Origin of the sequence: Dyadobacter flavalbus (genome assembly GCF_006149045.1) — a bacterium.
In the GTDB taxonomy this organism is placed as follows: domain Bacteria; phylum Bacteroidota; class Bacteroidia; order Cytophagales; family Spirosomataceae; genus Dyadobacter; species Dyadobacter flavalbus.
The window spans coordinates 1-115,343 of the sequence record NZ_VBSN01000059.1 but is presented as its reverse complement, the minus strand read 5'-3'; the positions used below and the strand labels follow the sequence as shown (position 1 = coordinate 115,343).

89 protein-coding genes (1 of these 89 running past the window's edge) are annotated in these 115,343 nt (G+C 45.3%); 55 read left to right on the top strand and 34 right to left on the bottom strand.

From position 1 onward, the window contains the following. The 3 genes in view from FEM33_RS19555 to FEM33_RS19545 are tightly spaced (at most 39 nt apart) and all read left to right on the top strand, a layout consistent with a single transcriptional unit that may run on beyond the window. Positions 1-124, top strand: partial view of a phosphatase PAP2 family protein gene (locus FEM33_RS19555; protein ID WP_139013684.1) — the final stretch only. It extends 452 nt beyond the left edge of the window; the window shows 124 of its 576 coding nt (coding positions 453-576); its start codon lies beyond the left edge, outside the window; its stop codon occupies positions 122-124. Between the two features lie 39 nt (positions 125-163). Further along, the gene (locus FEM33_RS19550) at positions 164-1,108 is read left to right on the top strand and encodes a ribose-phosphate pyrophosphokinase (protein WP_139013683.1); all 945 of its coding nucleotides are present in this window, start codon (positions 164-166) and stop codon (positions 1,106-1,108) included. A 35-nt stretch (positions 1,109-1,143) separates the two neighbouring features. Further along, positions 1,144-1,710, top strand: coding sequence for a 50S ribosomal protein L25/general stress protein Ctc (locus FEM33_RS19545; RefSeq protein WP_139013682.1), 567 nt, complete (start codon positions 1,144-1,146; stop codon positions 1,708-1,710). A gap of 90 nt (positions 1,711-1,800) precedes the next feature. Here FEM33_RS19545 and FEM33_RS19540 read toward each other — a convergent pair whose 3' ends face one another. Continuing rightward, complete coding sequence (locus tag FEM33_RS19540) at positions 1,801-2,748, bottom strand: 2-hydroxyacid dehydrogenase (protein WP_139013681.1); 948 nt, start codon at positions 2,746-2,748, stop codon at positions 1,801-1,803. 95 nt (positions 2,749-2,843) lie between these two features. Between FEM33_RS19540 and pdxA the strand changes: the two genes are divergently transcribed. The 5 genes from pdxA (at position 2,844) to FEM33_RS19515 (ending at position 10,693) form a co-directional block, all read left to right on the top strand. Further along, entirely contained in the window at positions 2,844-3,947 is a 1,104-nt protein-coding gene (pdxA, locus tag FEM33_RS19535) for a 4-hydroxythreonine-4-phosphate dehydrogenase PdxA (RefSeq protein ID WP_139013680.1), read from the top strand. A 64-nt stretch (positions 3,948-4,011) separates the two neighbouring features. Further along, a complete protein-coding gene (locus FEM33_RS19530) occupies positions 4,012-4,899 on the top strand; it encodes a YicC/YloC family endoribonuclease (protein WP_139013679.1) in 888 nt (295 codons plus the stop codon). Positions 4,900-5,151: 252 nt separating this feature from the next. Continuing rightward, on the top strand, positions 5,152-6,957 hold the full coding sequence (locus tag FEM33_RS19525; protein ID WP_139013678.1) for a tetratricopeptide repeat-containing sensor histidine kinase: 1,806 nt from the start codon (positions 5,152-5,154) through the stop codon (positions 6,955-6,957). 66 nt (positions 6,958-7,023) lie between these two features. Then, a complete protein-coding gene (locus tag FEM33_RS19520) occupies positions 7,024-8,208 on the top strand; it encodes a class I SAM-dependent methyltransferase (RefSeq protein ID WP_139013677.1) in 1,185 nt (394 codons plus the stop codon). 163 nt (positions 8,209-8,371) lie between these two features. Beyond that, positions 8,372-10,693, top strand: coding sequence for an efflux RND transporter permease subunit (locus FEM33_RS19515; protein ID WP_139013676.1), 2,322 nt, complete (start codon positions 8,372-8,374; stop codon positions 10,691-10,693). Between the two features lie 99 nt (positions 10,694-10,792). On the opposite strand, the gene FEM33_RS19510 is transcribed toward FEM33_RS19515, so the two are convergent. The 3 genes from FEM33_RS19510 to FEM33_RS19500 all read right to left on the bottom strand — a co-directional run bounded on the left by FEM33_RS19510 (position 10,793) and on the right by FEM33_RS19500 (position 13,215). Then, entirely contained in the window at positions 10,793-11,521 is a 729-nt protein-coding gene (locus FEM33_RS19510) for a proteasome-type protease (protein ID WP_139013675.1), read from the bottom strand. Positions 11,522-11,884: 363 nt separating this feature from the next. Next, positions 11,885-12,208, bottom strand: coding sequence for a 2Fe-2S iron-sulfur cluster-binding protein (locus FEM33_RS19505; protein ID WP_139013674.1), 324 nt, complete (start codon positions 12,206-12,208; stop codon positions 11,885-11,887). Between the two features lie 2 nt (positions 12,209-12,210). After that, the gene (locus tag FEM33_RS19500) at positions 12,211-13,215 is read right to left on the bottom strand and encodes an NAD(P)/FAD-dependent oxidoreductase (protein WP_139013673.1); all 1,005 of its coding nucleotides are present in this window, start codon (positions 13,213-13,215) and stop codon (positions 12,211-12,213) included. Positions 13,216-13,541: 326 nt separating this feature from the next. Between FEM33_RS19500 and FEM33_RS19495 the strand changes: the two genes are divergently transcribed. The 5 genes from FEM33_RS19495 (at position 13,542) to FEM33_RS19475 (ending at position 19,792) form a co-directional block, all read left to right on the top strand. Next, entirely contained in the window at positions 13,542-14,840 is a 1,299-nt protein-coding gene (locus FEM33_RS19495; protein ID WP_139013672.1) for an MFS transporter, read from the top strand. A 70-nt stretch (positions 14,841-14,910) separates the two neighbouring features. Continuing rightward, on the top strand, positions 14,911-17,229 hold the full coding sequence (locus FEM33_RS19490; RefSeq protein ID WP_139013671.1) for a DUF7133 domain-containing protein: 2,319 nt from the start codon (positions 14,911-14,913) through the stop codon (positions 17,227-17,229). A gap of 278 nt (positions 17,230-17,507) precedes the next feature. After that, positions 17,508-18,686 (top strand): THUMP domain-containing class I SAM-dependent RNA methyltransferase, encoded by a 1,179-nt coding sequence (locus FEM33_RS19485; RefSeq protein WP_139013670.1) that lies wholly within the window; start codon positions 17,508-17,510, stop codon positions 18,684-18,686. Positions 18,687-18,733: 47 nt separating this feature from the next. Further along, positions 18,734-18,913 carry a hypothetical protein gene (locus tag FEM33_RS19480; RefSeq protein WP_138280430.1) on the top strand — a complete coding sequence of 60 codons (180 nt, stop codon included), beginning with the start codon at positions 18,734-18,736 and terminating at the stop codon, positions 18,911-18,913. Between the two features lie 153 nt (positions 18,914-19,066). Continuing rightward, positions 19,067-19,792: a DUF3891 family protein gene (locus FEM33_RS19475; RefSeq protein WP_139013669.1), complete on the top strand. Its 726-nt coding sequence runs from the start codon at positions 19,067-19,069 to the stop codon at positions 19,790-19,792. A gap of 2 nt (positions 19,793-19,794) precedes the next feature. Here the strand turns inward: FEM33_RS19475 and treZ are convergent, their stop codons facing one another. After that, the gene (treZ, locus tag FEM33_RS19470; protein ID WP_139013668.1) at positions 19,795-21,633 is read right to left on the bottom strand and encodes a malto-oligosyltrehalose trehalohydrolase; all 1,839 of its coding nucleotides are present in this window, start codon (positions 21,631-21,633) and stop codon (positions 19,795-19,797) included. A gap of 2 nt (positions 21,634-21,635) precedes the next feature. Continuing rightward, entirely contained in the window at positions 21,636-23,804 is a 2,169-nt protein-coding gene (gene glgX, locus FEM33_RS19465) for a glycogen debranching protein GlgX (RefSeq protein WP_139013667.1), read from the bottom strand. Between the two features lie 187 nt (positions 23,805-23,991). Between glgX and FEM33_RS19460 the strand changes: the two genes are divergently transcribed. The 8 genes from FEM33_RS19460 to FEM33_RS19425 all read left to right on the top strand — a co-directional run bounded on the left by FEM33_RS19460 (position 23,992) and on the right by FEM33_RS19425 (position 32,407). Further along, entirely contained in the window at positions 23,992-24,210 is a 219-nt protein-coding gene (locus FEM33_RS19460) for a hypothetical protein (protein WP_139013666.1), read from the top strand. A gap of 20 nt (positions 24,211-24,230) precedes the next feature. After that, entirely contained in the window at positions 24,231-24,500 is a 270-nt protein-coding gene (locus FEM33_RS19455) for a hypothetical protein (protein WP_229214318.1), read from the top strand. 264 nt (positions 24,501-24,764) lie between these two features. Further along, entirely contained in the window at positions 24,765-26,348 is a 1,584-nt protein-coding gene (locus tag FEM33_RS19450) for a hybrid sensor histidine kinase/response regulator (RefSeq protein ID WP_139013665.1), read from the top strand. A gap of 30 nt (positions 26,349-26,378) precedes the next feature. Beyond that, positions 26,379-29,987, top strand: coding sequence for a response regulator (locus tag FEM33_RS19445; protein WP_139013664.1), 3,609 nt, complete (start codon positions 26,379-26,381; stop codon positions 29,985-29,987). Positions 29,988-30,151: 164 nt separating this feature from the next. Further along, entirely contained in the window at positions 30,152-30,517 is a 366-nt protein-coding gene (locus tag FEM33_RS19440; protein WP_139013663.1) for a response regulator, read from the top strand. A gap of 9 nt (positions 30,518-30,526) precedes the next feature. Then, the gene (locus tag FEM33_RS19435) at positions 30,527-31,336 is read left to right on the top strand and encodes a CheR family methyltransferase (RefSeq protein ID WP_139013662.1); all 810 of its coding nucleotides are present in this window, start codon (positions 30,527-30,529) and stop codon (positions 31,334-31,336) included. Continuing rightward, positions 31,318-31,899, top strand: coding sequence for a chemotaxis protein CheB (locus FEM33_RS19430; protein WP_139013661.1), 582 nt, complete (start codon positions 31,318-31,320; stop codon positions 31,897-31,899). Before FEM33_RS19435 ends, FEM33_RS19430 begins: the two co-directional genes overlap by 19 nt. A 127-nt stretch (positions 31,900-32,026) precedes the next feature. Next, positions 32,027-32,407: a DUF983 domain-containing protein gene (locus tag FEM33_RS19425; RefSeq protein ID WP_139013660.1), complete on the top strand. Its 381-nt coding sequence runs from the start codon at positions 32,027-32,029 to the stop codon at positions 32,405-32,407. A 94-nt stretch (positions 32,408-32,501) separates the two neighbouring features. Here the strand turns inward: FEM33_RS19425 and FEM33_RS19420 are convergent, their stop codons facing one another. The 3 genes from FEM33_RS19420 to FEM33_RS19410 all read right to left on the bottom strand — a co-directional run bounded on the left by FEM33_RS19420 (position 32,502) and on the right by FEM33_RS19410 (position 36,798). Beyond that, positions 32,502-33,737 carry an amine oxidase gene (locus FEM33_RS19420; RefSeq protein WP_201747804.1) on the bottom strand — a complete coding sequence of 412 codons (1,236 nt, stop codon included), beginning with the start codon at positions 33,735-33,737 and terminating at the stop codon, positions 32,502-32,504. Between the two features lie 34 nt (positions 33,738-33,771). Then, positions 33,772-35,016, bottom strand: coding sequence for a glycosyltransferase family 1 protein (locus FEM33_RS19415; RefSeq protein WP_139013659.1), 1,245 nt, complete (start codon positions 35,014-35,016; stop codon positions 33,772-33,774). Positions 35,017-35,394: 378 nt separating this feature from the next. After that, complete coding sequence (locus FEM33_RS19410; RefSeq protein ID WP_139013658.1) at positions 35,395-36,798, bottom strand: glycoside hydrolase family 140 protein; 1,404 nt, start codon at positions 36,796-36,798, stop codon at positions 35,395-35,397. A gap of 277 nt (positions 36,799-37,075) precedes the next feature. Here FEM33_RS19410 and FEM33_RS19405 point away from each other — a divergent pair, with 277 nt between their 5' ends. From FEM33_RS19405 to FEM33_RS19395, 3 genes are read left to right on the top strand one after another with little or no spacing between them, the layout of a single operon-like run. Next, positions 37,076-39,085 (top strand): heavy metal translocating P-type ATPase, encoded by a 2,010-nt coding sequence (locus FEM33_RS19405; RefSeq protein ID WP_139013657.1) that lies wholly within the window; start codon positions 37,076-37,078, stop codon positions 39,083-39,085. Beyond that, the gene (locus FEM33_RS19400) at positions 39,082-39,441 is read left to right on the top strand and encodes a DUF6660 family protein (protein ID WP_139013656.1); all 360 of its coding nucleotides are present in this window, start codon (positions 39,082-39,084) and stop codon (positions 39,439-39,441) included. Before FEM33_RS19405 ends, FEM33_RS19400 begins: the two co-directional genes overlap by 4 nt. Before the next feature lie 35 nt (positions 39,442-39,476). After that, on the top strand, positions 39,477-41,645 hold the full coding sequence (locus FEM33_RS19395) for a TonB-dependent receptor (RefSeq protein WP_139013655.1): 2,169 nt from the start codon (positions 39,477-39,479) through the stop codon (positions 41,643-41,645). A 356-nt stretch (positions 41,646-42,001) separates the two neighbouring features. Here the strand turns inward: FEM33_RS19395 and FEM33_RS19390 are convergent, their stop codons facing one another. Next, positions 42,002-42,280, bottom strand: coding sequence for a hypothetical protein (locus tag FEM33_RS19390; protein ID WP_139013654.1), 279 nt, complete (start codon positions 42,278-42,280; stop codon positions 42,002-42,004). Positions 42,281-42,484: 204 nt separating this feature from the next. Here FEM33_RS19390 and FEM33_RS19385 point away from each other — a divergent pair, with 204 nt between their 5' ends. After that, a complete protein-coding gene (locus tag FEM33_RS19385) occupies positions 42,485-42,838 on the top strand; it encodes a helix-turn-helix domain-containing protein (RefSeq protein WP_139013653.1) in 354 nt (117 codons plus the stop codon). A gap of 7 nt (positions 42,839-42,845) precedes the next feature. Here FEM33_RS19385 and FEM33_RS19380 read toward each other — a convergent pair whose 3' ends face one another. Both FEM33_RS19380 and FEM33_RS19375 read right to left on the bottom strand, forming a co-directional pair. Then, positions 42,846-44,057 (bottom strand): MFS transporter, encoded by a 1,212-nt coding sequence (locus FEM33_RS19380; RefSeq protein ID WP_139013652.1) that lies wholly within the window; start codon positions 44,055-44,057, stop codon positions 42,846-42,848. 29 nt (positions 44,058-44,086) lie between these two features. Beyond that, positions 44,087-45,556 (bottom strand): aminotransferase-like domain-containing protein, encoded by a 1,470-nt coding sequence (locus FEM33_RS19375; RefSeq protein ID WP_139013651.1) that lies wholly within the window; start codon positions 45,554-45,556, stop codon positions 44,087-44,089. An 80-nt stretch (positions 45,557-45,636) separates the two neighbouring features. Between FEM33_RS19375 and FEM33_RS19370 the strand changes: the two genes are divergently transcribed. The 4 genes from FEM33_RS19370 (at position 45,637) to FEM33_RS19355 (ending at position 47,917) form a co-directional block, all read left to right on the top strand. Beyond that, a complete protein-coding gene (locus FEM33_RS19370) occupies positions 45,637-46,266 on the top strand; it encodes a pyridoxamine 5'-phosphate oxidase family protein (protein ID WP_139013650.1) in 630 nt (209 codons plus the stop codon). A 73-nt stretch (positions 46,267-46,339) separates the two neighbouring features. Next, positions 46,340-46,573 (top strand): hypothetical protein, encoded by a 234-nt coding sequence (locus FEM33_RS19365; RefSeq protein ID WP_139013649.1) that lies wholly within the window; start codon positions 46,340-46,342, stop codon positions 46,571-46,573. A gap of 99 nt (positions 46,574-46,672) precedes the next feature. Next, on the top strand, positions 46,673-47,542 hold the full coding sequence (locus FEM33_RS19360; protein ID WP_139013648.1) for a tetratricopeptide repeat protein: 870 nt from the start codon (positions 46,673-46,675) through the stop codon (positions 47,540-47,542). 105 nt (positions 47,543-47,647) lie between these two features. Continuing rightward, positions 47,648-47,917, top strand: coding sequence for a hypothetical protein (locus tag FEM33_RS19355; protein ID WP_139013647.1), 270 nt, complete (start codon positions 47,648-47,650; stop codon positions 47,915-47,917). On the opposite strand, the gene FEM33_RS19350 is transcribed toward FEM33_RS19355, so the two are convergent. Continuing rightward, positions 47,904-48,206, bottom strand: a complete 303-nt coding sequence (locus FEM33_RS19350; protein WP_139013646.1) for a hypothetical protein — start codon at positions 48,204-48,206, stop codon at positions 47,904-47,906. The genes FEM33_RS19355 and FEM33_RS19350 overlap by 14 nt on opposite strands. Before the next feature lie 394 nt (positions 48,207-48,600). On the opposite strand from FEM33_RS19350, the gene FEM33_RS19345 reads away from it, so the two are divergent. Continuing rightward, positions 48,601-49,476, top strand: a complete 876-nt coding sequence (locus FEM33_RS19345; protein ID WP_139013645.1) for a c-type cytochrome — start codon at positions 48,601-48,603, stop codon at positions 49,474-49,476. Between the two features lie 57 nt (positions 49,477-49,533). On the opposite strand, the gene FEM33_RS19340 is transcribed toward FEM33_RS19345, so the two are convergent. Further along, positions 49,534-50,373: a sulfurtransferase gene (locus FEM33_RS19340; RefSeq protein WP_139013644.1), complete on the bottom strand. Its 840-nt coding sequence runs from the start codon at positions 50,371-50,373 to the stop codon at positions 49,534-49,536. 212 nt (positions 50,374-50,585) lie between these two features. Between FEM33_RS19340 and FEM33_RS19335 the strand changes: the two genes are divergently transcribed. Beyond that, positions 50,586-51,395, top strand: a complete 810-nt coding sequence (locus tag FEM33_RS19335) for a GNAT family N-acetyltransferase (protein ID WP_139013643.1) — start codon at positions 50,586-50,588, stop codon at positions 51,393-51,395. 10 nt (positions 51,396-51,405) lie between these two features. Here FEM33_RS19335 and FEM33_RS19330 read toward each other — a convergent pair whose 3' ends face one another. Beyond that, positions 51,406-52,155, bottom strand: coding sequence for a TlpA family protein disulfide reductase (locus FEM33_RS19330; protein ID WP_139013642.1), 750 nt, complete (start codon positions 52,153-52,155; stop codon positions 51,406-51,408). A 137-nt stretch (positions 52,156-52,292) separates the two neighbouring features. Here FEM33_RS19330 and FEM33_RS19325 point away from each other — a divergent pair, with 137 nt between their 5' ends. The 4 genes from FEM33_RS19325 to lspA all read left to right on the top strand — a co-directional run bounded on the left by FEM33_RS19325 (position 52,293) and on the right by lspA (position 55,671). Continuing rightward, positions 52,293-53,549: a putative DNA modification/repair radical SAM protein gene (locus FEM33_RS19325; RefSeq protein WP_139013641.1), complete on the top strand. Its 1,257-nt coding sequence runs from the start codon at positions 52,293-52,295 to the stop codon at positions 53,547-53,549. Beyond that, positions 53,550-54,320 carry a TIGR03915 family putative DNA repair protein gene (locus tag FEM33_RS19320; protein ID WP_139013640.1) on the top strand — a complete coding sequence of 257 codons (771 nt, stop codon included), beginning with the start codon at positions 53,550-53,552 and terminating at the stop codon, positions 54,318-54,320. It begins immediately after the preceding gene. A gap of 151 nt (positions 54,321-54,471) precedes the next feature. Then, on the top strand, positions 54,472-55,161 hold the full coding sequence (locus tag FEM33_RS19315) for a 3-keto-disaccharide hydrolase (protein ID WP_139013639.1): 690 nt from the start codon (positions 54,472-54,474) through the stop codon (positions 55,159-55,161). Next, a complete protein-coding gene (lspA, locus tag FEM33_RS19310) occupies positions 55,162-55,671 on the top strand; it encodes a signal peptidase II (protein WP_139013638.1) in 510 nt (169 codons plus the stop codon). It abuts the gene before it with no gap. A 751-nt stretch (positions 55,672-56,422) separates the two neighbouring features. Here the strand turns inward: lspA and FEM33_RS19305 are convergent. Further along, positions 56,423-57,499, bottom strand: coding sequence for an IS110 family RNA-guided transposase (locus tag FEM33_RS19305; protein ID WP_139013637.1), 1,077 nt, complete (start codon positions 57,497-57,499; stop codon positions 56,423-56,425). Positions 57,500-57,823: 324 nt separating this feature from the next. Further along, positions 57,824-60,097, bottom strand: a complete 2,274-nt coding sequence (locus FEM33_RS19300; protein ID WP_139013636.1) for an aconitate hydratase — start codon at positions 60,095-60,097, stop codon at positions 57,824-57,826. Positions 60,098-60,415: 318 nt separating this feature from the next. On the opposite strand from FEM33_RS19300, the gene topA reads away from it, so the two are divergent. From topA to FEM33_RS19280, 4 genes are all read left to right on the top strand, one after another. Continuing rightward, complete coding sequence (gene topA, locus FEM33_RS19295) at positions 60,416-62,881, top strand: type I DNA topoisomerase (RefSeq protein WP_139013635.1); 2,466 nt, start codon at positions 60,416-60,418, stop codon at positions 62,879-62,881. Positions 62,882-63,067: 186 nt separating this feature from the next. Next, the gene (locus FEM33_RS19290) at positions 63,068-63,763 is read left to right on the top strand and encodes an SIR2 family NAD-dependent protein deacylase (protein WP_139013634.1); all 696 of its coding nucleotides are present in this window, start codon (positions 63,068-63,070) and stop codon (positions 63,761-63,763) included. 39 nt (positions 63,764-63,802) lie between these two features. Beyond that, the gene (locus tag FEM33_RS19285; protein WP_139013633.1) at positions 63,803-64,684 is read left to right on the top strand and encodes a bifunctional 5,10-methylenetetrahydrofolate dehydrogenase/5,10-methenyltetrahydrofolate cyclohydrolase; all 882 of its coding nucleotides are present in this window, start codon (positions 63,803-63,805) and stop codon (positions 64,682-64,684) included. 128 nt (positions 64,685-64,812) lie between these two features. Continuing rightward, the gene (locus FEM33_RS19280) at positions 64,813-65,871 is read left to right on the top strand and encodes a helix-turn-helix domain-containing protein (protein WP_139013632.1); all 1,059 of its coding nucleotides are present in this window, start codon (positions 64,813-64,815) and stop codon (positions 65,869-65,871) included. Positions 65,872-65,875: 4 nt separating this feature from the next. Here the strand turns inward: FEM33_RS19280 and FEM33_RS19275 are convergent, their stop codons facing one another. Further along, positions 65,876-66,652: a hypothetical protein gene (locus FEM33_RS19275; RefSeq protein ID WP_139013631.1), complete on the bottom strand. Its 777-nt coding sequence runs from the start codon at positions 66,650-66,652 to the stop codon at positions 65,876-65,878. Further along, positions 66,645-67,712: an AMP-binding protein gene (locus tag FEM33_RS19270; RefSeq protein WP_139013630.1), complete on the bottom strand. Its 1,068-nt coding sequence runs from the start codon at positions 67,710-67,712 to the stop codon at positions 66,645-66,647. Before FEM33_RS19270 ends, FEM33_RS19275 begins: the two co-directional genes overlap by 8 nt. Positions 67,713-67,838: 126 nt before the next feature. Between FEM33_RS19270 and menB the strand changes: the two genes are divergently transcribed. From menB to FEM33_RS19200, 14 genes are all read left to right on the top strand, one after another. Continuing rightward, the gene (gene menB / locus FEM33_RS19265) at positions 67,839-68,663 is read left to right on the top strand and encodes a 1,4-dihydroxy-2-naphthoyl-CoA synthase (RefSeq protein ID WP_139013629.1); all 825 of its coding nucleotides are present in this window, start codon (positions 67,839-67,841) and stop codon (positions 68,661-68,663) included. A 51-nt stretch (positions 68,664-68,714) separates the two neighbouring features. Further along, complete coding sequence (locus FEM33_RS19260) at positions 68,715-69,125, top strand: EVE domain-containing protein (protein WP_139013628.1); 411 nt, start codon at positions 68,715-68,717, stop codon at positions 69,123-69,125. Continuing rightward, entirely contained in the window at positions 69,115-70,692 is a 1,578-nt protein-coding gene (locus FEM33_RS19255; RefSeq protein ID WP_139013627.1) for a hypothetical protein, read from the top strand. Before FEM33_RS19260 ends, FEM33_RS19255 begins: the two co-directional genes overlap by 11 nt. Positions 70,693-70,803: 111 nt before the next feature. Continuing rightward, positions 70,804-71,691: a class I SAM-dependent methyltransferase gene (locus FEM33_RS19250; protein ID WP_139013626.1), complete on the top strand. Its 888-nt coding sequence runs from the start codon at positions 70,804-70,806 to the stop codon at positions 71,689-71,691. A 76-nt stretch (positions 71,692-71,767) separates the two neighbouring features. Next, complete coding sequence (locus FEM33_RS19245; RefSeq protein ID WP_139013625.1) at positions 71,768-72,964, top strand: tetratricopeptide repeat protein; 1,197 nt, start codon at positions 71,768-71,770, stop codon at positions 72,962-72,964. Positions 72,965-73,023: 59 nt separating this feature from the next. Then, on the top strand, positions 73,024-74,967 hold the full coding sequence (thrS, locus tag FEM33_RS19240) for a threonine--tRNA ligase (protein ID WP_139013624.1): 1,944 nt from the start codon (positions 73,024-73,026) through the stop codon (positions 74,965-74,967). 113 nt (positions 74,968-75,080) lie between these two features. Beyond that, entirely contained in the window at positions 75,081-75,632 is a 552-nt protein-coding gene (gene infC, locus FEM33_RS19235) for a translation initiation factor IF-3 (RefSeq protein ID WP_138280478.1), read from the top strand. Between the two features lie 148 nt (positions 75,633-75,780). Next, entirely contained in the window at positions 75,781-75,975 is a 195-nt protein-coding gene (rpmI, locus tag FEM33_RS19230) for a 50S ribosomal protein L35 (RefSeq protein WP_139013623.1), read from the top strand. Between the two features lie 103 nt (positions 75,976-76,078). Next, a complete protein-coding gene (rplT, locus tag FEM33_RS19225; protein WP_138280480.1) occupies positions 76,079-76,423 on the top strand; it encodes a 50S ribosomal protein L20 in 345 nt (114 codons plus the stop codon). 103 nt (positions 76,424-76,526) lie between these two features. Further along, the gene (locus FEM33_RS19220; protein ID WP_139013622.1) at positions 76,527-77,036 is read left to right on the top strand and encodes a DUF937 domain-containing protein; all 510 of its coding nucleotides are present in this window, start codon (positions 76,527-76,529) and stop codon (positions 77,034-77,036) included. Positions 77,037-77,130: 94 nt separating this feature from the next. After that, complete coding sequence (locus FEM33_RS19215) at positions 77,131-79,674, top strand: phosphocholine-specific phospholipase C (RefSeq protein ID WP_139013621.1); 2,544 nt, start codon at positions 77,131-77,133, stop codon at positions 79,672-79,674. Positions 79,675-79,839: 165 nt separating this feature from the next. After that, positions 79,840-81,750, top strand: coding sequence for a molecular chaperone DnaK (gene dnaK / locus FEM33_RS19210; protein WP_139013620.1), 1,911 nt, complete (start codon positions 79,840-79,842; stop codon positions 81,748-81,750). Positions 81,751-81,944: 194 nt separating this feature from the next. Further along, a complete protein-coding gene (locus FEM33_RS19205) occupies positions 81,945-82,160 on the top strand; it encodes a hypothetical protein (RefSeq protein ID WP_139013619.1) in 216 nt (71 codons plus the stop codon). After that, positions 82,157-82,981, top strand: a complete 825-nt coding sequence (locus FEM33_RS19200; RefSeq protein WP_139013618.1) for an SDR family oxidoreductase — start codon at positions 82,157-82,159, stop codon at positions 82,979-82,981. The genes FEM33_RS19205 and FEM33_RS19200 overlap by 4 nt, the downstream gene beginning before the upstream one ends. 80 nt (positions 82,982-83,061) lie before the next feature. Here the strand turns inward: FEM33_RS19200 and FEM33_RS19195 are convergent, their stop codons facing one another. Next, a complete protein-coding gene (locus FEM33_RS19195; protein WP_139013617.1) occupies positions 83,062-85,518 on the bottom strand; it encodes a carboxylesterase family protein in 2,457 nt (818 codons plus the stop codon). Positions 85,519-85,707: 189 nt separating this feature from the next. On the opposite strand from FEM33_RS19195, the gene FEM33_RS19190 reads away from it, so the two are divergent. After that, entirely contained in the window at positions 85,708-86,091 is a 384-nt protein-coding gene (locus FEM33_RS19190; protein ID WP_139013616.1) for a VanZ family protein, read from the top strand. Here the strand turns inward: FEM33_RS19190 and pgi are convergent. From pgi to FEM33_RS19125, 13 genes are all read right to left on the bottom strand, one after another. Beyond that, a complete protein-coding gene (gene pgi / locus FEM33_RS19185; RefSeq protein WP_139013615.1) occupies positions 86,070-87,719 on the bottom strand; it encodes a glucose-6-phosphate isomerase in 1,650 nt (549 codons plus the stop codon). The genes FEM33_RS19190 and pgi overlap by 22 nt on opposite strands. Before the next feature lie 78 nt (positions 87,720-87,797). Beyond that, positions 87,798-88,637, bottom strand: a complete 840-nt coding sequence (locus tag FEM33_RS19180) for a sugar phosphate isomerase/epimerase family protein (RefSeq protein ID WP_139013614.1) — start codon at positions 88,635-88,637, stop codon at positions 87,798-87,800. A gap of 67 nt (positions 88,638-88,704) precedes the next feature. Continuing rightward, positions 88,705-89,910 (bottom strand): heparan-alpha-glucosaminide N-acetyltransferase domain-containing protein, encoded by a 1,206-nt coding sequence (locus FEM33_RS19175; protein ID WP_139013613.1) that lies wholly within the window; start codon positions 89,908-89,910, stop codon positions 88,705-88,707. A gap of 207 nt (positions 89,911-90,117) precedes the next feature. Then, entirely contained in the window at positions 90,118-91,515 is a 1,398-nt protein-coding gene (locus tag FEM33_RS19170) for a Gfo/Idh/MocA family protein (protein WP_139013612.1), read from the bottom strand. A 169-nt stretch (positions 91,516-91,684) separates the two neighbouring features. Further along, positions 91,685-93,760 (bottom strand): PAS domain-containing sensor histidine kinase, encoded by a 2,076-nt coding sequence (locus FEM33_RS19165; RefSeq protein ID WP_139013611.1) that lies wholly within the window; start codon positions 93,758-93,760, stop codon positions 91,685-91,687. A 261-nt stretch (positions 93,761-94,021) separates the two neighbouring features. Further along, complete coding sequence (locus FEM33_RS19160) at positions 94,022-95,617, bottom strand: RagB/SusD family nutrient uptake outer membrane protein (RefSeq protein ID WP_161597193.1); 1,596 nt, start codon at positions 95,615-95,617, stop codon at positions 94,022-94,024. 90 nt (positions 95,618-95,707) lie between these two features. Further along, positions 95,708-98,740, bottom strand: coding sequence for a SusC/RagA family TonB-linked outer membrane protein (locus FEM33_RS19155; RefSeq protein ID WP_161597192.1), 3,033 nt, complete (start codon positions 98,738-98,740; stop codon positions 95,708-95,710). Positions 98,741-99,444: 704 nt separating this feature from the next. Then, entirely contained in the window at positions 99,445-100,590 is a 1,146-nt protein-coding gene (locus FEM33_RS19150) for a Gfo/Idh/MocA family protein (protein WP_139013608.1), read from the bottom strand. A gap of 281 nt (positions 100,591-100,871) precedes the next feature. Further along, positions 100,872-105,470, bottom strand: a complete 4,599-nt coding sequence (locus tag FEM33_RS19145) for a PQQ-dependent sugar dehydrogenase (RefSeq protein WP_139013607.1) — start codon at positions 105,468-105,470, stop codon at positions 100,872-100,874. Positions 105,471-106,250: 780 nt separating this feature from the next. Then, a complete protein-coding gene (locus FEM33_RS19140) occupies positions 106,251-106,856 on the bottom strand; it encodes a hypothetical protein (RefSeq protein WP_139013606.1) in 606 nt (201 codons plus the stop codon). Between the two features lie 558 nt (positions 106,857-107,414). Continuing rightward, a complete protein-coding gene (locus tag FEM33_RS19135) occupies positions 107,415-108,515 on the bottom strand; it encodes a mannonate dehydratase (RefSeq protein WP_139013605.1) in 1,101 nt (366 codons plus the stop codon). 46 nt (positions 108,516-108,561) lie between these two features. Continuing rightward, on the bottom strand, positions 108,562-111,144 hold the full coding sequence (locus FEM33_RS19130; protein WP_139013604.1) for a M1 family metallopeptidase: 2,583 nt from the start codon (positions 111,142-111,144) through the stop codon (positions 108,562-108,564). A gap of 27 nt (positions 111,145-111,171) precedes the next feature. Continuing rightward, complete coding sequence (locus tag FEM33_RS19125; RefSeq protein ID WP_139013603.1) at positions 111,172-112,164, bottom strand: esterase-like activity of phytase family protein; 993 nt, start codon at positions 112,162-112,164, stop codon at positions 111,172-111,174. A 173-nt stretch (positions 112,165-112,337) separates the two neighbouring features. Here FEM33_RS19125 and FEM33_RS19120 point away from each other — a divergent pair, with 173 nt between their 5' ends. After that, complete coding sequence (locus FEM33_RS19120; RefSeq protein ID WP_139013602.1) at positions 112,338-114,701, top strand: S9 family peptidase; 2,364 nt, start codon at positions 112,338-112,340, stop codon at positions 114,699-114,701. A 44-nt stretch (positions 114,702-114,745) separates the two neighbouring features. Here FEM33_RS19120 and FEM33_RS19115 read toward each other — a convergent pair whose 3' ends face one another. Beyond that, entirely contained in the window at positions 114,746-115,123 is a 378-nt protein-coding gene (locus tag FEM33_RS19115; RefSeq protein WP_139013601.1) for a hypothetical protein, read from the bottom strand. Between the last annotated feature and the right edge of the window lie 220 nt (positions 115,124-115,343).

Below are 115,343 nucleotides of genomic sequence, written 5' to 3'. Positions count from 1 at the left end.
CAGAGTATATGTAGGCGTGCATTATCCGGGCGATATCCTCACCGGCGCTTTGATCGGAATGCTGGTCGGATGGCTTTGTGTGCAGCTCTACAATACTTTTTTAATAAAATATTACCGCAATTAACTGATTTTACTTAATTTTGCGCAAATTTTAGATTGGCCAATGGGTTCATTCAATACAGTAAAAATATTCTCGGGAAGTCAATCCGAGTATTTGGCCAAAGACATAGCCAGGTATTATGGCAAGGAACTGGGTGGATATACGCTAAGAAAATTCAGCGACGGAGAGTTATCACCAAGTTTTGAGGAATCCATCAGAGGCTGCGATGTTTTTCTGATCCAGTCCACATTTCCTCCGGCCGACAATTTACTCGAATTGTTGCTGATGGTCGATGCGGCCCGCCGTGCTTCTGCTCATTACGTAACCGTTGTAATCCCTTATTTCGGCTATGCAAGGCAGGACAGAAAAGACAAGCCAAGAGTAGCTATTGCTGCAAAAGTAGTGGCTAACCTGCTGACTTCCGTTGGTGTGGACCGACTGATGACCGTCGATCTGCATGCCGGACAAATCCAGGGCTTTTTTGATTTGCCTGTGGACCATCTGGAAGGAACTTCCATTTTTGTTCCCTATATCAAATCCCTGAACCTTAAAAACCTGCTGATTGCCTCGCCGGATATGGGCGGCGCCGCAAGGGCCAGGAACTTTGCTAAATTCCTGAATGTGGACATGATCCTTTGTGACAAACACAGGAAAAGAGCCAATGAAATAGCCAGCATGCAGGTAATCGGGGATGTGGAAGGTATGGACGTCGTGCTTGTCGATGATCTTATTGATACCGGCGGCACGCTCTGCAAAGCGGCCGAAATAATTCTTGAAAAAGGCGCCAATTCGGTAAGAGCCATTAGTACTCACGCAATTATGTCCGGCAAAGCGCACGAAAATATTGCAAATTCTGTTCTTGAGGAGTTGATCATTACGGATACGATTCCTCTGAAGCAACAGAATGCAAAAATACGCGTACTGTCCGTTGCTGAGCTTTTTGCAAAAGCAATCGGTCGTATCCGTGATCATGAATCTATTAGTTCATTGTTTATAAATCATCAGTAAATTTATTTTTAATTATATTTTAATTTAATATTCTTATGAAAAAGCATGAGATTGTAGGGTTTAAAAGAGCGAATCTCGGCAAGATGGAAGCCCAGGAGTTACGTTCGCAGGGTTATGTTCCGTCTGTGCTGTACGGAGGTAATGAGCAGGTACATTTTTATGCACCGGCCATGTTGTTCCGTGAATTGCTTTTCACACCGGATATTTTTAATGTGACGCTTAATATAGAAGGCACGTTGTATAACGCCATTCTTCAGGAAAAACAATTTCATCCGGTTAACGATTCTTTAATTCACGCGGATTTTCTGGAAATCGTTGACGGAAAAGAGATAAAAGTAGAGGTACCGGTAAAATTGACAGGTACTTCCACCGGTGTAATGAAAGGTGGTAAAATGAATCAAAAATTGCGTAAATTGCGCGTACAAGGTCTGGCCGAGAACATTCCGGACTATGTTGATGTTGATGTAACAGAACTGGATTTAGGAAAATCTGTGAAAGTGGGAGCTATTAAAGCAGAAAATTTTGTTATATTAACAGCCGGAAGCAATCCGATTGCTTCGGTAGAAATCCCTCGTGCACTTCGCGGTACACTTGGCAAATAAGTATTTTATTTTTCATGGCTAATAGATGCAAACGTGCCGACCTTTGGTCGGCATTTTTGTTTTACAACGATCAGGTTCCGGATAATTGGATCAGAGTACAGAATAGGAAGCTTTCAGCCATTCCGTAATCTGCTGTACAAGTACTTCATTGATCCGGACATAACTTTCATGCGTCCAGCCGCCGACATGCGGTGTCAGCACAACTTTATCCGAAGTACGCAGGTAATCGAATGCGGTTTGCTGTGCCGGAGACAGCCTGCTGATTTTTTCGTTTTCAAAAACGTCCAGACAGGCTCCCTTTATTTTTCCGGACTGAAGTCCGTGTACAACCGCATCCAGTTTCACGATTTCCCCGCGTGAAAGATTCAGCAGGTAAAACGGTTTTGAGAAGTTATCGATAAAATGCTCATCGATCAGATAACGGGTTTCTTCAGACAACGGAATGTGAAGACTGAGTATATCCGCTTCTTTTGTGATTTGTTCAAGCGTACATTCCGTTGCAAATTCATCGCCGTAGCGATCACGGTATTTGTCATAAGCCAGAACGCGGCACCCGAACCCACTTAGTCTTTTTGCAGTAGCCGAACCATTGTTACCGTATCCGACAATGCCGACTGTTTTGTTCATCAATTCTACGCCGCGGTTTCCCTCTCTGTCCCAGATGCCCTGACGCACTTCCCGGTCTGCTTTCGTGATGTTATTAAAAAGATTCAGCAGCATTCCAAGCGCATGCTCAGCCACTGCGTCGCGGTTTCCTTTTCCTGCATGAAAAACCTGTATACCGCGTGCTTTGGCCACATTCAGGTCAATAAGGTCCAGGCCCGCTCCTGCCCTTGCAATAAACCGCAGCTTACGGGCGGGGGCCAGCATTTCTTCGTCCAGAAAAGTTTTACTCCGGATTACGATCCCTTCATAGCCGGAAATTGTTGCTTTGATGTCTTCCCGGCGGTATTCAGGATGATATGCATATTCCCAGCCTTGCTCCTCCAGCATTGTAAAAAGAGAAGAATGCATCGTGTCTGCTATCAGGATTTTCATGGGAGCACAGGATTTTTTGTAACTTGCCGGTCAAACGTTCGGCAAAAGTAATACAGAATTACTCAGAAGCACAGTTACAACCGCATTTTACCTCCATGAGCGATCAAAATACAGATAAACCAATTATAGGAATTACCATTGGCGATTATAACGGCATCGGACCCGAAGTAATCCTGAAAGCACTGGAAGGAAACCAGCTCGCAAGATTATGCACGCCCGTTATTTATGGTTCGCTCAGAGTTCTCAATCAGTACAGGCACCTGTTTGAAATGAAAGACTGGACTCTCCACGGTATCCAGCGGCCGGAACAGGCTAATCCGAAATTAACGAATGTCATTACCTGCTGGCCGGATCAGCAAACGGAAATCCAGCCGGGCAAGATTACAGCCGAAGCCGGACAAGGTTCCCTTGCAGCATTGAACCGCGCCGTTGAAGACCTTAAATCGGGCAGCATTCAGGCGTTGGTTACGGGTCCGATCAATAAAGACAATATACAAAGCGAGACATTCAAGTTTCCCGGCCATACGGAATATCTTGCCGAAGCTTTTAACAAGAATGAAGCATTGATGTTTATGGTCGCAGGAGAATTGAGAGTCGGTGTTCTGACGGGCCACATTCCGCTCGGAAAAGTAGCTTCGCAGGTTACTCCAGAAAAACTGAGCGCCAAGATCGAACAGATCCTGCAATCGTTGAAAGGTGATTTCGGCATTAAAAAGCCTAAGCTGGCGGTGCTCGGACTGAATCCGCATGCGGGTGAAAACGGTTTGCTGGGAAGTGAGGAAATTGAAATCATCCAGCCGGTAATCAGACAGTTTAAGGAAAAAGGCCATCTTGTAATCGGGCCGTTTCCGGCGGATGGCTTTTTCGCAGCCGGCACTTACAAGCAGTACGACGCCGTGCTGGCCATGTATCACGATCAGGGGCTTGTTCCTTTCAAAACGCTGGCTTTCAATGAAGGCGTCAACTTTACCGCCGGACTGTCCATTGTGCGTACATCGCCGGATCACGGAACGGCATATAACATTGCCGGAAAAAACATGGCCGAGCCGGGCTCATTGTTACAGGCCATTTACCTTGCATGCGACGTTTCGCGGTTCAGGATCGTAAACAGTGAATTAAATAAAAATGCGCTGATCTCGAAACCGCAGCCTTCAGAAAGCCAGCATCCTGCAAAAGCAGGCGGCAAGCAAAGGTTTTAAACTGATGGATTTCTGCTGCAGAACTTCAGTAACTAACAACTTCTTTTATTAAAAGCGATTTATAATGTTAAAATCAATGACCGGGTACGGTGTATCCAACATCGAGTCCGACTCAATAAATGTAACCGTTGAAATCAAAACCCTTAATTCCAAGTTTCTGGATATTTACTGCCGTATTCCCAGAAATTACTCGGATAAGGAAATAGAAATACGAAACCTGATCACGCAGTCGCTGGAAAGGGGAAAAGTTGAATTTACGCTTTCCGTACAGCCGGTCGGCAAAACCGTAGCTTCAACGTCTGTAAACAGGCCGCTTGTCAATGCTTATTTTGCGGATCTTTCGTCCACAGCAACGGATCTGGGGTTTGTACCCGACACAACCGAGCTGTTCCGTATTGCGCTGCAAATGCCTAATGCCTATAATAACGAAGCTGCAGAAGATTCGGACAAGGAAAATGACTGGGTACAGATTAAAGTGGCGGTTATGGAAGCACTCCGGAAATGCAATGTTTTCCGTGAGCAGGAGGGCAAAATGACTTCCGACAAGTTTGTGGAGTACATCAAAACGATCAGCGGTTTGCTGGACAGCGTTTCCGAACAGGATAAACTGCGGATTCCTGCCGTTCGTGAACGACTTGAGAAGCATGTAAGGGAATTGCTGGCGGACGACAATTTCGATACAAACCGTTTTGAACAGGAACTGATTTATTATGTTGAAAAATTTGATATTTCAGAAGAAAAAATACGGCTTGCCAATCACCTCACCTATTTTACCGAAACGCTGAAAGCAAGTGAAAGCAACGGCAAGAAACTGAACTTCATTGCACAGGAAATTGGGAGGGAAATCAATACAATCGGATCAAAGGCCAACGATGCAACGATCCAGCATTTTGTGGTTCAAATGAAAGACGAACTTGAAAAGATCAAGGAACAAACGATGAATATCATCTAGCCTTTTCGGGAAAAAGCATTTATTTGCGTTTATTTCTGTTATTTTTAAAGGTACCGTTCAGACAGACTTCCACGTATTTTTTTGTAATTAACAATCAGTAATCCTTGATTCAGGACACGGTGAAATTGCGTATCATGTTATCAATTCATTTTCTATCTTTGACTTGTTAAATTAAATACCGGATGTGTACCATGAAAATCTTTTACTTTATGCGGTTTGCCTTCAAGCCTGCCCGATACGGTTTTCATTTTTATGGCTAATCTCTACAGGCTGATTTCTTTTTTTCTGTTAACCCTTTTACTTTCAGGAAGCCAATGCAGCTTCTTTGGAAAGGATGAGGACAACGCTGCAAAAAAGTCAAACGTTGTGGCTGCGCTTCCGCGAGAAAATTTTGCGGAGGATACCGTACTGATCCTGAAATATCATAAACTCTCCTCGACTTACCTTTTTCAGGATGCAGAAAGAGCCATGTTTTACGCCAAGTACGTTTTGCGCCTGTCGCAGAAACACGAATGGAGCAAGGGTAAAATTCTGGCATATAACTTACTGAGTACCTATTATCTACTGGACGGAAGCTACGATGTACTGCGGGAGCTTTCCAATGAAACAATGATTCTGTCCAAGGAGATCGGCATGCCGTTCTATACGGCGCAGGCAAAGCGTTTTCTGGCCGACAGCTATTCGGAATACCGCCAGTGGGATTCTGCACGGATCAATTACAATCATGCCATCCGTATTTTTAAAACACTGGGTGCTGACAGCGCAAGAGCCATCTGTCTGGAAAACCTGGGCAACAGCTTCCGGGAAAAAAAAATGTATGATGAAGCGATGCCTTATTACGATCATGCCTATGCATTATTCGATACGCTGCATTCGGACTGGGGAAAAGCCACGGTACTTCAAAGCAAAGGTTATCTGCACGTCCTTCAAAGCGAACATGCCCAGGCTGAGGAATACTTTGAAAAATCGCTGCTTTTGTTCCAGAAAATAAATAATCTGTACGGCGAGCTGAACGTACTGAATGATCTTGCAAACACGTATGCGCTTAGCGGCAAGTATGATGAAGCAATTGAAACTTCCCTGAAAGCACTGGACTACTCCAATATTTATCACTCTTCCCAGCAGACAAACTGGGCATTGTTATCGCTTTCAAAAGGGTATAAGGGTAAACATATGTACGTGGAAGCACTGGACTATCTGGAAAAAGTCATTTTTAACCGGAGGATGCTTCATAACGAAACCGTCCAGCGGCAATATACCATGTACCAGCTTAGCTATGACAATCAGCTGATGGATTCCAAATATCAGGAAAAGCTTGTCAGCGAACAGCGCACTTTACTGCAGATTCTGATCGGATTTTCCTTTCTGATCATTGGCTTTGCGGCTTTTTTATGGTTTAACAACAAGAAGCTGAGAAGAAAAAATGCGGAGATCAAGGAAGCGCTGATCCGCGGGCAGGCTATTGAAAGAAAACGAGTGGCCGCCGAACTTCACGACAATCTGGGCGGTACGCTGGCTTCACTGAACTGGTATTTGTACGGAATTGATAAAAAAGTGCTTTCGCAGGAGGAAGAAAAGATTTATGAAAGCGTGCATCAAATGGTCCGGTCGGCATACAGGGAAGTAAGAAGTTTGTCGCACAACCTGATGCCGCAGGAACTGGAAGAACACGGGCTTGTAATGGCCATGTACCGGCTTATCGACAAGCTGAACGAAAACAAGAACATTTCATTCATTCTGAACATTTCCGGAATGGACCGGCGGCTGAACAATAAAATTGAATTTGAACTTTACAGCATTGTCCTTGAACTGACAAACAACATCATCAAACATTCAGGGGCGACCGAGGCTACCGTTATGCTCAAAGAAAACCATAAAAGCATACACTTGGTGATCACCGATAACGGCAACGGAATGATGGATCAATCCAAACAGGGAATCGGACTGCGTAATATCAAAAACAGACTCGACAGTCTGCGCGGAAGACTGAATATAACCTCGGAAAAATATGTAGGCATCAAAGTGGAAATAGAGATTCCCAAGCCGGTTGTAAGATGAAATCCGCGTACAAGTAAAACTGTACAGCTGCTTTTGATGTTAGTAAAAGAAAGTAAAATACAACCAATGAATATTGCGGAAAAGAAACAGGATTTTATAACTGCATTCGAGCAAAGTCTTCAAAATGATACCTTTATCAAATTATCGCTCGGCAATTACAAAGGCGCAGAAGAAAATCTCAAAAATATTTACATTAAAAAAACGCTGATCAAAAGGGAAGAGAAGTTCAGCTTTACATTCCGGTACAAAACCAAGGACATTGTTAAAAATTTCAGTCGGCAGGAAACGGTGGCGTATGTACTGAACAAACTCGCAACCGACTTCCATGCAGCAACACTGCAGACTATTTCTTCTGACCTGCAATTTGAACTGCTGAAAAACCAGAAAATTTTGTTGAAAAAGTCGGATACGGCCGTTAGGACACGGCCTTCACTCGAACACGACAAAGCCAAAAACCGCCTGCTTGCCTCCCGAAACAAACCATATCTGCACCAGCTTAAAATTACGGATGAAGACGGGAATGTTTACAAAAATGCACAGGACAAATACCGCCAGATCAATCATTATGTAGAAATCCTGAGCAGCCTCATTCGGGACATTCCGACCGCAGGAAAGCTGAAAGTAGCCGATATGGGCTCGGGAAAAGGTTACCTTACTTTTGCATTATACGATTACCTCAGCAATGTACTGAAGCTGGATGCCGACGTTACCGGAATCGAATTCCGTAAAGACCTTGTGGATCTCTGCAATCAGATTGCTCAGGAAAGCAGTTTTGAGCAGCTGCATTTTGAGGAAGGAACCATTGCAGATTTCAACAGCAGCGGAACGAATATTCTGATTGCGCTCCATGCCTGCGATACCGCGACGGACGATGCCATTTACAAGGGAATTTCGGCAGGGTCCGACCTGATTGTGGTTGCGCCGTGCTGTCACAAGCAGATACGCAGAGAAATAGAAAAGAACAAAGCTGAGAACGATATCGGCTTTCTTACCCGGTACGGAATATTTCTGGAAAGGCAGGCCGAGATGGTCACGGACGGAATCCGGGCTTTGATCCTCGAATATTTCGGTTACAAAACGAAAGTTTTTGAATTTATATCCGATGCGCATACGCCTAAAAACGTCATGATCGTTGGAATCAGAAACCAGCGGGATTTGCCGGACCGGGAGCTGATCCTGAAAAAGCTACAGGATGCCAAACAGTATTTCGGGATTGATTATCATCATCTGGAGAAAATGACCGGGATCTGAAAAAGTCTTTCCGAAGTACTTTTTCATACCATTCAACTTATCTCCCATTCTGGATCATAATTTGCAGGTTCAGGCTTGTGATGGATTAAAAACCCTTTTAAATCTTTAAATACCTGCCTCGTGCGTATATTTGCAACTTTTTGTGGAAACCTGATTTATTTATATGTGGAATAAAATAGCGACTTACATTATCCGCTACCGGCTTTTGTGGGTTGCATTAGTGTTGGTATCAACAATCTTCATGGCTTATGAGGCCAGCAAAATCGAACTCTCCTATCAGTTTGCGAGAATACTTCCTTCCAGCGATCCGGTCGAAAAAGAATATCAGGATTTCCGGAAATTATTCGGTGAAGACGGCAGTGTCATGGTAATAGGCTGGCAGGACCCGCAGCTTTTCGAAATCAATAAGTTCCGTGACTGGTGCAGGCTTTCACAGGAAATCAAGGAAACACAAGGCATTAAAAATGTCCTTTCACTTGCCAATGTTTATAAAATCGTCAGAAACGACAGCCTTCAGCAATTTGATTTTTCACCCGTAATCCGGCAAATTCCGTCTACACAGCAGGAAGTGGACAGCCTGAAAAAAGAAATTGCAAATCTGCCGATTTATGAAGGATTGGTGCTCAACAGCAAATCGAACGCAACACTGATTGTCGTTACTTTCAACGACAAAGAACTGAACAGCAAAAGGCGGCTTACGATTGTAAGCGACATTGAAGCCATGGCTGAAAAGTTTGCCGAGAAATACAATACAGACCTGCACTATTCCGGAATGCCCTATATCCGGACGGTGAACATGAAAAAAATATCGGGCGAAATGAAGCTGTTCATGGGACTGGCCGTGTTCGTAACGCTGCTGATCCTGTGGGCATTTTTTCGTTCGCTGCGGCTTACCTTACTTTCCATTGTCGTTGTGCTCATCGGGGTGATATTTTCCGTCGGGATTTTACACCTTTTTGACTATAAAATTACGGCATTAACCGGCCTGCTTCCGCCGCTGCTGATTGTAATCGGCGTTCCGAACTGCGTTTTTCTGATCAATAAATACCAGGCCGAACTCAAATCGCACAATGACAAGGACGAAGCGTTGCTGGAAATGATCCGCCAGATCGGGCTGTCAACCTTTCTGGCCAACATGACAACAGCAATCGGGTTCGGGGTTTTTTATTTTACAAACAGCATTCTGCTGGTCGAATTCGGCGTCGTGGCTGCCATCAGCGTAATGGTAACTTACGTATTGTGTCTGCTGCTGATTCCGATAACGCTGCATTACATGAGTACGCCGAAGCCGCGGCATCTCAAACACCTGGAAGGAAAATGGGCATCCGGTTTTCTGAAAAAAATAGATTTTCTGGTTCATAACCGCCGCAAACAGATTTACATGGCCATGGTGCTGCTGATTATCATCTCGGCCATTGGCATGACAAAGATCAAAACAATCGGGTACGTTGTGGACGACCTTCCGAAAAAGGACGTGGTTTATACCGATTTGCGCTTCTTTGAAAAAAACTTCAATGGCGTGCTGCCGTTTGAAGTCATGATCAATACTAAAAAACCGAACGGCGTTTTTGCGGACCAGGCGCAGACTTTATACAAGATCAAGGCGTTCCAGAACGAAATGGCAAAAATGCCGGAATTTTCAAAACCGATTTCAGTCGTTGAAGCTTCCCGTTTTCTTTATCAGGCATTCCGCGGCGGCGATGCGAGGTATTTTGCTTTGCCGGGCGCACTTGAACTGAACAAACTGACCAATTATGTACAAGGAAAACAGAATGCATCCAAACAGCTGAACACCTTCCTCAACGAAGACAAGAGCATCACGAGAGTCAGTTTTCAGATGGCCGACGTTGGCTCCGAGCGCATTCAGGAACTCATGCAGAAAATCAGGCCGAAAGTGGATTCCATTTTCAGTCCTGCGCAATACAAAGTGAGCCTGACAGGCCACAGCCTTGTTTTCCTGAAAAGCAACGATTATCTGCTCAGCAATTTATATGAAAGTCTGCTGATTGCCATTTTACTCATTGCCATTGTGGGCATGGTACTGTTCCGTTCCATTCCGATTATCCTGCTTTCCAAATTGCCTTGTCTGATTCCGCTTGCCTTGACAGCCGGTATAATGGGTTATTTTGGGATTTACTTCAAGCCGACCACCATCCTTATTTTCAGCATCACATTCGGGATTGCATCCGACGGAACGGTTTATTTCCTGACGCGTTACAGACAAGAACTTTATAAAAATGGTTTGACGCCGTCACAAGCCGTTACGCAATCCATTTTCGGGACCGGGCTCAGCATGATTTATACGGCTGTTATTCTGTTCTGCGGTTTTATCATTTTTGCAGCATCCAGCTTCGGCGGAACGGCTGCCATGGGCGTTATGGTTTCCATTACGTTGCTTGTAGCCATGTGCACCAACCTTATTTTGCTGCCGGCATTGCTTTTATCCATTGCAAAAAGACAAGGCAAGAACGTAAAACCTTCATAAACAATAAATTGACTACGTTTCATTAAACAAGTTTCATTAAACAAAAAGAACTGGCGCTGACCAGTTCTTTTTGTTTAATGAAGTAATAAGAATTCCATTTTAACCTTTATCAATGATCTCAAAAGGCTTGTCCATCCAGTCTTCCGGAATATCGTCGAGTGCCTGCTTTAATTTATCGGCCCATATCTCGGATATTTTTTCCATATCTTTTTTCTCGTACCGGTGCTCAATAATGGAAAAGCTGTCTTTTTTGTAAAGTACAATGTCAATCGGGAAATCAACGTCGTTATTGCTTACACGCGTGGAATCAAAAGACAGAAATCCGGCTTTAAGTGCCTGTTTCATTGTCGAGTACTCGTTCAGCACCCGGTTCAGGATTGCTTTGCCCTGACCTGAATTTCCAATGATCACATAAGGCGAACCTTCATCCAGCTCCACCCAGTTTCCTTCCGAATAAAGCAGGAACAGTTTGTGTTCGGCATCGTCTTTGAGCTGTCCGCCGACAATCGTGTTCAGGTTGAATTTAAAACCCGAGCGTTCCAGATTGGCCCTGTCCTCTTCTGCAACCCGTTTGATCTGCTCGCCAAAGGCATTTACAGCTTTATACAGTTTGTTGTAAACAACGCCTTCGCTGATGAGCTCTTCAAAATAATGCACCGCTTTATCCCGCACGGAACGAAGTCCGCTCGTCATGATAAACAGCGAGTAATTATCTTTTTGCGTTACATACATTTTCTTTTTGACCGTCGTGTTGGTTCCTGCTGTAATGCGGGTATCAGCCAGCGCAACCAGTCCTTCTTTTACTTTTATTCCCAGGCAATAAGTCATTTTTATCTCTGATTAGGTTAAAGCAATGTCTGTTTTCTGTCCAGACGACACTACTTGTAACTACTTGAATCCGGTTCAAAAGTACCAAAATGAGCGGTCTGGATTGAAAATCCCCGTGCTTAGTTTTTATGTTTTGGTAAAATGTAAATCGTGAAATGTTTTATGTTGCTTCTAATCAGACGTTTAACTCTAAACATTTTAGAATAGTAAAATTTATAAATTCAAACATTATTCACCCGAATTATTTATTCCAGGCATTTTTCCGGATGAAAGTGAATTTCCAGTTTCCTTTGAAAACTAAAAACCTTCGCAGAGGATCAGCGAAGGTTTATGTACTATTATTCCAAAATTCTAAAACCTCAATTAACTTTCCTGTAATGCTTTTATCCGGATCACAAGTCCGTCCATAGTATCGTCCGGCCTGAGCTGGCAGGAAAGACGGCTGTTCATATCCGCATCCGGCAACGTATCCAGCGTATCCAGTTCGTTGTCGTTTGGTTCCGGCAGTTTGTCTGTTCCTTCCAGCACTTCAATATGGCAAGTTGCGCAGAGTGCCATTCCGCCGCAAGTGGCCTGAATGTCATATTCATACGCTTTAAGAACTTCCATCAGGTTCAATCCCATATCAACAGGAACTTCCAGATTCCGCCTTTCACCGTTATGTTCTTCAACTGTTATATTGATCATGACTAAAATGGATTGACCCCGTTAACGGTCGTGTATTTAAAGCTTAATTTCTGATCGGGATAAACGTATTTGAAAGCACTCTGCATCATAATCGCCGCTTCATGAAAACCACAGAGGATCAGTTTCAGCTTTCCCGGATACGTATTGATGTCACCGATTGCATAAATGCGCTCGATGTTTGTCGAGTAATCCAGTGTATCGACAACAACCGCTGATTTTTCCACGCCCAGGTTCCAGTCCGCAATCGGGCCGAGTTTCGGGCTTAATCCAAAGAGTGGAATGAAATGATCCGTCGGGACTTTGATAACCGATTTGTCATTCCCAGTAATTGAAACTTCCTTTAAAACACCATTACCCCCAAGGCTGCTGACCTGCGATTGCAGGATCAGATCGATTTTTCCTTTTTCAGCAAGTTCAAACACTTTTTCAGCTGAGTCCGGAGCGCCGCGGAATGTGTCGCCGCGGTGTACAAGCGTTACGCGTGAAGCAATGTCGGCCAGAAAAATCGTCCAGTCCAGCGCCGAATCGCCGCCGCCCGCAAGCACAACGTTCTGATCTCTGAACTGTTCCGGTTTCTTGACCATGTAATGAACGCCTTTTCCTTCAAAGTATTCCAGTTTTTCAACGGCCGGTTTTCTGGGCTCGAAACTGCCCAACCCCGCTGCAATCACAACCACCTGACAATGAACTGCGGTGCCTTCGTTTGTTTTTACAATATAACTTTCATCTTCCTGCTTTTCCAGAGATTCCACCCTTTCGCCCAGCGTAAAACCCGGCTTGAATTCTTCAATCTGCATGTACAGGTTTTTGACAAGATCCTCTGCAATGATTCCCGGTGCGCCCGGAATGTCATAAATGGGTTTCTGAGGATAGATTTCGGCAAGCTGGCCGCCGATAACAGGCAACGCATCTATCAAATGGCAGCGCATCTTCAGCAATCCCGCTTCAAAAACAGCAAACAGGCCGACGGGCCCCGCTCCTATGATGCAAATATCTGTGGTTATCATGTTCAGTTTCTGTATGAATTCCGGAATATTATGTTGCAAAAATACCTTGTGAACCGCATCGGTTCTAATCACAATTGGTTATCTTCCATAACCTGAGGTTATGGAGAATGGCATTCCAGCAGATTTTCGGATTGTGCAGAATGCGGTATTTAACAAGCGGCTGTTTGTATAAAATATCCTGCCTGCAGACCGGAATCTAATTAACCGGATTAATTTTATTGCTGTCTTTCCGGCTCGTTTAAGGGGTAGAAACCTGAAAAGCCCGTCTTCTTCGGTGACAGACATTTATTTTACATCTGAACCCGAAGAAATTTTTAATCCTCACTATGAAACAAACCAAAATCGGCAACTATCGTTGGGTAATCTGTGCTTTATTATTCTTTGCAACTACAATCAATTACATCGACCGGCAAATTCTCGGGTTACTGAAACCTACGCTGGAACTTGAATTCAACTGGTCGGAATCGGATTACGCCAATATTGTCATGGTATTTGCCGGCTGTTATGCATTGGGTTATCTTATTTTCGGAAATTTCATAGACAAGATCGGTTCCAAAATGGGTTACTCCATTTCCATTATCGTCTGGAGCATTGCGGCCATTCTACATGCATTTGTAAAAAGTACATTCGGGTTCGGGGCTGTACGGGCGCTTCTGGGCTTGGGCGAATCGGGCAATTTCCCGGCAGCTGTAAAAGCAACGGCAGAATGGTTTCCAAAACGCGAACGTGCACTGGCAACAGGCATTTTCAATTCAGGAACAAGCATCGGCGCCGTGGCCGCGCCCATTCTGGTTCCGTGGCTGCTGGGCGCATATGGCTGGCAGGAAGCATTTCTGATTACGGGCGCGCTTGGTTTTGTATGGCTCGTATTCTGGTGGCTGCTATATGAAATTCCGTCACGGCACAAGAAACTGACCGCAGAAGAAAATGCCTACATTCACAGCGATAATGAACTGTCCGACGGAGAAGACAAGGCACCGATTCCATGGTCAAAACTGCTCCAACTGCGTCAGGCGTGGGTATTTATCATCGGCAAGATACTTACCGACCCGATCTGGTGGTTTTTTCTGTTCTGGCTTCCGTCCTACTTTGCAACCACTTTTTCGCTTGACCTGAAAAAGCCGAGCCTGCATCTGGCAATCGTTTATACGGCCACTACTTTCGGCAGCATCGGCGGCGGTTATCTGTCTTCATATCTGATCAAAAGCGGCTGGGCACCTTTAAGGGCAAGAAAAACGACTTTGCTGATTGTTGCTTTTGCAGTCATGCCGATCATTCTGGCCAAATATGCAACGGATATCTGGGTTGCAGTGGGCATCATCAGTATTGCAGCAGCTGCGCATCAGGCGTGGAGCGCCAATATTTTTACGATTGTTTCCGATATTTTCCCGAAAAGAGCCGTCAGTTCCGTTGTCGGGATCGGCGGAATGGCTGGGTCTATCGGCTCCACTTTGTTTCCGTTACTCGTTGGTTCTCTGCTGGATTATTACAAAGCAGCAGGAAATATTAGCGCAGGATACAACGTTTTGTTCATAATATCCGGCCTGGCTTATCTGGTCGCATGGCTTATCATTCATTTTCTGACTTCCAACATGAAACCGGTTGAAGAATCTATAAAAGATTAACGTTCCTGTAAGTAACTTTCAACCTGATTCGCAGCTTCATTAACCACTGCCTGACAGATCAATTTCAACAATGAAAAAGTACGGTTCTCATTTTCTTTTCCTTGCCATTTCCATCACCCTGTTTTACTGTAAAACAAACAAGAAGGTTGTTACGCAGCAGACAACAGCTAATACGGAAACAGTTAAACCCGATACAATCGTAACGGTTCAGGGAAAATCACCTTTCATACGGCCTGAAAACACGATTGCAAAAATGCAGGTTGAAAACGGGTTTGAAGTAAAGCTCGTCGCAGCAGAACCGCTCGTAAGTGCGCCCGTAGCCATGCAGTTTGACGACAAGGCCAGAATGTGGGTCGTGGAAATGACCGGTTACATGCCGGATACCATCGGAACCGGCGAAGATATCCCGAACGGAAACATCGTGATCCTGGACGACAAGAACAAGGACGGCGTGTACGATGAACGGACTGTTGTCGTGGATTCACTGGTGCTTCCGAGAGCAATTTGCCTCATTGAAAACGGCATTCTGGTTGCGGAACCTACGAATCTGTGGTTTTATGAAATCAAAAATGACAAAGCGGTCAAGAAGACTCTGGTGGATGCCAAATATACGGAAGGCGGTAATGTAGAGCATCAGCCAAACGGCCTGCTTCGTGCCATGGATAACTGGATTTACAACGCCAAGTCGGATAAACGCTATCGCAAAAGAGGCAGTAAATGGGAAATCGAGCATACCCATTTCCGCGGCCAGTGGGGTATTACGCAGGATAATTACGGAAGGCTTTATTATAACAACAATTCGCAGAACCTGCTCGGAGATTACTTTCCGGCCGGACTTGGCGCTTCCAACAAAAACCAGAAAGGCGTTGCCGGCTACAATGAAAAATCCGTAGCCAATAACAAGGTTTATCCGATCCATCCGACTCCCGGCGTAAACCGCGGGTACATGAAAAATATCCTCGACGACAGCCTGCGACTGAACGACTTTACGGCAGCTGCCGGCCCTGTTATTTACCGCGGCGCGTTGTTCGGGCCGTCTTACGAGTTCAACGCATTCGTGCCCGAGCCGTCTGCCAATCTTATTAAAAGGAATATTCTGGATGAAAGAGGCTATATAGTAAAAGGAGAACAGGCTTACAAAGGAAAGGAATTCTTGGCCAGTACCGACGAACGCTTCCGGCCTGTAAGCCTTTACAACGCACCCGACGGCGCCATGTATGTGCTGGATATGTACCGCGGAATCATCCAGCATAAAACATACCTTACGCCTTACCTGAAAGACCAGATTGGAAAAAGAGACCTTACGCAGCCCCTTTCCAGCGGACGCATTTACAAGATCGTTCCGAAAAATACAGAATCCCGGCCAGTAACCATTCCTGACAAAGCAGATGAACTCGTAAAGCTGCTCGGACATGCAAACGGCTGGGTGCGCGACAGGGCGCAGCAGAAACTGATTGACGGAAAATACAACCAGACGCTTCCTGCCTTGCGCGAAGCTGTAAAGCAAAAGAACAATCCGTTACTCGCCATTCATGCATTATGGACGCTGGAAGGACTTAATTCGCTTAAAACGGAAGAGGTTCTGGCCTGGCTTTCTTCGCCGGAATGGACATACCGGATGCAGGCACTTTCCGTTGCGCCTTACATGATGAATCCGTCATCGTACCGGCAGTTTGCTTCGGCTTTTGAAAATATGGTAAACGAAAATGACACGCTTGCAGCGCCGTACATTGCTTTTATCTGCAGATCAATGGAGACGTTTGATTCTACTGCTTCGCATAACCTGCTGACGAAACTGGCTGTCAAATATCCTTCCAACCGTTATGTTTCCGATGCCGTGATCAGTAACTTACAGGACAAGGAAGAATTGTTTCAAAATGAAATCACAGCTTCTCTGACAGATCAGAACGTAACTTTGAACAAGCAGCTTCAGAAAGTAATTGCCGGTGTGAAAAATGCGCAGGGCAACCGAAACCCGGAAACGCTGAAAAAGGAATTTCCGAAAGGCGAAGCGTTATTTACTTCCATTTGCCAGACATGTCACGGTGCGGACGGCGGCGGTATCCGGTCGCTTGCACCTCCGTTGAACCAGTCGGAATGGGTAACGGGAAACAAGGATAAACTGATTTCCATTGTACTTTTCGGGCTGACCGGACCGGTAAAAGTAAACGGCCATGTGTACCAGACGCCGGAGGTAAGCGGCGACATGCCGGGCATCGGATACGACAAGGACATGCCGAACGAAGACATTGCGCAGCTTCTGAGCTTTATCCGGAAATCATGGCGGAACAATGCGGACAAGGTTACGACCGAAGAAGTCGCCCGCACACGCCAGAAACTGACAGGCCGTGAAAAAGCCTTCACGGAAGCCGAACTGAACGGAATCTAGATTCAGGAGTAACTTGATTAGGCTGTTTCTTTTCAAAAGGGAGCAGCCTTCATTATTTTTCAGCCATGCATTTGCGAATTATCGGCTATAAATTCTGCTTCGTTTAATAATTATGGTTTTCTAAACTGCTAAGTTTGCCGGTATAAACGCAGCTTTTCGTTAGTTAGTAACTGATTCGAATGAACCGAGCTTATTCATTTTTGTAATTTGCCCTTTTCCGAACCTGCTCTTTTTAACAGCTTAAAGCTGATTGCCAACAGCCATTTAGCAGATTTCACATGTCTTTTTTTACAACTTCCGCCCCGATCACCATTACTTGCCACAAACGTCTTGCGCCGTATCTGGAACAGGAAGTTAAAAACCTGGGATTTGCTGTCGAGGAAGCATTTGTAACAGGCGTACGGATCAAAGGAACCATCAACGACTGCATCAAGCTGAACCTTAATCTTTACTGCGCCAGTCAGGTTTTGTACAGTCTGGGAAGTTTCACTGCCAGCCATCCGGACGATGTTTACAAGTATGTCCTGAACGTAAAATGGGAAGACATTCTTGAAAATGAAGGTTATTTTTCGGTAACGAGCAACGTTCAGAATCCGACCATCAACAACAGCATGTTTGCCAACCTGCGCGTGAAAGATGCTATTGTAGACCGTTTCCGCGAACAGAAAGGAACGCGTCCTTCCACCGGCTCCGACCTTACAGGCGCTGTTGTCCACTTGTTCTGGAAAAATGAACATGCCGAACTTTTTATGGATACTTCCGGCGATTCACTGGCCCGGCATGGCTACCGCAAGATTCCCGGACGCGCACCGATGCTGGAAGCCCTTGCTTCGGCCACCATCCTGGCAAGCCGCTGGGACCGGACTTCCGCTTTTATCAACCCGATGTGCGGTTCGGGTACGCTGGCGATTGAAGCCGCTTTGATTGCCACCAACAGCCGCCCGGGCCTGTTCCGCAACAACTATGCATTTATGCACATTCAGGGATTTGACGAAGAGGTTTATTTTGCCGAACAGGATTTGCTGGACGAGCAGATTATTGACGTTCCCGGCCTGCGGATCATCGCCACGGATTACAGCAATGTAGCCATTGCCAATGCCAAAAAAAATGCCATTGCTGCAGGCGTTGCGAATTTGATCGAATTTGAAGTTTGTGATTTTGCAGAAACCGAAGTGCCGGCTGAAAACAGAGGCGTATTTTTTATTAATCCAGAATACGGCGACCGGCTGGGAAATCTGGACGAACTGGAAGATACCTATGCAAGAATCGGCGATTTTATGAAAAAGAAATGCGGCGGCTATTTTGGTTATGTATTTACCGGAAATCTGGAACTCGCCAAAAAAATTGGGTTAAAGACAAAGCGCAGAATTGAATTCTATACAAGCACCATTGACTGCCGCCTGCTGGAATATGAACTGTACGAAGGCACCAGAAGAGAAATGGCAAAGGAAAGCTAACTGGCACAATATTTTTTGTTTATCATTCAGAATCAAATTCTGAACTCATGAAACAGTCACAATCGGGAAACGGACAGCAAAGCCAGAGTTCCCAAACCAGAACTGAAAACAAGGATAATCTGGACAGCAGACATCAGGAAGAAGAAACCGTAAAAGGCGATCATATTACGCATAACAAGCAAGAGCAACATAGTTCCGGCAAAAGCCAGAAACAGCAGCAAAGCTAAACGAAAAAGTATATACGGGAATTGGATAAATAAAAGAACCGGGCATAAATTTCATCTGCCCGGTTCTTTTTGTAACCTCATTTCAAAAACCAACCATTTTACATTTTACTTCCATTTTACTTACCCCCTTTCACATCTCACTTTTCAAATAACATGATCGTTAATTATCAGGAAAAAGGCTGGCAGATTATCTCGCAGCGTGCGCACGGATTGCTTGCCGGACAATTCTGTTATCACTGGAAAAATGACATGCGTCCGGAACGCTGGCTTGAAACCATTATTGCCACAACGGAACACGATGATGCATTCAACGAATTTGTGAATGACGATAACCTGATCAATGAGAACGGCGGTCCGATCAATTTCAAAATGCGTGTGTTTGAAGAGGCAAAATGCGATGAACTGCTGCAACTTGCGTTATCAAAAAGCCGTTACATCGCCTTGCTTACTTCGCGCCATATCCAGTTTTTATACCAGAATTCGGAACAAAAAAATGCAAGGGCATTTTGTAAAATGCTGGAAAAATGGGACCGAAAATGGCTGAAAGAGACAGGTATAAAAAAAGAGGAAATTACACGGGCTTATGCCATTCTGGAATGGTGCGACGCACTTTCGCTATTGATCTGCCAGCAGCAGATCCAGCCTGAAAACAGAAAAATTGAAATCAGCGGCGGGCCGGACAATCTGCAATATCAATTGTGGTCCAAGAACGAATCCGAACTTACAATCGAGCCATGGCCTTTTATTACAGATAGTTTCAGGATTACTTACGAATCGAAACTGGTTTCCAAGCTGACATTTAAAGATGTGAAGGAATTCAGGGAAGATCTGAAAGATGCGCCTTTAACAGTACACACCTTTCAGATTTCCAGACTTTGATTTTATACGCCTGAAAACAATGTGAATGATTCCGGCTGCACATTTACAGCATTGGTATCTTCCTCATCCGGCAAGGTTCCAGGGCCGTTCCATTCTTCATCCGACGAGGCAATCAGCTTCTGCCACTGATCTACCGCTTCCGGCAAAATAACGGAACGAACAGATTTTGAAAAATTGAGAATTCCGGCAATATGCGTATCTCCGGACCAGCGATGAATGGTAATTGTTTCCTCTTCAGGATTTGCTTCTACTTCCATGGCATTACGGTCGGGGCTGTTCAGTGCCGGCATTTCCTTTCTCAGCTCAATCAGCTTTTTATAGTACCGGAACATCGTTTGATGACTTTCCTTTTCCAGCAATTCCCACTGAAGCTTCGAGTTGTTGAACGTCTCTTCCGAAACCGGGTCCGGCGCTTCCCCTTCCAGATGAAATGCGGCGAATTCACTTTTTCTGCCTTTTCTGACGGCTTCTGCCAGTTCCTGATCCGTATGGCTTACAAAGTACTGGAACGGGTTGCTTTCGCTCCACTCCTCGCCCATAAAGAAAAACGGCTGATATGGACTTACAATCACAGCGCCGGCCAGCAGTTTCTGCATATCATAACTCACAAGCTGGCTCGTTCTTTCGCCAAGCATGCGGTTACCGACATGATCATGGTTCTGTGAAAAAACCACAAACTGGCTGCCCGGATTTCCTTCTGCTTTTACCCCGAACTTCCTTTTGCGGTGTTCCGAAAATATTCCGTCAAATACGTATGCATCTTTGTACGATTTGGCTAGAGAAGTGATGGGTTCGAAATCGGAATAATACCCATTCCGTTCCTGACCCGAGGAAACACGCAGTGCATGATGAAATTCGTCAATCCATTGTGCATCCATTCCGTAGCCGCCTTTTGAAACCGGATTGATGAAGCGGGTATCGTTCAGGTCCATTTCCACAATCAGGTAATGCGTTTTTCCGGATTCTTCCATGTATTCGTCCAGCCTCGCCCTGATTTCTTCCAGCAGATGCACCGGACTGAAATCCTTGATGGCATGAACGGCATCCATTCGCAGTGCGTCAATATGAAAATCACGGAACCACATCAGCGCATTCTCGATAAAATACTGTCTTACGCCATCACACCAAGCGTCATCGAAGTTGATGGCATTTCCCCACGGCGTATTGTATTTATCTGTAAAGTAAGGTCCGTACTGCGAAAGAACATTCCCTTCCGGCCCAATATGGTTGTAAACAACATCCAGAATAACAGCCAGCCCTTTCCGGTGACAGGCATCCACCAATTGCTGCAGACCTTTTGCCCCGCCATACGAATCCTGCACGCAATAAGGAAAAACGCCGTCATAGCCCCAGTTTCTTCCTCCTGCAAACTGTGAAACCGGCATGATTTCAATGGCTGTAATGCCGAGTTCCACCAAATGATCCAGCTTTTCTTCCATGGCTGCAAAGGTGCCTTCCGGTGTGAAAGTGCCGGTATGCAGTTCGTACGTGATATAATCCTTCAGGAATGGGTTTTCCCAGTCATTGTCATGCCATTTGTATGCCTGAATGTCAATCGCTTCCGACGGGCCATGAACGCCTTCCGGCTGGGAAAGCGTTGCCGGATCGGGAAGCGGGTCTTTTCCGTCAATGATAAACCGGTACAAGTCACCGGGCCGTATCCTTTCTGTTTCCAGCTGCCAGTAACCGTAACTTTCTTTCTGAAGCGGTAATTTCAGCTCTTTATTCTCAAGTTGGATCTGAACCTGCTCTGCTTCCGGGGCCCACACGGTTAGGATTGCCTGTCCATCCTCATCAAACCTTACCCCGGGTATCTTGAATAGTAATTGCTCTGAATTCATTTTTAAGCCAGGATATTTTTAAAAACCATAACTGATCTGCTGTCAACGGTCACTTCTGCACCGGCATTAAATACCGGCCCGTTCTCATCGATTGTTCCTTCGCTGGTATCAATTACCTTATGCCATTCCTGACCGTATTTTTCAGGAGGCAAAACATAAGTAACGGGTTCGTAGTGCGCATTGAAGACAAGATAAAAGTTGTCATCGTAAATAGGCTCGCCTTTTTTATTTACGTGGCGGATTCCTTTGCCGTTCAGATAGATTCCAAGTGATTTGGCATAATCATGGTTCCAGTTTTCGTCTGGCATCTCGGCACCTTCGGGCAGGAACCAGGCGATGTCTTCCAGTCCAACCCCCTTGATCGGCAAACCTCTGAACCAGTCTTTACGCCGGAACGAACGGTGTGCTTTACTGAATGCAACCAGTTTTTGCGAGAACTCAAGTAATTTGGGGTCCACATGTTCCCAGTTGAGCCACGAAATCTCGTTATCCTGGCAGTAAGCGTTGTTATTGCCCTGCTGGGTACGTCCCCATTCGTCACCGGCAACCAGCATCGGAACGCCTTGTGACAAGAAGAGCGTAGTCAGGAAATTCCGTTTCTGCTTGTTTCTCAGTTCAATAATTTCGGGATCGTCCGTCGGGCCTTCCACGCCGCAGTTCCATGAACGGTTATGGCTGTCACCATCCTGATTGTTCTCCCCGTTTGCAGAATTACGCTTTTCATTATACGAAACCAGATCGTTGAGTGTAAAACCGTCGTGTGCCGTGATAAAATTTATACTCGCCGTCGGACGTCTGTATTCACCTTTGTAGAGATCTGAACTTCCTGTAAAACGTTCTGCAAATTCAGCAAGCATGCTGTCTGCTCCGCGCCAGAAATCACGCATGCAATCGCGGTAAAGACCATTCCACTCCGCCCAGCCGATCGGGAATTTACCCACCTGATATCCGTTATGGCCAACGTCCCACGGTTCGGCAATCAGTTTCACCTGCGAAATAATGGGGTCCTGATGAATAATATCGAAGAAAGCACTCAGTCTGTCCACTTCATGAAGCTCTCTTGCCAGCGTGGAAGCAAGGTCAAAACGGAATCCGTCTACATGCATTTCCGTGATCCAGTAACGCAGGCTGTCCATAATCAGGCGCAGTACGCTTGGAAGCCTTGCATTGAGCGTATTGCCGGTTCCGGTATAGTCCATATAGTAACGTCCGTCCATGAGCCGGTAATAGGATGCATTGTCCACACCTTTGAACGAAAGCGTCGGGCCCATGTGATTTCCTTCGCCGGTATGGTTGTAAACTACGTCCAGAATCACTTCAATTCCTGCCCTGTGAAGTTCTTTCACCATATTTTTAAATTCCAGCACCTGATCGCCGTGTGTTCCGGAACTGCTGTAACGTACATCCGGCGAGAAAAAGCCGATGGAATTGTATCCCCAGTAATTGGTAAGTTCACGTTCTTTCAGATGGCGGTCTGCAATGAAATGATGCACAGGCATCAGCTCAACGGCATTTACTCCCAGATTTTTAAGGTAAGTAATCGTAGCGGGATGTCCCATAGCTGCGTAAGAACCTCTGATTTCCTCGGGTATTTCCGGGTTCAGGTAAGTAAAACCTTTTACATGGGTTTCATAAATAATGGTATCATGGTAAGGAATATTGGGCGACTGCACGCCTTCCCAGTCAAATTCAGGATCCACTACAACCGATTTCGGGATATAAGGCGCGCTGTCCAGTTCGCTGTAACTCAGATCTTCGTTCTCATCTCCGATTACATAGCCAAAAAGTGCATCGTGCCACTGGATTGTTCCGGAAATGGCTTTTGCATACGGATCAATCAGTAATTTATTCGGGTTAAAACGGTGGCCCTGCTCGGGTTCAAACGGTCCGTGTACGCGGTAACCGTACAATTGTCCGGGTTTAAGGCCTGGCACGTAAACATGCCATACATGATGCGAGACTTCCCCAATCTCAATTTTAATATTCTCAGACAGGCTTTCCGGGCTATCAAACAGACACAAATCCACACCTGTTGCATTTTCTGAGTACAAGGCAAAGTTTACTCCTATTCCGTCATAAGTTGCACCCAATGGGTAAGGCTGGCCGGGATAAACAATTACATTGTCCAGTACTGATTGATCAACTACTTTCTTGTTAGAAATTTTTCTCATTTTATATAGTTTTAATCCCAAAAAAACGATTTCGACCAAGTGTCCAAATCTGCTTTTCCAAATAGCTTGTTCACATTATTTGTGAGTGAAAATTCTTTGAGTACACCTTTTGCTATAAAATTATGCCAACGGTCGGAAAAGATCGCAGGGAAGAAATTCCACAACTAACCAGTAACGAATACGAGAAATGACCCAGGAAGTACAGGAAGCGCTTAAATTGTTCAAAGTAGCCAATCCGCTCATGCTGTCGCATTTACCGGACTGCACAGAAGATGAATATCACAATGCAACGGAATTACTTGCAGAACACGGACTGGCAAGCGTTCACAAGTCCGAAATTACGCTGAAAAACAGGACTGCAAGCCTGACGGAAGAAGGCGAAGAAGCATTGCAGGCCATCAACTAAAAACATAAACCTTTTCCCATATGCCCGAGCCGACCAGCCTTTCAGAAGACCTTCTTTCGGAAATGTACCTGTTTCTGGAACAAGTAAGTGAAGTAAACGAGGATACCGAATATGATCATTCAAAAGAATATCTTGTGGAGGCCATCAAACAACTTGTTAAGGAAAAAGGACTTACTTCCATCGACGAGGATTTCGAAACGCCTTTTGTTCATCCGATGATCACTGTTCAGAAATGGGTGGAAGAACTAAAAACCACAGTCAGGGAAACTTTACTGGAAAACCCGCATTAATCCGGCCCATGCCGATATGGTCACAACGACCCGGATAAGTGCTTTTTGGTATGGTTTTTATGACATTTTGAAAGGTTCTAAATAATTACAGAACCTGCATATCCTGATTTCAAGAAATCGATTTTTACTGTACATATACAAACGAGGTTCATAATGCCTGGGCAAATTTTGCCTTTTACTTGGTATGATAGCTTCCTAATTTGCTACTTTCGCAGTTTATCGCAGTCATCGATTTTAAGAAGTTAGCATTTTTACCAACAATTTATGATTCTGATTGTCGACGACAGGCCGGAAAACATTCTTCCTTTAAAAAAAATACTTGAACTGCACCAGTTCAAAACGGACAGCGCAGGCTCAGGTGAAGAAGCTCTTAAAAAAATCCTGAACAACAGCTACTCCGTTATTATTATGGACGTGCAGATGCCCGGCATGGACGGATTTGAAGTAGCAGAAGCAATTTCAGGGTTCAGCAAGGCAAAAGACACACCGATCATTTTTCTATCAGCGGTAAATAAAGAGAAAAAATTCATTACAAAGGGCTATTCCTCAGGCGGAATCGACTATCTTACCAAGCCTGTTGATCCCGACATCCTGTTGCTGAAAGTGAAAACATTCTATAAGCTTTTCCAGCAGCAGCAGGAACTAAAAGCCATTCAGCATTCGCTTCAGAATGAAATCGAGATCAGGAAAAATGCGCAGGAAGAACTTGCATTCCGAATGCATGAAATGCAGTTTATACTTGAATCTTTGCCCCAAATCGCATTTACCGTCAATGTTGAAGGAGATATTGAATTTGTAAATGAACACTGGTTTCAGTATTCGTCCAGTGCCCATGTATTCCCCGAAATGCATCCCGACGATTTTTTCACGGAGCGCTGGTCTGAGCATTTCGCAGCCGGCCAGGAATTTACGCGCGAAGCCAGGCTTAAGGCCCTTGAATCTGATGAATACAAATATTTTTTGCTGAAAATTATTCCGATCACCCAGAATGGCGCCATCGTGCGGTGGGTCGGTACATTTACCGATATTCATGAGCAGAAAATGGCGAACGAACTGCTGGAACATAAAGTGGAACTGCGTACGCGCGAGCTGCTTGACAAGAATACGGAACTGGAAACTACCAATCACGAACTTCAGCAGTTTGCATGGGTTGTATCACACGACCTTAAAGAACCCCTCAGAAAAATTCAGACGTTCAGCCATCTGATCAAGGAAAAATACCTGACCGGAAACGAAGAAGCTACTGCTTACCTGAACCGGTCCATTAATTCCTCGGCAAGAATGTCGCGGCTGATCACCGATCTGCTGGAATATTCAAGGCTTTCTGTTAAAGCAAACTTTCAACAAACAAACCTTAACTCCCTGATCGATGAGATATTAGTTGACTTCGATGAAGTTATTGAAGAAAAAAATGCAGTGGTTCGGGTTCATCCTTTACCCGTTACAGATACCATTCCAAGCCAGATCAGGCAAGTATTCCAAAATCTGATCGGCAACGCACTCAAGTTTTCCAAACCGGGCACGCCACCGCTGATCACCATTTCATCAACGCTGATCGGATCCAAAGGAATGGATGAGCCTGCGGTTGCAGACGGCCTTTTCTGCCGGATTGTCATCGCTGATAACGGGATCGGGTTTGATGAAAAGTTTTTGGACAGGATATTTGTAATCTTTCAGCGGCTCAACAACATCAGCACCTATGAAGGTACCGGAATCGGACTGGCCATTGCAAAGAAAATTATTGACAAACACAACGGTCTGATTTCTGCCCAGAGCGTGGAAAATGAAGGTTCGCAGTTTATCCTCGTACTGCCGCTGGTTCAGGAAAATGACCTATCAGAATCTTAAAACAAATTGAAATTCAGCATTACATTACCTATGACGAAAACTTCTAATTCAATCATACAGCAATTAAGAATTGTATTTTCCTTTTCCATTCTGCTTTTGTTTTTCAGTCTTCTGGCGTCGTATTACAGCACACAGAAACTGATCAATAATTCCCGGCTGGTGAATCATACAAACGAGGTTTTGATTGAAGCAGAAAGTATCATCTCGCACATGAAAGATGCAGAAACCGGTCAGCGCGGCTTTCTGATCACATCCGAACCGGCATTTCTTGATCCTTACAAAGGCGCTTATGAAAAAACCACCAATAGTTATAACAACCTGCAGGAACTGACTGCTGAAAGTCCTGTACAGCAAAAAAACCTGCGAGAAGTAAAGGCACTTTATGAAGCCAAATTCGGCCAGATGCAATACATCATTGATCAGGCAAGCAAAAATTCCTCTTATGTCGATAATACCGACGACCGTCTGAGGGAAATGCTGAAAGGTAAAAAACTGATGGATGACCTTCGGTTGATGATTGACAGGATCAAAAAGGAGGAAAACAAGATTTTACAGGCCAGGCTGGAACAACAGCAGATCTACATTACATATACACCGGTTCTGCTGATTATTGCCGCCCTGATTTCCATACTGATTTCCTTTTTTGCGTACGTCCGTATCAAGAATGATATGGACAAACGCATTGCCATCCAGAAGGTTGAAGAAGAAAAATACCGGGAAACGCAAAAAAGGATCGCGCATATCGAACAAGTTACCCAGGAAGTTTCCGCCGGGAATTATGATGCAAAAAGCCTGGATGAAAATGAGGACGAACTCGGCCGGATTTCCTTTGCGCTGAATACCATGACGGAATCGCTGAAAGTAACTTTTGATGACCTCAGCCGTCAGAACTGGCTTCAGAAAGGCGCCGTAAGCATCAGCGATGCAATCCGCGGTGAACGGGTACTTAAAAAACTGGCTTCCAACCTTATGAAAACGATGACGGAATATGCCGGTGCACAGATTGGTACAATCTATATCGTGGAAAATACGTGGAACTATAAACTCACCGGTTCGTACGCCATTCAGCACGCACCTGAAAACCTGAAAACAGGCGAAGGGCTTGCCGGACAAGTGATTGAAAGCAAGAAGCCGTTGTTTATACAGCAAATTCCGGATGATTATCTGAAAGTGACTTCCACGCTCGGAGATTCAAAGCCTGCTGCCATTGCCATCTTGCCGCTTACTTATGCTTACGAATGCATCGGGATCATTGAACTGGGTTTCCTGAAAATGCCTGAACCGATTGTGATGAAGTTTCTGGAAGACAACCTTGAATCCATTGCAACCGGAGTAAATTCGGCACTGGACTATCTGAAGCTGCAGAACTTTCTGGAAGAAACGCAGACGCAGGCAGAAGAACTTCAGACGCAGCATAACGAGCTCGAAAACCTGAATGCCGAACTCGAGGCCCAATCGCAGAAACTGCAGGCTTCCGAAGAAGAACTCCGCGTGCAGCAGGAAGAACTTCAGCAAACCAATGAAGAACTGGAAGAAAGAAGCGGTCTGCTGGAAGAAAAGAATTTCGAAATCCAGAAAAAAGCCGAAGAGCTTGAACTCACAACCCGCTACAAATCGGAGTTTCTGGCCAATATGTCGCACGAACTCCGTACGCCGCTGAATTCCATTTTGCTCCTGAGCAGATTGCTGGCCGAAAACAATGAGGAAAACCTGAACGAAGAACAGATTGAGTATGCAACCGTAATCCAGTCGTCAGGCAATGGGTTGCTCGGGCTGATTGACGAAATTCTGGACCTCTCAAAAATCGAAGCCGGCAAAATGGACCTGGAATATGCCAAGGTTTCGGTCCATGAGATCAGTTCGGATATGAGTGCGTTGTTTGCTCCGGTTGCCCGGCAGAAAGGACTTGAATTCAGCATTGCTGTTGCGCCCGAAGTTCCGCAAGTTATCGAAACAGATAAAATGCGTCTGGAACAGATACTGAAAAATCTGATTTCCAATGCACTTAAATTCACCTCGGCGGGGTTTGTCAAAGTTAATATGCAGCTCAGGGAAGAAGATCATGGAATTCTCTGCATTTCCGTAATTGATTCCGGAATTGGTGTTGCACCCGAAAAACAACTGCATATTTTTGAAGCATTCCAGCAGGCAGACGGTTCTACAAAACGCAAATATGGCGGCACCGGACTGGGCTTGTCCATCAGCCGCGAACTTGTAAAACTGCTTGGCGGTGAAATTACCCTTACAAGCGCCGTGAACGAAGGCAGCGACTTTACCGTCTGCATTCCGCTCGAAAGAAGGGATGAAACGGAAGAAGCTGCACCCGAAAAAACCACTTTCCCGATCAGCCACAAAGATGAGCCGCAGACCAGAATAATACCGGACCTGCAGTCACAGTTCAGAAGTTCTGTTATACCGGCCGCCATCGCGGACGACCGGGACAATATTGAAGAAAATGACAAGGTAATCCTGATCATTGAGGACGATACGGTTTTTGCCAAATCCTTGCTTGAATACACCCGCAGGCACAAGTACAAGGGTATTGTGTCGGTAAGAGGCGATGAAGGGCTTTTACTTGCCGAGAAGTTCAGGCCAATGGGCATTCTGCTGGATATACAGCTGCCGGTTATGAGTGGCTGGGAAGTAATGGACAAGTTAAAGGAAAACCCGAAAACACGTCATATTCCGGTCCACATCATGTCGTCACACCGCATGAAAAATGAAAGTCTGTTGAAAGGTGCGGTGGATTTTATTGACAAGCCTGTTGCACTGGACAAAATGCAGGAAGTATTTAAAAAAATCGAATACATCATCAGCAGAAAAACCAGCAAGGTGCTCATTGTGGAAGACAATCCCATGCATGCCAAGGCACTCGCCTACTTTCTGGGGACTTTCAATATCCACTCCGAACTGAAAAGCAACATCAATGAAGGCGTGCAGGCACTGAAAAACAATCAGGTAGACTGTGTAATCCTGGATATGGGCATTCCTGACAAGAAGGCTTACGATACGCTGGAAGAAGCTAAAAAGAATCCCGGGCTGGAAAATATTCCGATTATTATTTTTACCGGAAAAAGCCTTTCCATGCCGGAAGAACTCAGGATAAAACAATATGCTGATTCCATTATCGTCAAGACGGCCCACTCCTATCAGCGCATGCTGGATGAGGTTTCGCTGTTCCTGCATGTGGTGGAAGAAAATAAAAACGCTTCCAAAAAAGCCAGTGAGCAGAAAAAGCTGGGCGGCCTTAGTGAAATCCTGAGCAACAAAACCGTACTGATCGCGGATGACGATGTCAGGAATATTTTCTCGCTGACCAAATCGCTGGAAAATTACAAAATGAACGTCATTACCGCGCTGGACGGAAAAGAGGCTTTGCAGAAACTGGAAGAAAACCCTGATGTGGACGTTGTACTGCTGGATATGATGATGCCGCAGATGGACGGCTATGAAACGGCCAAACGCATCCGCGAGAATTTCCAGTGGCGCAACCTGCCGGTTATTGCCGTTACCGCCAAAGCCATGACGGGCGACAGGGAAAAATGCATTAATGCCGGCGCTTCTGATTATATTACCAAACCGGTGGATATCGATCAGCTGATTTCCCTGTTACGCGTATGGCTTTATGAAAAGTATTAAACCAAAGCAATTGCCGGAAAAAAGGAAGAATGAACAGTTTGAATTATTTTGTTTAATGAACATTATTCCAAAAAGCCGACAGCCAACAGCTAACAGCCAACAGCTGCCAATTGCATAAACCAATATATATACAACGAAAACTTCCGCAAACGAAGCTGACGGTTATGGGTAAAAAAAGAATACTGATAATTGACGATGATGCAAGGAATATTTTTGCCCTTAAAGCTACTTTAAAAGCAAAATCGTACGACTGCATTTCATGTACCGGCGCTCCCGAAGCACTGGATCTTCTGCGCACCAATGAAGAAATCGACGCTGTTCTGATTGATATGATGATGCCTGAAATGGATGGTTATGAAGCCATTCCTTTGATCAAGGGCATGGAACACAGAAAAAACACGCCTGTTTTTGCAGTCACTGCGCAGGCAATGGTTGGAGATCGTGAAAAATGCCTTCAGGCCGGTGCAAACGAATATATTTCAAAACCGATTGATGTGGAAAAACTTCTGCAGCTGCTTGGCGATATATAACTGTGCGCAATGATTGAAGATGAAGATATAGCTATTTTGCTGAACGACTTGTTCGATATTTACGGGTACGATTTCACGCGCTACTCCAAGGCATCGCTCAAAAGACGTATTATCAGACTTTGTGCGCTGGATAAAATCCCGAGCTATGCCGAACTGCGTTACAAGGTCAGGACGGATGAAACTTACTTCAAACGTTTTGTGGAGGAAATTACGGTCAATGTGACAGAAATGTTCCGTGATCCTTCCTTTTACAAATCCCTGCGGGACGATATCCTGCCCGTGCTCGGCACGAAGCCTTTTATCCGTATATGGCATGCGGGATGTTCTACCGGTGAAGAAGTTTACTCCATGGCCATTCTGCTGAAAGAAGCAAACCTGCTGCGGAAATCACTTTTGTATGCTACTGACCTGAACCCCAGCGTACTGGAAAAGGTGAGAAAAGGCATTTTTCCTCTGAACCAGATGAAGCAATACTCGGAAAGCTACATTGCCTCCGGCGGCATTCACGATTTTTCCATGTATTATACAGCCAATTACGGCCAGGCAAAATTCAACAGGGAGCTGGCTGAAAAAATCATTATTTCCACACACAACCTGGTTTCCGACAGTTCTTTCAATGAATTTGATCTGATCCTCTGCAGGAATGTGCTGATCTACTTTGACAAGGAATTGCAGGACAGGGTACTGAAGCTGTTTGATGAAAGTCTCGGAACGTTGGGCTACCTTGCACTCGGTACAAAAGAAACCCTCAAATTTTCAGCTGTACAGAGCAAATTCAAGCAGCTGAACCGTGAAAAAATATGGAAGAAAATAATTTGAAAAACGCATGCAAAGCTTTGCTGATCGGTGGATCGGCCGGAAGTCTGCAGGTATTGTTCAGCCTGTTCCCGGCTATAAGGCCTGATTTTACTTTTGCGGTTATCATTGTACTTCACCGCCGCAATTCGGGAGATTCGGCGCTTTCCGAACTGCTTTCCACCAAAACGCTTGCACATACGCTGGAAGCTGAGGACAAGGACCCGATACTTCCCGGAAAATTTTACCTGGCTCCTGCCGATTACCATCTGCTGATTGAAAAAAACGAAACCTTTTCACTGGATTATTCCGAAAAAATCAATTTCAGTCGTCCGAGCATTGATGTTACTTTTGAATCCGCTGCCGAGATTTATGGTCCTTCACTGGTCGGAATGCTGCTTTCCGGCGCCAACGAGGACGGTACCCGTGGACTTTTAACAATAAAGAAAATGGGTGGAAAAACGGTCGTGCAAAATCCCGAAACCGCGCAAATGCCTTTCATGCCGCAGCATGCAATCAGCAATCATGCTGCGGATTACATTCATGATATCCGGGAAATGGCCGATTTTATCAATAACCTCAGGTAAAAATTCACTTCCGGATGGAAGGGCAAGTGTAAACGGCACATCTTTTTTGTATATCTAAGAACTTCTTTGAAAGAACAGTCTGTTTTCTTCGGAAAAGTTTCACCATCAGTCATTAACCATTAGCGATATGTCCAGGCATAGCAAATTATACAGTGTATTTTTCAATAAATGCCCAAGATGCGGTATCGGGGATTTTTTTATTACAAAAAATGCATACAATCTGAAAAACTTTGACAAGATGCACAAGCGCTGTCCGCATTGCAACGAAAACCTTGTTCCTGAACCGGGTTTTTATCAGGGCGCACTGTATATGAGTTACTCTTTTTACGTAGCTTTTATGGTCATTTACTTTCTGATCTTCGTCAATTTTTTTGAAAAATACATCGACTATTTTCTGATCAGCATCATACCGATCCTGATTATTCTGACGCCTTATTTTTATCGTCTTGCACGCAGGGCATGGCTTGCACTTTTTATAAAGCCTTCCCCCAACGAAATATCTTCCTGAGCACAGGTAGTTGTAAATAAAACAAAAATGCGATGGATACATTCCGGGTCAAACCGGCCAGTACCTATCGCATTTTATGATTTATACCTGGTGTTTATACCAGACTGGTTTCCTGTTCCGCAGTAACAACTTCCGGATTTTTCCTTATATAAACGAATTTGTTGCTGCCTGCATTTTCAACCACTTTTTCAACTTTTATCTGCCCTTTCAGCAAAGCGTTTGCAGAAGGTTCGTGCAGAATCCTCACGGAAATATCGCCCGACGGATCGGTATCCCAAATCCCTGAATGGTGCCAGTGATGAAGATGATCCCAGTCCGGACGGTCAATGATCGGGTAATAGCATACTCCCCACAGCGGCACATCGTCCTGAATCAGCTTGCCGGTTTCTTCCGCAACCATTTTGATCCACACCGGTCTGTCTTCCAGCGGATGACTGGTTTCTGTCAGTACCACCGGAACGTCATACCGCAAATGTGCCTCTTTTATCAGCTCCGACAAGGATCTCAGACGCGTATCCGGATATTTGTCGTTCCAGCCCAGAACCTGATGCGAACCGGCAACCCACTGATTGTCATAATAAAAGTTGAAGCCCAGAATATCCATGCATTCGGGACTGCCGCCCAGCTCGGGACAAATTCTTCCGCACAGCATATCTACAGACTGATATTGCAGTTCATGTTCCCACCGCGCTCTTTCTATCTGTTCCTGCGTTGCGTTCAACGGCGGCACCACATTAATCAAAGGTTCCGTAGTCATGATCCGGATGCTCGGATCAAAAGCTTTCAGCGCTTTTACCCCTGCAATGTATGCACGCATCAGACCATACTTCACTTCCCAGCCGTTATGCCTGCAATACGGAGAAGTAGCGGCAGCGTCGCCGCCGAGCCAGGATATAAAGCTCACTTCATTGATCGGCGTAACAATCAGTGTCTGTTCCGGAGCAACGTCGTTGTAAAAAGCAGCGAATGCTTCACAAAGCGCTACAAACCGGCGTGTAAAATGCGGATGCAGCGGGCTCAGGTCGTCCGGATAACCAAAGTGGCAAATGTCCCAAACTTGCTGGATTCCGCACGTTTTTCCGGCCAGAATCATTTCCTTCACATCAGAAAAATCGTACTGATATGGTTCGTATTCCACCTTGCTCCATCGTATCCCCTCACGAACTGTATTGATATTCAGTGTTTTCAACAATTCATAATCTTCATGAATAAACTTGAAATGCACTGTTTCATTTAATAAATCCACTCTGTTGCCATAAAAATTGAGCTGATCGGTACACTCAAATCCGCCCATCCAGAATGATTTAAATGGATTTTCTATAATTGTCATAAGGGTCTTTTATTCCAGGAGTATTTTGGCTGATTTATGAATTTTTAAGTAAGTTCTGCATGTTACCCTGTGCTTTCGAAACACTGCTTCTAGGCATTGTCACAACTTTCTTGTTTTTGAATGTTGTAGTCATATAATCCACCATATCCGCGCAAGTCAGATCCCATGAATTCGTCAGCAGGAACCGGTCTACTTCTGTCAGCCAGTTCACTTTATCTTCCAGAACAAGCCAGTTTTCGATGGCTGCTACAAATTCCTCTTCATTATGCGCAATGGTAACCAGTTTGTTTTTCTCGTAAGGATTGATCACATCGCGGATGGCCGTGGAAACCACCGGTTTTCCGGCACACAGATATTCCGGTGTTTTGGTCGGGCTGATAAAGCGGGTCGATTCATTCAGCATGAACGGAACCATGGCAACGTCCCATCCGGACAAATACTGCGGAAGTTCGTCATACGATTTTGAACCGAGATAATGGATATTCGGGTTTCTCGGCAGTGCGCCCGGATCAATTTTCACAACCGGCCCGATCAGGATAATGTTCCAGTCAGGTCTTGCATCGGCAACTGCCCGGATCAGGTTGATGTCAAACCGCTCATCAATAACGCCGTAAAAACCGATTTTAGGACCTGCAATGCATGCCTGGTCAGCCGGTTCCGACTTCTGCTTGCGCGCTTTGCCGAAATGCTTTTTATCTATACTGCTTGGAAACGGGTGAATGTTGGAATGTAGATGTTTTTTATGCTCATACAAGGAATGGCCGCCTGTGAAAACGATATCGGCATTGTTGATAAGGTCTTTTTCCAGCGATTTAAGTTCTTCCGGTGCAAATTTGAATGCAGATAGTTCATCCATACAATCGTAAACCATCAGACCCGGCGTAATATGACTGGAAAACTGAAGAGCCATTGGTGTGTAATACCAGAAAATGAATTCCTCAGCATTTTTATTGATAAAGAAAACCTTAAGCAATTCTTTCAGCTGCAGGTTTATTTCTTCCTTGCTCAGTCCATGAGAAAGATGCGGAACACAAACCCAAAGGTCGGGAAGACGCTGGGAAAATGTCAGATAAGGAATATCCGTTGATCCGAAAATCGGCTCTTCCAGAAAATAGACCGCTGAGATGTCTGAAAAACGGGTAAGTAAATGTTGTGGACGTTGGTATACGAAATCCCACCGAAGATGCGAAAAGCACAACAGGTTTTTTGGTAACGACTCCAGATTGGACTGGGCGTCTAAAGATAAATGATCACTGGTTGCGATGTTTGAAAAACCCATATGTATATATTTCGTGAAAGTGAAACAGCTTTATACTGAATTTTAAATTCAGACAGAATTTGTAAAAAACAATTATGCCAGATTGCTAAATACCTAAATTATCTTCCGGTGCCGGAAAAACCACACTTAATCCACAGCCTGCATGCCGAACAGGCACTGGTTTGTAGATTGGTTTACACAATTTAATGTGCCCGGCTTATTTCAATAGTGAAGTAAAATTACTTTCAGGGTTGTGCATCCGGTCAGAAATATTTTTCATCCGGAATCGTAACTAAAAACGCAAGTGTATATACGCAATATAGAATTTATTTAGGTTATTTATGTAATATATTGTTGAAAAAAGTAATACAACTTCTATATAATTCACCTTCTGAAGTTTTACGGTTCGCTGTGTTCAAACTGATAGCCTTTGGATGCATCGTCCAGCACCAGAATCCAGTCTTTTCCGTAACCGGAAGTCGGCGGCTTGAAAAGATGACGCCCTGTATTGGGAAATTTCCCGATCAGACTGCTTTTTCCGGTTCTCGGATCAAACCAGTATGCATTTAATTCTTTTCCTGTAATTTTTCCGGTATTCACACTGAACGGCCTGCCCGCAGCGGAGTAGACAAACGCATAATCCTTGCCGTGTGTGGCCTGTATCCGTTCCGCAGGCCCCAGGTTGTTTTCCACGACAAGGGATTGATCGGGAACCCGGTCGAGCAACGGCCTTGATTCCATCAGCTTTCTTACAAAAGTCATCTGTTTTGCACCCGGCAAATCCAGCGCCTCTTTCCACGTAAAATGCGGCCCGTTTACAGGTTCCTTGTCTGTATCAAACATCTGCCAGACAGGATGGCAGCCGTATGTGTGCCCGAAAGCGCCTGCAAAAAGATCAAGATAGGCAAATTTTCTTACATCATAAGCATTGGAAATTCCCAGGTCCGCGGCGTTGAAGCATACCGGATGGTCTTCATAGATTGGTTCTGAATCAATTACAGGCTTGACGGGTTTGCGGTTGTAAACAAAAGAAACTTTATCATACGTAATTTCGTCCCGGCAATGGCCGTCCTGCAGCATATTGAAATCCAGCCATTCATCCTGATGAAACCAGTTGGAAGAACCGCCCATTTGAACACCGTTCGGCTGGGGATGGAAACTCATCAGTGCCTGGCTGTTGCCGCCGGCTCCGCTGGCGATTCCTTCCGCCATTTGCCTCCAAACCTTGACATCGTCCGAATCTTTTCGCGGTGTACGGTCGCCGCCCAGCACCCATACTACATTCCCGCGGTTCTGATACCGCTTTCCGATCCACGCTCCGTAAGCGGCGGCATTATTTACATTGAAAATTTCCGGACCTTTCCCCCAGGAATCTTTATTTAGCTTGTCGCCCCATGTCGGCAGCAGCGCGATAACAATCCCGTACTCAGCCGCTTTATCTATAATGTAATCCACATGCCTGAAATAGGCTTCGTTCGGTTTGGAAGGATCATTGTCTGTCAAAGGCCGGTCGCCGAGCGCATTCGGCGTGTTCAATCCGTCGAGTTCGGCCAGTGCAACGGCCTGCACCACCGTAAACCCCTGTTCAGAACGCCGTTTCAGGTAGGCATCTGCTTCTTCTTTATCCAGCCGGTGAAAAAGCTCCCACGCAGTATCGCCCAGCCAGAAAAACGGTTTTCCGTCCTGATGTACAAGGTAACGCTGATTTTCCGAAACTTTCAGGCGCCCGTTTGAAAACGGCTTCTGTGCATTTACAGACAGGCAGCACAAAAGAAGGCCTGCCGTCAAAAACTGCTTTTTCATTTATATCATGATTATTTAAAACCAAAAGGCAAAAACATGCCGGATATACCATTTTTACACAACTGTAAGTGCATTAATTGCATAATACCGTTGCGGAAGAAAAAAGCTAAATGGCTGGCTCCTACCTTCAAAACGCATGCAACAACATTGCAAATTACTGATATTCAGTACTTGTAACCCTGTTGCACACGTTTAGCAGCTATCTTTGTTCTGGTCCCGGCAACGGCAATCCATATTATTATTTACAACTTACCGGTTGCAGCAATGTGATTAAAAGATGATAACTGACAGTAACAAGCATATAAAACACCACCATGAAGACGAATGCTGTTCATCGGATGCACCCGCTGATAACGTGCAGGAACACAAGCATGATGATCATGATCACGACCACGATCACGATCACGGCGATCACAGTCATGGCGACATCGAAGATTCCGGTATACTGAAAAGCCGCTGGATGCTTTGGCTGAGCCTGCTGATCCTTGCCGTTTATCTGATCACCACTTTTTTGTTCGGAGTAAAGATCAACCGGACTGCGGAAATCTGCATGATGCTTGCTGCCTATGTACTTGCCGGCAACAAAACCGTAGCCATTGCATTCAGAAAAGCAGCACGCGGCGATTTTTTTAATGAATTTACCTTGATGACCATTGCAACAATGGGCGCATTTTACATCGGAGAATTCAGCGAAGGCGTAGCGGTGATGATCTTTTATGAAATCGGAGAACTTTTCCAGGATTTGGCCGTAAGCCGTTCCAAACGTTCCATAAAAGCACTGCTCGACATCCGGCCAGAAGCCGTAACGGTGATCCGGGACGGAAAAGATCAGCCGGTAGCACCGGGCTCGGTTCAGATCGGGGAAACAATTGTGGTGAAAGCAGGCGAAAAAGTGGCGCTCGACGGCATTCTGAAATCGGCAGCCGGTACATTTAATACGGCCGCACTCACCGGCGAATCCAGACCCGACGACAAGGAACAGAATGAGCAGGTTCTTGCGGGTATGATCAATATGTCCAAAACGGTTCAGATTGAGGTAAAAACGTTATTCAAGGATTCCAAGCTGTCGCGCATTCTGGAAATGGTTCAGGATGCTACGGCCCGCAAGGCTCCTACGCAGCTGATGATCAGCAGGCTTGCCAAAATTTATACACCGATCGTTTTTCTGCTGGCCGTTCTGATCATCCTTCTGCCGTACTTTTTTGTTGCTGATTACCATTTCAATCAATGGCTTTACCGCGGTATGGTGTTTCTGGTCATTGCCTGTCCGTGCGCATTGACGGTTTCCATTCCGCTGGGTTACTTCGGCGGAATCGGCCTGGCATCCCGAAACGGAATCCTGATCAAAGGCGCCAATTTCCTCGATGTAATGACGCGAATCAATACGCTGGTTTCTGATAAAACCGGAACGCTGACAAAAGGTGTTTTCAAGGTTCAAAAAGTGCAGACTGCCCTTGACGAAAATGACTTTCTCACTGCGGCGGCTTCGCTGGAAAGTTACTCTACACATCCCGTTGCGAAAGCCGTTGTACAGCACGCTGGCCATCTCAGCCTGCAGAAGCCCGAGGACGTGGAAGAAATTTCCGGGCACGGACTAAAAGGAATTGTCAACGGCAAAACCGTACTCGCAGGCAATCTGAAACTGCTTGACAAATTCTCCATCCCATATCCGAAAGAACTTCATGAGATTGCCGAAACCATCGTAGCCGTTGCCGTCGGTCATTCCTATGCCGGCTATCTGACCATTGCGGATGAAATCAAAGACGATGCGGCTGAAACGATTGCGAACCTCAAAAAACTGGGCATTGAAACCATCATGCTTTCCGGTGACAAACAGGCCGTTGTTTCGCATGTCGGTGAACAGCTGCATATGGATAAAGTTTACGGAAACCTGCTTCCCGAAGACAAGGTAACTGTTGTCCGGAAACTGAAAGACGAAGGAAAACGAATTGCATTTGCCGGCGACGGCGTAAACGACGCGCCTGTTATTGCACTCGCGGATGTGGGCATTGCCATGGGCGCACTTGGTTCCGATGCCACCATTGAAACCGCCGATATCGTCATTCAAAATGATCAGCCTTCAAAAATTTTGTCTGCGATCAGAGCAGGGAAAATTACAAAACAGGTTGTGTATCAGAATATAGGCCTTGCAATGGGAGTCAAAATCGTTGTAATGCTGCTTGGCGCAGGCGGAATTGCCACGCTATGGGAAGCGGTTTTTGCAGATGTTGGTGTAGCTTTGCTCGCCATTCTGAACGCTTTCAGGATTCAGGGAAAAAAAATTTGATAAAAGATCCGGCTGCATATCATTTGAAAAATCTGATCGTCATATTGTCTGTTTACATGCTTTTGCTTTCGCTGCTTCCCTGCGGCGATCCGGCGGAATGCAAGGATGAAAAACAGCCCGTCGCTTTCAGTCAAAACACGCATGCCGATCACGATAATCATTCGGAAAACTGTCCGCCATTTTGCAGCTGCACATGCTGCGGACAGTTTCTGAGTACATTTACTGCACATGCTTTTCTGGTAAAAACGGTTGCTTTGCCCGCTATCTGCAAAGCTTTTTATCAGGATTTCTACTCCGGCCTTCTACCTTCTGCAATCTGGCAGCCGCCGCAAACGGACTTAAATCTCAACGTCTGAACATTTAAAGTTTTTCACAAGATTTAATTTCCGCAATGCAAAAATCCATATTGCTTGTGCTGGCCATGCTATACGCATGCTTTTCACAGGCGCAAAATACGTTATCCGTCCTAATCAAAGACAAGCAAACCAATTTGCCGCTTCCCGGCGCAACGGTAAAAATCAGGGAAAGCACATCGGGTTCCGTTACTGATGGAAACGGATTTGCCGCAATTTCAGGAATTCAGAATGAAGCTGTAACTATTGAAAGCTCATTTGTCGGTTACCGCAAACGGACTGATGAAATCCGTCTTCCAATGGCCGATACGCTTACAGTACTGCTCGAAAGCGATGCCGAGGAAATGGAAGAAGTCGTGATTTCGTCCACAAGAAGTTCCAGAACCATTCAGGATATTCCTACGCGTGTCGAGTTCATCGCCGGAGAAGAACTGGACGAAAAAGCAAATATGAAGCCCGGCGATATCCGCATGATCCTGAGTGAAAGTACAGGCATTCAGGTACAGACCACTTCGGCGACCAGCGCAAACGCTAGTATCCGGATTCAGGGTCTGGACGGACGTTACACGCAGATTCTTAAAGACGGATTTCCGCTTTATTCCGGGGCTTCCAGCGGACTGGGGCTGCTTCAGATTCCACCGCTTGACCTGAAACAGGTTGAAGTGATCAAAGGCTCCGCTTCCACGCTTTATGGCGGCGGTGCCATTGCCGGCCTTGTCAATCTGATTTCAAAAACACCCAAAGAAGAACGGGAACTGCGTTTTCATCTGAACGGCACGAGCGCGGGCGGGTTTGATGCCAACGGCTTTTACTCTAAAAAATTCGGTAAAACAGGACTGACGCTTTTTGCTTCGCACAACCGCAATGCACCGTACGATCCTGCCGGCATTGACCTTACGGCCATTCCGAAATTTCAGCGTTTTACATTCAATCCGAAGCTGTTTTTTTACCCACAAGAAAATACAACCGTCAGTCTAGGCGTCAATACAACGCTTGAAGACCGAACCGGCGGAGACATCCATTACATCAAAGGAAAACAGGAAAACGGCCATACCTATTTTGAAAAGAACAAAACCGGCAGAATAAGCACGCAGTTTGTGCTGGACCATATTTTTGGAAACCACGAGCATTTCATTGTAAAAAACAGCCTCAGTTACTTCAACAGAAAGCTGACAACACCCGGTTACCAGTTCAACGGAACACAGTATTCTTCCTTTACAGAAGCTTCCTATGCCAATCACGGCGACAAACTGGAATGGATTGCCGGCGCAAATCTCTGGACGGACCAATTCCGGGAAAAAGCATTTCCGGGAACTGTAGACCGGGATTATTCGCTGAATACTTTTGGTGCATTTGTACAAAATACGCTGAAAGCTACAAAATGGCTGCATATTGAGACCGGCGTTCGCACTGATTATGTCATGGATTACGGTTTTGCATTTCTGCCGAGGGTTTCCGCGCTTTTCAAATTCGGACCGGCATTCACTTCGCGCTTGGGCGGCGGAATCGGTTACAAAGCACCGACTATTTTCACGGAAGAAAGCGAACGCATTCAGTATCATGGAATTTTGCCGATCAATAAAAACACAAACAGCCTGGAACACAGTTACGGCGGAAACTGGGACGTCAATTACCAGACTTCCCTTTTTGACGAGCGCCTTTCCGTAAGCATAAACCAACTGTTCTTTTATACGTATCTGACCAGGCCGCTGATCCTGAAAAATGCAGGCTCCGGTTTATACCAGTTCAGAAATATTGACGGCCATATCGATACACGCGGGACCGAAACGAACATCAAGCTTGGCTATGCGGATTTTAAACTTTTTCTGGGCTATACTTTTACCGATTCCAGAATCAGCGAAAGCGGACTGCACCGGGAAAATTACCTGAATTCGCGGCACCGGATCAATTCAGTGCTTTTTTATGAAGCGGAAGAAAAATGGAAAGTAGGCCTGGAAGCATATTATTTCAGCAAGCAGGAACTCAGCGACGGCAGAACCGGCAAGGAATACGTAATTCTGGGATTTATGGCTGAGCGTTTGTGGGAGCGGTTTTCTGTTTATATCAACTTTGAGAACTTTCTGGATGCAAGACAAACGCGTTTTGATACCATTTACACCGGTTCGGTCACCAATCCCGTTTTCCGCGACATTTACGCGCCGCTGGACGGATTTGTTTTCAACGGCGGCATCAAAATCAGATTGTAAGAAAGCAAATTCCACATCCTGAACAGCCTCAAAGCCATAAGGCCACTGGTAAAAATGCATTTATAATGGATATAAAATGCATTCAAATCAATGAAACAAGAAGAATGATAACGTTGAGTAAATCAAGAATTTCAAACTTGGAATAACTGCCGCAAAAGCAAAGTCCAAAACAACATCATGACAAAAAAACGACAACCCCATGACGTTAATTTCAACAACAAAAATTAACAATCACCTGACAACCTCATGACAACCTCATGACGTTAATTTCAATAACCTGAATTGACAATCATCTGACAACAAGTAACTGCGCTATTCACAACAAGAACCAGCGCAGTTACCTGATTCCCCTTTTCTTACACAATCGGCCTCGAACTGATACCGGCCATTTTTTCCAGTGCGATCGTTACCCTTTCAATACGATCCACATTTCCCCGGCTGTGGTCCGAAACGGACTGGGCTACAGAAGTAAGGTAATCATTCCCGAGCTTGGTGTTGAAAAACGGGTCATTGGCGGCGAGTACACCGCGCCAGTTTTTTCCGACCACGTTCCTTGCCCTGATGAACCGCTGTAAAAGGCGTTCCTTAATGGTAAGTCTTCCGAACTCTGCGACTCTTGATTGTAATTCTTCCATCGACATTTAGTTGTGTGTATAAAAAATAAAATGAGTTAAAAATCATGCTGCATTAAACCGGGACCTCTGTACGGCAACAATAGGCGCCCGGCTTTTTGCTGCAAGATGATAGTTTTGTAATTTGCGTATTACAAAAAACACTATATACAAAAGTATAGTTTTATGAACATAAAGTCAAGTAATTTTATACTTTAAGTTAAGAAAATGAGTACAGTTGGTAAAAGAATCAAAAAATGCCGGGAAAATTGTAATTTAAGTCAGGAACAGCTGGCAGCCATTATGGAGAAAGCGGGCAAAGCGACGATCTCCAACTGGGAAACGGGCAGGAACGAACCGACACTTACGGAGTTCAAAAAACTGGCGGAGGTGTTAAAAACAACTGTTTCTCATCTGATCGGAGAAACGCCGATGTTTGAAGAGCCCCGAGAAAATTACGTTCTGGTAAAAAAGGACGATCTGATCGAACTGCAGCGAAAAGCACTGGAAAGAGAATCCGAAAGAAACCGGGAACTTAAAGAACTGCTTGAAAATTCTAAAAAGGCAGATCAGCAGGAATAAAACCATATCAACCTAACCGCACACTACTTTGAAACAACAATCTGAACCCCAGCGCACAGCCAAAACTTAGCAGTACGAGCGCCAGCCAGAGTACATCATATCCCCAGTTTGCTGCAATAAAACCGCCCGCAGCCGGCCCTATAATGGAAGCCGCCGCCTGCGAAACGGAATATGCCGCGGAATATTTTCCACGGTTCGTTTCGCTTGCCCGGTTGATAACAAAAGTGCTGATATACGGCAGAGCAAGCATTTCTCCGGCTGTAAATAAAAGTACGGCCACGGCAGCCAGCACAAGCGGCATCACGGCCGGAACGACGAGCGCCAGAAAAGCAAATGCACTGAATACGGTTCCGGAAATGATGAAGAACGAATCGGGTTTGCGGTGTGCAAAGTTCTGGATAATGACCATTTCAAAAAGTGCAATGATGATTCCGTTCATGCCGAGCAGCATGCCGATTACAGATTCTCCGATGTGCATTTCTTCTTTCCAGTAAACCGGAACAAGCCTGAACAGCAGCACAAAGCAAATCATGTACATGGTGACCAACATCAGAAAACGAACAAAATAGGCATCTTTCCAGGGCGACTGACCTGCAGACTGACTGACCTCATGCGCATTCTTGCTGATCTTTCTTCCTTTTGGTAACAATACAAGGATCAGCAGTCCGGCCAGTATGTAAACCAGCCCGTCAACCCAGAACAGCAATCCGTAATTTATTGCAGCCAGAATCCCTCCTACCGAAGTCCCGAAGCCGAAGCCGATGTTCATGGCCAGGCGGTTGAGCGCATAGGAACGGGTCAGATTAACGGGCGACGAGTAAGATGCAACGGCCGTATTATTGGCTGGCTTGAATGCTTCCACAAAAAAGCTTAATACAAGAATCAATATACAAATGCCGGTAAAATCGGTAACGAAACTGAAAAGTACAAACAACATTCCGCTGACCAGCAGACTGATGATCTGGACCGGACGAAAACCCCATTGATCGGTAAGATACCCGCCGGCCATAGCGCCCAGCACCGAACCCACGCCGAACAAGGTAATGACAAGACCGGCATCGGCAATGCTCCGGTGCAAACTTTGCGTAATGTACATGCTCATGAACGGCACAGCCATGTAGCCGCAGCGGTTTATAAGAATAACGGCACTCAGCAGCCATGTTTCCCGGCTTAGCCCGCTGAATGCTACTTTATAACTTTGTGAAATTTTGTAAACCATACGAACCAATCTGTTTGCAGGCACAAATCTCACAACAAATTCCTGATTATCCTGACACTCTCTTCCAGTTCTTCCGGCGTGGACGATGCAAATCCAAGCCTTACAGCATTTCGCGGCTGTCCGAGCAGCGCATTTGCAGCGCCATTTGCGAAATAAAGATCCCGGGCCAGTGCCTTTTCTGCCAGCCTGACAAGGTCAATGCCCGGATCGAATCTGGTCCATACCGCCATGCCGCCGTCAGGAACCTGAAAGTCCGTATAGTCCTGCAAATGTATTTTCATCAACTCACAGAATAAGTCGCGCCGTTGTCGGTAAACCCTGACCGATTTTCTCAAATGACGCTGAATAATGCCGTTATGCAGCAATTCCGCCATGGCGTTTTCGAGCATCTGATCGCCCTGCCGGTCTATAATCCTGCGGTATGCGGCCAGATGACCGATGACATCTTCAGGCCCGACAAGGTATCCGACGCGGAAAGCGGGTGAAATCGTTTTGGTAAATGAGCCGCAGTACAGCACCATTCCGGCAGAATCGGTTCCGGCCAGTGGAAGCAGCGGTTTGCTCAGGTAATGAAAATCGTAGTCATAATCGTCTTCCAGGACAATAAATCCAAATTTTACAGAAAGTTCCATCAATGCAATCCGCCGGTCTGCACGAAGTGCCACGGTTGTAGGATAATGATGATGCGATGTAATGTAGACCAGACGGATCGGTTGTTTTTTACACAATTCCTCCAAAGCATTTACGTTCATGCCAAATTCGTCAACCGGCACATGCAGGACCTTTGCGCCGGCCTGAACAAAATTCATGTTTGCCCCGTGCCAGCCGGCCGCATCCGCAACAACATGATCGCCGGGCTGCAGCAAACCCGTACTGATCAGGAAAACACCCATAATGACACCGCGTGTAATGAGAATATTTTCCGGTTTGGTCTTCAGTCCGCGGGTTTCGTTCAGATAAGCCGAAAATTCCTGTCTTAGCCAGTAAGAACCTTTGGTATCGCCGTAACCCAGACGGACATAAGGATTTCCGTTCAGCAACTGGCTCCGGTAAGCTCGCGAAAGTGCTTCAAGCGGTGCGAGCCTTGCATCCGGAAAGCCATCGTCCAGATGCAGCCGGGTTCCTGATTTCAGAACAGGTTTGTTTAAATGAGAAGCTGTTTTGAAGCTGAAACCGGCTTTCGTAAGCGCATTGGATGCTTCCGGCAATTCGCTTTCTGGTTTTCTGATTTGTATTCCGGGTAAATGCCGGGCAACAAAAGTACCGTTTCCGACGTGGCTTTCCAGCCAGCCCTGTGCCAGCAATTCTTCATATGCCTGAACAATGATCCTTCTGTGCACTTGCAGCGCCGCGGCCAGCTGCCTTGTACTCGGCAACTTATAACCCGGCTGCAAAGTACCGGCACGCACCAGAACAGCAATCTGATGGGCTATCTGCAGATAAACGGGCAGCCGGCCTCCTTTCTCGACGGACAACAACCCAGTAAGTAAATTTTCCATAATTGGACTACTGTAAATTTCGAAATTGGATCATTATGACGCTCCAATTAAAACCTAGTTTTGCAAAAAAACAATTTACAATGCAACCAGCTCCATCTTATCTTGTTCCAAGCCGACTGGCAAAGCGCGTCGTTTATGATGCTGAAACGATCCATCCGATTCTGGATGAAGCCTTATTTTGCACCATCAGCTTCTGCAGCGAAAACAGGCCGTTTTCCATTCCTACTTCTTTTGTACGGCATGAAGACAAAATCTATATTCACGGATCGGTAGGCAGCCATTTCATACGTGAAATTGAAAAAGGAATTCCTGTTTGCATTACGGTGATGCTCACGGACTCGCTTGTTGTTGCCAAATCCGCATTCAGCCATTCCGTAAATTACCGTTCGGTCATTATTTTCTCCAATGCAGAAAAAGTGGAAGACCGGGAATTAAAAACAGCGTCATTTGAATGGCTGACCAACAAGATTGTCCCCGGCAGCTGGGATTATTTGCGTCCTGTAACCGAATCAGAAATCCGAAAAACGGCTGTTCTGGCATTTTCACTGGAAGAAGCTTCTGCAAAAACGCGTTCAGGAATGCCAAAAGATGAGCCGGAAGATCAGGAACTGCCGATCTGGTCCGGAATAATTCCTCTGAACAATTCCAGAATGCCGGCAATTGCGGATGAATCGAGCAAAAATATTCCTTTGCCCAAACATTTGCGCTGACGAATGCAACTTTTGATTAAATCTGGACATCTTTTCCTTACTACATGTCCGATTTAATCAAAACTGCACTCCAATGACAGGAAAAGAACTATTTGACCGCTACCAATCGGCTGCTCTCAGAAACGGACTCGGCTCCCGGGAATTCCATTACGGCAATATTTTGTTTCAGGCCCTTCGCCTTGAAGGCGAGGAAAAACTTTTTCAGTTGCTTGAACTTGCAGAAAATACAGGAAAAAGAATTGAACTCGGCTATTCTCAAACGATTGAAAATACATTGCAGGAACCGGATATGGCCATTCTGGTATAAAATCCCGCTGCCGGACGAAGGGGTTTACAATAATTTCTGACGATAACTAAATAAATGCGTACAAATCATTGTTGAAACTAAAACAATGAACCTTGAAGAATGGAATTTCTGATTGTACTCGCATTTTTTGGTTATATATATTACCTGAAAAACTACGCAGACCTTAGAACCAAAACGGAAAAAGAGCTCGCGGCCTTGCAGGAAGGCATTGCACTTTATGAAAGCGGACAGCTGAATGCGGCTTTTGCATATTTTGACCAGCGTATTAAGTCGAGGCCGGATTCCTGTGCGGCTTATCTGTACAGGGCACTTTGTTATAAAGATCAGGGCAATACGGAAGCTGCATTCAGAGACCTGCAGACGGGAATGAGCTACGACGATTCGCTTTACACGCTGCACCTTGAAACCGGCAAGTTGTATTATGAAAAAGGTGAACTGGATCGTGCATTGGCTTCCTTTGACAAAGCCGTGTTACATGCCGGAAACCTCGACCCGGAGACTTACCGCTGGCGCGGACTAACATACCGGAAGCTGAGCCGCCATGCAGAAGCAGAAAGTGACTTTGTTCAGGAACAGCAGATTATTGACGATAAAAAGAAGCAGCTTTCCACTCCCGGCTCCATCAGTGATCCGTTTCTCAACCGCAGGTTTCTTGTCAATATGATCCTGATTATCTTTACAAGCGCCATGCTGATTGCAGTGATCAAACAGGCTGAAAGCATTCACCTGCCATACCTGGTAGCTGTTTTCTCTGCCATCTGCATTGGTTTTGTGGAACCCCGCAAAGGCTGGCTGCTGGCTGTTTTGCAATCCCTGTTTCTGGTTTCAGGCTATTTTTTGTTTACCAGGCTGCCCGAAAGCGGCGGCAGACAGGAAGTAGAAAATTTCAGTCTTTACGGTTCCGTAATCCTGACTTTCGCCGCAAGCTTTCTCGGATCGTTTTTGAAACGGGCAATCAATACGGAATAAAGAATACCAGTATGGGCAATCATTTTAGTTATACCGGATCATTGTGCTTTTTTTTAAATGGCGCAATTTTTGCAGATTGGCGTTTTTACCTGAAACCTCAAACATATGACTGAAGACATCAACGCACGAATCCGAGAATTACAGGAAAGAATACTTTCCAAAAGGCAGCAAATCGATTTTGAAAGGCTGAACCTGGTCAACGCTGCTCAACTTTCCGATGAAAACAGAGAAAGTCCGGATATAATGGAAGAAGCCAAAAACTTCAATGACCCGATTGAAAATGCGGTGGACAAAGGTGAAGTAAAATCACTGGCAAAATCTGAAAAAGAACTTGATGAACTGATCAACGAACTGAATGCGCTCAGAAAGAGCTGATCTGGTCTTCAGTAAAGGATTTAAGATTATTTTCAAGCATGTTCTTTGTCCGGACCAGCTGCGAAAGCAGTTCGTTCCATTTATTTTCCTGTTTAAGGAACGGATCATAATTAACATGCAGTTTGCCCACTACATTAAACACATTATTTGATTTTTCCCGCACAGCAGATACAAGTCCAAGCACCTTGAATATATCCAGAATTTTGCTGGCAGTCTGATATGAGTAATTCTCTGTGGTGCAAAAAACAAGAGCTCCGTCTTTATAATGGCAATCAATGTGCTTTTTCATGGCTGTAATCTGTATTTTTCTTCTAGTGACTAACAAAATATCATACCAATTTTTTCCAATTCTGCTTTTTGCAGCTGCTTTGTAGTAAATCAGTCCGGAAACGGGGTAAACAACCGTTATTCTGAGATTACCGAAACATTTACTTCCACAGTTGTAGAATCAAACGCGCAGCCCGCTGCTATTCCGGTGATGAAACCGGGCATTTACCGGCTTGTTTTAACGGAAAGGATCCGGTAGCAGATATTAATATGAAATCCGGATTCCACGATTTATTGAACGGTTGATTATCAGGCTTTTGGGCAATGTTTTTTACGTATTTTTACAGCCGTTCTGAGCAGGCTTGTTTAACTCCTGCGACCCAGGACGCTGCAACATAAAAGTTAAAACATAAGCCATGAAAAAATTTTTTAAATGGACCAGTATCATTCTGGGAGCCGTTGCTCTGCTCTTACTGGTCGGGTATGCGGTAGTTGCCATGCGTGTTAAAGCACGGATCGGGAAAAATTATTCTTTTGCAAAAGAAGAAATCCGTTTTTCAAGAGACAGTTCAACATTAGCGCGCGGCAGGCATCTTGTCGCCATCAAAGGCTGCCAGGATTGTCATGGAAGCGATCTCGGAGGAAAAGTAATGAACGACGACGGCGCATTGGGAAGGCTTGTCGCCAGCAATCTTACAAAAGGAAACGGCGGATTGCCGCAGGATTACAACACTGCGGATTGGCTTGCTGCCTTGCGCCACGGCATAAACCATAACGGAACACCGCTTATTTTTATGCCTTCCCATGAAACCACGCTGCTTTCCCAACAGGATATGTCGGCCTTGATCGCCTATTGCGAACAGGTTCCGAAAATTGACCGTATGCTGCCGACCAACGAACTCGGCCCGGTAGCCATAATCATGACCCATTTTGACAAAATGCCCTTGCTGTCCGTTGAAAAAATAGATCACAGCAAACCGATGATCGCAAAAGCAGATACCGTTACCGGCGCTGCACAGGGAAAATACCTTGCTGTTTCGTGTACCGGCTGTCACCGTTCCGATCTGAAAGGCGGCGAGCCATTAGCCCCGGGCTTTCCGCCGGTTCCGGACATTACAAGCTCGGGACATGTAGGCAAATGGTCGGAAAAGGATTTTCTGACAACGCTTACGACGGGAAAAACACCGGAAGGCCATACGCTGAAAAATGAAGATATGCCCTGGAAAATGACCGCTCAATATACCAAACCGGAACTGCAGTCGCTTTATCGATACCTGAGTTCCATCCGGTAAATACAAAAGCCACTGCATGAATTCAATCAGTCTGCAGTGGCTTTCAAAATATAAAAATCAGGAATTTGCGGTTGCTATCGGCCGGTCATTTCTGGACCACTCGCTCCACGATCCTACATACAGGCCCGCACCTGCAAATCCTGCTTCTTCAAGCGCGAGCAAAGTATGGCATGCCGTTACACCGGAACCGCAGTGAACAATTACTTTTTCAGGATTTCTTCCGGCTATTGCACTGCTGTATTTTTCAGTCAGTTTTTCTGCTGAACTGAACGTTCCGTCCGCTTCCAGATTGGACATGAATGGAATATTAACTGCGCCCGGAATATGACCTGCAACCAGATCAATTGGCTCGCTTTCACCGATGTAGCGGTAATTCTCACGCACATCAATAACCAGGAAATCGGGATTGGAAGCGGCTTCCGAAACGAAATCGGCATTGACAGTCGGCCGAACCCATTCAGAAACGGGATAATCATCCGCAGCGCGTACTTCCGGAATATCCTGCGTAACACGAAATCCTGCACTGACCAAAGCATCCAGTCCGCCGCTTACAACATATGCTTTTTCATGTCCGGCGGCTTTCAGCATCCACCAGAATCGGGCGGCTGCGTTTGCACCTTTTTTATCATCGTATGTAATGACCGTTTTTTCCGGTGAAATTCCCAGTCTGCCAAGCAACTTTCCGAACTCTGCAGGCTCGGGCAAAGGATGCCTTCCGCCATTTGCCGGATTGTCCGTCTTTTGGGAAAGGTCCGTTTCAAGATCAGCAAACAGCGCATTTTCAAGGTGTCCGGCGCTGTAACGTTCGAAAGCATCGGCGCCTCCTCTTGCATCCACAATTACGATATCTTTATTTTCCTGTAAATCCCTGAGCTGGCGTGCAGAAATAATGTTCATACGGTCAATGTGTTTTGGTTCAACGTAAAATTATCAATAGCGGCATTAATCTTCCGAATATTTACAATATATGACCATTGTTAAAAGCATCTAAAGCCGATTTTCTTGCTGTTTGAAATTCCGGATGGCTGAACTGATCATTTTCTGATCTGTATTCATATCTTTTGCAAACGAATCCTTGATAAATTAGCGTTTCAGAATTTACTGCATTTATGTCAACTGATATTACTACTGCATTTCATCCCGCCGATCTCGAACAGCTTCCTGCCTTGCAGCCGCCGGATTGGGGCAATCTGGTTCCTCGTTTCAGCTATTTTATACAATCTTCTTTTTGTGAGCCTTTGAAAATTATGGAGAACGGACAATTGGCAGCAATCGGAAGCAGCATTATGCACAGGGAAACCGTGTGGCTGGCCTGCATTGTCGTTCATCCGGAGCATCGGAACAAAGGTTTGGGAAACCGGATTACGTCAGCGCTGATCGGGAATATTGACCGGAATATTTACAAATCCATTTATCTGGACGCGACTGAATTTGGCTTTCCGGTTTATAAAAAACTCGGTTTTGAGGTTGAAACAGAATACCTTCACTTTCACAGGGAAAAAGAAGCGCCCGGCTTTCCTTTATCCGAATGCATTGTGCCCTTTGATGAAAGATACCGGCAACAGATTTTTGAAACAGACGAGTTCGTTTCAGGCGAAAAGCGGAGCGGCGTACTGGGCGATTTTGTAACAAATGCCCGTTTGTATGTTTCCGATTCGGAAGTACAGGGATTTTACATTCCGGACTGGGGCGACGGGCCGGTGATTGCAAAAAACCCGACGGCCGGAACGGAACTGCTCAAATTACGCATGCAGCATTTTGATACGGCCGTTGTGCCCGCAGAAAGCCATACAGCATTTGAATTTCTGAAAACAAACGGCTATCAAATTTACAAAACTTCAAGGCGCATGTTTCTCGGCAACAAAACAGAATGGAAAAGCAATCTTGTTTTCAACTGGATCAGCGGCCAACTTGGTTAAAAGAAATCGTTTACCTTAAATTCAGTTCGCTGATTTTTGAAAATTCGGTATGCGGCGCCATGGCTTTTATAACGCCTTTTCTGTCGACCAATATGAAAAACGGTGTTTCACTGATTTTATAGCGGTGATTGAAGCCGTACGATTCCGGAACGGGAACAAAGCCGCAATTCCGCTTCGGGATTGCTTCAAGACATTCTTCTTCGGTATTCAATGTGGTTCCAAGCGAAATGATTTCAACTCCTTTTCTGCGGTTTTCCTCCACAAAATCCGAAATCACTTTGGTACTTGCCAGCGTGTAAAGCGGTTTTTCATATTTTATCCAGAAACCCAGCAGAATGTATTTGCCCCGGAGCTTTTCCGAATTGTATTCCTTTCCGTCCAGTCCCGTCATGACGAACGGCGGCAACGGCTCTCCTACTTCCGGCATCAGATCCGGATTCTGCATAACGGCACCGTTACTTTGTATCAGCAGCTGGCTTTTTTTGATCAGTTCAAAAGATGACGGCTTTCCGTATTTATCAAAAACCGGCTGCGTTTTATACGCGCCCGGATTTTTTCTGAGGATTTCATTATAGGCTTCATAGCTGATTTTTCGGCCCGTTGCATGATCAATGATCGGCGTTTCGCGGTTCATTGCGAACTGCTGACTTACCTTTCCGTTGTATCGTGTGACTTTAGGTTCCTGCGTCTGGGCGCATACGGCGGCGGAAAAAAGCAGGTAAAATGGCAGGATAAAAATCAAGGTTCTGCTGAAATTCATCTTGAAAAATGATGTAGGAAATTAACTGTTAAAATGGGCAAAAAGACCGTTTTTGAAGCACTAAAAGTGTGCGTCCGGTGTTAATATAACTACTAATCCTGCCTGATATTTTAAGCCAAACAACTTAATATTTATCTATGTTTGAACGGATCCGCGAAAAGCTGGAAATATTGGCTGATGCCGCAAAATATGATGTTTCATGTTCATCAAGTGGAAGTAACCGGAAAAATACCAACAAAGGTCTGGGCGACAGCGAAGGCAGCGGAATCTGCCATTCGTACACCGAAGACGGCCGTTGCGTTTCACTGCTTAAAATTCTTTTAACCAATCATTGTATTTACGACTGTGCGTTTTGTGTTTCGCGCAAGAGCAATGACATCAAGCGTGCTGCCTTTACGGTGGAGGAAGTTGTGGAACTTACCATGAACTTCTACCGGAGAAATTACATTGAAGGTCTTTTCCTGAGTTCGGGTATTTTCAAGAATGCCGATTATACGATGGAACGGCTTGTCCGGATTGTTAAGAAACTGCGTATTGAAGAGCGTTTTAACGGTTATATACATCTGAAAACCATTCCCGGAGCCAGCGAGGAACTGCTTAAGGAAGCCGGCCTTTATGCCGACAGAATGAGTATCAACCTGGAAATGCCTACGGAATCCGGACTTAAATTGCTGGCCCCTGAAAAGTCGCATGAAGATGTTAAAAAGCCGCTTGATTTTATCCAGAAGAACATTGTCCAGCTGAAAGACGAAAAATCGCTGATCAAATCGGCTCCGAAGTTTGTTCCCGCCGGTCAGAGTACGCAAATGGTGATTGGCGCTACGCCGGAAACAGACAAGGAAATCATGCATACGGCGAGTAATTTTTACAAGGATTTTTCGCTTAAAAGGGTTTACTATTCCGGCTATATTCCGATCAGCACCGATACAAGGCTGCCGATAATCGGTTCGCAGCCGCCGCTGATCCGTGAAAACCGTTTGTATCAAACCGACTGGCTGATGCGTTTTTACGGCTTCGACGTACAGGAAATCCTGAACGACGCCCATCCGAACCTGGATGCGGATATTGACCCGAAATTGAGCTGGGCTTTACGGAACCTCGACCAGTTTCCGGTGGATGTGAATACGGCTGATTACAAAATGATACTGCGTGTTCCGGGGATTGGCGTCGGCTCGGCTAAAAAGATTGTTCAGGCCAGAAAGTTCGGGCGTCTGCATCAGAATCAGCTGAAAAAGATCGGGATTGCTTTTAAAAAGGCAAGGCATTTTATCCGTTATGCAGACAGCCCTCTGCAGTTGCGGGATTTCGATGCAAGCCATCTCAAAGGCGTTATCCTTTCGGAAAGTACGAGCAAATATCTTAAAACGCCTCAGAACCAGCTTTCCCTGTTTTAAATGGAACTATATGTTTTTGACGGCACACTGGAAGGTTTGCTGACGGCAGTTTTTGACTGTTACCAGAGAAAATCCGGTGCAGTGAAGATTGTCAGTCAGGAAAACTTCCATCCGGACGTATTTCAGGAAAGTTTTACAGTTGTCAGCGCGGATGAAAAAGCCAATCGGGTCTGGGCCGGCTTGAGAAAGAAGCTGGACAAAGACTGGATGCTGCGGTTTTACAAATCCTTTCTATCTGAAAATCAGGAAACGTTTCACGACCTGCTGGAATTTTCAAGGTATATTCTTGACAATCCGGCAGGTGCCGGGGAAAATTTCGGCAACAAGCATGTGCTGGCCATTTCCCAAATGGCGCAGAAAGTACATCGTGAAAAGCACAGAATGGAAGCGTTCATCCGTTTTCAGCAGACTGCAGACGGTATTTTCTATGCGCATATAGAGCCGGATTTCAACGTTCTGCCGCTTATTTCAGATCACTTCAAAAACCGGTATGCTGATCAGAAATGGATTATTTACGACCTGAAACGCAAGTACGGACTTTATTTTGATCTTGAAAAAGTAGAAGAAGTTGTTTTTGATTTTACAACGGAAATGTCGCCTGCGCTGAATGCATTGCCCGAAACGCTTCTTGACCCGAAAGAAGAATTGTATTCCCTGCTCTGGAAAGATTATTTCCGCAGCACCAACATTCCTGCAAGAAAGAACATGAAACTGCACATCCGGCATATTCCAAAACGTTACTGGAAGTATTTGTCGGAAAAACAGGCTTAGGCAAATTTGTTCCTTTGCTGACACTATTTCTGATGATTTCGTCAAATCTGTTTTATATCGGATGAAAACGATGCTGCAATAGTCTTTTGAAAGGAATTATTGTTTAATTTTTCAGCAAAAAATCTTAAACCTGAAAGATCGGAAAGCATTCATGAAAAAAGTTCTATGTATTTGTGCGTTCGCTGCTTTGCTGTTTGCCCATCCATTACTGGCTCAGACGAAATCTCTTTTTAACGGTAAAGACCTGACCGGCTGGCACACGGATGTTCCGGAAATGGACAAAGATCCGAAACAAAGAAATCCGTTTCTGGTGCGTAACGGCTTGTTGGTGAGCTTGGGAACACCCGGCGGACATTTGATTACAGACGAGGAATATCAAAATTTCCGGCTGACTTTTCAGTACCGTTTTGCAGGAAAGCCGGGCAATTGCGGAGCGCTGGTTTTCGTTTCCACTTCGCGTGCACTTTACGATATGTTCCCAAAATCCATTGAAATCCAGATGATGAATCAGAATGCCGGCGATTTCTGGTGTATCCAGGAAGATATTACGGTTCCCGATATGGAAAAAAGACGCGGTCCGAAAGAAAAATGGGGCGTAAACGGCGACAAACTGCGCAGGATACCGAACCTGACCGACGGCACCGAAAAGCCGCTTGGAGAATGGAACAGCATGACGATTGAATGTCTTAAAAACTCCATCAAGGTCTGGCTGAACGGTGAACTGGTTAATTACGGCTATAATGCCACGGCGGAAAAAGGAAATATTGCACTTCAGTCGGAAGGATCGGAAGTGGAGTTCAGAGAAGTGAAAGTTGCACCAATAAAAGCATTATCAAATTAAATGCAAAAGTTAAAATCGGACCGTACTGCACGCAATATTGCCATACTGATTATTCTAATCGCCAATATAGGATGTGACCAGATTTCCAAAAATGCCATCAGGAAGAATGTTGGATTTTACGAGACAATCAGCGTTATTGAAAATTATGTCACCATTACTTACGTTGAAAATACGGGTGCTTTTCTGAGTATCGGCAGCACGTTGCCGCAGTCAATTAAGATTCTAGTTTTGTCCATTATTCCATTGATCGCGTTGTTTTTCGGCATTGCCTACATTTTACTGAAAAGGAATCTGACGTTAATGAGTGCGCTGGCGCTCAGCTTTGCCATCGGCGGCGGGATCGGCAATATTTATGACCGACTTGTTCATGGTTCAGTGACGGATTTTCTGCATATCAATTTCGGTTTTTTTCAAACGGGTATTTTCAATATGGCAGATGTTTCCATTATGACCGGAATGTTTATTTTTTTGATCCAGTCCTATAATCGGCAGTTGAAACGATTTTTATAGGTATTCAGAAGCAGGAGGCTCCTCCGGAGCCGGCTTGTGAATTGCCGGTATTCCTGTTTCCTATAATCAGAGGGCTCCTCCGGAGCGGGCTTGTGAATGCCGACATTCGTGGTTTTATAAACAAAAGGCTCCTCTGGAGCCGGCTTGTGAATTGCCGATATTCCTGTTTCTATAAACAGAGGGCTCCTCCGGAGCCGACCTGTAAATTACCAACATTCCTATTGCTATAAACAAAAGGCTCCTCCGGAGCCGGCTTGTGAATTGCCGCTATTCCTGTTTCCTATAATCAGAGGGCTCCTCCGGAGCGGGCTTGTGAATGCCGACATTCGTGGTTTTATAAACAAAAGGCTCCTCTGGAGCCGATTCCAAAAAAGCTCCGGAGGAGCCAAACTGTTTGTAGCAATGCAAAATGTGAGAAACAATTCTTAGCTCCGGAGCGGGCTTGTGAATGCCGACATTCGTGGTTTTATAAACAAAAGGCTCCTCTGGAGCCGATTCCAAAAAAGCTCCGGAGGAGCCAAACTGTTTGTAGCAATGCAAAATGTGAGAAACAATTCTTAGCTCCGGAGCCAAACTGTTTGTAGCAATGCAAAATGTGAGAAACAATTCTTAGCTCCGGAGCCAAACTGTTTGTAGCAATGCAAAATGTGAGAAACAATTCTTAGCTCCGGAGGTACTGTGTTAAAATCCAATAATTCCGGGAGTTTTTTATCTTTGCAAACAAGAAGCAAGTCATCTTTGGCTATGCTGTTTAGGCAGGGCAGGTTTCGATCTGGTCCTGCCTAATTTTTGTTGTTGCTCTTGCTGCTTGGTTGAGTCGGTGCTCATCATAGGGTTCGTTGTTTTTATAGAGTGTGTAAATCAGGATCAGAAGCCTGCGCTGAATGGCTACGGAACCCTTCATTTTTATAGCTGTTTTCTGATAGATTTTCCCGAAGATCGCTTTATGCCTGGCATCGTACATGCTTGCTGTGATGGCAGGGAAGTACAGCGCTTTGCGGATCCGCCTGTTGCCCTTCTTGGATATCCTTGTTTTGCCGTTGAGTGATGAACCCGACTGGTTTTGCACAACATCATAGCCTGCATAACTGACCAGTTGCCGCTGACTGCCAAACAAAGCAAAACCGTTTGTTTCGGCAATAACGGTTATAGCGCTGATAAAGCCAACCCCTTTGATGGTGCACACATGCTCGACCCTTTCTTTCAAAGGCGCATCTGCTTTTACCAGCTCCGTAAGCCCGGCTTCCACTTCGGCCAGCTGCTGGGCCATAAAATCAAGGCGTTTTTTCAACCGCTCCAGGATAGGGACAGGCGCCTGGTGAGCATGGCTGAGCGCGTGCAACTGGTTCTTCACACCTTTGACTTCCTCTATCAGGGCCTCTCTTTCACGCAGCACCAGCTTGATCTGCCGTAAAGCTGCGCTACCTGCATTCCAGGCTTTCAGTTTTCGCTCCAAGCCCATCCGGGCAATCACCGCTGCATCCGAGCGGTCTGTCTTGGTCTTTATATTTAAAGATTGCCCGTAATGTTTCACCTTTTGGGCTAACTGCACACTGACCGGAAGGCCGCGCTCAAATAGCCAGTAACATAAAGGTTCATAGTAGACCCCGGTCGCTTCCATGGCAAAACCAAACGGAAGCTCAGGCGATGTAAATACCTTTGTCCACCTGAGCAGACTTTCAAAACCGGGTGCACTATTTGTAAATTTCTTTGTGCTCACTATGCTCACCGTCAAATCTGCGTGCTGTAAAGCAACAGCGGCAACAAATGAATCTTTGCTCATATCAATTCCCACATGCTGACGAATTGATGTCTTTGACTTTTCCATTTCTTTGGATCCTAAAGAGTGAAACTTCCCTCGTAATACTGGCTGCTTTCCATCCAGGAAAGGCCTTTGGTACTGTTCTGATTAATCTGGAAATGCGAAAGGAGGAATCGCTCCGGAACGGCATACAAGACTGTTGCCAAGGAGTATCTGCTCTCTTCCCTTCACACTCCAAATTCAAGATCTTTATCGGAAATGTCAAATCTTTAACAACATACGAGGAGCTCTCTTACATGCACCAATTACAAAACATGAAAATCATCAAACAAAAAACCTCCTGCTTTTAAAACAGGAGGTTTTTTGTCTGATTTTATTTAAAAGCCGATTCTACACACTTGCGCCGACAGACTTGCGAATAATATTCAATGCAGAACCCGCCTTGAACCATTCGATTTGCTGTTCGTTATAGGTATGGTTAACCGGGAACTCTTCTGTACTTCCGTCGCTGTGATGCAGAACGATGGTCAATGGCTGACCTTCTGAAAAACTTTGCAGGCCCAGGATATCAATCACATCATCTTCCTGAATCTTGTCATAATCCGCTGTGTTGGCGAAAGTCAAAGCGAGCATTCCCTGCTTTTTAAGGTTTGTTTCATGGATACGGGCAAATGATTTTGTCAAAATTGCACGAACTCCAAGGAAGCGTGGCTCCATTGCTGCATGCTCACGAGATGAACCTTCACCATAGTTTTCATCGCCCACTACGATAGTTCCGATTCCATTTGCTTTGTAATCGCGCTGAACAGCAGGAACTTCGCTATACTGGCCTGTAAGCTGATTTTTAACGGTATTGGTTTTCTCGTTATAATAATTTACCGCACCGATCAGCATGTTATTGGAAATATTATCAAGATGTCCGCGGTATTTCAGCCAGGGTCCGGCCATTGAAATATGATCCGTTGTACATTTGCCTTTCGCCTTGATAAGCAATTTCAAGCCTTTCAGATCAGTTCCCTCCCATTCCGGAAAAGGTGCAAGAAGCTGCAGACGGTCAGAAGTCGGGCTTACCAGAACCTGAACCTGGCTCGGATCTTCTGCCGGAGCCTGATAGCCTGCATCCTCCACTGCATATCCTTTGATCGGCAATTCCAGTCCGCTTGGTTCGTCCAGCATTACTTCTTCACCATCTTTATTGATCAGCTTATCGGTACGCGGATCGAAGGTAAGCCGTCCCGCAATAGCCATTGCAGTTACGATTTCCGGCGAAGCTACAAATGAATGCGTATTCGGGTTTCCATCCGCACGTTTCGAGAAGTTACGGTTGAAGGAAGTGATAATGGAGTTTTTCTCTCCTTTTTCCGCACCATGACGAGCCCACTGACCAATACAAGGTCCACAAGCATTTGCCAGTACAACACCGCCAATTTGTGCAAAGGTATCCAGGTAACCATCGCGATCCACTGTATAACGAACAAGCTCTGATCCCGGTGTAATGGTATATTCCGAGCTGACCGCCAGCTTTTTATCCACTGCCTGCTGAGCAAGGGAAGCCGCGCGGCTCACATCTTCATAAGAAGAGTTTGTACAGGAACCAATCAGACCCACCGAAAGTACTTCCGGCCATCCGTTTTCCTTGACAGCTGTTGCAAATTTGGAAAGCGGCCATGCCAGATCCGGAGTAAACGGACCGTTAATATGCGGTTCAAGTGCAGAAAGATCTAGTTCAATCAGCTGGTCAAAATATCTGGCAGGATCTGCATAAACTTCTTCATCTGAACGAAGATTTTCTTTTATTGCGTCTGCTGCATCAGCAATATCTGCTCTTTCCGTTGCTCTCAGATAAGCGGCACTTCTCTGATCATAAGCAAAAATGGAAGTTGTAGCTCCGATTTCAGCACCCATGTTACAGATGGTTGCTTTACCTGTTGCCGAGATGCTTTCAGCACCTTCGCCGAAGTACTCAACAATGTACCCGGTTCCTCCTTTTACAGTCAGCTGGCCTGCAACCCAAAGGATTACATCTTTCGCAGCCGTCCACCCGCTCAGTTTGCCGGTCAGTTTCACACCGATCAATCTTGGCATTTTCAGCTCCCATGCAAGGCCTGACATCACGTCACTTGCATCTGCACCGCCTACACCGATTGCGATCATTCCCAAGCCGCCTGCATTTGGTGTATGTGAATCGGTACCGATCATCATACCGCCGGGAAATGCATAATTTTCAAGCACAACCTGATGGATAATACCGGCGCCTGCTTTCCAGAAACCTAAACCATATTTGTTTGAGACAGACGAAAGAAAATCGTAAACCTCTTTATTTTTATCAACTGCATTTTTCAAGTCCTGCGATGCACCTACTTCCGCCTGAATAAGGTGGTCACAGTGCACGGTTGAAGGAACTGCGACCTGCGGTCTTCCGGCTTGCATAAACTGCAAAAGGGCCATCTGAGCTGTAGCATCCTGCATGGCTACACGGTCCGGGGCAAAATCCACATAAGATTTGCCACGCTCGTAAACCTGCGTTGGCGTTCCTTCCCACAAGTGGGAGTATAAAATCTTCTCTGCCAAGGTTAAAGGCCGCCCTTCAATTTTACGAGCAGCTTCTACTCTTTCCTGCATACGGGCATAAACGCCCTTAATCATGTCTAAGTCAAAAGCCATAGTAATTAACTATATTGGATTATCTGTTGTCAATAACACGCGAAAGTACGAAATTACCGAATATCCGAAGGTATCCGTCCGGTTTTTCACTACTATTTAGCATCATTATATACTAATGTATCATTAAGATAACCGTGGTGTAATTTTTTTTGTTCTGACAAGCGATATATTTAAGAAATTATTTCGAAAACAAGCCGGCAGAATACCCTGATCCGCTTATATTTTAGAATACCTTTTTAACAGCACTTTGATTTTTTGCTTTATTGTAACCTATATTTGGACATTCAAAGTGCTACCAGATCCCTTAAATCCAAAGTTATGTCAAAAAATCTGGTGATCGTAGAGTCACCGGCGAAGGCCAAAACCATTGAAAGTTATTTAGGGCAGGACTTCACTGTCAAGTCTAGTTTCGGACATGTCCGTGACCTTCCCGAACATGATATGGGCGTGGATGTAGAACATGAATTCCAGCCTTCTTACGAGATATCTTCTGATAAAATGAAGGTTATTTCTGAATTAAAGAAGCTGGCCAAGGATGCGGAAGTATGGCTGGCAACGGATGATGACCGTGAAGGTGAAGCCATTTCATGGCACCTGAAAGAAGCATTGGGACTTCCCGACGACACCAAGCGGATTGTATTTCGCGAGATCACAAAAACCGCTCTTCAGAATGCCATTTCCAGCCCGAGAACCATTGATGCCGATCTGGTGGATGCGCAGGAGGCAAGAAGAATCCTCGACCGGCTTGTAGGTTACGAGTTGTCTCCGGTATTATGGAAAAAAATCCGTATCGGAAAAACCAACCTTTCTGCCGGACGCGTACAGTCTGTTGCTGTCCGGATTATCGTGGAAAGGGAACGGGAAATCGATGCATTTAAAAGCAAAAGCAGTTATAAGGTAACAGCCCGTTTTGATCTGGGCAACGGCAAAGTACTCAATGCCGAGCTTGCCAGAAATTTTGCCAATGAAGCTGATGCAGTCCAGTTTCTTGAAAAATGTATCGGCGCACAGTTTTCTATCAAAAACCTGGAAGTCAAACCAGCTAAAAAGACACCGGCACCGCCATTTACAACATCTACTTTACAACAGGAAGCTTCCAGAAAGCTGAGTTTTTCAGTGGCACAGACGATGTCCGTTGCGCAAAGACTTTACGAAGCAGGGAAAATTTCCTATATGCGTACGGACTCCACCAATTTGTCGGAGGAAGCACTGGACAAGGCCAAGCAGCAGATTACCAAAGAATACGGCAATGATTACTACCACAAAAGGGTTTTCAAAACCAAATCGGAATCTGCGCAGGAAGCGCACGAAGCCATCCGGCCAACGGATTTTTCAACGTTGAACGCGAGCAGCGACCGGAATGAGCAAAGATTATATGAACTGATCTGGAAACGTGCCATTGCTTCACAGATGTCGGACGCCCAGCTGGAACGGACAACGGCAACAATCAGCATTTCAACCACTTCTGAAGAACTTGTAGCACAGGGTGAAGTAATCAAATTTGAAGGATTTCTGAAAGTTTACATGGAATCCAGCGATGACGAAGGGGACGAAGAGCAAAAAGGAATGCTGCCGCCTTTGAACATTAACCAGATTCTGAAACTTTCGGACATGAAAGCGACGGAACGTTTTACGAGAAACCCGCCGCGTTATACAGAAGCGAGCCTTGTCAAAAAGCTGGAAGAAATGGGTATCGGCCGTCCTTCCACTTATGCGCCGACGATTTCAACGATTTTAAAACGGGAATATATCGTAAAGGAAGACCGGCAGGGAACCGAGCGGGATTTCAAGGAAATTACGCTTGCCAACGATGAAATCAAAAGCAAGATTAATAAGGAAATATATGGTTCGGAAAAGGCCAAACTGTTTCCAACCAGTGCCGGAATGGTTGTGAATGATTTTCTTGTCAGCCATTTTAACAATATCATTGATTATTCCTTTACGGCAAGTGTTGAAAAAGACTTTGATCACATTGCAGAAGGACAGCTTCCATGGCGGCAAATGATCAAGGATTTTTATACCCCTTTCCAGAAAAAAGTTGCCGAAGCGCGGGAAGAAGCCATTGACCGCAGCCTGACTTCCAGAGAACTCGGAGAAGATCCGGCGACAGGGAAAAAGGTTTCCGTAAGAATCGGGAAATATGGCCCCTATGTACAGATCGGTGATGTGGAAGATGAAGAAAAGCCGAAGTTTGCAAGTCTTCAGAAAGGCCAGCTGATGGAAAGCATTACTTTGGAAGAGGCGTTTGAACTTTTCAAATTGCCAAGGCAAGTAGGAATTTTTGAAGATAAGGAGCTGATTGTCAATATCGGAAAATTCGGGCCGTATGTGAAACATGATAACAAGTATTTTTCACTTGCACGGACGGATGATCCGATGGCTGTTACCGAGGAAAGGCTGATAGAAATAATTACAGAAAAACGTCAGCAGGACAGTAACCGGACGATCAAGGAATTCAGTGAAGATGCGGAGGCAAAGGTTCTTAACGGAAAATACGGACCGTATATCGCTTTCGGGAAAAAGAATGTAAAAATCCCGAAAGGAACAGATCCGGCCGCGCTTACTTACGAGGAAATCGTAAAGCTTGCTGCTGAAACACCGGATAAGCCGGCACGACGCGGAGCGAAAAAACCGGCTGCAAAAACGCCGGAGCCAAAAGTTACTGCGCCAAAACCGGATGCACCGAAAGCGGCCGTGAAAAAAGCAGCTGCGCCAAAAGCAACCGCTGCAAAAACCGCCGCCGCAAAAAAACCGGCTGCAAAAAAAGCAACTAAAAAAAGCTGATTTTATCACATTGAATTTCAGAAGCCACCAATACACCGATTTACACGGATATAAGTAGCTGACTGCAATTGCCCAGAATAAATAAGCCTTAAAAGCTAATTTATAAGCAATAAAAGTTTTCCAACCGCTTGAAGCCAATTGGCAGAAACTACTTGTTTTCGTTGAAATCAAAAACCGAATTAAACCATGAAGAAACTTGTCGTTCTTTCCGGTGCGGGCATCAGTGCAGAAAGCGGGATCAGTACATTTCGCGACAACGGAGGATTATGGGATAATTACAGGATTGAAGACGTAGCAACGCCGGAAGCATGGCATAAAAATCAGGAACTTGTGCTTGATTTTTATAATCAGCGCAGAAAACAGGCTTCGAGTGTAAAACCCAATCCGGCGCATTATGCATTGGCCGAACTGGAAAAGCACTTTGAAGTAACGATCATTACGCAAAATGTAGACAACCTGCATGAAATGGCAGGATCGACGAACGTAATCCATTTGCATGGCGAACTATTCAAATCCAGAAGTACTAAAAACCCGGATCTGGTTTATGAAATGAAATCGTGGGAACTGAAAAAGGGCGACTTATGCGAACTTGGAAGTCAGCTTCGACCGCATATCGTGTGGTTCGGAGAAGAAGTCCCGATGATGGAAACGGCCATTGACATCACGGAGCAAGCGGATATATTCTTGGTTATCGGCACCTCACTGGCCGTTTATCCGGCTGCCGGACTTGTTCATTACGTTGGTTCTTCCAAGCCGATTTACATTATTGATCCTGCAAAACCCGATATCGGTCTGAAAAAGAACATGACCTTTATTCAGGAAAAAGCAACCACGGGAATGGAAATCCTGACAAAAAAACTGATTGACGAGCAGCAGGTTTAACTTTAACAATCCGCTGTTTACATTAAAATACACAACAGAATGCAACTACTTGACGGGAAACTTATTTCTTCCCAAATAAAATCAGAGATAAAGGCAGAGGTTGAAAAATGGATTGCGGATGGCGGCAAAAAACCGCATCTGGCGGCTATACTCGTTGGGCAGGACGGCGCGAGCGAAACTTACGTTGCTTCCAAAATCCGGAGCTGCGAAGAAATTGGGTTCACTTCTACCCTGCTTCGGTTTGGTCCTGAAATCACCGAAGAAGCGTTACTTGATGCGGTGGAATCATTGAATAACGATCCGGATGTGGACGGGTTTATCGTTCAGCTGCCGCTTCCCAAGCATATTTCCGAAAACACCATTATGGAAGCTGTGAATCCGGCCAAGGACGTAGACGGTTTTCATCCGGTAAACGTGGGGAAAATGTGCAAAGGACTTCCGTCATACATTTCTGCCACGCCTTTCGGCATCATTGAAATGCTGATCCGGGCCGGGATAGAAACCAGCGGAAAACACTGCGTAGTAATCGGAAGAAGCCAGATTGTGGGACTTCCGATGAGTATTCTGATGCAGCGCAACGAATATCCGGGCAATTGTACGGTAACCATAACGCACAGCAAAACGCACAATCTGAAGGAAATCTGCCAGACTGCGGATATACTCATTGCTGCTTTGGGAAGACCGGAATTTGTAACAGCAGATTATGTAAAAGAAGGTGCGGTCGTTATTGATGTGGGCATTTCAAGAGTTGTAGACGCAAGCAAAAAGAGCGGGTTTGCAATAAAAGGCGACGTCAATTTCAATGATGTGGCTCCAAAAACCAGCTATATAACGCCGGTTCCGGGCGGTGTCGGATTGATGACCATCTGCGGATTGCTGACGAACACTTTCAAGGCAGCCAAAAAGGAAATTTACAAGTAACGAAGTAATTTTACCTTTTTACAGCCATTTTTCACATAAAAAATCAAAAAAGACATTATAAAGTTGCTGAATTCGTTTTTTACTGAAAGATTTGTCAATTAGTTGTACTTTCACGGAAAGACCATCTTATGAGTATTGTCAGCAATAATATCAAATATCTCAGAAGGCTTAACGGCCTCACACAGGAGCAGTTTGCAAGAAAAATTGCGATTAAACGCTCGTTGCTGGGAGCCTATGAAGAAGCGCGTGCCAATCCCAATCTGACGAACCTTAAGAATATGGCGGCTGCTTTTGGCATTTCTGTGGACAACCTGCTGAAAAACGATTTAAGGAAGCTGAGAGAAACGCCGGATTTATCATTGCCGCTCAATGCAGCCCGGCCGATGACCGTATCGCATTCGGGTTCGGTGCAGGCAGCGGCGCCTTCCAGAGTTCCGACTTTTGCTGAACCTCAGCCGCTTTCCACCATTATTGACAAGTATAAACAGCCGGAACCTGAAATCAGAATGGTTTCACGGCAGGTTAATCTGAAGCCGGTAAATGGCGAAGTACAGCCAGCTGCAAATCAAGCGAATAGCCTTTTTGCCGAACAACGCAATGCGGCTTTCAAAAAGCCGGATGCTGCAAATGACGTCAATGCGCAGATTCCGGTTTTTAATAATCAGTATCCGGCAAGCCAGTTTAACAATATAACTGAGGACAGGACGGAAAAGTATCCGACCATTCAATGGGTTGCCAAAAATCTTCAGCTTGACTACATTCAGAACTGCCAGAACCCATCGTATCTGAATCAGCTGCCTTCATTCCAGCTTCCCAATTTGCCGGCAGGCTATTACCGCGCTTTCGAAAGCGGCGACGATTTCATGTATCCGGGCTCTTTGCTTGTCGGAACGTTTGTAAGAAACTGGTACGATATCAAAGACGGCATGCAATACGTGTTTGTGCTGCGTCAGCACGGGTTTATATACCGAACCGCATTTAACCACGTAAAAACAACCGGTTTTCTGCTGTTGACTTCCGACGACGCGTCCGTCAACGATCTGGAAGTACCGTTGCAGGACGTGCTCGAAGTCTGGGAAATCAATGCATTCATAAGCTTGCAGATGCCCGTTCCGCAGCCTTCTCTGGAAAGAGTAAGCAGGCTTGTGGATGAATTGCAGCTTGAATTAAGCCAGTATAAACAATAGCTTCCTACTTGGCCAGAGTTCTGAACAAAGCTTCGATCTTAGGCAGATCCTTACTTTTTGCAGTTGTTTCCAGAACAGCAACGCCCAGCTGATACCATAGCCCGTCGCCAGCCGTAATATACAGGCCCTTTTGAGATGGCCTGGATTCAGATGCATTGTCCGCCACGAATTCAGCTTTATAAACGGTGTCCATAATTCGCTGCAACTGAGTCCATTCCAGTTGCCTTGCAGGATTTTTGCCTTTGCTTAATGTAAAGGTTTTCCGGGCAAAGGAAGCTTTAAGGTCTACTTGCGTCTGTCTTTTATCTGCATCAATTTCCAGGAATGTCAGTTCAAAGGGCTTTTCTCTTCCGCTGGCTTCAAAAATCGCCTGCATGAATTCCTGAAGAAAATAAGACCAGCGTTCTTTGTCGACCGGATAAATGGTTACCATTTTTCCGTTTTCTTCCAGTTCCAGTTCGATAAAGTCTTCAAACTCGCTTTCTTCTCTTTTCCGGATGGTTTTGGAAGAGGAAAAAATTTCTTCAAATTCATTGATCCAGTTTGCCGGCAGCGGTCCTTTCCATTTATAATCGTCATCCGTGGAAAAACCTTCGTCCAGCAAGTCATCTTCATCCATTTCTTCACGATCCGTATAAACGATGCTGAAATCTACGTTCAGCTGATTTCCGGAAGCGATTTCCAGCTGTAATGTATAAAAGTGCGAAAACGGAGCCGGAACAACCGGCGCGGTCTGAAAACGAATGATATATTGTCCGGGTATCTGAATGTTTTTATCCATGTGAAGATTCTGAAAGCGATTGTACTGTTCTGCGTTTATCCACTTTGTCGGTGGCCGTTCTTGTAAACTGATCCACAAAGTAAACATGTTTGGGCGTTTCATAAGCTGAATTCTGCTTCCTTATTTCAGCAAGCAGCATTTCCGGCGTGATGGCAGCGATTGTTCCTTCAATAATCAGTATAAGCATCTGGCCCAGTTTTTCGTCCGGACGGAACCAGGCAAAAAACGGATTCGGGATATTGAGGTTGTAAAATACTTCTGCCATGCGGGCATCCACTTCGTCCAGCACCATTTTGATGCCTCCGGAATTGATGATATTGTCCGCACGCCCGATCCATTTAAATGTATTTCCATGGATTTCGACCAGATCATTGGTCTGTACTTTTTCGCCGTTTGTAACCGCACCGGAAACATACAGGCAGTTTCTTTCATCAAGGCCAAATTCAATTCCGGGCAAAAAAGTATAATGCAGTTCCGGTTTTTCTCCGTTCAGCCGGCGCAATGCGACATGCGAAACGGTTTCCGTCATGCCGTAACTCTGGTAAACGGGAACGGCAAGGTCAAGAATTTTCCTCTGCAGCGCAATGCCGACGGGTGCGCCGCCAAGTAATATTTTGCCCAGTTTGTACACCTGGCTTTCAGTTTCAGGATTTTCCAGAATTCCGGAAAGCTGCAACGGAACCAGTGCGGTAAAATCAAATTTTTCATGGTCCAGTTTCAGCAGCGGATTGGAAGCGGGTTCGATTACAGTAAGTTTCCAGCCCAGTTCCATTCCGCGGACGAGCATCATCAGGCCGGCTATATAGGAAATGTTGAGACAGACCAGAGCACGCGTTCCGCTACCCAGTGCCAGCGCATTTCCCGTCATGGCCGCGCTGCTGGTGAGCTGATTTCTGGAAATTGCAATGGGCTTGGGCGTTCCTGTCGAGCCCGATGTATTCAGTATGAATTCTTTTTTACCGCCCAGCCAGGATTCAATAAAGTCGTATGCCGCGGCAAAATAAGGATGCTCCGGCCTTTGCTGCTGTTCAAAATCGTTTATATCCGTAATCCACTGCATTCTGAAAGTTATTTATTTGTTTTTGAAGGAAACCCAAACAATCTGTAATTTCGCAAATTGTCGCAAATGAGCTGCATGCATTTTTTGGTGCTCATTGCATTGGTTTTACATCTACATTTTGATTCTATGTCCGGTACAGTTCAATGGGAAACCATCAAGGAATATGAGGAAATCCTCTTTACACTTCATGAAGGAATTGCAAAAATAAGCATAAACCGTCCTCACAAGCACAATGCATTTACGCCGCTGACGGTGACGGAAATGATCGATGCCATGCATATCTGCCGCGAAGATCCGAGAATTGATGTGATTATTTTAACGGGCGAAGGCGGAAAAGCTTTCTGTTCGGGCGGCGATCAGTCGGTGCGCGGACATGGCGGTTACATCGGCGATGATCACGTGCCGCGTCTGAACGTGCTGGATCTGCAACGCATGATCCGCTCGATCCCGAAAGCAGTCATTGCCATGGTTGCAGGCTGGGCAATCGGCGGCGGACATGTGCTGCATGTCATCTGCGATTTGTCCATAGCTGCTGAAAATGCGCGTTTCGGACAAACCGGGCCGAAAGTAGGAAGTTTTGACGGCGGTTTCGGCGCTTCGTATCTGGCGCGCGTCGTTGGTCAGAAAAAAGCAAGGGAAATATGGTTTTTGTGCGATCAGTACGATGCACAGGAAGCTTTGCAAATGGGATTGGTTAATAAAGTAGTTCCGCTGGAAGAGCTCGAAACGACTACAATTGCGTGGTGTAAAAAAATTCAGGAAAAAAGTCCTTTGTCTATCCGGATGCTGAAAAGCTCGTTCAATGCCGAACTGGACGGACAGGCCGGAATTCAGGAACTTGCCGGAAATGCAACGTTGCTGTATTATCTGAGCGAAGAAGCGAAAGAAGGCCAGAATTCATTCCTTGAAAAAAGAAAACCTGATTTCAGCAAGTTTCCCAAATTTCCATGATCGTTGTAAAGGTCTGTTTCCAGAGACCTTTTTAAATATAAATTTGAATCAATGAATTACTGGCTTGTAAAAAGTGAACCTTTTAAATATTCATGGGATCATTTTGTAACCGAAGGTGAAGCTGTGTGGGACGGCATCCGGAATTATCAGGCGCGAAACAATCTGATGAATATGAAAACGGATGACCTCGTTCTTTTTTATCACAGCAATGAAGGAAAGGAAATTGTGGGTTTGGCAAAGGTTTCAAAGGAATTTTATCCCGATCCGACAACGGAAGAAAAAGGCTGGGTTGTTGTCAATCTTGTTCCGGTCGCAAAATTTCCTAAAACGGTGACGCTTGCCGAGATAAAAGCCGAAAGACGTTTGCAGGATATGCTGCTGATCCGCAATTCCAGATTATCCGTTATTCCGGTAAGGCTTGAAGAATTTGACTTAATCGTGGCATTTGCGCATGAAGTATAAACGGCAATTTATTTTTAATGTTACGCTGGCGCTGTTTTTCAGTGCGCTATCGTTGCAATGCGTGCTTTCGCAAGGCGTAAAAAGAATTGAATTGCCGCTATCCGGAAACGCAGCATACCAGACGGTTCCGCTTGGCGAACAGGGTGTTCTGCTGATTTCCAAGCCTGACAAAGGAACTTTCAACGTGCAGAAATTTGACGCGAACCTCGACCGGATCTGGTCGATTGACGGTCCAATTGAATCCAACCTGGATTATATTTCGTCTTCATTTGACGGCAAAGCTGTTTTTCTGCTGTTCAGCAAGTACCGCAGTTCCCTTTACCAGATCGTGAAAGTGAATATCGGGCCGGGGTTTGTGGAAACATTTATGATCAATACACTGGACCGTTTTGAAATCACTGATTTTAAAACCCTTGGCTATTCGGTTTTTATGGCCGGAATGGTCCGGAATGAGCCGGTGCTGATTTACACGCAGCTTACCAATGCGCAGACCAAAGTGCTGCCGTCTGCCATCAAAGGTTCCAATGCCATTCAGACCGTGGAAGTTGACACTGCGCATCATCTTGTAAATGTAAGTTTTGCAGTCAAAAAAGGCCGGCAAACGCGGATTGTTGCACGCTCTTATGAAGAAACCGGCGAGCTGTACACGCAGGTTTCCGTTGATCCGGAAGATGATTATTCATTGCTGAGCGGAAGAATGCAGGTGCTGAACGATTCCGTTCGGATTGTAATCGGTACTTACGGGTACAGAAAAATGCAGAGCAGCAACAATGCAGCGTCACAGGGATTGTATATCAGCAAAATAGTCCATGACGAGACGGTATTTACCCGGTATCACAGCTTTACCGATTTCAAGAATTTCTTTAATTTCATGAATGAGCGCCAGCAGGAAAAAATCGAAAGGCGTATCCGTAAAAAGAAAGAAAGCGGTGATGACCTGAAACTGAATTACAGGCTGCTCGTACACGATATTGTACCGAAAGAAAACAATTTTCTGCTCGTTGCAGAAGTTTTTTATCCGGAGTACCGTTACCAGAATCCGGGTATGCTGGGCGGAATGGGCTACGGCGGAATCATGAGCTATCCGTTTGGAATGGGCCTTTACAATCCGTACTTATGGAACCCGATGTATGGCGGGCGCGGCTATAACCAGCAGGTTTTTGACGGATTTACGTACACGCATGCCGTAATTGCAGGTGTGGATCAGAACGGGAAACTTGTATGGGACAACAGCATTAATTTTGATCATGTAAAAAGCATGGAACTGCGTGAAAAGATTAAGATACAGACGTTCAAAAACGGAAATTCCAAACTGGTTTACAGCCATAACGGTGCCATACGCAGTAAAATCATTAAAGGAAATCAGGTTGTTGACAGCGACCGTGTGATCCCGAACGGCACCAATGTGGAAGGCGACAAAGTAAGAAAAACCAGCACGGACGACATCGATTACTGGTATGGAAATTTTTATCTTGCATGGGGCGAACAGAAAATCGTCAATGCCGCCGGCGATCCGCAGACAAGAGGAAGAAGAAATGTATTTTATCTAAACAAAATCGCATTCTGACCGCTCTTGTAACATTTCCAAATCACTTTGTTTCCGGCCAGAAGCCGAAAGCCAAAATAATTCGCCAATAGCCAACAGCTAAAAACCAACAGCTAAAAACCCCACAACACCTTGATACTACTTTCACCCGACCAGCATACCGATTATCAGCTTATTGATACCGGCGGATTTGAAAAGCTGGAACGTTTCGGTCCTTATATTCTTTCACGTCCGGAGCCGCAGGCAATCTGGGATAAATCGCTTTCTGATCAGGAATGGGAAAAACAGGCACATGCGGTTTTCAAACGTGATAAAAATTCGCAGGAAAAAGGACAATGGATTTCAAAAGCAGGAATGCCGGACAAATGGGTTTTCCAGTACAGAACCAACGCCTTGCACTTGCGTGCCAAGCTGGCGCTTTCCTCTTTCAAGCACGTAGGGCTTTTTCCGGAGCAGGCGACAAACTGGGATTATATTTCAAAAAAGCTGAAACAGATTCCTGAATCCAAGCCGTCGGTTCTGAATCTTTTTGCCTACACGGGCATTGCGTCGCTGGCAGCCAAAGCGTCCGGTGCGGATGTTACGCACGTGGATTCGGTAAAGCAGGTTATCAGCTGGTCGCGGGAAAATATGGAACTGAGCGGGCTTGACAACATTCGCTGGGTTGTGGAAGATGCACTGAAATTTGTTCAGCGGGAAGTGCGCCGCAATAACCAGTACAACGGAATCATACTGGACCCGCCGGCATACGGGCGCGGACCGGATGGCGAAAAATGGCTGCTGGAAGAAAGCCTGAATGAAATACTGCGTTTGTGTGCGCTGCTTCTGAAAAAGGAAAACTTCTTTTTTATCATCAATTTGTACTCGCTCGGATTTTCGGCGCTTATCGTTGAAAACCTCATCAAAGCGCATTTCGGCACGCAAATACATCACGAATTCGGCGAACTGTTCATTCCGGACTCATTCGGGAAAAACCTGCCGCTCGGTGTATTTTCCCGATTTTCGGATCAAAGTATTTAAATTACGTTCAGAATGTTCAATTTTGTTGTTGAGCGTGCCAAATGAGTGGCGGTCAAAGTTTGCGCTTTTGCATTGCATGAAATTCTGTTGTTTTAAATACATCTATCCGTTACTGATTACTTTGCCGGTGCTGATTTCAGGCTGCCAGAGTGATGCCAGAAATGCTACGCGCATTCCGCCTGTGATCAAAAAGTCAAAAGCGCAATGGCAGAACGACGCCATCCTTTCGCTGACCGATCTGATTAACCGCAATATTGATGTGGACCTTAACTATTATAAAAGGGCCCGCATCTATTTTGAACGCGAACAATACACGCTTGCGCTTGCGGATATCAATGAATCCATTTATGAAAAGAACAATGCAAGCGATTACTTTTTACTGCGCGGGAAAATCAACCGCGAACTCGGAAAAATCGATCCCGCGCTGGAAGATGCACAGCGCGCCGAAGCATTGCAGCAGAACAGCCCGGATCTTTATATTCTGCTGGCGGATATTCTTCAGGTAAAAAACAACTTCCGGGAAGCGGCCGGTTACCTTAATCAGGCCATGAAAATGGCACCTTACGACGGATCGGCCTATTATGTAAAAGGCATGCTGCAGGCCCGGCAAGGCGATTCGCTTGCCAGTATTTCCAGCTTTAATTATGCCATCAGTGTAAATCCGAGGCTGTTGCGTGCATACGAGCAATGCAGTTTTATATTGAGGAAATTAAACAACCTGGATCAGGCGCTTGTCGTGAACCGGAAGGCAATCCAGCGTTTTCCGAAAACGGCAGAACTTTACTTTGAAAGAGGCGAAATATTTGCAACAAAACTAAGGCCGGATACCGCACTGATCAATTACAAGAAAGCGGTTGCCCTGAAACCGGACTATGAAGAAGCATTGTACAAGGTAGCTACAACAGGCATCGAGCTGAGAGAATACAATCAGGCGCTTCCGGCATTAACGCGTTTGTACCGGATGAATCCGAAGTCAAAGGAAATCAACAATATGATTGGCTTCTGTCATGAAAAAACGGGTGATTATGAAAGGGCAAAAGTATATTATACGGATGCACTTGCGCTCAGTCCGGGCGATCAGGATGCACGTTACGGCCTGTATCGCATCCGTCAGCGGGAAGGTGCCGGGCTTTATTCCGCCTATGATACGGACAATGAGAATGGATCGGGTTACAAGCTTCTGGATACGTCGCGGGTGAAGATTAACAAAATCCAGCCGAGAGGAACCACAAATATCCGAATCGATTCTACGCGAAAAGCTAAAATTGAATAGATTTGCACTTTGCCGTACAGCGCAAAGATTTTGAACAATTGTCATCGAATGATTTCTGAATGAAAGACGAGTCTCAAGTAAAAATTACCCTGCCCGACGGCAGTGAACGTTATTACCCTAAAGGTATTACAGCACACGGCATTGCACTCAGCATCAGCGAAGGACTGGCACGTAATGTCATTGCAGCCAAAGTCAACAATGAAGTATGGGACCCGACCCGGGAAATAACGCAGGATTCGCTTGTGAAGCTGCTGACATGGAATGATGAAGACGGCAAAGCTACATTCTGGCATTCTTCGGCGCACTTGCTGGCCGAGGCGCTGGAAGCATTGTACCCGGGCGTGAAATTCGGGACCGGACCTTCTATCGAAAAAGGTTTTTACTATGATGTTGATCTGGGAGAAAAGTCGCTGTCTCAGGATGATTTTCCGAAGATCGAGGCCAAAATGCTGGAACTGGCCCGCCAGAAAAACGAATACATCCGAAAGCCGATCAGCAAGGCCGATGCGGTGGAATACTTTACCGAAAAAGGCGACGAATACAAACTGGAACTGATCGACGGACTGGAAGACGGCTCCATTACGCTGTATGAACAAGGTAACTTTACCGATTTGTGCCGCGGTCCGCATATTCCGAATACCGGTTTTATAAAAGCGGTTAAGCTCACCAACATCGGTGGTGCTTACTGGCGCAACAAGCAGGAAAATAAAATGCTAACCCGCATTTACGGGATTACTTTTCCTAAGCAGAAAGAACTCGAAGAGTATCTGACTTTGATGGAAGAGGCCAAAAAACGCGATCACAGGCGCTTGGGCAAAGAACTGGAACTGTTTGCATTTTCCGAAAAAGTCGGACAAGGCTTGCCGCTATGGCTTCCGAAAGGCGCCATGATACGCGAACGCCTGGAATCGTTCCTGAAAAAAGCGCAGTCCAGAGCCGGGTATCTTCCGGTTGTGACACCGCATATCGGCAGCAAGGATCTGTATGTAACTTCCGGCCACTGGGACAAATACGGCAAGGATTCCTTTCAGCCGATCAAAACACCGAATATTGGTGAAGAATATCTGCTGAAACCGATGAATTGTCCGCATCACTGTGAGATTTACAAGACTTCTCCCCGCTCCTACAAGGATCTTCCGCTTCGATTTGCTGAATTCGGAACGGTTTACAGGTATGAGCAGAGCGGTGAATTGCACGGGCTTACAAGGGTAAGAGGTTTTACGCAGGACGATGCGCATATATTCTGCCGTCCGGATCAGGTGAAGGAAGAATTTATCCGGGTTATTGACCTTGTACTGTATGTTTTCAAGTCGCTTGGCTTTGAAGATTACAGCGCGCAGATTTCGCTTCGCGACCCCAACGACAAACAGAAATATATCGGCAGGGATGAAGACTGGGAACGTGCGGAAAGTGCAATCATTGAAGCCGCTGCCGAACGGAATCTGAGTACGGTAACCGAACTGGGCGAAGCCGCCTTTTACGGTCCGAAGCTCGACTTTATGGTGCGTGACGCACTGGGCAGAAAATGGCAGCTTGGCACCATTCAGGTTGATTATCAGCTTCCTCAGCGTTTTAATCTGGAATATACGGGTTCGGACAATCAGAAACACCGTCCGGTTATGATCCATCGCGCGCCGTTCGGTTCCATGGAACGTTTTATTGCGATTTTGATCGAAAATACAGCCGGTCAGTTTCCGTTGTGGCTGTCTCCGGACCAGATTGCCATTTTGCCGATTTCCGAAAAGTTTGCCGAATACGCGGAAGACGTGTTTTTCCAGTTACAGGATCATGACATCCGTGGATTTGTGGATCACCGGGATGAAAAGATCGGACGGAAAATACGCGATGCCGAGGTTACAAAGGTTCCGTTTATGCTTGTGGTTGGTGAAAAAGAAATGGCAGAAGGAAAATTATCCGTTCGCAGAAAGGGCGAAGGCGACCTTGGAAGCATGACTGTGGAAGAATTTACGAACTATTTTAAAAAAGAAGCCAGTATTAGTTGATGTTTTTATAACTTTTTGTTATAATTCCCGCAGCAAGGCACTATTTTTGTGACTTCAATGTTGTCTTTTTTGATTTTCACCAAAAAACCCAAAATACACCAATCCAAAGTTATATGGCATTAAGACCCCCGAGTGGACGGTTAAGAGTTCCCGAAGAACCTTATAAAATTAACGAACGAATTACAGCAAAAGAAGTACGCCTGGTTGGAGAAAACATTGAACCGGGAATAGTGGATATTAATACTGCCAGAGCAATGGCAAAAGCGCAAAGCCTTGATCTCGTAGAAATTGCACCGACAGCAGTTCCTCCTGTTTGTAAAATTGTAGACTATTCAAAGTTTAAATACGAACAGAAAAAAAAGCAGAAAGAAATCAAGGCGAAGGCACAGAAAGTGGTTATCAAGGAAATTCGCTTCGGTCCGAACACGGATGACCATGACTTTGAATTCAAACTGAAACATGCCATCAATTTCCTTAAGGAAGGTTCGAAAGTAAAGGCATATGTTCATTTTGTCGGCCGTACAATTGTGTTCAAGGAACGTGGTGTGAACCTTCTGAACAAATTTTCGGAAGCACTTTCAGATTATGGCAAGCTTGAAATGGAGCCAAAACTGGAAGGAAAAAGAATGACAATCATTCTTGCGCCGGCACCTGCAAAAAAATAATTCCGGAGTTTACTCATATATTTGAAGTTATAAAAGCTTTGTGAAATCGTGTTTCCGGCAATAGCTGGAAACACGATTTTCATTTTCCGATCCTTTTAATTAATTTTGCGCGCTGTTTTATAATTATCAATTAATGTTTATTTGAATCATGCCTAAAATGAAAACAAATTCCGGCGCTAAAAAGCGTTTTGCGCTTACCGGCACCGGCAAAATCAAACGTAAGCACGCATTTCACAGCCACATCCTGACCAAAAAATCCAACAAGCGCAAACGCAATCTTGTTAAAACAGGTCTGATCGATGTGACCAACGTGAAGCAGGTGATGGCAATGCTTGGAAAGTAATTCCGAAGCCATTAAAATTAAATACCATTCTGGTTTTTTGTTCCACCCGATAGAAGGCTTTTTAAGACTCAAAAGAGCGCCGACCATCAAAAACAGTTAAATTATGCCACGTTCAGTAAATCACGTAGCGTCACGCGCAAGACGTAAGAAAGTATTAAAATTGGCGAAGGGCTATTTCGGCCGTCGCAAAAATGTATGGACAGTTGCTAAAAATGCGGTAGAACGCGGTTTGGCTTACGCATACAAAGGACGTAAACAAAAGAAACGCAATTTCCGCGCATTGTGGATTCAGCGTATCAATGCAGGTGCACGCATTCACGGATTATCGTATTCTGCTTTCATCGGCAAACTGAGTTCAAAAGGCATCGAGCTAAACCGGAAAGTACTTGCCGACCTGGCAATGAATCATCCGGAAGCTTTCAAAGCAATCGTTGATCAGGTAAAATAAAACAGCATCCCGCCTCTCTGGCGGGATTTTTTTATGCATATACTTCAGGCGCAGCAAAAAGATTGCTGCTTGTTTCAGTATTCATGCATAAAGACATAAAACCATGTTAGATCAATTATTAGGCCTTATCCAGCAAAATTCCCAGCAAGCCATCGTTCAGAATCCCGAAGTTCCCAATGAGCATAATGAGGATGTCATGCATACCTTACTGGGTTCCATCACGGGCGGTTTGCAGCAACAGGCGCAAAGCGGAAATATTTCCGAAATTTCGAATTTACTGTCGGGAAGCCATGGCACTTCGGGCAACGCACTGATGAACAATCCAATGGTCTCATCCATTGCTTCCAATGCAATCAGCGCCATTATGCAGAAATTCGGCCTCAGCAATCAGGTTGCCGGCGGAATTGTAAGTTCGGTACTTCCGGGCGTACTGGGCGGATTGATCGGAAAGTTAGGTAACAACAACAGCAACAGTTCCGGTATGGACCTCGGAGGTTTGCTCGGCGGACTTCTGGGCGGTTCAAATCATTCCAATCTGGGCAGAGATATGGCAGACGGAAAGCAAAGCACTGATTTGACAGGCATGCTGGGCGGTCTGTTTGGAAACAAATAAATAAAAGTATAATATCCCGGTAAAACTGGTAATTTGAATTGAAAGTACATTTGCGTAAATTAATGTACGGAAACAGCCCTTATACCGAGATATCATGGAGTCCAGAAGAGAATTTATAAAAAAAGCAACCATGCTTACCGGCGCTGCCGGATTGTTCAGCACCCTGCCTGCTTCCATTCAGAAAGCACTTGCAATCGATCCGAAAAAAGGCAGCACTTATCTGGATGCGGAACACGTGGTTATCCTGATGCAGGAGAACCGCTCTTTTGACCATTGCTACGGAACTTTGCGCGGAGTACGGGGATTTAACGATCCCCGTGCTATCCAGCTGCCCAATAAAAATTCGGTCTGGCTTCAAACCAATGCCTTCGGTGAAACCTACGTCCCGTTCCGGCTTAATATGAAGGAATCCAGGGCAACGTGGATGGGTTCGCTTCCGCATTCATGGACCAATCAGGTGGATGCGCGCAATGAAGGAAAATATGACCAGTGGCTTGTTGCCAAACAGCCCGGACATAAGGATTACACCAGAATGCCTTTGACGCAAGGCTTTTACAATCGCGAAGACATTCCGTTTTATTATGCACTGGCTGACGCTTTCACCGTTTGTGACCAAAACTTCTGCTCTTCACTAACCGGAACTACACCGAACCGCCTTTATTTATGGTCGGGAACGATCCGCGAAAATCCGGATCCTTCGCACTATGCAAATGTCCGGAATGAAAATGTGACGGATAATGCGGAAGCTTCATGGACAACATTCCCGGAAAGGCTTGAAGACAACAATGTTTCCTGGAAAATCTATCAGAATGAACTAAGCATTGATACAGGACTTACAGGGGAAGAAGATGCATGGCTTGCCAACTTTACGGATAACCCGATTGAATGGTTTACACAGTATAATGTGCGCTATCATACGGGATATCAGAAACATCTGAAAGAAAGGCTGGAAAAACTTCCTGCTGAAATCAGTGAACAGGAAGAAAAGCTGAAACATTTTTCCGGCGATGAAAAAGACCGCGCAGCGCTGGAAAAATCTGTTAACAAGAAAAAGGCTGACCTGCAGACTGCAAAGGAGGAACTGGAAAGATGGAGCCCTGAAAACTATGCAAAACTTTCCGAGCGATCAAAAAACATTCACTCCAAAGCTTTTACAACCAATAAAAACGATCCGGATTACAGGAAAGTAACAACTGTCAAATACAATGACGGCGACATCATCAATGAAGCCAAAGCACCCCAGGGAGATATTCTGCATCAGTTCAGAATCGATGTAAAAAAAGGCAATCTGCCTATGGTTTCCTGGCTCGTTGCACCGGAAAACTTTTCAGATCATCCGACTTCCCCGTGGTACGGCGCATGGTATGTGTCCGAAGTGATGGATATTCTCACTTCGGATCCCGAGGTTTGGAAAAAAACCATTTTCATTCTATGTTATGACGAAAATGACGGCTACTTCGACCATGTTCCGCCATTTACAGTTCCCGATCCGTACAAAGCTGATACCGGTGCAGTTTCAGATGGTATTGACTGTAAAACGGAATTTGTGACGCTGGAACAGGACATGACGAAAAAGGATGAAAAAGAATCCAGGCACAGTTCGATTGGTTTGGGCTACCGCGTTCCGCTGATCGTTGCATCGCCCTGGAACCGCGGCGGCAATGTTTGTTCCGAAGTTTTTGACCATACGTCCATTTTACAGTTTTTGGAAAAATTTGTCAGCCATAAATCAGGAAAACAGATCAAAGAAACTAATATCAGTGAATGGCGGCGGACAATCTGCGGCGATCTTACTTCTACCTTTACACCTTACAACGGAGAAAAAACGGCTTTACCGACGTTCGTGGAAAGAAATGAATTCATGGAAAGCATTTACAATGCAAAGTTTAAAAAGCTGCCGAATGGCTACAAGACGCTAACGAAGGAGCAGATCGCAGAAGTAAATCGGGACCCGATTGGCTCTTCCATTTTACCAAATCAGGAAAAAGGTACGCGTCCAGCATGCCCGATACCGTACGAAATCAATGCCGAAGGGGCAGTGAACGCTGACAAAAGTGCATTCGAAATCGCGCTGGAAGCCAAAAATGACATGTTCAAAGATCAGTCTGCCGGTGCTCCTTTCATCGTTTATGCGCCGGTCAAATACAAAAACGAGCATTTTAAAGTCTGGAATTATGCCGTAAAAGCAGGCGATATGCTTAAAGCTACATGGCAAATCAATGATTTTGAAGATGAAAAATACCATTTGCGCGTGTATGGGCCCAATGGTTTTTACAGGGAATACATGGGTAACAAAAAATCCGGAACGGTAAAAGTAGGTGCGCGTTATCAAGTTGACAAGAACAAAAAATCACAGGCATATATCCTGTTTAGCCTGGCCGTTTCTGACCAGGACGAAGAAGGTGTTCTGACCATTAAAGACAATGCATACGGCACTGAAAATAAGGTTATTGATGTGTCAAAACGATTGGCAGACAATGAAGTGCTTGTTCCTTTCGACCTAAGTAAAAGCGCAAACTGGTACGATTTCTCGGTTACAATTTCAAACAACCCTGATTTTCTGCAACGCTACGCAGGCCACATTGAAACGGGCAGTATGAGCCAGAGCGACCCTTATATGGGACAAATGCTCAGTTGATTTCCATCTTCGTCAGGCCGGAATCTCGGCCTGACACTTTGTCACTTCTGTTTTCCCTTCTGAATGCTGGTACGGGGTTTTTAATAATCCCGTAGAAGCCTGACTTGGCACCCCAAATCAGCAAACTGAAAGAATCAAATCATACTTAACTTTATATATAGAACGATGGGAAAAATTATTGGCATAGACTTGGGAACAACGAACTCCTGCGTGGCTGTCATGGAGGGTAATGAGCCGGTTGTAATTGCAAACAGTGAAGGTGCACGTACAACTCCTTCGGTAGTTGCATTCATGGACAACGGTGAGCGTAAAATCGGTGCACCAGCTAAACGTCAGGCGATCACCAATCCCAAACATACTATCAGTTCCATAAAACGTTTTATGGGTAAAAAATACGATGACGTAACCAGCGAGTTGAAAACGGTTGCGTACAACGTAGAAAAAGGTCCGAATAACACACCACGCATTCCGATTGGTGACAGACTATATACACCTCAGGAAGTCTCTGCTTTCATTTTGCAAAAAATGAGACAAACCGCAGAAGATTATCTTGGGCAGGAAGTAACAGAAGCCGTAATTACAGTTCCGGCCTATTTTAATGATGCAGAACGTCAGGCTACAAAAGAAGCCGGTCAGATTGCAGGACTTGATGTAAAAAGGATCATTAACGAACCGACAGCAGCAGCGCTTGCATATGGTCTGGACAAGCAGCATATTGATATGAAAATTGCTGTTTTTGACCTTGGCGGCGGTACTTTCGACGTTTCGATCCTTGAACTGGGTGACGGCGTTTTTGAAGTAAAATCCACGGACGGCGATACGCATCTCGGCGGTGACGACTTTGACCAGGTGATTATCAACTGGCTTGCCGATGAATTCCAGAAAGACGAAGGTGTAGATCTTAAAAGAGATGCCATGGCTTTGCAGCGCTTGAAAGAAGCAGCGGAAAAAGCCAAAGTTGAGTTGTCAAGCTCTACACAGACTGAAATCAACCTGCCTTACATTTTCCCTGTCGACGGTATTCCAAAGCACCTTGTACGTACTTTGACACGTTCGAAATTCGAACAGCTTGCGGATACTTTGTTCCAGAGAATGATGGAACCTTGCAAAAGAGCCATGAAAAATGCAGGTTATTCCAACAACGATATCAATGAAGTGATTCTGGTGGGTGGTTCTACACGTATTCCAAGAGTACAGGAAGAAGTGGAAAAATTCTTCGGCAGAAAACCTTCCAAAAACGTCAACCCGGATGAAGCCGTTGCGGTGGGTGCGGCCATTCAGGGCGGTGTGTTGACCGGAGAAGTAAAAGATGTCCTTTTGCTTGACGTTATTCCATTGTCTCTGGGTATTGAAACATTAGGCGGTGTTTTCACCAAATTGATTGATGCAAACACTACAATCCCGAGCAAGAAAACGGAAGTGTTCTCAACCGCTGCGGATAACCAGCCTTCTGTCGAGATCCATGTTCTGCAGGGAGAGCGCCCGATGGCAAACCAGAACCGTACGCTCGGACGTTTCCACCTTTCTGACATACCGCCTGCACAACGCGGTACGCCTCAGATCGAAGTAACATTCGACGTGGATGCAAACGGTATCCTGCATGTTTCTGCAAAAGACAAAGGAACAGGAAAAGAACAGAAAATCCGGATCGAGGCTTCCAGCGGACTGACTGACGCCGAAATTAACCGGATGCGCGAAGAAGCAAAAGCCAATGAAGCGGCTGACAAGGCAGAACGCGAAAAAATAGAAAAAATAAATGCAGCAGACAGTCTGATTTTCTCAACTGACAAGCAGTTGAAAGAATTCGGCGATAAACTTTCGGCAGGAAACAAATCCGCCATTGAAGGTGCTTTGAGCGAGCTTAAAACGGCACATTCAAGCCAGGATATTTCCGGAATCGATTCAGCCATGGAAAAACTGAACGCTGCATGGCAGGCTGCATCTCAGGAAATGTACGCACAAGGCGGTGATCCTCAGCAAGGTGCTCCGGGCGGCAACGCACAGGGCAATGCACAAGCTGACGGCAACGGTGCTACTGATGATGTAACAGACGTTAATTTTGAAGAAGTGAAATAAGCCAGTCAGCTTCTGAAAAAATCCCCGTCTGAATAAGATGGGGATTTTTTTTACACGTATTCCGGCCAAAGTGGGTAATAAGATTCTTTCTCGACAAAAATCCAAACTGCTCCCCCACTGGCATCAAATTTTATTAAAACAGACTAGCACAATCATCAATAATAATAACCTTACTGACTAAAATTCAAACAGAAATGGACACAAGGATCGCATTGCCAGAGTTGATGTATTTATCCCCGACGACCCGTGAAAAAGCGGTTACGATTGCACAGGAACTTTTAAAAGCCGATAATATTTCTCCTCGTGAAGCAGTTGCAAAAGCAATTCTCATTGCTAAAAACTGGGCGGTTAAAAATGTTAATCGCCGTGTCTGGAAAAAGTTAAAGTCGTTTGAAAAAGAAATTATATGACCGATTCAAGTCTGAAATTCAAAGATCAGGTTGCCATTGTTACCGGTGCAAGTTCCGGAATTGGAAAAGCATGCGCCATTCATCTTGCCAGTCTGGGCGCGCACGTTGTTGTCAATTACAGCTCCAGTAAGGACGAAGGTCAGAAAACGGTGGATGAAATTACTTCAAACGGCGGAAGCGGTATCCTTGTCAAAGCAGATGTAAGCAATGAAGAGGAAGTAAAAGCAATGTTCAACGAGACTATCAGCAAATACGGAAAGCTGGATATTCTCGTAAGCAACGCAGGTCTGCAGCAGGACGCTCCATTTCTGGAAATGACTCTGAAACAATGGCAGAAAGTAATTGATGTAAATCTTACCGGCCAGTTTCTTTGTTGCCGTGAAGCAGCAAGGATATTTGTGGAGCAAGCAAAAAAACCGCAGGAAAACAGCCATAACGAGCTTTCCATTGGAAAAATAGTACTGATGAGTTCGGTACATGATGTGATTCCCTGGGCAGGGCATGTGAATTATGCAGCTTCAAAAGGCGGTGTAATGATGTTCATGAAAACAATCTCGCAGGAACTGGCGCCTCATAAAATCAGGGTCAATTCTGTGAGTCCGGGAGCTATCAAAACGCCGATTAACAAAGAAGTCTGGTCCGATCCGCAGAAATACGACGGATTAATGGATCTGATTCCATACAAGAGAATAGGAACGCCGCAGGATGTTGCAAAGGCAGTTGCCTGGCTGGCTTCTGATGATTCCGACTATGTAAATGGAGAAACCTTATACATTGACGGCGGAATGACGTTATACCCGGAATTTGCCGACAACGGTTAAAAACAAATTATACTTCATCGATAAATAAAAACAACGCCGGACCTGAAAATCCGGCGTTATTCATTTTAATCCGGAAGGAGTTAATTATATATAAATTCCCCTTTTTCCACACTCCAGTCGTTTCCGAAAAAACCGGCCATTTTCACATCCTTTATTCCTTCTGAAAGCATTTCCAGCGAGTAGATCATTAAATCCGGGAAACCACTTCCACCGCTGAAATACTGATTTGCATTGGCAGCCTGAAAACCTTTCTTTCCGGTTCCGGAAATTACGGCAACGGATGCATTTTCACTGTCTGATCGTGGCCAGATAAAACAGGCCGCTAGATTATCGCCTGCAAAGTTTTTATTACTTATTGTAATTTTTCCGCTTGAGACATTTACAGGACAATCTCTGAGCAGCTTGTTCCAGGCTGCATTGGTATCTTTATTTCCGTACAGCACTATGCCCCTGTTTTTATACTGTTCTGGATTAAAGTCTTTGTCGGCTATTAATTCCACTGCTCCGTTGCCTCGATAATACCACGTTTCTGCATCATACTTTGCTTTTTCCAAAGCCCAGTCAGCTTCCTCTTTTGATCCGCCGGTTGCATACACAAAAACCATATTGTTTTTAAAAGCCTCCTTGAATGTTCCGTTTCTGCGCGGATTTTTACTTTGCTTTTCAGGCGTTGAAACGGTCCAGTTTGAATCCTTTTTGAGGTAAATTGTTTCGTTTCGCTGTTTTACTTTATAATTCACAGCAGCAAGGCTATCCAGCGCAATCTGCACTTCTGTTCCCGTTGCAAATGCGCCGAGATTGAATGAGATGGCCGCAACGTTGCTTGTTGAGCCAGAAATTTTGTTTGCTTTTTTATTCAGGCTGATCTGAATTCTGCTGTACTTCAAAGGCGTTACTTGCTGCTGAATTTCTGCCCACCGCATTTTGGAAGAGATGCCGGGATTAGCCGTAATAAAATCAACAAAGTTCACAGCCGTATCCGCAGGAATAAAATGCCAGCTGAAAAAGTCGAAGATCGGCGGCCAGTCTACGCTGATGTCGCCGTACCAGTGCTCGCCGCCTATGTGTTCGTAATAACTAAAATCACGGTGAAATTTCCCCAGAATATCCCGCATTTGCCGAGCGTATTTTACAGAAACGGTTTTGTCCGCATCGCCGTGCGCTACATAAACGCCCAGACTTTTATAGTTGGAAGTCAATGCGAGCACATTGCTTGCATTGCTCGATCTTAACAGGATGGATTCCATCGGCGAACCCGCGCTATCGGGAATGACACCGTCGTGCGAGCCGTATGAAGACAATGTCGGATAACCGGCCGACGGCGCAATGGCTGCCCATTTTTCGGGATAAGTAGCCCCCAGGAACCAGGTTCCGTGCCCGCCCATGGAATGGCCTGTCAGATAAATGCGCGAAGAATCGGGTTGAAACTGCTTTTTGGCAATTTCCAGTACTTCCAGTGCGTCCAGCCGGCCCCAGTCTTCCCAATTGAAACCTCTTGGTCGCCGGTTTGTTGGCGCCACAACCACGCCCCACTCTTTCGGCTTGTACGCCCTCGCCTGACTGATCGCCTGCACTTCCGCTCCGTGAACGGAAAAGAACAGAGCCGGCTTTTTGTCGGATGTCGGTTTCAGCTGCGGACTTACTGCATAATACTGAACGCTTCCGTCCAGCTCGCTAATGAACGTCCGGCTATACTGTTTTCCTTGTTCAACAGACTGTATGGCCATTATGGACTCATCTATTTGTCTGCCGTCTTTTAACAATGTAACGGCAACATCCTGTTTTCCGGGAGCAGAAACATCCGCCGCATTGATCAGTACGCCTACTTTCCGCAACCCGTATGCCGGTACCGAAGGAATCGTTGTGATTGTCTCTTTGCCTGAAACGGAAGATTTTATCTGAAAGCCTTTTAACACTTTTGAACTGGTGTTCACAACGACAAGCCCGGCCCATAATGAATCGTTTTTCAAACCGGGAACAATATCCGGAATGGTCAGATCTTCGATATTGAGGTAAACGGGTTTCTTGGGAAAAGAAAGTTGGGCCTTTACGCCGCCGTAACTTCCAAAACGGGCCACACGTGCATAGATTTCATTGTTTCCTTTTTTTAACCGTACCGGCAAATGCATCCAGCCATACCGGTACATATCGCCTGCATGCGGAACGCCGTTCACAAATGCCATGTCATGCCCGGTCATTGTCAGAACCGCCGTTTGTTCCTTTGCAGAGTTATAAGTGAGGTAAACATAGCCGTTTGTAAATGCTTCTCCGCGAAAACGGTTCAGTGAATCCGCATTGATTTTCCGCCATTTGACCTCCGTTCCTTTTTCATTTGTAAACAGCACCTTTCCTTCCGCCGGTCTGGAAAGCGTTCCGTTATAAAGCTGGTACGCAAGTTCATCTTTGTACAAGGCTTCCCGGCCATACTGATGACATGGCCCGATGCCAAGGCCTTCTTTGAAATAATAATCCTGCTGGGCATAAGCCTGAAAACCGAGGCCGGTAAGTAAAACAAGGGCAAGTAAGAATCGCTTCATTGATAAGTTCAGGAATAATTTAAAAGATTAAACTTAATAAAAAATCTTAAAAATTACTTCCCACTAATTAATAAAACAAATTAAACCTTTCTGTACACCATATTGCCGGACTGATTATAATTAATTTACATCTGCTGAAATCATTTGCTGAATAGACCGTAAATTTGCCTTAAAACCTTTCTTCAAACAATGGGAAAATTAGTTGGCTCGCTGATCAGGCTCTTCTCAGGCAAACCCTGGCTTGGAATAATATGGACAATTCTGATACTTGTAGCCTGTACATGGCCGGGAAAAGACATTCCTGCGGCGCCGGTTGTAGGATTTGATAAATTCGTGCACTCGGGTCTTTTTACCGCATGGACCGTTTTATGGCTGCTTGCCTATCCGCACAAAAGCCGGACCATTGTTTTGACCGGAATGGCTTACGGACTCGGTCTTGAATTTTACCAACAGCTCCTGCCGTTCGACCGCACTTTTGACTGGTGGGACGCCGTGGCAGATGCTGTTGGTGTTTTGATCGGATTTGGAATAACTACTTTATTGCTGAATCGTTACCGCCAGCGTTTGTACTGATTGATCAGGCCGTTGGTGGAACTGTCGTGGTTGGTAACCGGCCAGTCATTTTGCAGTTCAGGGTAAATTTTGTTGGCAAGCTGCTTGCCGAGTTCTACGCCCCATTGGTCAAAACTGAAAATATTCCAGATAATACCCTGTACAAAAATCTTGTGTTCGTACATCGCGATCAGGCTTCCGAGCACTTTGGGCGTTATTTTCTTGACCAATATGGAATTGGTCGGACGGTTTCCTGAAAACATTTTGAAAGGAACCAGAAAATCAATTTCCTCCTTGCTTTTTCCTGAATTTTCAAGTTCAGCCCTTACCTCTTCTTCTGTTTTCCCGTTCATCAATGCTTCGGTTTGCGCAAAAAAGTTGGAAAGCAACATTTTATGATGGTCGCCAAGCTGGTTATGGCTGACGGCCGGTGCAATAAAATCGCAGGGAATCAACTTGGTACCCTGATGAATCAGCTGGTAAAAAGCATGCTGTCCGTTTGTACCCGGCTCGCCCCAGATAACAGGACCCGTCTGATAATCGACCGGTTTTCCGTCGCGGCCTGTACTTTTACCGTTGCTTTCCATATCGCCCTGCTGGAAATAGGCGGCAAAACGGTGCATATACTGGTCATACGGCAGAATAGCCTGTGTCTGTGCGTCATAAAAATCGTTGTACCATATTCCCAAAAGTGCAAGAATAACCGGAATGTTCCGCTCGAATTTTGTGGTACGGAAATGCTTGTCCATTTCGTGTGCACCCGTCAGCAGCTGTTCAAAGTTCTGAAAACCAATGAAACATGCAATCGACAGTCCGATTGCAGACCACAATGAGTAACGGCCGCCCACCCAGTCCCAGAAAACAAACATATTATCCGGATCGATACCGAATTTCTCCACTTCGGACTGATTCGTTGAAATGGCTACGAAATGCTTTTTGACATGCTCTTTGTCAACGGCCTTATCCAGAAACCATTTGCGTGCGCTGTGTGCATTCGCCATCGTTTCCTGCGTCGTGAACGTTTTGGAAGCGATCATAAAAAGCGTTGTCTCCGGATTCAGCGACTTCACCGTTTCGGCAATATGCGTTGCATCCACATTGGAAACAAAATGAACGTTCAGACCGGGTTTGCTGTAAGCTTTCAGCGCTTCAGTGACCATAACCGGGCCCAGGTCACTTCCTCCGATCCCGATGTTTACAATGTCCGTAATTTCCTTTCCGGAATATCCTTTCCAGCTTCCTGACCGGATTTTCCCCGAAAACTCCTTCATTTTGGCCAGCACTTCATTCACTTCCGGCATAACATCCTTTCCGTCCGAAAGGATCGGTTCGTTGGAGCGGTTACGAAGTGCCACATGCAAAACCGAACGGCCTTCCGTCGCATTGATTTTTTCTCCGGTAAACATCTGCTCAATAGCATCGGCCAAGCCCGCTTCTTCGGCAAGCTGCACAAGATAGGAACGTGTACGCGTCGTAATTCTGTTTTTGGAATAATCGAGCAGGATATCACCAAAACGAATGGAAAATTTTCTGTGGCGGTCCGGATCTTCCTCGAACAAACTTCTCAGATTTTTCTGGGAAATGGACTTGTGATGCGATTTCAGCTTCTTGTAGGAAGCCAACCGATCAAAGGGCACATTTTTAAGCATGTTTTATGGTGTTATTGTTTAGAATCTACCTTTCCTGCAAAAATATGACTTTACGGCACTTTAAACGCTTTTTTATGACTAGCTCGCGTCGCAAATCCCTCTGAAGTAACCGACAGATTCGGCGATTCCGGCCAGCGGATCTTTCATATCTTTCTCATATTCAAGACTGCATGCACCCGCATATTTGATTTTACGCAGCATTTTCACAAACAGAGAAATATCAATAATTCCGCGTCCGAGTTCGCACGTTTTTCCGTCCTTGTTGGCTGCGGTTACATTTTTGAGGTGTATATCAAAAATCCTTTTCGAGTATTTCCAAAGGTCATTGGACGGATCCTGATTATCCCGCTGATTATGCCCCATATCAAAACAAAGCCCTACTCTTTCGTCCAGATTTTTCACCAGATTGTAAACAGAAGCCGCATTCGGGTAAAGTTTGTCTTCCGGTCCGTGATTATGAATCGCAAACTTGATATCGTATTCCTTTACTTTCTTTTCCACATATTTCAGGTCCGCATGCGAAGGAATCCCGACAATGAGCTTTACGCCTACTTTCTTGGCATATTCGAATGCATTGTCAATGTCTGCCGTGGTTTTGGTATAAATCGGTCCGACGGCGTAACCCTTTACGTCGGCTTCTTTTAGCTTGGCATGAAAAGCCTGGATCTGCTCCGGCGTGCTGTTCAGTGGCAAATGGAAATCTTTGATACAAAGATAATGTACATCCGTTTTCTTCATCATTTCCAATGCCTGATCCAGATTGAAATGTACAAAACTGTATCCCGCCATGGCAAGGTTGAATGTATCCGGCGTCTTTTTTATTACGCTGCCAGCCACCCTTTTTTCCGGTACTGAAATCATGTTGGCTGCAAAAAGACCTGCTATGCTCTTCTTTACGAATCCTCTTCTTGTATTCATTTATTTCCGAGTTTGATAAAACACTATACTACTCAAAGACGAGGAAACCGGAATTTACCACCTCCTTTTAAATCTTTAATTTGATTCCGATCCGGTTGATGAGCCCCGTAACCACAATCACGAGCAATGAAAACAATGCCGATTTCAATAACCCGATCATGCCGGTGCGTAAATCCATTGGAAGTTCAATATGCACCAGTGTAATAAATGCATACCAGATATAAGGAACCAGATAACAGGTGAGCGTTGCCGTACCCGCCGGACGGATGACAGCAGCCCAGCTTTTCTTTCCTTTTATATCGACAAGCCAGAACATAAAAGCAAATGCAATAAAACTGATCCCGCTGCAGATTCCTACCCACGCCGGCGTTGCACGGATTTTTGATATTCCCCAGAACGGCCGTGTACCGAATCCGTACAGCAAGGCAACAACTCCCAGCGCAAGCAGAATGAAAAGATAACTGTTGCGGACAGCACTGGCTTTTGTATAAAGCCGGTACATAACGGATGCGACAACGCCCGCCATTGTGAATGCCGGCATGGAACCGCTGCCCACGATCCATACATATTGTTTTACAGGATCAAGAAAGTCGAGTATGCCGGCAAAATCGGCCAGATTGAACAATACAAAAAACAGCCAGGCCGCGATGATCAGCGGCAAACGGTCTCCGGCAAAAAGATAACACACGGCACAAAGCAGGTACGACCAGCCGATAAGCCCGAGAATTCCGTACCAGTGTGTTTCCATCCACGAAGGGTTTTCCGGATTCCCGCCTTTGTAAACAGCAGCCATGACGGTCAGCAAAATATATCCGCCTATTTTCAAGCCCGTATAAAGTGATTTTTTTTCAGGATTTTCAGGATAGACGTTCCAGATCAGAAAGAATGCAATCACCACAAGGATTTCCCACACATACTTGCTGATGACCATGCCGGAATCCACTGCGTTTTCCAGATTGACGAGGTAAATCCCCATCAACAGCAACGCAAATGTTCGTTCGGCAATGTGCCTGAGAATGGTTGCATTGCTGTCGCCTTTGGATTTTCTGTTGGCAATGGCAAACGGCAGCGAAAGTCCGACAATAAACAAAAATCCCGGAAAAACGACATCTGAAAGTCCCATGGCATCGTCTGCGCCTTTGCTGTGTTCCATCCATTTCGGCACGCCCTGCAATGTCCAGAAATCGTTTACAAATATCATGAGAAACATGGTGACCGCGCGGAAAACATCAATGGAGTCCAGTCGCAGCGAAGAAGATTTAGGATTTTGCATCGGGTTTGTTAACCAAAAAGGGGTAAAAGGTTAGTTGTAAGATGTGAAAGGTTGGATGTTAGACTGGAAGCGTTCCGGGTTTTGTGTTTTTGATCGGAATCGGATTTGTATAATTTAAAAATGGTATAATCCGGCGGGGGATTTCTTGCCGGATTATACCAGAATTTTTTTGCTGTTTTAAAGCTTTATGCTTGTATAATAGCCTTTTTATACCGCTTTTACCACTTTCATTTCCTGCGGGTCCCAGCTTACGACGGTGTTTTCAAAATAGCTTTTATTGGAAAGCAATGCCGGGCCGGCTGCACGGAACCCGAAAACGGCATCTTCCAGCACAGGCTTGTTGGTACGCATGGATTCGAAGAAATTGGCAAAATGGTCCAGACGGTCGTCATACCCGTTCGGCGCTTTGTACTCTTCAGTTTCCGGTTCCGACATTTCGGGCTTCGACGGATATTTGGCGTTGTAATCGGCCAGGAATTTTTCCTGCAGTGCTTTCGGGAAAGTGTCAATCGTGTAACCCGGCGCTTTGGACATCTTTTTCCTTTTTACTGTCACCGTATTGCCCATCAGCGTGATCTGGCCGTCTGTTCCTACAAAGCGGAATCCGGAACCGCCGCCGGAACCATCTGCAAAATTCACACGCAACGTCAGGTTGAACGCCGGATGTGAAGCTGTTTTCGGATAATCATAAATCCCGACCATGAAATCCGGAACATCACGGCCGTCTTTCCAGTAACGAAGACCACCGCTTGTCATTATACGCGTCGGCCCTTTTGAATCCAGAATGTAATGCATTCCTGAGAAAAGGTGGACAAAAAGATCGCCCGCAACGCCCGTTCCGTAATCCTGATAATTTCTCCAGCGGAAAAAGCGAAGCGGATCGTAAGCTATTTTAGGCGCTTTATTGCTCAGGAAACGGTTCCAGTCTACTGTTGCAGGCGATGCATCCGGCGGAATGGAATATTGCCATGCACCTTGTGCGGAATGTCTGTCGTAAAATACCTCTACAAAATTCAGTTCACCGATTACGCCCGCCTGATAAAGTTCTTTCACTTTGGTATACACAATCGAGCTCACGCGCTGGCTGCCCACCTGAAAAACTTTCTTGGAATCGTTCTGCGCCTTGATCATGTCATAACCCTGCTCGATTTTATGCACCATCGGTTTTTCACAATATACCGCTTTGCCCGCTTTCAGTGCTTCTATGCCGATTTGTGAATGCAAATGATCCGGCGTGGCCAGAATAATGGCATCAATATCCTTTCTGTTCAGTATTTCAGAGTAATCGCGCGTGGTTTGTATATCATTGCCAAACATTTCCTTGGCCCGTACAAGATGGCCGTCATAAAGATCTGCAACAGCCATCAACTTCACACCCGGCAGCATCAATGCCGTTTTCGTATCGCCCATTCCCATAATACCCGTTCCGATGCAGGCAATCTGAATATTGTCATTTGCAGAAAATTTTTGTTCAGATACCGGAATTTCCCTGGATACGCCGGATTTTCCGGCAAACAATGAATTGACAGGACTTGCAGCCAGCAGCATGCTGCCGGATACTTTCTTAATAAAATCCCGTCGGTTGTTGTCACTAAACTTTGCCATAGCAGAGATAAAAATGTTATTTGAATTGCTTGTTTACTTCACAAGCTATAAAGTTAACCCTTACAACGCATTTTGTCAGAAGTTTTCTGCGCTATGTTATTAATTTTTGTTTTACGGCGATTTCAGAAGAAGATTATTTCCTGTTCATAAATTTATACAGAATAAAATACTACTCGGAAATCTGCATTTGTTTTTCAGGAAGTATGACGTGAAAAACGGCGCCGCCATCCGGATTGGAGGTTGCGTAAATATGACCGTGGTGGTTCTGGACAATTTTTTTACACATGGCAAGCCCGATTCCTGTCCCTTCATATTCTTTTTTGCCATGCAGCCGCTGGAATATATTGAAAATCTGTTCGGCATGTTCCTGACGAAATCCGATGCCGTTGTCCTTTACCTCCAGATTATAATAAGTTCCTTCTGTAAAAGGCAGCTGGTATTGTGCATACCGTTGTTTTTCCAGAACCGTGCAGGAAATGGAAATAACGGGACTTACATCTTTTCTGCTGAACTTCAATGCGTTGGTGATAAGATTTGCAAACAGCTGTAAAATCTGAAGCGGCACGCCTTCGATTACCGGCAAATCGTTGTAAATAATTTCAGCCATTTTCTGCTCGATCAGCAGATCCAGATCGCTTTTAACTTCCTCAATGACCTTCCCGAGCTGGATTGCCTTTATCATTTCCGCCTTTTTGGAAAGCTGGGAATAAGCCAGTACGTCCCGGATCAGTACGAGCATCCGGCCTGCCGAATCCTTGATTTTACTTACATAATGCAGTGAACGTTCGTCTGTTTTCTGCAAATTCGTTTCCAGCATCTGCGCAAAAGTGCTTACTTTCCGGACCGGCTCCTGAAGATCGTGCGATGCAATGTAGGCAAACTGTGCAAGTTCTGCATTGGATCTCTGCAGGTTGCTGTTTGCTTCTGCCAGTTCTTTGGTACGCTCCGCCACAATTTCTTCAATTTTGTGTCTGGCCAGAACCTGGTCCGTAACTTCCGCCGCCGTGTTCATCACGCCGTATACCTGTCCTTCGGAATCGAAAAGCGGTGTAAAGCTGTAATTGAAATAAAACGACTGAAGCCGGCCGTCCACAACAATATCAACGCGCTGGTTCCTGGCATGAAAAGCTTTTCCCTGTGTAAAAACATGATCGAGCTGACCGAAGATTTCCTGATTGTCCAACTCCGGCAAAATTTCGGAATACAACTTGCCGATAACATCATTTCCTTTGCCCCAGACATCAATGATAGCCTGATTTGCAAGGTTAATACGCATTTCTCTGCCGATATACACGCCAATCGGAAATGGCGCACTTTCCACAATAGAACGCGCCCGCTGCTCACTTTCTTCCATTTTCTTTTGTGCGATGACCTGTTCAGTTACGTCCTGACACAGTGCCATGACGCCTTCTTTTCCATTCGGCTCTTGATGCGGCTGACAAACGATATTCAGAAAACCGTCTTTTCTGTTTCCGTGATAGCTGACACTATATGGCTGGTCAAATATAGAAAATGATTCACCTTTGGTCCTTGCTTTTTCTGCAACTTGCCGGAAATAAGGTTCTGATTCCGGAATTACATCAAACAACGGCTTTCCGATCAGTTCATCCGCACTTTTATTGATTAATTTTCCAAAGGCTTCGTTTACAATTTCGACCGTCATGTTTTCATCCGTCAGCACAACTATCCCGACTGTTGCTTCCTGCACCAGGTTCTGAAAACGGTTTTCGGATTCTCTCAGTTTATGAACGGCCTGTATCTTTTCTGTTGTTTCTACACTGCTGATCAAAACTCCGTCCACTTTACCAGCTACATCAAAAACGGGAGAATAGCTGAAAGTCCAGAACTGGTTTTCCCTTTTGCCGTTTCTGAATAATGGAAAGAGCCGGTCTTCAAATTGCATGGGTTCGCCCGTTTCCAGAACCCGCCGAATGTCCATACCCACAATATCCCATATTTCAGGACTGATTTCTTTGTATGTCTTACCGATAGCCGGATGTTTTCCCGCGTTGCTTAAAACAAGGCTACTGGCATCGTTGTAAAAGCAAATTCCGTCTTCTCCCCAATAAAGAAACATTGGAAAACCGGAATTCAATACGATACCAAGCGCAGTGCGCAGGCTTAACGGCCATTGCTCAGGCGTTCCGAGCGAACTTTGCGACCAGTCGAACCCGCGTATTAACGCACCCATTTCACCTCCGCCCCGGATAAAATGGAAAACATTGTTTAAAACCTGCTTTTGCAAATCTTTGTCCTATTTAGTTCTATTTTAGCAGCACATAATAATCACGCCAGCAGAGGAAACAAGTTGTTCAGGAGCAGTTTCAAAGCCAGGACTGTAATTTAGAATGCATGATGCATTTAGTACAAATTCCGAATTCCGAACTTGTCAGTCTGTTTTGAAATAACCTTTTTCACTTGCCGGCTGTAAACAAAAAAAGACCGTTTCAATACAAGAAACGGCCTTTTAACTTTGAAAAATCAGCAATCAGATGCTTTCGGCTTATTAATAGCCGGGGTTTTGTTCAAGTCCCCAGGTTTGTACTTCGTTCAGCGGTATCGGCAGAACAGGAACCGGATTTACGCTTCCGGGAATGGAATGCGCCATTGCACGGGTTTTGACATCGCCTGAAAGCGAGTTCATGTAAGTGCCCGTACGAACCTGATCCCAGAAACGAAGCTGCTCCATACCCAGCTCAACGCGACGCTCGTGCAGGATTGCCTGCAGTAAAGCCTGTCCTGTAACGGCGCTTGTAATGTCCGGCAATGCAGTAGCAGGAATGTTGGTCGGATCGTATGTCGAAGTTCCCACTTTGGAGCCTTTCGGCAAAGTCGATTTGCGTGCCCTCTGACGGATCATATTCACGGCTGTACGTGCTTCGGTTTCGTTTCCGATATGCGCAGCAGCTTCTGCTTTCATAAGCAATACTTCCGCATAACGCATTTTGCGGATGTTCTGGCCGGATGCCGATGCCTGTGCAGGCTGTACAATGGCTGCCTTGCGGTTCAGGAAACCGGTCATGTTTTCGTCGGGATAGCTTACTTTCTGCACTACGCCGAACAGTACGTCATTATTTCCGTACAAGGTCATGGCTTTGCGCGGATCGTTTGGTTCAAAGGCGGATGCCAGGTTAGCAGTCGGATTGTTGAAACCCCAGCCCCATGTAGAACGGTTATTCTGGATTACGTTGTTCGTTGTTCCGGTCTTGATCGTTCCCCAGGTTTGTCCTGATTCCTTTGCCTGCACTTCAAAGATCGATTCGATATTGTTTTCGCTTTCTTCATCGAAGATGGCCGCATAGTTAGCAGTAAGGCCGTACTGACCGGATTGCGAAATGGCGTTGGTCAGGTCGTAAACTTCCTGCCACGTATGATTGTTGGTATTGTCCATTCCAAGCTGATACATGATGGCACGCGCAAGATAGCCGCGGGCCGCACCTTTGGTTGCACGTCCCAGATCAACAGCCGTATACTGGTTTTTTTCAGGAAGCAACTGAATCGCCTGTTCCAGATCCGCTTCTATGAATGCATACGTTTCTGCCAGCGTCGATCTTTTGGTAGCGGAATACTCAGAAGTTTTTACAGGTTCTGAAAACAAAGGCATTCCGCCGAACAAACGCGCAAGATAAAAGTAATAGTACCCGCGCAGGAAATGCGCTTCACCTTTTACACGGTTTTTCAGCGTTTCACTGATCGGAGCCGTTTCAATGTTTTTCAGAACCCAGTTGGAACGGTAAATACCGATCCACAGGTTTCCCCAAACCCCGGAAACCGGGCCGTTCGTAGGCAATGCGCGCCATTCTTTAATATACTGAATATCCAGAAAGTCACTTGGCGTGCTTCCTTTTTCTGCATCGTCCGACAATACATCACCGAACATCCATTCGTAATTGTGCGGCAGGTAATTCCCCAGACCATCGTTTCCTTCGTCGTAGGAAGCAGCGTCATAGGCGGCATTGATGGCAAGCAGGGTGTTTGTGGAATCGGAAAAATAGTTGGTATCCGTTTCCCGTCCGAGCGGCTCTTTGTCAAGAAAATCATTACAGCCCTGCAACAGCATGGTGGCTGTTAACATAAGGCCAAGAACTTTATATTTTTTCATTTTTAAAATCATTATGCTGTTAACATTTGTCTTTTCCTTTAAGCAGCATTGTTATAGAAGTGCCGTTCAAAGGATTCAGACAAGGATTTATTAAAAGTTTACGCTCAATCCGATACGTCCTACGCGCGGCTGCGGGTATGCACCCATGTCCACACCGAAGTTCAGCGGATTGTTGTTGAATTCACCGATTTCAGGGTCCATTCCCTTGTATTTGGTGAATGTGAAAAGGTTATCTGCCGCAACGTAAATTCTCAGGTTGCTGATGCGTGCCTTTTCAAGTACCGTTTTTGGCAAGGTATAACCCAGCGTAAGGTTACGGAAACGAACATAATTTCCGTTGCTTACAAAACGGTCACTGAACTGGTCGTTGTTGTTCGGGTTCAGCTGCGTCATGCGGGGCTGGTCTGTATTGGTATTTTCAGGGGTCCAGCGATCCATGCGGCTTGCTACGGAGTTGAACATACCGTTTGCATTGTTCATCCAGTGGCCGAGACCGTTTACAAGCTCCACACCGGTAACGCCTTGTAAAAAGAAGCTCAGGTCAAAGCCTTTGTAACCCAGACTGGTATTGAACCCGAATGAGAAACTTGGCGTAGCGCTTCCAAGATACGTACGGTCTTTGTTATCGATCACACCGTCATTGTTCAGGTCCACAAATTTTACGTCGCCCGGCTTTGCGTTCGGCTGAATCGGTGTTCCTTCTTTTGTATAGGCATCCAGATCCGCCTGCGTTCTGAAAATTCCGTCTGTTTTCAGTCCGTAAAATACGGCGATTTCACGTCCTACTTCCGTACGGGTTGTTTGTCCCAATCCGTTTACATCACCGCCTGCAATCGGTTCGCCGCCGCCAAGATCCGTTACCCGGTTCAGGATTTTGCTTGCATTGACTCCGATATCATAGGTAAAATCTTTTACTGAACTTCTGTAATTCAGGGCAAGTTCCACCCCTTTGTTGCTCATGCTTCCTGCATTCACGTACGGAGGACCTACGCCTGCGAATACCGGAATCGGAACACGCACGATCATATCGGATGTGTTCTTGATGAAGTAATCCGCTGTAAGCGAAAGACGGTTGCTGAAGAAACCGGCGTCGATACCAAAGTTTGTACTTGTGGTCGTTTCCCATTTAAGATCCGGGTTGCTTGCGGTTGTCGGAGCAAATCCCTGAACGGCATTGTCACCGAATACGTACATGTTGTTTCCTGAAACCGTAGTTACATAACCGTAATTGGCTGCGCTGTTCTGGTTACCAACCTGTCCCCAACCTGCACGTAATTTCAGCTGGCTGATCGCAGGAATGCTTTTGATAAAAGATTCTTCTGCAAGGTTGTACCCAAGTGCAAACGACGGGAATGTTCCCCAGCGGTTATTAGGCAGAAAGCGGGAAGAACCGTCTCTTCTTAACGTGGCTGTCAATAACAGACGCTCGTCAAAGTTATAGTTCACACGTCCGAAATACGACTGGATCGACTCGTCAGACTGGCCGGTTTCCAGTAAGTAATCCGTGCTTTTTGTTGCGGAAAGGTACCATTGCGATTTGTCGTTCGGAACGTCCAGTACAGTCAGACGCATATCGCTGAATGTCGAACGCTGGCTTTCAATACCGGCCATTGCCGTAATGTTATGCTTTCCGAAAGTCTTGTTATAAGTAAGATAATTGGTCCATACCCATCCAAGCGTTTCGCCTCTTCCTTCGCGGAGGCTGCTGTGCTGGCGCTGGTCATCGTTGGCAAGATAATACTGAGGCAAATAGCGCTTGTCATGCGTTGTAAGCCAGTTCATACCGAATTGCGTGCGGAAAGAAAGATCCTTGCTGATTTTGGCATCCAGAAAGAAGTTGGAATTCACCAGCGTCTGATAAGCCTTGTTGTTTTTGTATTCGCTTACGATACGTGCCGGGTTGTATGCGCCTCCTTCAGGAACCGGACGTTTTCCCCAGAAATTGGTTGCCGGGTCCCAGGCTTTCGCCAGGGATGAAACCGATAAAGCACTTGTAAGCACGCCGCCGTACTGATCGCCGAAATAGGGCGTTCTGTCTGTACTCGCATATGCCGCAGAAATACCCGCGTTCAGCCATTTGGTTACGTAAAAATCATTGTTGAAGCGAAGGAACAGCTTTTTCATCGGCGTATTTTTCACAATACCCTGCTGATCAAAATAAGTTCCTGTAAGGCTGTAACGGTGTTTTTCATTACCGCCCATGATATTCAGGCTGTAATTCTGCATAACGCCTGTCTGCATCACTTCATCCTGCCAGTTGGTTCCTTTTTCGCCGCTTTGTTTGAAACCGTTCAGCGTCTGGTAAAGCGTTCCGTCTGTCGGCAGAACCGTTCCGTCATTGGCATAAGATTCCAGTCTCAGCGTAGCATACTGGCTTGCGTTCAGCAAATCCACTTTGTTCCAGGCTTTCTGAACGCCTGCGTAAGCATCAAAAGAAATTTTCGGTGCGCCGCTTTTTCCTCTTTTGGTCGTAACCAGAATCACACCGTTTGCACCGCGCGAACCGTAAATGGCCGTTGCAGAAGCATCTTTCAGGATTTCCATGGACGCAATGTCGCCCGGAGCCAGAAAGCTGATATCGTTGGTCTGAAAACCGTCCACAACATACAATGGATCGCTGTTGTTAATGGTACCGACCCCCCTTATACGTACACGGACACCTGAACCCGGCTCACCGGACTGGCTTGTGATATTGACGCCGGCCACGCGGCCCTGAATGGCCTGAAGCGGGTTTGCTGTTGCAATCTGCGTGATCTGTTCTGCTTTTACAGACGCCACAGCACCTGTAATATCACTTTTTCTTGTCGTACCGTAACCGACTACAACTACTTCATTCAATGCACGTTCATCCGACAGCATTGTAATTGCAAATACGGTTTTTCCATCCACAGGCACTTCCATGGACTTCATACCAACCGAGCTCAATACCAGTGTGGTGGCATTCTCCGGCAATCCAAGGGTAAATTTCCCTTCTACATCCGTGGTTGTTCCTATTGTTGTACCTTTTACTACGATTCCTACTCCGGGAAGACCTTCCCCCTTTTCATCCGAGACTGTCCCGCTGATATTCTGGCTTTGCGAGAAGGCCATGAGCCAGCTTACCAGAATAAGTGAGACAGTCATACATGCACTTTTGAACATACTTATGACTTGTTATTGGTTTGTGATTTATAATACAAATTAAGATACTTTTTCGATCCAAAACATAGTACTATTTTAACTATTTCTTGAAGTACGATAAAGTGCCAACAAAAATATATTTTGTTTAATCCTAGTTAGTATTGAAATTGTATTATTCTTACAGCTAAAATAGTACAAATCAAAGAGCAACTTAAAATTTTATAAATCTCACGGAAGTTAACTATACGTAATACTATTTATACAAAAATATTACAGCTATTATATAGATGTTAATACTTTCATATACTTCACGATTTTACCATCTGCGTCTTTTTCAGCCTGAATTTTCTGAGACTTGTTGTTCAGACCATATTATATTCTGGCAATCCTGAATTTGCCTAATCGTTTAGGACCGTCTGAAAACACAGTCTTCAAAGCATCTTTCAAAAACCACAGCCGATATTGCGGAAGTATCTCGTCATTTCTGGGATGCGGTACTAATTGACGGATTGTGTGGCTCAAAATGTAATCCAGTTTTATCTGCATATAACCATATACGATTTCAAAGCAGAAAACCGGTGAGCATTTTGATAAATTTTATGGAATTCGGAACCTCAGGGATAAGATAATACCATAAAAACAGGCAGCATGCTTTTATATTCATGCTGCCTGTTTTTATCAGACAATATTTTTTCAACAGATTTTAATTATGACAATTTCAGCGGCACAGGCTTTCCGGTGCGGGCAGCTTCATAAATGGCCATCAGGATTTTCACATCGCGCAAACCCATTTCGCCCGGTACCCGGGTCGGTTTTTTGTTGGCCACGCAATCTGCAAAATCATCCATTTGCAAGGCCTGCTGATTTACGTTTTGTATATCCATATCGCCCTTGCTGGTTTTGCCTTTCAGCCCGTCGTACCCATATGCCGGATCCAGCTCAAACCAGCCTTTTTCCGCTTCTGCCCTCAATGTATTTCCCTGTTCTGCATAGCTTGTATGACAGTTTGCAACGGCTCCTCCCGGAAATTCAAGCTGAAAATCAATGGACTGCTCAACTTCGGCAAACCGGCTTACATCCGTTTTCGCACCTTCCTTGGCAGAAACGCTGACCGGATTTTCACCGACTGTGTAAAGAGCTCCCTGAACGCAGTAAATTCCAAGATCCATCAAAGGTCCGCCGCCGGCTCTTTCCCTGTCCAGCCGCCATGCTCCGGCTTCCATTTCCTGACTGTCTATGGCAATGACTTTTTTAACTTTTCCGAAGGTTTCTTTACTGCCGTAATTTGCCATTGCTATGTTATGCGGTTCAAAATGAAGCCTGTAACCTATCGACAACATTTTGCCTGCTTCCTTGCAGGCTTTAATCATCGCCTCACAGTCCTTTACGGATGTTGCCATCGGTTTTTCACAAATTACATGCTTGCCCGCTTTTGCTGCCCGTATTGTATATTCCGCATGCATGGAGTTCGGCAGAACAATGTATACAATGTCAATATCCGGGTTATCTTTTATAGAATCGAAATTCAGATAGTTGTAGACGTTTTTATCGGGTATATTGTATTTTTCCTTCCATTTGCCAATTTTATCGGGCGTGCCGGTCACGATTCCGGCAAGCCTGCAGTTTTTTGTTTCCTGCAGTGCGGGGGCAAGCTGCTTTTCACTGTACTGGCCCAATCCGACCAATGCGATGCCAAGCTTCTTGGCCTGTTTGTTATCTTCTGCCGGCTTGTTTTCAGCGGAGATCAGAGACTCGCTTAATGCGTCAAAGCTTAACATACTTAATCCCGGAACAGCAACAGCCGCTTGTCCCACTTGATGCAGAAACTGACGTCGTTTATAAGTTGATTTCATAACCTGTTGATTTTAATTGTTTTCAGTGTTCAATTGTCTACCTTGCAGCTTACCAATATTTATGCCAGAATAATTTGAGCGATTCCGGAAGTAGTTCGCAATTCCTGCTTTCCGCTGATTTTGTACGAGTTTTACAGCAAAATCAAATATGGCCCGGCAGTAACGTTGTCTTTCTTGACATCGGCAAATGCAGCCCGGAACTTTATTTTTTGAGGAATAAAAAAAGAGGGCTTTGTAAGCCCTCTTTGCTGTTTAAAATCACTTTAGATACCGTCCTCTCACTACTTGATCCGTCTTTTACCGGTCTCTTTGGTGCTTGCCGTCACTTCCGGCTCTGCAACTGGTTCCGGTTTCACACGCAAAAGGGTAATCCGTGCAGCAAGGTTCGGGCTGTCGTTCCAGTTGTACTCGATTACATACAAGTTGCCGTTCACCTGATCTTCCACAATATCCAGCGGGTTTCCAAAACCGGATGCGCCGACAAGGCCGTTATTTCCTGAACCGGTATTGACCTTCACAATATCATAAATACTGTCATCCGCCGGATTATCCGTTTTCACCAGGGATCCCGGTTCCATGACGGCAATATCGCCACCGCCTGAAAAGCGGCAAACCAGTAACTTGCCTTTCAATGCACCGTTGAAAGTATTGCTTTTGTACTCGATTACGCCATTCGGAGACTTGTTGAGGCCAAAATTATAACCCTGACGGTAATTCGGATCGGCTGTTACCGATGGCAAGTAGAGCGGATTGTCTTCATGGCCTCTGTTGATCACATACTCGCCTCTCAACGGGTTCGGATGGCCAAAGTAACCGATCGGTCTGTTCGGGTTGATCCTGAAAAGCCAGTCGTTCTGCGCCTTTATACCAAACGTTGCCGGAATTTCGGGGCCGTGGTAAAAAGTACCGTCCGGTTTTCGGGTACCAGCAACGGATTCGGGTGAATTACCGCCGCCCCCGGAACCGTTCGTTGGAAGGTAAAGCTGTCCGTTGGTATGCCACAGCAAGTCAAATGCATTGCGTATGCCGGATGCGTAAATTGTCAGCGGCGCACTGCTGCCGTAAGGATTGTAAGTTCCGTCCCGCATGGTTGCAGCCTTTGCCGGCGCCTTGTTGATAATGCTTTGATCCGACGTTGTAAGTACATTCAGCGGCAGTTTGAAGCCTTTCAGCTTTTTCAGGTCGAGCCGCAGAATGGTTCCTGACAAAAGACTTTCGTTCCGCTGCCAGTCTTCGTCATAGGAACCAGCCGAGCTGTTGCTGCCCTGCGACATGTACAAAGCGCCGTCCGGCCCGAAAGCAAGACTGTTGATCAAGTGATCCCGTTTTGACCTCGGGAGCCTGATGATCACCAGCTGCTCCTTTTGCAGCTCCGGTCCTTCCAGCCGGGAGATGTTGCCGTCGAACGCCGGTGCCACGGAAAGACCGGGCGATGAATGTGAAATCCAGAGTATCAGGTTGGATGGTGTCGATTTTGGGTCAAAAGCCAAACCTACCGCTGAACGGTTGCCATACTTTTTCACAATCGTATTGATCGTTTTCAGATTTGACAGCATTCCGTTTGAATGATTGATATCAAACCTTTCTACGATACCGTCGAGGCGGAGCGCGTAGAGCCTGCCGTCGGGACCAATTGTCAGCGAACAGTATTTTTTATTTTCCGTACCCGGAATCCCGACTTTAATAAACTGGGCATTCAGGAAATTGCTGGAATCAATCTTCGCCTCATCCGTTGTAAAAGTAGCCTCGTACGGAGCAAATGACGCCCCGGTATAAGATTTCACACCGGAAGTAATCACGAACTTGTAAATTGTATTCGGTTCCAGGCTGCCGACGGGTGAAAAGCTGATGGCATCACCGCCGCCCGTTCCCTGTACAACGCCGTTGACCGAAGTGGAGACATTGTCAGAAAGCTTGAAAAGTTTGACAGTATTGTTGGTGATCGTGGAATTGTCCACGCCTCCTTTAAAGCCTTTTGCTTCCGGAACATTCAGGTTATTTGCCGCAATGCTTACCGTATTCAGATCCACCTTTACCGACCCGTTTAGCGGGTTGGACGATACGACGTAAGGTCTGGAAGGATCAACGACATTCAGCAGTATTTCAAATTCCTGGCCTGTAAACTGCGGAGAAGTGGCTTTTACAAATGCCTTGTAAATACCAACCGGCAGATTTTCAGCTTTTGAGTAATCAAAAACAACATTCGGCTGGATTCCTTTCGGATTCGGATCGTATTTCAGCCAGCCCGGCAAACCCTGACAGTACCGCACAGAAATCTTGAATGAACTGGCCAGATTATTGGAACTGCCCAGAACGATTGATGTCGAACTGTTTTCCTTTATTCCTTTTTTAACAATGATGTTCTGGTTTTTGGAAGCCCAGTACACGTAAGGATCAATACTGACAGGGACAATGTTTGTAAACGTGATTTTGGTACTTGTTCCGCCGTCTGCATCAATGGTCAGCAGCTCGTCTTTTACATTCACCCGTACCGTAACCGTTTTAAACCGGCTGATCGTACCTTTTTTTCCGTTTGGTATAAATCCTGAAATGGCTTTTTTCCCTTCCACATTAATGGAATGTTTTTCAGGTTTTTTATTGGGATTTCCGTCGCCAACCGAAACCGTGACATCATAAACCCCGTTAGGCACTTTCATTTCCCAGTAACCTTCTTCCTTTACGCCCGGCCAGTAATCATTGTCGATATGCACGGCCTGCATATGCATCAGCGTCGCAAGCAGCACATCTTCGGGCGTATAGCGGTTGCGTCCGTTTGCAGTCAGATCGAGCAGGCTTCCGTCGGCACGGTTTTTCCAGCCAAACTGAAACCCGGCACCCTGATGCGCGCCGCTTCTTTGTCCGAACGGCTGACCGTAATCTTTAAGGTAACCCACAGGCGGGATGGATTCTGAATCCGCAAAATCAATGCTCACTTTCGGAGCATCAAGCGGTTCCACCACATGCAGGTCAATAAGCATCGTAGCTGGACGAAAGCCGCCTCCGGTACGCGTAACCAGAACCTGATAATTGCCCGGTTCAAGGTCAGAATTGATATTTTCGGGCCCGAGCTGCAGGGTATTGGAAACGGTTTGTGGCAATGTAAGCCAGTCCGCCTTTGTTTTGGACAAACGGAAAGTGGCATTCCCGGAACCTGCATTCAGGTTGATTGTCTGCGGAATAACCGGTTTGCCCTTTAAAACTGTAAAACTGATCTTGTCCTGCGTAAAAGCAAGCTTTTTAGCCACACGTGGTTTGACGGTAAAGTGGTATGTTCCGGTCACCGTTTCATTATTGCTCGCATCAACGGCTTTTACCTTGAGGCTGTATTCACCTTTCTTTTTTATGACAAAAGGAATGGTGTAATCCTGGAATTTACTGTCATTCAGCGCATACTGAAATTCACTTAAACCGGAGCCGCCTTCGTCGGAAGCAGAAAGAAACAACCTGACCTGTTTTTCGTAAATACCCCGCGAACGCTTTTTTCCTTCAAACCTTGCGCTGGCAACCGGAGCAATGGTATCTACTGCCGGTACAGCCGGATTAATGGTTATATAATTCATTTTGGTATTGAGCCCGCCCAATGCATCCACTGTCAGTTTACCATCGTTTACCGCAACCGTAGCTGTTCCGATGCGGTATTGATCGGCTTTGGAGGAAGCAAAATCACTGATTGCAGGCAGCCCTTCCACATTGATCTGATGACGGCTGTTGTAATATCCGCTGTCACCGGCGCTTACCGTAACCCTGTAAAATCCATTTGGAACCGAAAATTCCCATGCGGCATTTTTTTCTTCATTGTCCGTGTTCTGCATTTCCACAGCAGCAAGCGGCATGCTTTTATCCGTTCCTTTTCGGCGCGGGTGCACTTTGTTTTTAACACTTACCGGCTGTTTAGTTTTTGAGCTGACCCAGCCGTATCTCCGCGATTCATCATACGGCAGGCCGAAATCAGCAATATGCCCGTTCAAAACCGCAATGCCTTCAGGCTGAAAATCGGCATGGATACCCCGGAACAAGGTAACGTTTACATTGTTTACAGCAAAGTCATCAAAATGGTTGTCCGGCATCAGTGAAGTATTTCCGCCGGAAGTATACACGCCTGCGTAGACCGTACTGTCCATGATGTTCAGTTCACTGATGTCCAATGCCGGGGAAGAATATGACGAACCTGTGTTCACGTAATTTACACCGTCGGTCGAGTAAAAACCTTCAACCGTTTTGGCAGCGGGATCTATAACCATTTTTAAACGCAGTGTCTTTGAATCAAACCCGCCGGCTACTTCTGTTATGCGCTCATTATTTCTGCCATTCAATGCGTCAGCAGACGAAGGACGCTTTTCTTTCGTCAGTCCGATTTTGTTTCCTGCAACGCCGAGCTTGATGAATGTCTTGTCCTTAAGTCCGTAAAAAAGGCCGCCATGCTGAGCTGAAACTCTTTCCGGATCGGTCACATGGACTTCCAGCTGCATTTTCTTTTCAGCCACGACATTTACACCCAGCACATTCACCTCTTCATCATCATTCTCTTTTTCCGCAGCAGTATGAACGGCTTCGGGTTCATTTTCTTCAAAAGTGATCGGATTCTGAACATATGCATCCAGGTTGTGACCGGACCTGCCAAGCTGCGAAAGACGATTTGTTTCTTGGCCGGAAACGCCTTTATTCGTTATTGTATCTTCAGAAACCGGCTGATGTTCCGGCCATAGGGAAAGGGATTTTTCTTCAGAATTAAAGTATGGTTTTACTGAAACTTTATTTTTACCAAATGCAGATATAAAGCAAATAAAATTGAAAGAGATACTTAAAATAACCAGAATCACCCATTCCTGCGAAAAGCGTGACCTGAAATGAAAATGTTTAGTGTGCCTAAATTTTATCATGGTAAATTTTCAAGAGATTGATGAGTAAAATGCATTTATATGTCCGCTGGCCTAAAATCCCGCCCATTCATGAATAAAGAATTGCGGGATCAGCTAACGATCCTGATGAAGTGTGAGTTTGGAATTGCAGTATGCGCAGGCATTAAAGAATCAAATGTCCGAATATAACATGGAAAGACATTTACGCTTGTATTAAATATAGATGGAAGAGAGAAAGACCAGAAATTGAAGAATTGGTTCATAGAATTGTTTATTAACAACTGTGTCCGTTATGGTTTGAAAATCAGGCTAAGCAAAACTGATTTTAGTGTTGGAACTGTCCCTCAATAATTTACCAAGGAACTTCAAAATGCCATGTGGAGGTTAATTAATTTAATCAAATTTGCACAGAATTGAGACAACTATAAATATCAAGGTATTCAAACGGACAAATGTACTGATAAAACAGACATTAGGTTTGTTTTATGTGACAAAAATAACGGACTGATTCGCCGTCGTATCATGAAAATGTACAATTAATATGGCAAGTTCTTTATCCGGTATTCCTGTTCCTGAACGTATATCTTTTTTCATCTGATTTTAATTGAATTTTGCTTTTACGTGCCTCATTATACGCCCAAAATTAACATTTTCAGGATTTTCGAACTGCAAATTAAAATCAGGAACTATAATGACTTTGATCAGTTTCCGCGCACGGAACCGGAGATTATCAATGCGGTATAACAGAAACGTTGGAAATAACCTTTTCAGATCATTCCCAACGTTCATTGATGTAATTTATCAGGATTTTAGGCCCAGTGATGATAACAAGCTGTTCTGGGATCTGATTTCATTTTTCCTTTTTTCAACTACTTGCCGGATCATGTTCTCCAGCCCGGAATTAAACTCCAGAAGTTCGGCTTTGAGATCACTTTGCTGCTGCATAAGGTCCGTTACGTAGTTTTTGTGTTCATGGATTAAAACTTTGGAAGTTTTGCCGTAAACCGGGTATTCTATTGTTAATTCACCGATTTTAGGATCGACTGTCCATTCTTCGGACTTTATGCTGTTGTTTGATGAAACTCTGCATGCCAGCAGATTGACATCGCCTTCAAAAGGGATGCGGTATTCGATTACATTCACTTTTATTTTCATTTCAGAACCGCTTCCGGGGCGAAGTACCGAATTGGGAAATATCTTACTGCTCGTTCTGGATTCCGAACGGGCAAAATGGATTTCGGGTATACTGAGTTCTTTGCCGGTTTTCAGGTTTTTTACATGACCTTCAATCTGATCATCTGCAAAATATTCCTGCGGCCATTTGTTGATCTCTTGATTAATCTCCATGCCGATTTTGTAAAATAATGAATTTGTATCGTACAAGGAAAACAGTTTGACTTTTCGCATGATCTTAACATTAATAATGAATTGGATACAACGCTTCCTTTTTCAGATGCATTTACGCTACAAAAACCGTTCTAGAACGCGTTTTGTGCAACGTATACCGGTTTGATTTTTTATATAAAACCGGAAGCAGCCTATTTTCTGATCATTTAAATTGCCGGGAATGCTGAAGAAGCTATTGAATATCATTTTAAATAATAACATTGCTCAATTGTATGCGTACATCTTCTGAAAACGTAATTTAATAAAGCTAAAAATGGTTCAGGAATTAATTTCAATAACCGTTTTAAGTTAAAAACGGCAAGAATGTGTTTATTCTGACTGTATTCCGTAGAAAGTAAATTTGACACAAAACAGGCGTTGTACGCATGTGTGAGAACACACAAACAGTTGCACATCAAAATGGCAGATCAGCCCGGACGATCGGGGATTCTTCGCAAACACAGCATGGTGGGTGTAAATCCGTAAGGCGGAACAGCAGACAAAACCACAATCAACTGGTTAAGCCCGGCTTAGCTTCATCCATTGAAATGATCCGGAAATTAATTTCTATAATTCTTTTCAACCTTTTGCCACCGATTCGATCAGCCCGCGCATGTAGCCGATTGCAAACAATGCACCGATATTGCTGTAACCCGGATGTTCATTACTGTCTTCGGACATGGTCGGCACGTGATCCGGACGGATCGGACCTTTGAACCCGATTTCATAATACGTTTTCATAGCTTCATACATATCCGTTTTTCCGTCATCGTGGAACGTTTCCTCGAAATTCTGACGGTTTCCGCGCACGTCCCTGAAATGCACAAAATGGATTTTTTCGCGTTTGCCGAAATATCGAATTACGGACGGAATATCTTCGCCCATGGTTGCAAAAGTGCCCTGACAAAGCGTAATGCCGTTGCTCGGACTCGGAACAATTTCAATCAGCCTTTTGAATGCATCAGCGGAAGTCATGATCCGCGCAATGCCGCGAATGGAATCCACCGGCGGATCATCGGGATGCAGCGCCAGTTTGACACCGTGCTTTTCTGCTTCGGGCACAACGGCTTTAAGAAAATATTCCAGATTTTTCCACATTACATCCTTTGTAAACGTGCCGTAATCCGTTACAGACAAATCTTTTATATCTTCATAATCGAAGGCACTCACCAAAGCGCCGCCTCTGCTCGGCCGGTCCATCGTCGTTCGTGCCCAGCTGATCACCGGCATCCAGTTATAGCAAATCGTATCAATGCCTGCTTTGGAAAGGTTCTTGATCAGACTGATGAAGTTGTCGATTTCCTGATCTTTTCCTTCCAGTCCAAGCTTTGTTTTCTCGTACAAAGCCGGCGGGCCTTCGATAACCTTCAACTTCAGACCTGCATTTTCCCACGCTTCCTTAACAGCCTTAACTGCAGCATAATCCCATGAATTCACATCCGAAAGGCCGACACTTTTTGGATTGATCCCTCCTACCGCGCCAAGGACTTTCATCTGCTTCGACAATTCGATCCGGCGCTTGTCCATTCCGAAAAAATGCGCAAGACAAAACTGCATTCCGCCGTCCTGCACGTATTCCTTTTTAAGCAGCGATGTGTTGTTCAAGCCAGGCTGACCGGAAACGGTAACAGCGGCAAGTGCGGCACTGTTGCGTATGAATTTACGTCTGGAGCTTTCCATGGAGTTAAGTTGAATTTTCTACTAAAAAGCAGATTCAGGCTCCCGGCTACTTTTCATGATCCGCATCTCTTTGCAATCTCACCGCACGGTTCAGCACATCTGTTGCCTGCAAGACTTTGTTTTTCAGATAAGAAGGATAATCAGGATTATCGTGTAAGAAATCCTGAACAATTGCTGCGGCTTCCGTGGAATGATGTCCCGCAAAAGTCGTGTTCATCCAGCGCGTCGGAAAGAAAATATCACCCGTCAGCTGGATTTCCTGAAGCATGTCCAGCGAAGGCCGCAAATACGGAATGGCACTTTTCGCCCTCAAAGGATGATGAAGGTAAGCCAATGCTTCCAGCACCCAGGCTTCTTTCTCGCGGTTTTCAGGTTTTTTCAGCGACTCAAAAAATGCATTGCGCTCGGCTGTATTTTTGCTCAGCGAAGGAATGACAAATTTCAGCTTTGCTTTGCGGTCCGGATTTCTGGTATTTTCCAGTTGTTTGTTCAAAATCTGATTGTTGTCTCCGTTTCCTTTCAAGGCCAGTTCGCAGGCCAGCGAAATTTTATCATCTTCCGATAAAACGAGATCTTTCACAACCAGCTTGTCATTCCAGAGTAATTCCAGCTTACGCAGTCCGTCCGGCGTAAGCGCCACGTTTTTGAATGCCCGGAAATAGGATGTTTTGATGCCCTTGTCTCCGGTTTTTTCCAGTAAATCCCAAAGGACATGTTCTGCTTTATCCTGTAAAAACGACCGCTTATCCTGACCAAGAAACGTCCACCAGACTGTTTGCATATCGGAAAGCAGGTAATCCACAAGCAACGGATTTTCTTCCTTCGGTAAAATGGCGAAGATATCATTTACCAATTTTTCGGATGAAGGCCCGTCACCATGAAGAAAGGATTCCCAGATATTTACAAGCATGGCGCCTCTGAAAACCGGATTGGTCCGGACCGTATCCGCCGTTTTATTATAGTTCCGGATGAAGTCCGCTCTGCTCGCAGTATCCATTTTGAAATAACCATAACTTACGCCGTTATGATTCGGAAAAACCAACGTTCCGGGTTTTATGGCAACTGTATTAATTTGCTTGTCTGTAAGAGCAAAAACGGTGTCGTGATAAGTATTGTCCTTTTTCCATTTTACCGAAAGCGGCTGCTGCCATACACGGCCTGAAACGGAGTCATTTGCCTGAACAACCTGCATTTTTCCGTCGTTAGTGACAAAATCATAGGCGGGCATTCCGGGCGTTTTCACCCATACTTCACTCCATTCTGAAATATTCTGCGGTGTTTTCTTGTCAATAATCCGGATCAGATCATCCCAGCGTGCATTGCCGTAGGCAAATGTTTTGAGGTACTCGCGCAAACTTTCCTGCATCCTTTTTTCCCCGATTTTGAGTTCAAGATGCTGCATGACAACCGGTGCTTTCAGGTAAATAATGGCCCCGTACAGCGTGCCGGCATTTTTCAGGTTTCCAAGTTCCTGAAGAACAGGATTGGTGCCCGCACTTCGGTCCACTTCATATGCGCCGGGATAATGCGCCAGCAGGAAGCGCAGCCGGTGATTGATTTCCGGAAAACTCGGATGAACGATTTTGGCTGCCATGAAATTGGCAAAAACTTCTTTCAGCCAGACATCGTTAAACCAGTCCATCGTCACCAGATCGCCAAACCACATATGCGCCGATTCATGCGCAATCACGCTGGCTCTTGACAGTTTTTTGTTAACCGATGCATTTTCATCCAGAAACAAAGACGATTCATTGTAAAACACCGAACCCGGATGCTCCATGCCGCCATACTGAAAAGACGGGATCAGAACGAAGTCAAACTTTTCGAAAGGGTAAGAAACGGACGTGTAATTTTCCAGCCACGACAACGCTTTCGCATGCAGCGAAAACACTTCATCGCTGTTTTTCCTGACTTTAACCGTATCCGTCTCGCGGTAATACATGGTCATTTCACGGCCGCCAATTGTCTTCGCCGTTTTAAAAAACTTGCCGGCAGCAAATGCAAAAAGGTAGGAACTGATCGGCTTTGTTTTATTGAAATGATAAATATTCCGGCCATTTTCCGACCTTTTGTATTGCAGGCTTCCGTTGGAAACCGCTTCCCAGTTTGCAGGCGTTTTCAGCGTCAGCGCATAAGTAGCTTTCAGGTTGGGCTGATCGAAAAGCGGAAAACAAGTGGAAGCGCGGTCGGGAACAAAAAGCGTGTACAAATATTCTTCGCTCCGGTTCAGCGAAAGATCGCCCGCAACAAACTCTACAAAGATTTCATTTCGTCCTTTTACAAGACTGGCAGGTTCAATAACAATGTGCTGATTTACAAATTCATAAGGGATTGCTTTTCCTTTTGCCTGCACCGAAACCACATGTGAACTGTCGGTACTGAAATCCAGAACAAGCGCAGAATCCAGTGAATGCAGGTTAAATGAAATGCGTTCTTTGCCTTTGATCCGCTCGTTTTTTCCAGTCGGAATGTCCAGCTCGATTTCATAATGAATACTGTCAATCGTCTTTTTTCGCTGTTCGTTCAATGAGTAGGAAACCCCTTTTTCCGGCCTGTAACGCTTATTTTTTTTACAACTGAAAACAAGAAAAATACCGGCAATTAAAATGATGCTAAAAGGAAACCTCATGAAAAAACAATCGTTGATATGATTATGTTACTTGTTGCGTACAGCCGCTTCCTTTTCTTCCAGTAAAATGATTTGGGTCCGCTGTTTGTTTTTGGCGCCGGGATTGTCGTCACTGATCACAACGAGCTTTCTTTTCCCGTTTTCAGACGGCCACCAGGCCATTCCTTCCAGGTTATCGGGCACAAACTTCATTCCGGTATTGAAATCAAAAGCAGGCGCCGGATCTTTCTTCAGATGCAGGCCGTCGGCTGTAACCTTCCACAATTTAGCCTTAATTTTGTTTGTACCACCATTTCCTTCGTCAAAACATCTTTCCAGCACCAGCAGCTCGTCCTCACTTACGGTTAATATTTCCGAAATTCCGCCCCGGGTTTCCACCGTTCCGTACGGGCATCCGCTGCGGTCAATGACGTAGCTGTAAGTCTGAAGCTGCTCATAATTTGAATCCCTGTAGAATTTCAGGAAATGAATTGTATCGTTCCCGACTTCGGTTTCTCCTTTCCAGCCGACTTCCGGCGCAACCCACACGTTCCCGTTTTCCGTAACCGCAATGGCTTCAATGCCTTTGTTATCAGCAGGAAGCGGCATGGGCGGAACCAGGTAAAACGGGTTCGGTCTTGTCGGCGGAAAAGATTCATAAACAGAAACCCAGGTTGTAGTGTCCGCATTTTCGTCATTTGCCTTGTACTCGTTTTCAATGGCAAAAAAATAATTGCCCGTAACGGCGTCGTACCGCACGGATTCAAACCAGTTCCGGTTATTTTTCACAAGCGAAGCCGTACTTTTCCGGTCAAAATCCCGGATATTCTGAATGCTGTCAAAAACAAAATAATTTCCGCGGTCACTCGCCAGATGCCACTGTTTTTTGGAAGGAATATATTCAATGGCCGAAATGCCGTGCAGCAGTCCGGCGGGTTTCAGAGGAAGAATGGTGCTGTCCGAAAAGGTAAACTGCATGGACTGTGCTCCGCAATGAAAAACCCGGAAGATAATCAGAAGGCTCAGAATTGTTTTTTTCATGGTTAAAATGATCCTTGTTTATGGCTAATTTTTTATAAAATCCGTATTGCTGAAAATTTATCAGCATATTGGGCAAAGATGATGAAATATTTAAAAACAAGGCTTTCCGTTCACTAAACAGCATTTTCTATCTTTTTGCCCAGAACTTTGCGTAAATACAATCCTTTAACTGCATGAATTACCGCATCCATTTTCTCCTGTTCCTGCTTTTTGCAAATGCCTCGCTTTCGGCACAGTCTCTTGCTCCGCTCACTGTTGAAAAAATCATGAGAGATCCCAAAATGTGGATCGGAACCTCGCCTTCGGATATAACCTGGGCGGACAATTCGGCTTCGGTTTACTTTGACTGGAACCCGGATAAAAATCCGGACGATTCCTTATATAACTATTCGCTTGCCACTAAAAAAATCAGCAAAGTCACGCTCGAAGACCGCAAAAGAATGCCCGGGAAAAACGGTGTTTATAACCGACTTCATACCGCAAGACTGTATGAAAAAAACGACGATATTTTTCTGGTCAGCTACAAGGATTTCAGCATTCGGCAGCTTACAAACACAGTCGAGAAAGAACAGGACCCTGAATTTAGCGGCGATGAAAAAAGTGTGGTTTTCAGGCGAGGCAACAATCTTTTCAGTATTTCGCTTGCATCCGGGCTTTTGTCGCAGCTGACGGACTTTAAAACCGGCCATAAAAAGTCCGAACCAAAGCCGGATGCGTCTGAGAAATTTCTGGAAGCCGAACAACTGGCGCTTTTCAAGGTTTTACAGGAAAGAAAAAGCAAAAAAGATGCAGGCAAGAAAATTTCGGAAGCAGAAAAACCCGCGTATCTGAAAGAAATTTATTTAGGCGAAAAAACCGTTTCCAATCAGCAGGCAAGCCCGGACAATCGCTTTGTAACGTATCGCCTGACCAAACCGGATAAATCTGCCAAAACCACAAACATTCCGGAATACGTCACCGAATCGGGCTTTACGGAGGATATTCCGGGCAGGACAAAAGTCGGGGCGCCGGCTTCGGAATATGAATTCTGGGTTTATGATGTAAAAAAAGACACGGCCCGGATGGTTAGTGTAAAAGACATTCCGGGCATCCGCAATAAGCCGGACTTTCTTAAAGATTATCCGAAACGGGATACAGCCCAAATCGACAGAAAAGTCATTTTTCACGGTCCGTACTGGTCTGAAAACGGGCAGCAGGCCGTGGTGATCATCCGTTCAACCGACAACAAAGACCGCTGGATTATGGCATTTGACCCGGATTCGCTTTCGCTGAAATTACTGGACAGGCAACGCGATGAAGCATGGATCGGCGGGCCGGGAATCGGAAATTATCCGTTGAGCCCAGGCGTTTCCGGCTGGCTCGACAATCGTACTTTTTATTTCCAGAGCGAAGAAACAGGCTATTCGCACCTTTATGCCATGGATGTTGTGACGGGTGTAAAAACAGCTCTGACAGCCGGAAAGTTTGAAGTACAGAACGTGATACTTTCTGCCAATAAAAAGCATTTCTATTTGATAACCAATGAAGTACATCCCGGCGAGCAGCATGTATACCGAATGTCGGCCAAGGGCGGAAACCGCACCCGCCTTACGCATAATCCCGGCGCGCATGAAGTAACCTTGTCACCGGATGAAAGGAACATTGCACTTCGCTATTCCAACAGCAACACGCCGTGGGAACTGTACATCATGAAAAACCCGAAATCCGGCGAAATGGCCAAACCGGAACAGATTACCCATTCCACTTCCACAGAATTCAACTCTTATGCCTGGCGAAAGGCAAAAATTGTGACTTTCAAATCGAGTGATGAAAAAGAGGTTTATGCAAGAGTTTACGAACCTGTGAAATCAAACGGCAAAGCGGTGATTTTTGTCCACGGTGCGGGCTATCTCCAGAATGCGCACCATTGGTGGAGCCAGTACTTCCGCGAATATATGTTCAATAATCTTCTCACCGATCTGGGTTATACCGTGCTGGATATGGATTACCGCGCAAGTTCCGGCTACGGACGCGACTGGCGTACGGGAATTTACAGGCATATGGGCGGAAAAGATCTGACGGATCATACGGACGGAGCCAAATGGCTGATCAGCAATTACAATATCAATCCTGAAAAAATAGGGATTTACGGCGGTTCTTACGGCGGATTTATCACATTAATGGCCCTGTTTACAACTCCGGACGTTTTCAGGGCCGGCGCCGCTTTGCGGCCCGTAACAGACTGGTCGGCCTATAATCAAGGATACACCTCCAATATCCTGAATCTCCCGCAAACAGACAGTCTGGCTTACAGAAGAAGTTCACCGATTTATCATGCGGCCGGTCTGAAAAACCATTTGCTGATCTGTCACGGCATGCTCGATGTGAACGTGCATTATCAGGATGTAGTGCGATTGTCGCAAAGGCTGATCGAATTGGGAAAAGATAACTGGGAACTTGCCTCCTACCCGATGGAAGATCATGCATTTACAGAAGCCTCTTCGTGGACGGACGAATACAAACGGATTCTGAAGTTGTTTGAGGAGCAGTTAAAATAACAGCCGGCACAAGTTGCATGTGCCGGCTGTCTATTTTTATATTTTTAGGCAGCGTGACTGACTTTGCGTACAAGCGGAAATCCGCCGTAATATTCCCATAAGTTTATAATGTAATTTCTTTCACTTACGGTATGCAAATTGAAATCAATCAGGATTTCACCTTCCTTGATACGGCTCTGAAAATAGGCTGCGTATTCGTCCGACATGACCGAACCCGAGAGCGCCCGGAAACCGCCGTCGGTGAAATTGCCTGCTACAACCAGCGAAAGTCCGGGAATGGCAACGAACCTTCCGAACACATCCAGTGCATCGGAAATACTTGAAATTTCCGGTTCCCTGCCGTTTTCTCTGAATGAGCTGCTGTTCAGGTAAAAATCTATATCATGCTGAGTAAAAAGCTTTTGATGCGTTTCTTCTGACATGATGAGGGTTATTTCATATGGTTTGTAACCAAATTCCAGTAAAGCGTGATATGCGTTATCTGCGTCTTGGATCGTGGAAAAAACACCGGTAATTGTGCACTGCCCCCAAAAAGTTAGACACTTCTTGGGGGCATTTTTTATGGGTAAAAACAGAAAATTCAGTGTAGAGTTCAGACTAACGATTGTAAATGCTTATCTGAACGGAGATAGTATTAAAGGA

Coding starts and splice junctions, on each gene's coding strand:
- FEM33_RS19550 (WP_139013683.1), top strand. CDS start 164: ATGGGTTCATTCAATACAGTAAAAATATTCTCGGGAAGTCAATCCGAG.
- FEM33_RS19545 (WP_139013682.1), top strand. CDS start 1,144: ATGAAAAAGCATGAGATTGTAGGGTTTAAAAGAGCGAATCTCGGCAAG.
- FEM33_RS19540 (WP_139013681.1), bottom strand. CDS start 2,748: ATGAAAATCCTGATAGCAGACACGATGCATTCTTCTCTTTTTACAATG.
- pdxA (WP_139013680.1), top strand. CDS start 2,844: ATGAGCGATCAAAATACAGATAAACCAATTATAGGAATTACCATTGGC.
- FEM33_RS19530 (WP_139013679.1), top strand. CDS start 4,012: ATGTTAAAATCAATGACCGGGTACGGTGTATCCAACATCGAGTCCGAC.
- FEM33_RS19525 (WP_139013678.1), top strand. CDS start 5,152: ATGGCTAATCTCTACAGGCTGATTTCTTTTTTTCTGTTAACCCTTTTA.
- FEM33_RS19520 (WP_139013677.1), top strand. CDS start 7,024: ATGAATATTGCGGAAAAGAAACAGGATTTTATAACTGCATTCGAGCAA.
- FEM33_RS19515 (WP_139013676.1), top strand. CDS start 8,372: ATGTGGAATAAAATAGCGACTTACATTATCCGCTACCGGCTTTTGTGG.
- FEM33_RS19510 (WP_139013675.1), bottom strand. CDS start 11,521: ATGACTTATTGCCTGGGAATAAAAGTAAAAGAAGGACTGGTTGCGCTG.
- FEM33_RS19505 (WP_139013674.1), bottom strand. CDS start 12,208: ATGATCAATATAACAGTTGAAGAACATAACGGTGAAAGGCGGAATCTG.
- FEM33_RS19500 (WP_139013673.1), bottom strand. CDS start 13,215: ATGATAACCACAGATATTTGCATCATAGGAGCGGGGCCCGTCGGCCTG.
- FEM33_RS19495 (WP_139013672.1), top strand. CDS start 13,542: ATGAAACAAACCAAAATCGGCAACTATCGTTGGGTAATCTGTGCTTTA.
- FEM33_RS19490 (WP_139013671.1), top strand. CDS start 14,911: ATGAAAAAGTACGGTTCTCATTTTCTTTTCCTTGCCATTTCCATCACC.
- FEM33_RS19485 (WP_139013670.1), top strand. CDS start 17,508: ATGTCTTTTTTTACAACTTCCGCCCCGATCACCATTACTTGCCACAAA.
- FEM33_RS19480 (WP_138280430.1), top strand. CDS start 18,734: ATGAAACAGTCACAATCGGGAAACGGACAGCAAAGCCAGAGTTCCCAA.
- FEM33_RS19475 (WP_139013669.1), top strand. CDS start 19,067: ATGATCGTTAATTATCAGGAAAAAGGCTGGCAGATTATCTCGCAGCGT.
- treZ (WP_139013668.1), bottom strand. CDS start 21,633: ATGAATTCAGAGCAATTACTATTCAAGATACCCGGGGTAAGGTTTGAT.
- glgX (WP_139013667.1), bottom strand. CDS start 23,804: ATGAGAAAAATTTCTAACAAGAAAGTAGTTGATCAATCAGTACTGGAC.
- FEM33_RS19460 (WP_139013666.1), top strand. CDS start 23,992: ATGACCCAGGAAGTACAGGAAGCGCTTAAATTGTTCAAAGTAGCCAAT.
- FEM33_RS19455 (WP_229214318.1), top strand. CDS start 24,231: ATGCCCGAGCCGACCAGCCTTTCAGAAGACCTTCTTTCGGAAATGTAC.
- FEM33_RS19450 (WP_139013665.1), top strand. CDS start 24,765: ATGATTCTGATTGTCGACGACAGGCCGGAAAACATTCTTCCTTTAAAA.
- FEM33_RS19445 (WP_139013664.1), top strand. CDS start 26,379: ATGACGAAAACTTCTAATTCAATCATACAGCAATTAAGAATTGTATTT.
- FEM33_RS19440 (WP_139013663.1), top strand. CDS start 30,152: ATGGGTAAAAAAAGAATACTGATAATTGACGATGATGCAAGGAATATT.
- FEM33_RS19435 (WP_139013662.1), top strand. CDS start 30,527: ATGATTGAAGATGAAGATATAGCTATTTTGCTGAACGACTTGTTCGAT.
- FEM33_RS19430 (WP_139013661.1), top strand. CDS start 31,318: ATGGAAGAAAATAATTTGAAAAACGCATGCAAAGCTTTGCTGATCGGT.
- FEM33_RS19425 (WP_139013660.1), top strand. CDS start 32,027: ATGTCCAGGCATAGCAAATTATACAGTGTATTTTTCAATAAATGCCCA.
- FEM33_RS19420 (WP_201747804.1), bottom strand. CDS start 33,737: ATGACAATTATAGAAAATCCATTTAAATCATTCTGGATGGGCGGATTT.
- FEM33_RS19415 (WP_139013659.1), bottom strand. CDS start 35,016: ATGGGTTTTTCAAACATCGCAACCAGTGATCATTTATCTTTAGACGCC.
- FEM33_RS19410 (WP_139013658.1), bottom strand. CDS start 36,798: ATGAAAAAGCAGTTTTTGACGGCAGGCCTTCTTTTGTGCTGCCTGTCT.
- FEM33_RS19405 (WP_139013657.1), top strand. CDS start 37,076: ATGATAACTGACAGTAACAAGCATATAAAACACCACCATGAAGACGAA.
- FEM33_RS19395 (WP_139013655.1), top strand. CDS start 39,477: ATGCAAAAATCCATATTGCTTGTGCTGGCCATGCTATACGCATGCTTT.
- FEM33_RS19390 (WP_139013654.1), bottom strand. CDS start 42,280: ATGGAAGAATTACAATCAAGAGTCGCAGAGTTCGGAAGACTTACCATT.
- FEM33_RS19385 (WP_139013653.1), top strand. CDS start 42,485: ATGAGTACAGTTGGTAAAAGAATCAAAAAATGCCGGGAAAATTGTAAT.
- FEM33_RS19380 (WP_139013652.1), bottom strand. CDS start 44,057: ATGGTTTACAAAATTTCACAAAGTTATAAAGTAGCATTCAGCGGGCTA.
- FEM33_RS19375 (WP_139013651.1), bottom strand. CDS start 45,556: ATGGAAAATTTACTTACTGGGTTGTTGTCCGTCGAGAAAGGAGGCCGG.
- FEM33_RS19370 (WP_139013650.1), top strand. CDS start 45,637: ATGCAACCAGCTCCATCTTATCTTGTTCCAAGCCGACTGGCAAAGCGC.
- FEM33_RS19365 (WP_139013649.1), top strand. CDS start 46,340: ATGACAGGAAAAGAACTATTTGACCGCTACCAATCGGCTGCTCTCAGA.
- FEM33_RS19360 (WP_139013648.1), top strand. CDS start 46,673: ATGGAATTTCTGATTGTACTCGCATTTTTTGGTTATATATATTACCTG.
- FEM33_RS19355 (WP_139013647.1), top strand. CDS start 47,648: ATGACTGAAGACATCAACGCACGAATCCGAGAATTACAGGAAAGAATA.
- FEM33_RS19350 (WP_139013646.1), bottom strand. CDS start 48,206: ATGAAAAAGCACATTGATTGCCATTATAAAGACGGAGCTCTTGTTTTT.
- FEM33_RS19345 (WP_139013645.1), top strand. CDS start 48,601: ATGAAAAAATTTTTTAAATGGACCAGTATCATTCTGGGAGCCGTTGCT.
- FEM33_RS19340 (WP_139013644.1), bottom strand. CDS start 50,373: ATGAACATTATTTCTGCACGCCAGCTCAGGGATTTACAGGAAAATAAA.
- FEM33_RS19335 (WP_139013643.1), top strand. CDS start 50,586: ATGTCAACTGATATTACTACTGCATTTCATCCCGCCGATCTCGAACAG.
- FEM33_RS19330 (WP_139013642.1), bottom strand. CDS start 52,155: ATGAATTTCAGCAGAACCTTGATTTTTATCCTGCCATTTTACCTGCTT.
- FEM33_RS19325 (WP_139013641.1), top strand. CDS start 52,293: ATGTTTGAACGGATCCGCGAAAAGCTGGAAATATTGGCTGATGCCGCA.
- FEM33_RS19320 (WP_139013640.1), top strand. CDS start 53,550: ATGGAACTATATGTTTTTGACGGCACACTGGAAGGTTTGCTGACGGCA.
- FEM33_RS19315 (WP_139013639.1), top strand. CDS start 54,472: ATGAAAAAAGTTCTATGTATTTGTGCGTTCGCTGCTTTGCTGTTTGCC.
- lspA (WP_139013638.1), top strand. CDS start 55,162: ATGCAAAAGTTAAAATCGGACCGTACTGCACGCAATATTGCCATACTG.
- FEM33_RS19305 (WP_139013637.1), bottom strand. CDS start 57,499: ATGGAAAAGTCAAAGACATCAATTCGTCAGCATGTGGGAATTGATATG.
- FEM33_RS19300 (WP_139013636.1), bottom strand. CDS start 60,097: ATGGCTTTTGACTTAGACATGATTAAGGGCGTTTATGCCCGTATGCAG.
- topA (WP_139013635.1), top strand. CDS start 60,416: ATGTCAAAAAATCTGGTGATCGTAGAGTCACCGGCGAAGGCCAAAACC.
- FEM33_RS19290 (WP_139013634.1), top strand. CDS start 63,068: ATGAAGAAACTTGTCGTTCTTTCCGGTGCGGGCATCAGTGCAGAAAGC.
- FEM33_RS19285 (WP_139013633.1), top strand. CDS start 63,803: ATGCAACTACTTGACGGGAAACTTATTTCTTCCCAAATAAAATCAGAG.
- FEM33_RS19280 (WP_139013632.1), top strand. CDS start 64,813: ATGAGTATTGTCAGCAATAATATCAAATATCTCAGAAGGCTTAACGGC.
- FEM33_RS19275 (WP_139013631.1), bottom strand. CDS start 66,652: ATGGATAAAAACATTCAGATACCCGGACAATATATCATTCGTTTTCAG.
- FEM33_RS19270 (WP_139013630.1), bottom strand. CDS start 67,712: ATGCAGTGGATTACGGATATAAACGATTTTGAACAGCAGCAAAGGCCG.
- menB (WP_139013629.1), top strand. CDS start 67,839: ATGTCCGGTACAGTTCAATGGGAAACCATCAAGGAATATGAGGAAATC.
- FEM33_RS19260 (WP_139013628.1), top strand. CDS start 68,715: ATGAATTACTGGCTTGTAAAAAGTGAACCTTTTAAATATTCATGGGAT.
- FEM33_RS19255 (WP_139013627.1), top strand. CDS start 69,115: ATGAAGTATAAACGGCAATTTATTTTTAATGTTACGCTGGCGCTGTTT.
- FEM33_RS19245 (WP_139013625.1), top strand. CDS start 71,768: ATGAAATTCTGTTGTTTTAAATACATCTATCCGTTACTGATTACTTTG.
- thrS (WP_139013624.1), top strand. CDS start 73,024: ATGAAAGACGAGTCTCAAGTAAAAATTACCCTGCCCGACGGCAGTGAA.
- infC (WP_138280478.1), top strand. CDS start 75,081: ATGGCATTAAGACCCCCGAGTGGACGGTTAAGAGTTCCCGAAGAACCT.
- rpmI (WP_139013623.1), top strand. CDS start 75,781: ATGCCTAAAATGAAAACAAATTCCGGCGCTAAAAAGCGTTTTGCGCTT.
- rplT (WP_138280480.1), top strand. CDS start 76,079: ATGCCACGTTCAGTAAATCACGTAGCGTCACGCGCAAGACGTAAGAAA.
- FEM33_RS19220 (WP_139013622.1), top strand. CDS start 76,527: ATGTTAGATCAATTATTAGGCCTTATCCAGCAAAATTCCCAGCAAGCC.
- FEM33_RS19215 (WP_139013621.1), top strand. CDS start 77,131: ATGGAGTCCAGAAGAGAATTTATAAAAAAAGCAACCATGCTTACCGGC.
- dnaK (WP_139013620.1), top strand. CDS start 79,840: ATGGGAAAAATTATTGGCATAGACTTGGGAACAACGAACTCCTGCGTG.
- FEM33_RS19205 (WP_139013619.1), top strand. CDS start 81,945: ATGGACACAAGGATCGCATTGCCAGAGTTGATGTATTTATCCCCGACG.
- FEM33_RS19200 (WP_139013618.1), top strand. CDS start 82,157: ATGACCGATTCAAGTCTGAAATTCAAAGATCAGGTTGCCATTGTTACC.
- FEM33_RS19195 (WP_139013617.1), bottom strand. CDS start 85,518: ATGAAGCGATTCTTACTTGCCCTTGTTTTACTTACCGGCCTCGGTTTT.
- FEM33_RS19190 (WP_139013616.1), top strand. CDS start 85,708: ATGGGAAAATTAGTTGGCTCGCTGATCAGGCTCTTCTCAGGCAAACCC.
- pgi (WP_139013615.1), bottom strand. CDS start 87,719: ATGCTTAAAAATGTGCCCTTTGATCGGTTGGCTTCCTACAAGAAGCTG.
- FEM33_RS19180 (WP_139013614.1), bottom strand. CDS start 88,637: ATGAATACAAGAAGAGGATTCGTAAAGAAGAGCATAGCAGGTCTTTTT.
- FEM33_RS19175 (WP_139013613.1), bottom strand. CDS start 89,910: ATGCAAAATCCTAAATCTTCTTCGCTGCGACTGGACTCCATTGATGTT.
- FEM33_RS19170 (WP_139013612.1), bottom strand. CDS start 91,515: ATGGCAAAGTTTAGTGACAACAACCGACGGGATTTTATTAAGAAAGTA.
- FEM33_RS19160 (WP_161597193.1), bottom strand. CDS start 95,617: ATGAAAAAATATAAAGTTCTTGGCCTTATGTTAACAGCCACCATGCTG.
- FEM33_RS19155 (WP_161597192.1), bottom strand. CDS start 98,740: ATGACTGTCTCACTTATTCTGGTAAGCTGGCTCATGGCCTTCTCGCAA.
- FEM33_RS19150 (WP_139013608.1), bottom strand. CDS start 100,590: ATGAAATCAACTTATAAACGACGTCAGTTTCTGCATCAAGTGGGACAA.
- FEM33_RS19145 (WP_139013607.1), bottom strand. CDS start 105,470: ATGATAAAATTTAGGCACACTAAACATTTTCATTTCAGGTCACGCTTT.
- FEM33_RS19140 (WP_139013606.1), bottom strand. CDS start 106,856: ATGCGAAAAGTCAAACTGTTTTCCTTGTACGATACAAATTCATTATTT.
- FEM33_RS19135 (WP_139013605.1), bottom strand. CDS start 108,515: ATGGAAAGCTCCAGACGTAAATTCATACGCAACAGTGCCGCACTTGCC.
- FEM33_RS19130 (WP_139013604.1), bottom strand. CDS start 111,144: ATGAGGTTTCCTTTTAGCATCATTTTAATTGCCGGTATTTTTCTTGTT.
- FEM33_RS19125 (WP_139013603.1), bottom strand. CDS start 112,164: ATGAAAAAAACAATTCTGAGCCTTCTGATTATCTTCCGGGTTTTTCAT.
- FEM33_RS19120 (WP_139013602.1), top strand. CDS start 112,338: ATGAATTACCGCATCCATTTTCTCCTGTTCCTGCTTTTTGCAAATGCC.
- FEM33_RS19115 (WP_139013601.1), bottom strand. CDS start 115,123: ATGTCAGAAGAAACGCATCAAAAGCTTTTTACTCAGCATGATATAGAT.